This is a genomic window from Myxococcus xanthus (genome assembly GCF_006402735.1).
GTDB classification, from domain to species: Bacteria; Myxococcota; Myxococcia; order Myxococcales; family Myxococcaceae; genus Myxococcus; species Myxococcus xanthus_A.
The window spans coordinates 2,937,727-3,052,741 of record NZ_CP017174.1; the positions used below are offsets into that span (position 1 = coordinate 2,937,727).

90 protein-coding genes (2 of these 90 running past the window's edge) are annotated in these 115,015 nt (G+C 69.3%); 41 read left to right on the forward strand and 49 right to left on the reverse strand.

The window, feature by feature from the left end; translation table 11 throughout:
- The 3 genes from BHS09_RS12500 to BHS09_RS12510 form a co-directional block, all read right to left on the reverse strand.
- Positions 1-139, reverse strand: the start of a protein-coding gene (locus tag BHS09_RS12500) for a tetratricopeptide repeat protein (RefSeq protein ID WP_140797969.1). Its footprint begins 701 nt before the window's first position; only the first 139 of its 840 coding nucleotides appear in the window; its start codon is at positions 137-139; its stop codon lies off the left edge, out of view.
- 574 nt (positions 140-713) lie between these two features.
- Complete coding sequence (locus BHS09_RS12505; RefSeq protein ID WP_201799758.1) at positions 714-1,193, reverse strand: hypothetical protein; 480 nt, start codon at positions 1,191-1,193, stop codon at positions 714-716.
- 223 nt (positions 1,194-1,416) lie between these two features.
- A complete protein-coding gene (locus BHS09_RS12510) occupies positions 1,417-2,448 on the reverse strand; it encodes a helix-turn-helix transcriptional regulator (protein ID WP_140789953.1) in 1,032 nt (343 codons plus the stop codon).
- Between the two features lie 126 nt (positions 2,449-2,574).
- Between BHS09_RS12510 and BHS09_RS12515 the strand changes: the two genes are divergently transcribed.
- The 11 genes from BHS09_RS12515 (at position 2,575) to moaD (ending at position 13,653) form a co-directional block, all read left to right on the forward strand.
- A complete protein-coding gene (locus tag BHS09_RS12515) occupies positions 2,575-3,528 on the forward strand; it encodes an SDR family oxidoreductase (RefSeq protein WP_174260528.1) in 954 nt (317 codons plus the stop codon).
- Positions 3,529-3,692: 164 nt separating this feature from the next.
- Positions 3,693-4,484: an isoprenyl transferase gene (locus tag BHS09_RS12520; RefSeq protein ID WP_140789957.1), complete on the forward strand. Its 792-nt coding sequence runs from the start codon at positions 3,693-3,695 to the stop codon at positions 4,482-4,484.
- The gene (locus BHS09_RS12525; RefSeq protein ID WP_140789959.1) at positions 4,481-5,311 is read left to right on the forward strand and encodes a phosphatidate cytidylyltransferase; all 831 of its coding nucleotides are present in this window, start codon (positions 4,481-4,483) and stop codon (positions 5,309-5,311) included. The genes BHS09_RS12520 and BHS09_RS12525 overlap by 4 nt, the downstream gene beginning before the upstream one ends.
- Before the next feature lie 84 nt (positions 5,312-5,395).
- Positions 5,396-7,027, forward strand: coding sequence for an RIP metalloprotease RseP (gene rseP, locus BHS09_RS12530; RefSeq protein WP_174260529.1), 1,632 nt, complete (start codon positions 5,396-5,398; stop codon positions 7,025-7,027).
- Positions 7,028-7,034: 7 nt separating this feature from the next.
- The gene (locus tag BHS09_RS12535) at positions 7,035-7,538 is read left to right on the forward strand and encodes a septal ring lytic transglycosylase RlpA family protein (RefSeq protein ID WP_140797972.1); all 504 of its coding nucleotides are present in this window, start codon (positions 7,035-7,037) and stop codon (positions 7,536-7,538) included.
- A gap of 11 nt (positions 7,539-7,549) precedes the next feature.
- The gene (gene tsaB, locus BHS09_RS12540; protein ID WP_174258747.1) at positions 7,550-8,287 is read left to right on the forward strand and encodes a tRNA (adenosine(37)-N6)-threonylcarbamoyltransferase complex dimerization subunit type 1 TsaB; all 738 of its coding nucleotides are present in this window, start codon (positions 7,550-7,552) and stop codon (positions 8,285-8,287) included.
- 52 nt (positions 8,288-8,339) lie between these two features.
- Positions 8,340-9,374, forward strand: coding sequence for an aspartate-semialdehyde dehydrogenase (locus tag BHS09_RS12545; protein ID WP_140797974.1), 1,035 nt, complete (start codon positions 8,340-8,342; stop codon positions 9,372-9,374).
- A gap of 125 nt (positions 9,375-9,499) precedes the next feature.
- Positions 9,500-10,399 (forward strand): MXAN_2561 family MXYO-CTERM-anchored protein, encoded by a 900-nt coding sequence (locus BHS09_RS12550; RefSeq protein WP_140797975.1) that lies wholly within the window; start codon positions 9,500-9,502, stop codon positions 10,397-10,399.
- Complete coding sequence (locus BHS09_RS12555; RefSeq protein WP_140797976.1) at positions 10,396-11,124, forward strand: MXAN_2562 family outer membrane beta-barrel protein; 729 nt, start codon at positions 10,396-10,398, stop codon at positions 11,122-11,124. The genes BHS09_RS12550 and BHS09_RS12555 overlap by 4 nt, the downstream gene beginning before the upstream one ends.
- Positions 11,125-11,131: 7 nt before the next feature.
- On the forward strand, positions 11,132-12,964 hold the full coding sequence (locus BHS09_RS12560; RefSeq protein ID WP_140797977.1) for a PKD domain-containing protein: 1,833 nt from the start codon (positions 11,132-11,134) through the stop codon (positions 12,962-12,964).
- 26 nt (positions 12,965-12,990) lie between these two features.
- Positions 12,991-13,653 carry a molybdopterin converting factor subunit 1 gene (gene moaD / locus BHS09_RS12565; RefSeq protein WP_140800666.1) on the forward strand — a complete coding sequence of 221 codons (663 nt, stop codon included), beginning with the start codon at positions 12,991-12,993 and terminating at the stop codon, positions 13,651-13,653.
- 9 nt (positions 13,654-13,662) lie between these two features.
- On the opposite strand, the gene BHS09_RS12570 is transcribed toward moaD, so the two are convergent.
- From BHS09_RS12570 to BHS09_RS12585, 4 genes are all read right to left on the reverse strand, one after another.
- On the reverse strand, positions 13,663-14,466 hold the full coding sequence (locus tag BHS09_RS12570; protein WP_140797978.1) for a hypothetical protein: 804 nt from the start codon (positions 14,464-14,466) through the stop codon (positions 13,663-13,665).
- A gap of 48 nt (positions 14,467-14,514) precedes the next feature.
- The gene (gene cml, locus BHS09_RS12575) at positions 14,515-15,777 is read right to left on the reverse strand and encodes a CmlA/FloR family chloramphenicol efflux MFS transporter (RefSeq protein WP_140797979.1); all 1,263 of its coding nucleotides are present in this window, start codon (positions 15,775-15,777) and stop codon (positions 14,515-14,517) included.
- Positions 15,778-16,128: 351 nt separating this feature from the next.
- Positions 16,129-17,817: a site-2 protease family protein gene (locus BHS09_RS12580; RefSeq protein WP_140797980.1), complete on the reverse strand. Its 1,689-nt coding sequence runs from the start codon at positions 17,815-17,817 to the stop codon at positions 16,129-16,131.
- Positions 17,818-17,832: 15 nt separating this feature from the next.
- Positions 17,833-18,255, reverse strand: a complete 423-nt coding sequence (locus BHS09_RS12585) for an NUDIX domain-containing protein (protein WP_140789979.1) — start codon at positions 18,253-18,255, stop codon at positions 17,833-17,835.
- A gap of 61 nt (positions 18,256-18,316) precedes the next feature.
- Here BHS09_RS12585 and BHS09_RS12590 point away from each other — a divergent pair, with 61 nt between their 5' ends.
- The 3 genes from BHS09_RS12590 to BHS09_RS12600 all read left to right on the forward strand — a co-directional run bounded on the left by BHS09_RS12590 (position 18,317) and on the right by BHS09_RS12600 (position 22,473).
- Entirely contained in the window at positions 18,317-18,811 is a 495-nt protein-coding gene (locus BHS09_RS12590; protein ID WP_140796433.1) for a hypothetical protein, read from the forward strand.
- Positions 18,812-18,866: 55 nt separating this feature from the next.
- Complete coding sequence (acs, locus tag BHS09_RS12595) at positions 18,867-20,822, forward strand: acetate--CoA ligase (RefSeq protein WP_174260531.1); 1,956 nt, start codon at positions 18,867-18,869, stop codon at positions 20,820-20,822.
- Between the two features lie 295 nt (positions 20,823-21,117).
- Complete coding sequence (locus BHS09_RS12600; RefSeq protein WP_140797981.1) at positions 21,118-22,473, forward strand: aminotransferase class I/II-fold pyridoxal phosphate-dependent enzyme; 1,356 nt, start codon at positions 21,118-21,120, stop codon at positions 22,471-22,473.
- 25 nt (positions 22,474-22,498) lie between these two features.
- Here BHS09_RS12600 and BHS09_RS12605 read toward each other — a convergent pair whose 3' ends face one another.
- From BHS09_RS12605 to BHS09_RS12670, 14 genes are all read right to left on the reverse strand, one after another.
- A complete protein-coding gene (locus BHS09_RS12605) occupies positions 22,499-23,128 on the reverse strand; it encodes a histidine phosphatase family protein (RefSeq protein WP_140797982.1) in 630 nt (209 codons plus the stop codon).
- A 41-nt stretch (positions 23,129-23,169) separates the two neighbouring features.
- Entirely contained in the window at positions 23,170-23,805 is a 636-nt protein-coding gene (locus tag BHS09_RS12610) for a hypothetical protein (RefSeq protein ID WP_140789984.1), read from the reverse strand.
- Positions 23,802-24,683: a ribonuclease HII gene (locus BHS09_RS12615; protein ID WP_140797983.1), complete on the reverse strand. Its 882-nt coding sequence runs from the start codon at positions 24,681-24,683 to the stop codon at positions 23,802-23,804. The genes BHS09_RS12610 and BHS09_RS12615 overlap by 4 nt, the downstream gene beginning before the upstream one ends.
- A gap of 275 nt (positions 24,684-24,958) precedes the next feature.
- On the reverse strand, positions 24,959-25,342 hold the full coding sequence (locus tag BHS09_RS12620; RefSeq protein ID WP_237078265.1) for a carboxypeptidase regulatory-like domain-containing protein: 384 nt from the start codon (positions 25,340-25,342) through the stop codon (positions 24,959-24,961).
- Between the two features lie 44 nt (positions 25,343-25,386).
- Entirely contained in the window at positions 25,387-26,853 is a 1,467-nt protein-coding gene (locus tag BHS09_RS12625) for a tetratricopeptide repeat protein (RefSeq protein WP_140797984.1), read from the reverse strand.
- Positions 26,854-26,864: 11 nt separating this feature from the next.
- The gene (locus BHS09_RS12630) at positions 26,865-28,643 is read right to left on the reverse strand and encodes a M61 family metallopeptidase (protein WP_140797985.1); all 1,779 of its coding nucleotides are present in this window, start codon (positions 28,641-28,643) and stop codon (positions 26,865-26,867) included.
- A gap of 30 nt (positions 28,644-28,673) precedes the next feature.
- Complete coding sequence (locus BHS09_RS12635; RefSeq protein WP_140797986.1) at positions 28,674-30,092, reverse strand: RsmB/NOP family class I SAM-dependent RNA methyltransferase; 1,419 nt, start codon at positions 30,090-30,092, stop codon at positions 28,674-28,676.
- A 130-nt stretch (positions 30,093-30,222) separates the two neighbouring features.
- On the reverse strand, positions 30,223-31,857 hold the full coding sequence (locus BHS09_RS12640; protein WP_140797987.1) for a metallophosphoesterase: 1,635 nt from the start codon (positions 31,855-31,857) through the stop codon (positions 30,223-30,225).
- 129 nt (positions 31,858-31,986) lie between these two features.
- Complete coding sequence (locus BHS09_RS12645) at positions 31,987-32,772, reverse strand: hypothetical protein (protein WP_140797988.1); 786 nt, start codon at positions 32,770-32,772, stop codon at positions 31,987-31,989.
- The gene (locus BHS09_RS12650) at positions 32,769-33,476 is read right to left on the reverse strand and encodes a DUF4956 domain-containing protein (protein WP_140789996.1); all 708 of its coding nucleotides are present in this window, start codon (positions 33,474-33,476) and stop codon (positions 32,769-32,771) included. The genes BHS09_RS12645 and BHS09_RS12650 overlap by 4 nt, the downstream gene beginning before the upstream one ends.
- A gap of 9 nt (positions 33,477-33,485) precedes the next feature.
- Positions 33,486-35,186, reverse strand: a complete 1,701-nt coding sequence (gene tmk / locus BHS09_RS12655; protein ID WP_140789998.1) for a dTMP kinase — start codon at positions 35,184-35,186, stop codon at positions 33,486-33,488.
- A 6-nt stretch (positions 35,187-35,192) separates the two neighbouring features.
- Complete coding sequence (locus BHS09_RS12660; RefSeq protein WP_140797989.1) at positions 35,193-35,906, reverse strand: VTC domain-containing protein; 714 nt, start codon at positions 35,904-35,906, stop codon at positions 35,193-35,195.
- Between the two features lie 17 nt (positions 35,907-35,923).
- Positions 35,924-37,285, reverse strand: coding sequence for a hypothetical protein (locus BHS09_RS12665; RefSeq protein ID WP_140797990.1), 1,362 nt, complete (start codon positions 37,283-37,285; stop codon positions 35,924-35,926).
- Positions 37,286-37,461: 176 nt separating this feature from the next.
- A complete protein-coding gene (locus BHS09_RS12670) occupies positions 37,462-37,923 on the reverse strand; it encodes a hypothetical protein (RefSeq protein WP_140797991.1) in 462 nt (153 codons plus the stop codon).
- Positions 37,924-38,177: 254 nt separating this feature from the next.
- On the opposite strand from BHS09_RS12670, the gene BHS09_RS12675 reads away from it, so the two are divergent.
- On the forward strand, positions 38,178-40,481 hold the full coding sequence (locus BHS09_RS12675) for a serine/threonine protein kinase (RefSeq protein WP_140790003.1): 2,304 nt from the start codon (positions 38,178-38,180) through the stop codon (positions 40,479-40,481).
- A gap of 15 nt (positions 40,482-40,496) precedes the next feature.
- On the opposite strand, the gene BHS09_RS12680 is transcribed toward BHS09_RS12675, so the two are convergent.
- Both BHS09_RS12680 and moeB read right to left on the reverse strand, forming a co-directional pair.
- Positions 40,497-40,829 (reverse strand): rhodanese-like domain-containing protein, encoded by a 333-nt coding sequence (locus BHS09_RS12680; RefSeq protein ID WP_140797992.1) that lies wholly within the window; start codon positions 40,827-40,829, stop codon positions 40,497-40,499.
- A gap of 12 nt (positions 40,830-40,841) precedes the next feature.
- Positions 40,842-42,008 (reverse strand): molybdopterin-synthase adenylyltransferase MoeB, encoded by a 1,167-nt coding sequence (gene moeB, locus BHS09_RS12685; RefSeq protein WP_174258750.1) that lies wholly within the window; start codon positions 42,006-42,008, stop codon positions 40,842-40,844.
- 81 nt (positions 42,009-42,089) lie between these two features.
- Between moeB and BHS09_RS12690 the strand changes: the two genes are divergently transcribed.
- Complete coding sequence (locus BHS09_RS12690) at positions 42,090-42,479, forward strand: HesB/IscA family protein (protein ID WP_140790009.1); 390 nt, start codon at positions 42,090-42,092, stop codon at positions 42,477-42,479.
- A gap of 78 nt (positions 42,480-42,557) precedes the next feature.
- Here the strand turns inward: BHS09_RS12690 and BHS09_RS12695 are convergent, their stop codons facing one another.
- From BHS09_RS12695 to BHS09_RS12710, 4 genes are all read right to left on the reverse strand, one after another.
- A complete protein-coding gene (locus BHS09_RS12695; RefSeq protein ID WP_140790011.1) occupies positions 42,558-43,076 on the reverse strand; it encodes an acyl-CoA thioesterase in 519 nt (172 codons plus the stop codon).
- Between the two features lie 125 nt (positions 43,077-43,201).
- Complete coding sequence (locus tag BHS09_RS12700; protein WP_140797994.1) at positions 43,202-43,939, reverse strand: deoxynucleoside kinase; 738 nt, start codon at positions 43,937-43,939, stop codon at positions 43,202-43,204.
- An 11-nt stretch (positions 43,940-43,950) separates the two neighbouring features.
- Positions 43,951-44,772, reverse strand: a complete 822-nt coding sequence (locus tag BHS09_RS12705; RefSeq protein WP_140797995.1) for a glycerophosphodiester phosphodiesterase family protein — start codon at positions 44,770-44,772, stop codon at positions 43,951-43,953.
- Positions 44,773-44,806: 34 nt separating this feature from the next.
- Positions 44,807-46,678, reverse strand: coding sequence for an Ig-like domain-containing protein (locus tag BHS09_RS12710; RefSeq protein ID WP_237080338.1), 1,872 nt, complete (start codon positions 46,676-46,678; stop codon positions 44,807-44,809).
- 391 nt (positions 46,679-47,069) lie between these two features.
- Here BHS09_RS12710 and BHS09_RS12715 point away from each other — a divergent pair, with 391 nt between their 5' ends.
- The 3 genes from BHS09_RS12715 (at position 47,070) to BHS09_RS12725 (ending at position 51,801) form a co-directional block, all read left to right on the forward strand.
- A complete protein-coding gene (locus tag BHS09_RS12715) occupies positions 47,070-48,167 on the forward strand; it encodes a hypothetical protein (RefSeq protein WP_237078269.1) in 1,098 nt (365 codons plus the stop codon).
- Between the two features lie 205 nt (positions 48,168-48,372).
- A complete protein-coding gene (locus BHS09_RS12720; RefSeq protein WP_140797996.1) occupies positions 48,373-50,835 on the forward strand; it encodes a serine/threonine-protein kinase in 2,463 nt (820 codons plus the stop codon).
- Between the two features lie 219 nt (positions 50,836-51,054).
- The gene (locus BHS09_RS12725; protein WP_140790021.1) at positions 51,055-51,801 is read left to right on the forward strand and encodes a hypothetical protein; all 747 of its coding nucleotides are present in this window, start codon (positions 51,055-51,057) and stop codon (positions 51,799-51,801) included.
- A 25-nt stretch (positions 51,802-51,826) separates the two neighbouring features.
- On the opposite strand, the gene BHS09_RS12730 is transcribed toward BHS09_RS12725, so the two are convergent.
- Both BHS09_RS12730 and BHS09_RS12735 read right to left on the reverse strand, forming a co-directional pair.
- Positions 51,827-53,035 carry a hypothetical protein gene (locus BHS09_RS12730; protein ID WP_140797997.1) on the reverse strand — a complete coding sequence of 403 codons (1,209 nt, stop codon included), beginning with the start codon at positions 53,033-53,035 and terminating at the stop codon, positions 51,827-51,829.
- 92 nt (positions 53,036-53,127) lie between these two features.
- Positions 53,128-54,696 (reverse strand): hypothetical protein, encoded by a 1,569-nt coding sequence (locus tag BHS09_RS12735; RefSeq protein WP_174260532.1) that lies wholly within the window; start codon positions 54,694-54,696, stop codon positions 53,128-53,130.
- Between the two features lie 174 nt (positions 54,697-54,870).
- Here BHS09_RS12735 and BHS09_RS12740 point away from each other — a divergent pair, with 174 nt between their 5' ends.
- Positions 54,871-55,239 carry a metallothionein gene (locus tag BHS09_RS12740; protein ID WP_140790025.1) on the forward strand — a complete coding sequence of 123 codons (369 nt, stop codon included), beginning with the start codon at positions 54,871-54,873 and terminating at the stop codon, positions 55,237-55,239.
- Here the strand turns inward: BHS09_RS12740 and BHS09_RS12745 are convergent.
- The 3 genes from BHS09_RS12745 to nadA all read right to left on the reverse strand — a co-directional run bounded on the left by BHS09_RS12745 (position 55,232) and on the right by nadA (position 57,715).
- Entirely contained in the window at positions 55,232-55,966 is a 735-nt protein-coding gene (locus BHS09_RS12745; protein ID WP_140790027.1) for a class I SAM-dependent methyltransferase, read from the reverse strand. The genes BHS09_RS12740 and BHS09_RS12745 overlap by 8 nt on opposite strands.
- A gap of 138 nt (positions 55,967-56,104) precedes the next feature.
- Complete coding sequence (locus BHS09_RS12750) at positions 56,105-56,704, reverse strand: zinc ribbon domain-containing protein (RefSeq protein WP_140790029.1); 600 nt, start codon at positions 56,702-56,704, stop codon at positions 56,105-56,107.
- Between the two features lie 78 nt (positions 56,705-56,782).
- A complete protein-coding gene (gene nadA / locus BHS09_RS12755; protein WP_140790031.1) occupies positions 56,783-57,715 on the reverse strand; it encodes a quinolinate synthase NadA in 933 nt (310 codons plus the stop codon).
- A gap of 353 nt (positions 57,716-58,068) precedes the next feature.
- Here nadA and BHS09_RS12760 point away from each other — a divergent pair, with 353 nt between their 5' ends.
- The 4 genes from BHS09_RS12760 (at position 58,069) to BHS09_RS12775 (ending at position 65,724) form a co-directional block, all read left to right on the forward strand.
- A complete protein-coding gene (locus BHS09_RS12760; protein WP_140797999.1) occupies positions 58,069-60,483 on the forward strand; it encodes a hypothetical protein in 2,415 nt (804 codons plus the stop codon).
- Positions 60,480-61,268 carry a methyltransferase domain-containing protein gene (locus BHS09_RS12765; protein WP_140790035.1) on the forward strand — a complete coding sequence of 263 codons (789 nt, stop codon included), beginning with the start codon at positions 60,480-60,482 and terminating at the stop codon, positions 61,266-61,268. The genes BHS09_RS12760 and BHS09_RS12765 overlap by 4 nt, the downstream gene beginning before the upstream one ends.
- A complete protein-coding gene (locus BHS09_RS12770; protein WP_140798000.1) occupies positions 61,265-64,177 on the forward strand; it encodes an ATP-binding protein in 2,913 nt (970 codons plus the stop codon). Before BHS09_RS12765 ends, BHS09_RS12770 begins: the two co-directional genes overlap by 4 nt.
- A 158-nt stretch (positions 64,178-64,335) precedes the next feature.
- Positions 64,336-65,724, forward strand: a complete 1,389-nt coding sequence (locus tag BHS09_RS12775; protein ID WP_140790039.1) for a peptide MFS transporter — start codon at positions 64,336-64,338, stop codon at positions 65,722-65,724.
- A gap of 227 nt (positions 65,725-65,951) precedes the next feature.
- On the opposite strand, the gene BHS09_RS12780 is transcribed toward BHS09_RS12775, so the two are convergent.
- Both BHS09_RS12780 and uvrA read right to left on the reverse strand, forming a co-directional pair.
- Positions 65,952-67,406, reverse strand: a complete 1,455-nt coding sequence (locus tag BHS09_RS12780) for a POT family MFS transporter (protein ID WP_140790041.1) — start codon at positions 67,404-67,406, stop codon at positions 65,952-65,954.
- A 354-nt stretch (positions 67,407-67,760) separates the two neighbouring features.
- Positions 67,761-70,661, reverse strand: a complete 2,901-nt coding sequence (gene uvrA, locus BHS09_RS12785; RefSeq protein ID WP_140798001.1) for an excinuclease ABC subunit UvrA — start codon at positions 70,659-70,661, stop codon at positions 67,761-67,763.
- A gap of 453 nt (positions 70,662-71,114) precedes the next feature.
- On the opposite strand from uvrA, the gene BHS09_RS12790 reads away from it, so the two are divergent.
- Positions 71,115-74,060, forward strand: a complete 2,946-nt coding sequence (locus BHS09_RS12790; RefSeq protein WP_140798002.1) for a choice-of-anchor D domain-containing protein — start codon at positions 71,115-71,117, stop codon at positions 74,058-74,060.
- 38 nt (positions 74,061-74,098) lie between these two features.
- On the opposite strand, the gene BHS09_RS12795 is transcribed toward BHS09_RS12790, so the two are convergent.
- Genes BHS09_RS12795 through BHS09_RS12805 form a run of 3 tightly spaced genes read right to left on the reverse strand, consistent with a single transcriptional unit; the run spans position 74,099 to position 77,035 of the window.
- Positions 74,099-74,926 carry an isocitrate lyase/PEP mutase family protein gene (locus BHS09_RS12795; protein WP_140798003.1) on the reverse strand — a complete coding sequence of 276 codons (828 nt, stop codon included), beginning with the start codon at positions 74,924-74,926 and terminating at the stop codon, positions 74,099-74,101.
- Between the two features lie 50 nt (positions 74,927-74,976).
- On the reverse strand, positions 74,977-75,489 hold the full coding sequence (gene ogt / locus BHS09_RS12800; protein WP_140790049.1) for a methylated-DNA--[protein]-cysteine S-methyltransferase: 513 nt from the start codon (positions 75,487-75,489) through the stop codon (positions 74,977-74,979).
- Positions 75,443-77,035, reverse strand: coding sequence for an AlkA N-terminal domain-containing protein (locus BHS09_RS12805; protein WP_140798004.1), 1,593 nt, complete (start codon positions 77,033-77,035; stop codon positions 75,443-75,445). Before BHS09_RS12805 ends, ogt begins: the two co-directional genes overlap by 47 nt.
- A 196-nt stretch (positions 77,036-77,231) precedes the next feature.
- Between BHS09_RS12805 and BHS09_RS12810 the strand changes: the two genes are divergently transcribed.
- On the forward strand, positions 77,232-78,164 hold the full coding sequence (locus BHS09_RS12810) for a metallophosphoesterase (RefSeq protein WP_140790052.1): 933 nt from the start codon (positions 77,232-77,234) through the stop codon (positions 78,162-78,164).
- Here BHS09_RS12810 and BHS09_RS12815 read toward each other — a convergent pair.
- A complete protein-coding gene (locus tag BHS09_RS12815) occupies positions 78,161-79,069 on the reverse strand; it encodes a phosphatase PAP2 family protein (protein WP_140798005.1) in 909 nt (302 codons plus the stop codon). The genes BHS09_RS12810 and BHS09_RS12815 overlap by 4 nt on opposite strands.
- A gap of 86 nt (positions 79,070-79,155) precedes the next feature.
- On the opposite strand from BHS09_RS12815, the gene BHS09_RS12820 reads away from it, so the two are divergent.
- From BHS09_RS12820 to BHS09_RS12845, 6 genes are all read left to right on the forward strand, one after another.
- A complete protein-coding gene (locus tag BHS09_RS12820; protein ID WP_140798006.1) occupies positions 79,156-79,977 on the forward strand; it encodes a GNAT family N-acetyltransferase in 822 nt (273 codons plus the stop codon).
- A 162-nt stretch (positions 79,978-80,139) separates the two neighbouring features.
- Positions 80,140-83,379 (forward strand): PD-(D/E)XK nuclease family protein, encoded by a 3,240-nt coding sequence (locus BHS09_RS12825; protein ID WP_140798007.1) that lies wholly within the window; start codon positions 80,140-80,142, stop codon positions 83,377-83,379.
- The gene (locus tag BHS09_RS12830; protein WP_140798008.1) at positions 83,376-87,038 is read left to right on the forward strand and encodes a UvrD-helicase domain-containing protein; all 3,663 of its coding nucleotides are present in this window, start codon (positions 83,376-83,378) and stop codon (positions 87,036-87,038) included. Before BHS09_RS12825 ends, BHS09_RS12830 begins: the two co-directional genes overlap by 4 nt.
- 12 nt (positions 87,039-87,050) lie before the next feature.
- Positions 87,051-88,361 carry an adenylosuccinate synthase gene (locus BHS09_RS12835; protein ID WP_140790062.1) on the forward strand — a complete coding sequence of 437 codons (1,311 nt, stop codon included), beginning with the start codon at positions 87,051-87,053 and terminating at the stop codon, positions 88,359-88,361.
- Between the two features lie 92 nt (positions 88,362-88,453).
- Positions 88,454-89,770, forward strand: a complete 1,317-nt coding sequence (locus tag BHS09_RS12840; protein WP_174260029.1) for a tetratricopeptide repeat protein — start codon at positions 88,454-88,456, stop codon at positions 89,768-89,770.
- A 62-nt stretch (positions 89,771-89,832) separates the two neighbouring features.
- Entirely contained in the window at positions 89,833-90,267 is a 435-nt protein-coding gene (locus BHS09_RS12845) for a PH domain-containing protein (protein WP_140798009.1), read from the forward strand.
- A gap of 8 nt (positions 90,268-90,275) precedes the next feature.
- On the opposite strand, the gene BHS09_RS12850 is transcribed toward BHS09_RS12845, so the two are convergent.
- From BHS09_RS12850 to BHS09_RS12860, 3 genes are all read right to left on the reverse strand, one after another.
- Positions 90,276-91,133: an FHA domain-containing protein gene (locus tag BHS09_RS12850; protein WP_140798010.1), complete on the reverse strand. Its 858-nt coding sequence runs from the start codon at positions 91,131-91,133 to the stop codon at positions 90,276-90,278.
- 132 nt (positions 91,134-91,265) lie between these two features.
- Positions 91,266-92,036 carry a YqjF family protein gene (locus BHS09_RS12855; protein WP_140798011.1) on the reverse strand — a complete coding sequence of 257 codons (771 nt, stop codon included), beginning with the start codon at positions 92,034-92,036 and terminating at the stop codon, positions 91,266-91,268.
- A gap of 163 nt (positions 92,037-92,199) precedes the next feature.
- Positions 92,200-92,823, reverse strand: coding sequence for a hypothetical protein (locus tag BHS09_RS12860; protein WP_237080339.1), 624 nt, complete (start codon positions 92,821-92,823; stop codon positions 92,200-92,202).
- A 167-nt stretch (positions 92,824-92,990) separates the two neighbouring features.
- Here BHS09_RS12860 and BHS09_RS12865 point away from each other — a divergent pair, with 167 nt between their 5' ends.
- The gene (locus BHS09_RS12865; protein WP_140798013.1) at positions 92,991-94,193 is read left to right on the forward strand and encodes a carbohydrate-binding family 9-like protein; all 1,203 of its coding nucleotides are present in this window, start codon (positions 92,991-92,993) and stop codon (positions 94,191-94,193) included.
- 12 nt (positions 94,194-94,205) lie between these two features.
- On the opposite strand, the gene BHS09_RS12870 is transcribed toward BHS09_RS12865, so the two are convergent.
- Both BHS09_RS12870 and BHS09_RS12875 read right to left on the reverse strand, forming a co-directional pair.
- Complete coding sequence (locus BHS09_RS12870; RefSeq protein WP_174258753.1) at positions 94,206-94,460, reverse strand: hypothetical protein; 255 nt, start codon at positions 94,458-94,460, stop codon at positions 94,206-94,208.
- A gap of 5 nt (positions 94,461-94,465) precedes the next feature.
- On the reverse strand, positions 94,466-96,925 hold the full coding sequence (locus BHS09_RS12875) for a DNA internalization-related competence protein ComEC/Rec2 (protein ID WP_140798014.1): 2,460 nt from the start codon (positions 96,923-96,925) through the stop codon (positions 94,466-94,468).
- A gap of 183 nt (positions 96,926-97,108) precedes the next feature.
- On the opposite strand from BHS09_RS12875, the gene BHS09_RS12880 reads away from it, so the two are divergent.
- Together BHS09_RS12880 and BHS09_RS12885 are read left to right on the forward strand one after the other, a co-directional pair.
- The gene (locus BHS09_RS12880) at positions 97,109-97,603 is read left to right on the forward strand and encodes a CarD family transcriptional regulator (protein ID WP_013939202.1); all 495 of its coding nucleotides are present in this window, start codon (positions 97,109-97,111) and stop codon (positions 97,601-97,603) included.
- Between the two features lie 90 nt (positions 97,604-97,693).
- On the forward strand, positions 97,694-98,341 hold the full coding sequence (locus BHS09_RS12885; RefSeq protein WP_140798015.1) for a hypothetical protein: 648 nt from the start codon (positions 97,694-97,696) through the stop codon (positions 98,339-98,341).
- Here BHS09_RS12885 and BHS09_RS12890 read toward each other — a convergent pair.
- Positions 98,319-99,944 (reverse strand): FHA domain-containing protein, encoded by a 1,626-nt coding sequence (locus tag BHS09_RS12890; RefSeq protein ID WP_237080340.1) that lies wholly within the window; start codon positions 99,942-99,944, stop codon positions 98,319-98,321. The two genes, BHS09_RS12885 and BHS09_RS12890, sit on opposite strands and share 23 nt — an antisense overlap.
- 98 nt (positions 99,945-100,042) lie before the next feature.
- Here BHS09_RS12890 and cysS point away from each other — a divergent pair, with 98 nt between their 5' ends.
- From cysS to BHS09_RS12920, 6 genes are all read left to right on the forward strand, one after another.
- Entirely contained in the window at positions 100,043-101,536 is a 1,494-nt protein-coding gene (gene cysS, locus BHS09_RS12895) for a cysteine--tRNA ligase (RefSeq protein ID WP_174258754.1), read from the forward strand.
- Positions 101,537-101,583: 47 nt separating this feature from the next.
- Positions 101,584-103,263 (forward strand): M28 family metallopeptidase, encoded by a 1,680-nt coding sequence (locus tag BHS09_RS12900; RefSeq protein ID WP_418763991.1) that lies wholly within the window; start codon positions 101,584-101,586, stop codon positions 103,261-103,263.
- A 53-nt stretch (positions 103,264-103,316) separates the two neighbouring features.
- On the forward strand, positions 103,317-105,431 hold the full coding sequence (uvrB, locus tag BHS09_RS12905; protein ID WP_140790084.1) for an excinuclease ABC subunit UvrB: 2,115 nt from the start codon (positions 103,317-103,319) through the stop codon (positions 105,429-105,431).
- A 12-nt stretch (positions 105,432-105,443) separates the two neighbouring features.
- Entirely contained in the window at positions 105,444-107,384 is a 1,941-nt protein-coding gene (uvrC, locus tag BHS09_RS12910) for an excinuclease ABC subunit UvrC (RefSeq protein ID WP_140798019.1), read from the forward strand.
- 137 nt (positions 107,385-107,521) lie between these two features.
- A complete protein-coding gene (locus BHS09_RS12915) occupies positions 107,522-108,040 on the forward strand; it encodes a DUF507 family protein (RefSeq protein WP_140790088.1) in 519 nt (172 codons plus the stop codon).
- Between the two features lie 67 nt (positions 108,041-108,107).
- Complete coding sequence (locus BHS09_RS12920) at positions 108,108-109,532, forward strand: hypothetical protein (protein WP_140790090.1); 1,425 nt, start codon at positions 108,108-108,110, stop codon at positions 109,530-109,532.
- Between the two features lie 256 nt (positions 109,533-109,788).
- On the opposite strand, the gene BHS09_RS12925 is transcribed toward BHS09_RS12920, so the two are convergent.
- From BHS09_RS12925 to BHS09_RS12945, 5 genes are all read right to left on the reverse strand, one after another.
- On the reverse strand, positions 109,789-110,160 hold the full coding sequence (locus tag BHS09_RS12925) for a hypothetical protein (RefSeq protein WP_171410244.1): 372 nt from the start codon (positions 110,158-110,160) through the stop codon (positions 109,789-109,791).
- Positions 110,161-110,241: 81 nt separating this feature from the next.
- A complete protein-coding gene (locus BHS09_RS12930; protein ID WP_140790094.1) occupies positions 110,242-111,579 on the reverse strand; it encodes a di-heme oxidoreductase family protein in 1,338 nt (445 codons plus the stop codon).
- A 38-nt stretch (positions 111,580-111,617) separates the two neighbouring features.
- Complete coding sequence (locus BHS09_RS12935) at positions 111,618-112,715, reverse strand: imelysin family protein (protein ID WP_140790096.1); 1,098 nt, start codon at positions 112,713-112,715, stop codon at positions 111,618-111,620.
- Positions 112,716-112,743: 28 nt separating this feature from the next.
- Positions 112,744-114,072 (reverse strand): hypothetical protein, encoded by a 1,329-nt coding sequence (locus BHS09_RS12940; RefSeq protein WP_237078273.1) that lies wholly within the window; start codon positions 114,070-114,072, stop codon positions 112,744-112,746.
- 114 nt (positions 114,073-114,186) lie between these two features.
- A protein-coding gene (locus tag BHS09_RS12945; RefSeq protein ID WP_140790098.1) for a DUF3108 domain-containing protein crosses the window boundary here: on the reverse strand, positions 114,187-115,015 show its 3' portion. 68 nt of this gene lie beyond the right edge of the window; only the last 829 of its 897 coding nucleotides appear in the window; its start codon lies off the right edge, out of view; the stop codon is at positions 114,187-114,189.

Sequence of the window (115,015 nt, forward strand, 5' to 3'; positions counted from 1 at the left end):
CCCGGAATGTGGCGCTGGACGTCGAGGTCTCTTTGGGCGGCGCTGCTGATGGCTGACTAAGCGCCAAGTCAGGCGCGAGGAGCGTCAGTCCTAGAAACCAAGCCCACGGTTGGTGCTTCCTGACAGATCTGCTTTTCATGGGCTGGCGTTGTTAGCATACGTGGCGCGGGGAGGACGTGGGCGAAGTTGCCCTTCTCGAGCGTTGAAGTGATGTGGTTTGGGACCGTTCATTTCGAGGTTGCGGTCAGGAAGCGGTTTCAGGCTCAGTCAAAGGAACAAGAAGCGAAGCGCTGGGTTTGTGGCGAAGTCTGTTGTGACACCCCGTGCTGTCATGAATGACTGAATTGCCTGTAGCTGGACGCGGCGTGCCCATGCACGCACGCCTCGTCCAGCGTTTCAGTTTCCTTTCAGGTCCATTTCATGGTTGGTGCTCGCGGAGATGCCGCTGGGCCCCTATGCAACCGTGATGGGCGAGGGCTCAATCTCTCTCCCAGGGCCTCGAAAGCGGTGCCGGTCCAGTGGGCCGATGCGGCGCGCCGGGATCTCGCCCGCGCGGGTGAAGTCCGCCGCGACGACGCAGGCGAGGCGGCCTGGGTCGTCGTTCTCGGGACGCAGCGCCAATGCGAGCACGTGCCCGTCGATGCCGTCCGCGACCAACTCCGCACGAGGCCGGTGAAACGGCCAATGACTTGAATGCCGTTGGACGACGAAGTTCAGACCTCGCTGCTGCGCTCGCCGGACACGTCGTTGGTCGCTAGCGCCAGCATGGTGTCGTTCTTCACTGCGACGGCGGAGAAACCTGCTCCGCCAGGAGTCTCCTGTGCCCAGGTCCTGGGTTCAGGTTTCCACTGTCCGATCTGGCGACGGATGAGCGGCGTCGACGCCTGCGTGCCGAACCAGCGGATGTACCCCGTGGCCAGCAGGCCGCCCGACGGCGCCTTGTCGAGGTCGTAGATGTGCGGGACGTGGCCATCCATGCTGGATACGCCCGCGATGGAGAAGTGCGGGTCCCACTCGCCGTTGTCGAGAAGTTCTGTCGCCGACGGTTCACAGGAAGTGCCCGCGTCCGATTCCGGTTCCCCTGCGCCCGGCTCGCCGCCGTCTTCAGGGCCCGCGTCGGGCTCGTTGCCGCCTGCGGCGGGCACACCCGCGTCATCCGAGCCCGCATCCTTTTCAGTGCCCGTATCCGGCACGGGCCCTTGGCTCCGGCCCGTCATCACCACAAGCGGTGAAGACGAGTCCTACGACCAGGAACGCTGCGATGTGACAAGTCCAGGAGTCTCTGAGGGGTGTGTGCATAGGGGCGGCACACGACTGCAATCGATGAACCTGTTGAGAGACGAAGCGATGTCGAATGCTTGGAGTGTCATCGATGCGCAGGTGGGGCCTCGACGTCCTTTGAACCCGATGATGCTCTCAGGGGTCTGATGGGCGCTGTTCGCGTGCGCGGGTGTGCCGCCCGGACTCACTCCTCGGTGCGACGCCTTCATGTGAAGCGAGGATTCTCGTCGCCAGCTTCAAAAGCTTCGTTCGTAGTGCTTCCGGAGCGAGCACCTCGAAACCCGTGCCGACGTCGCAGAGCTGTCCGAACGCAATCGACTCCCGCTCGAAGTCCACGACCACAATCTTCCGTCCATCGGCTGCGAGCGGCGCGGCATCCAGCCGTGCACCCTCCGCTCGCGGCCGAATTTTCCGCAGCGCCTCCATCGCCTCCGCCGTCAATCGCAGCGTGACTTCGTACTGCGCGCGCTTCTCCGCGAAGCGTGAGCACCACGCCTTCCAGAACGCGGGCAGGTCGAAGCGTGCCGGCCGGATGAAGGTCTCCGGGCGTATCCGTGCACCTTCCACACGCGAGCCTCGATACACACGCGGTTCATCCTCGCCCGTGCTCGCGACGAGGTACCAACGGTCCGCCTTGATGACGAGCGCGTACGGTGCCACCACCTTGCGGCTCGGCGTGCCTTCGAAGTCCCGGTACGTCAGCGATACGCGCCGGTCCTGCCAGACAGCGTCGCGCAGCGTCGCCAGATGAGGCACGGCCTCTCGCTCTGGAAACCACGAGGACGCATCCACGTGAAGCCGCTGGCGTGCGTACTCCAGCGCGGGTTGCTGGAGTGCGGGCAGGGAGGCCGCCATCTTCACCAGGCCCGAACGCAGCGCCGACGTCAGGCCCAAGTCATCCAAGGCCCCCGGTGCCGCCACGGCCGCCAGTGCATGCAGCTCCGCCCGGGTGAAGCCCGTGAGTTGGGTGCGCCAGCCTTCCATCAACGCCACGCCGCCCGCGGCGCCTCGGGTGGCGTACACGGGCACGCCCGCGCCGGAGAGCGCGTCGAGGTCCCGGTGGATGGTCCGTTCGGAGACCTCGAGCTCCCTTGCCAGCTCGCCCGCCGTCATCTTCGGGCGCGTCTGGAGGAGCAGGGTCAAACTGACGAGTCGGTCGGCGCGCATGGGCAGGTTCCGAAGCGAAGTCTAGGCGGGGAATCATGACAGTGGATGTCAGGATTCTCTGCCTAGGGTGCGAACACGAACCCACTGCGGTCCACGGTCGCCCGTGGGCTTGGAGGAGTGCCCGCCATGAAGCCACTCGAAGGACGCGTCGCCCTGGTCGCTGGAGCCACCCGAGGCGCGGGGCGCGGCATCGCCACCATGCTGGGAGAGGCCGGCGCCACCGTGTACTGCACCGGGCGCAGCGTGCGAGGACAGCCCGCGACGGGCTCGCGTCCGGAGACCATCGAGGAGACCGCCGAAATCGTCGACGCCAAGGGTGGCCGGGGCATCGCCGTCCGCGTGGACCATTCCGTCGAATTGGAGGTCGAGGCCCTTTGCGCGCGCATCCAGCGGGAGCAGGGGCGGCTCGACATCCTGGTGAACGACATCTGGGGTGGCGACGGACTCACCGCGTTCGGCCCGGCGTTCTGGAAACAGTCCGCCGCGAAGGGGCAGCAGATGTTCGAGCGCGCCGTCTTCACGCACCTGCTCACCAGCCGCCACGCCGTGCCGCTCCTGCTGGGCGGTGAGCGGGGGCTCATCGTCGAAATCACGGATGGGGACACGTTCGGCTACCGCGGCAACCTCTGGTACGACCTGGTGAAGATGTCCGTCATCCGGCTCGCCTTCGGGATGTCCCGGGAGCTGCGCCGCACGAAGGTCACCGCGCTTGCGCTGACGCCCGGCTTCCTCCGCTCCGAGGAGATGCTGGAGAGCTTCGGCGTCACGGAAGCGAACTGGCGCGAGGGCGCGGCGAAGGATCCGCACTTCATCGCCTCGGAGAGCCCTGCCTACGTGGGCCGGGCAGTGGCGGCGCTCGCGGCGGATCCGAACGTGGGCACCAAGGCCGGCCGCGTCTTCAGCTCCTGGGCCCTGGCCCGCGAGTACGGCTTCACGGACGCCGACGGCTCCCAGCCGCATTGGGGCGACTACTTCGCGCGCGCCTTCGGCAGGCCGTACCGGGTCGCGGACGAGGACGCCTACATGTCCTGGCGTGACGGCCCCATGGAGTTGGCGAGCCCGGATTGGCCGCTGGGCTGAAAGGCCACCGAGCGAACGGTTGCCTACTTTTGTCTACATGATGCATGCCCTCTGTCGGGGCGCGCCACCCACCGCCACCGGGCGACCGTTCAAGGGCCGACCGTGACGGTTGGGGCACGCGCCCGTGGACGGCGCGCGGCGGCATCGCTAGGGTGCGCGGCTTCATGGACCGCCCCTTAGTGATTTCCACCCTGGAACAAGCCGTCAAGGCCCGGCCGATGCCGCGCCACGTGGGCATCATCATGGACGGCAACGGGCGATGGGCGGAGTCCCGAGGGCTGCCCCGGCTGGAAGGGCACCGGGAGGCGACGTCGAGTGTGCGTGAAGTGACGCGCACCGCGCGCCGTCTGGGCATCCAGGCGCTGACGCTCTACGCGTTCTCGTCGCAGAACTGGGCACGTCCGGCGGAAGAGGTCGCCGGATTGATGGACCTGCTCCGGGAGTATCTGGAGCGCGAGCGCTCCGAAATCATGGACAACGGCATTCGCCTCAACGCCATTGGAGACGTGGACCGGCTGCCGCGCTACGTGCGTGATCCGCTGGACCGGCTCCGGGCCGACTCCGCGCACAACACCGGCATGGTGCTGTCGCTGGCGTTGTCCTACGGCGGGCGGGAGGAAATTCTCCACGCGGCGCGGCGGCTGGCCGAGGCCGTGGAGCGTGGGGAGCTGGCGGCGGGACGGTTGGAGGAGAGCGACTTCGAGCAGTTCCTCTGGACGCAGGGACTGCCCCCGTTGGACCTGATGGTGAGGACCAGTGGGGAGCTGCGCGTGTCCAACTTCCTGCTCTGGCAGATGGCGTACGCGGAGATGTGCTTCACCGACGCCTTGTGGCCGGACTTCCGTACTGACGAGTTCCTCCGCTGCGTGTCGCAGTACCAGCAGCGTGAGCGCCGCTTCGGCCTCACGTCCGCACAGGTGCAGCGGGAGGACGCTCCTCAGCAGGCCAAGGCGTGAACGACAAGAACCGAAACCTCGTCATCCGCGTCGTTTCCGCGGTGACACTGCTGCCGCTGGTCCTCCTGCTGCTGATCCTCGGTGGTTACTGGAGCGCGGCCCTGCTGGGCGCCGCCGCCGCCGCGTGCGTGGGTGAGTACTACCTCATCGTCCAGAAGCGCCTGACGGTGGCCTCCTGGGTCGGAATGGCCTTCGCCGCGGTGCTGCCCTTCCTGCCGTTGCGGGACGCGGAGCGCACGGGCGAGACGGCCTTCTGGCTCACCATCGTCTTCGCGTTCTTCGCGTGGATCTACCACCTCTTCAAGGGGCCACTGGCGGAGGCGCCCACCCGCACGGCGCACCTGGTCAACGGCTTCCTCTACGGCGCGGTGGGCCTCACGGCCGTGTCCGCGCTGCGCCTGTTGCCCGACCACGGCATGGCCTGGGTCATCTGCGCGCTGGTCATCACCTGGGCCAATGACACCGCCGCCTACTTCTTCGGGCGGTTCCTGGGGAAGCACAAGCTCTACCCGGAGGTGAGCCCCAACAAGACGTGGGAGGGCTTCTTCGGGGGCATGCTGGGCTCGGTGGGCGGTATGTTCATTGCCCGGCAGTTCTTCTTCCCCGTGTTCACGGTGTGGGACTGCGTGCTGCTGGGCATCGCCGGCGGCATCCTGGGGCCGGTGGGCGACCTGTGTGAGTCCATGCTGAAGCGGGCTTACGGGGTGAAGGACTCGGGCTTCCTCATCCCCGGGCACGGTGGCGTGTTGGATCGCATCGACGCGCTCCTGTTCAACGCGCCCCTGGTGTTCGTCTACGTGCAGTTCGTCCGGGGCCTGCTGCCCTAGGGACCGCCCCTTCCGGCTGCCCGTCTGCTCGGCGGGCCCGGTTGCGCGTTGTCCGCCTGGGCGCCCACGATTACTGTTGCGCCCATGCTCCAAAACATCGGGTTCTTCGTCATTCTGCTCGGCGTGCTCGTCACGGTGCACGAGCTTGGCCACTTCCTGGCGGCGAAGGCCTGTGGTGTGAAGGTCCTGAAGTTCTCCATCGGCTTCGGACCCAAGTTGATCGGCTTCACCAAGGGCGAGACGGAGTACCAGATTGCCCTGCTGCCGCTGGGCGGCTACGTGAAGATGGCGGGGGACATGCCCCACGAGGAGCTCAGCCCGGAGGAGGCCAGCCGGGGCTTCCTGGCGCAGCCCCCATGGAAGCGCGGCCTCATCGTCCTGGCGGGGCCGGCCTTCAACCTCATCTTCCCCATCCTCGTCTATTTCTTCGTCTTCCTGGGCCCGCACCAGGCCACCTCCACCTACGTGGGAACGGTGAGCGATGGCATGCCCGCGCAGGCCGCCGGCATCCGCCCTGGAGACCGCATCCTGTCCGTGGATGGCGAGCCGGTGCGCACGTTCAACGACATGCGGGAGGCGTTCGTCGGCCGCTTCGAGCGGCCCGTCCCCATCGTCCTGGAGCGCAACGGTCAGAAGCTGACGCTGGACGTGACGCCCACGAAGAACGTGGAGACGTCCCCCATCGACACGGTGGAGCGCGGCTCCATTGGCGTGGAGGCCGTGTCGAAGCCGCCCATCGTCGGCGTGCCGCCGGGCTCGGTGGCGGAGCAGGCCGGGCTGCGGACCTTCGACCGCATCCTGGCCGTCAACGGCGTGAGCGTGGAGACGGAAGCGCGCTTCCAGCAGGAGATGGACAAGCACGCGGAGGGCACGCCCCTGGAGCTCACCCTCCGGCGCATGGACTCCGTGGCGGCGGGCGTCGTGACGGGGCGGGTGCCCTCCGTGCTGAAGCTCACCGTGCCGAAGCAGCCGGGCGTGGGGCTGGCGACAGTGGGCGCGGAGACGTCCGACCTGTACCTGGCCACCGTGGCGCCGGGGAGCGCGGCCGAGAAGGGCGGCCTGCGGCCCGGAGACCGCATCATCGCCCTGGATGGCGAGAAGCCGGAGTCCTTCGTCAAGTTCTCCTCGAAGCTGAACGCCCTGAAGGAACGTTCCTTCCAGCTGACGTGGCGGGGCGCGGACGGCGAGCGCACGGAGACGCTGGCGCAAGCGCCGCTGAAGACGGAGGACGAGATGGGCACGGCGAGCTCGCCCATCGTCCTGGGCGTGCGCAACTGGGTGCTCTCCGCGGCGGACATGCCGGTGCTGGACGAGGTGACGGTGCACCTGGGGCCGGGCGCCGCGCTGAAGCAGGCCGCGCTCATCGTCCCGAAGATTGTCGGGCAGATGGTGCGAGTCCTCGGCGGGCTGCTGGTGGGCTCGGTGCCGATGAACACCGTGGGCGGCCCCATCATGATGTACCAGCTGGCGTCGAAGAGTGCCGAGCAGGGCCTGGACAGCTTCCTCCACTTGATGGCGCTCATCTCCATCAACCTGGGGGTGATGAACCTGTTGCCCATCCCCGTGCTGGACGGCTTCCACCTGCTTTCCGCCGCCTGGGAGGGAATTCGCCGCCGCCCCATCCCTGTTCGCGTCCGCGAGGTGGCCAACATGGTGGGGCTCGCGCTGCTCGTCCTGCTGATGCTGTTGGCAGTGACCAACGACATCACCCGCTAGAGGACGCATGCGAGGAATCGCCGTTTCCGGACTGCTCTGCTTGGGTTTCACCTCCGCGTGCGCCTCGCGCGCGGCCAGGCCCGACCCGGTGGAGGAACCCGTCCGCCCGTCGAAGTCGCCGAAGTCCCGCGGTGGTACGCCCGGCGTGGCGCGGCGTGAACAGATGCCGCGCTCGTACCTGGGCGAAGGGTTGGCCTCGTTCTATGGCCCCGGCCTGCACGGGCGGCCCACCGCGAGCGGGGAGCGCTTCGACCAGGAGGCGATGACGGCCGCGCACCGCAAGCTGCGCTTCGGCTCGTGCCTGCGCGTGGTGAACATGGAGAACGGCCGCGCGGTGAAGGTGCGCGTGAATGACCGGGGGCCCTTCATCGACGGGCGCATCGTGGACCTGTCCAAGGGCGCCGCCCGGAAGCTGGACATGCTGGACAAGGGCGTGGTGCGCGTCCGGCTGTACCGCTGCGAGGACCGGGTGTCGGAGATTCCGCAGGCAATGTGGGCCGCGCCGGTGTAGTGAGCCGTCCCATGTTTCTCTCGCTGGACACCTCGACGTTGACGTTGTCGCTGGCCCTGGTGGAGCGAGCGCCGGATGGCGCGCTGCGCACGCTGGAGCACGTGGTGGTGGGTCCGCCGCGGAAGCAGAGCGAGCTGCTGCCCGGCATCGTCGGGGAGCTGCTTGAACGCCATGGCGTCACGCTGCCCGCCCTGGAGGGGCTGGTGGTGGGCCTGGGGCCGGGCTCCTTCACGGGGCTGCGCATCGGCCTGGCGACGGCGAAGTCGCTGGCCTACGCGACGAAGCTGAAGGTGGCCGGGGCCTCGTCGCTGGCGGCGGTGGCGCTGGAGGGTCCCGAGGGCGTGCCGCTGTACTGCCTGGCGGTGGCGCGCAAGGACGACCTGTACCTGGGGGCCTACGTGCGTCAGGGCGGGACGGTGGAGCCGCTGGAGCCGGAGACGGCCATGTCACCCGCGGAGGTGGCCGCGCGCATGGCCGCCGAGCCCCGGGCCGTGGCGCTGGGGCCCGCGCTGGTGGACTACCGCGCCGCCCTGGAGTCGCAGGGCGTGGCGCCACACCGGCTGCTGGCGGCGCCGGCCTTCCCGTCGGCGGTGGCGCTGGCTCAGCTGGCGCGCTTCCCCGAATCCCAGCCGCTGGAGGCGCTCTTCGCCATGGAGCCGCACTACGTGCGGGCCTCGGAGCCGGAGCGCAACCCGAAGTTCCCGCCGCTGCCCGGGCCGGCCCCCACCGCACGGTTGAAGGAAGACTGAGCCGCCTCGTGGTGCTCGCGCTCCCGGCCTCCAGTGGCGTAAAGGACGCGCCATGAGAGACGACTTGACGATTGGCGTGGTGGGCGCGACGGGCGTGGTGGGCCGCGAGGTGCTCGCCGCGCTGTACGCGCAGGACGTGCCCGCCGAACAGGTGCGCGTCTTCGGCTCCGAGCGCTCCAAGGGCATGGAGGTGGAGTACGGCGAGGACTCGCTCGAGGTGGAGCAGGCGACGCCGGACGCCTTCCGGGGCGTGAAGCTGGTGCTGCTGGCCACGCCCGCCGAGGCCTCTCGCAAGCTGGCTCCGGCGGCGCAGGCGGCGGGCGCGTGGGTGGTGGACGCCAGCAATGCCTTCCGGGGTGACGGCAATGTCCCCATGGTGCTGCCGGGCTTCAACACGGACGTGCTGGGCGCGGGCTTCACCATCAAGGGCCGCATCGTGTGTCTGCCGGGCGCCGTGACGACCGCCGCGGTGCACGTGGTGGAGCCACTGCGGAAGGCCTTCGGCGTAACGCGCGCGCAGGTGACGGCGCTGATGGCGGCGTCCAGCGCGGGTGTGCGCGGTGTGGCGGAGCTGGAGAAGCAGACCGCGGACCTGCTGTCGGGCCGCGAGCCGGAGCCGCACGCCTTTCCCCACCGCGTGGGGTTCAACCTGGTGCCCCAGGTGGGCGGCTTCATGGTGAATTCACCCTGGACGGAGGAGGAGGGCGGCTGGACGCTGGAGGCGGCCCGGCTCTTCTCGTCCAAGGGGGATGTGCCCGTCATCGCCGGGACGGCGGTGCAGGTGCCGACCTTCTACGGCCATGGCCTCACCCTCAACGTGCAGCTCAAGAAGGCGGGCCCGGTGGAGCAGGTGCGCGCGGCCCTCAAGACGTCCGGGGCCTTGAAGGTGCTGGATGTGCCCGGTGAGCGTGTGTACCCCATGCCCATGCTCGTCACGTCCGACCCGGCGGTCCATGTGGGCCGGGTGCGCGCATTCCCCCAGGCGCCGGAGTGGGTGACGCTCTTCGCCTCGGTGGACAACGCCAGCCGGGGCGCCGCCCTCAACCTGGTGGAGGCCGGACTCCGCCTGGCCGAGCGCCCCGCCTGACAATTTGGCAAAGCCTCCGTGGTCGTCCTGCCTGTTTGGCGCGGCGGGACGGCCCTCCCGGAGTGACGCCCAGCGGACGGGAATACGTTTCATGTGGCCTCCCGCTTGCTAGCCTGGGCGTACCCATGCGCCTCACTCTCGTTGGCCTCTTGCTCTTCGCGTCGACTGCCCTGGGGCAGACCGTGACGTTTTCAGCCACGGGCGACATCATCCAGAACGACCAGATTGTCGTCTCCCAGGCGAACTGCGGCTTGGACCGCACGGTCAACTGGACGCGTGTCGCCGGCAATTGCGACGTGCTCCACCTCTGGCTCTCGAACGAATCGAGTTGCACGGGGGCGCCAGGGGCGGGCGACCTGTCGCTCGAAGAGATCGCGGTAACGGATACTCGGCTGACGGGGACGGTGACCTTCAACGCATCCGAGGCATTGGCGGCGGACGGCGCTACTTGCGACTCGCAGACGGCAACCAAGACGTTCCGCCTCTGTGCCACCACCAAGCGACTGGGAAACCTCGGCGGTTGCGACGAATCGTTCGTTTCGATTGGGACGCCCTCCATCAGCTTCATCTATGACCCGGAGCCTCCCGCGGTGCCGGAGGCTCCGAGCGTCACGGGGCTGGATGCCGCGCTGAGTGTCTCCGTCAAGGTGCCGAGCGATGCGGTGTTCATGGAGGTGCAGGTTCTTCAGTTAGTCCCGGGCGGGGACGGTGGTGTGGGCGCGGGTGAAGTGATTACGACGAAGCGTCAGGTTTCGTCGAACACGGTCTTCCGCATGGCTGACGGGATCGAGAACGGCATCGAGTATGCCGTCCAGGCGATTGCCATCGACAGGGCGGGTAACCAAAGCGAACCTTCGCCCACGGCGACAGGGACGCCCGTTGCGAGCAGCGGATTCTATCAGGGGTACCTTGATGCTGGCGGCGCCGAGACGGGTGGCTGCGCTGCGGCGGGTGGTGGCATCACGGGATGCGCGGTGCTGGCGTCCCTCGGAATCTGGCTGTCGTCGAGGAGGAAGCGGTCATGAGTCGGGCATCGGCCCTGGGAGTCGTGGCGCTGCTCGCCACACTGCCCGCCTGGGGACAGGAAGCGGTAGTGATGGAGGAGGAAGTCTCGCTGCGTTCGCCGCGCACGGGCGGCATCCAGTTTCGCATGGGGGGCTACAAGCCCCTCATTGACGAAGAGCCTGGGCTCACTGGCACGCCATACGAGGACTACTTTGGTGGCGAGTCGCTGCTGACGTTCGAGGTGGAACTCCAGCGGTACTTCTACCAAGGCGTGGGTACGGCGGGAGTGGGCTTCTCCGCAGGCTACGGCGAGAAGTACGGCTCGGCAAAGCTGGCCTCGGGAGTGGCCGCGGCGGAGCGCACGGCGCTGCGCCTGATTCCCCTGAGCTTCAACGCCTTCTACAAGTTCGACTACGCCGCATTCGAATGGGGCATCCCGCTGGTGCCCTACGGCAAGCTGGGGCTTATCTATACGCCCTGGTGGATTACCAAGGGCACGGGGACCGAAACCGCGGGCGGGAATCGGGGCTCGGGCGGACGCTGGGGCTGGGGCGCGACGGGTGGCGTGGCCTTCATGCTGGACGTGCTGGAGCCGCGCTTCGCGCGCGACTTCGACTCCGACCTGGGCGTCAACCACAGCTACATCTTCGCCGAGTACACCTATGCGGATGTGGACAACTTCGGCGGTCCGGGGCTGAACCTGTCGAACCGGCGCTGGATGTTCGGACTGGCGCTGGACTACTAAGCGGCTCATGCCGCTCATTCCGCGCCGCCCTGGGTCCCTTGTCGCGCTCCTCCTGATGACGGTCGCCGTGGGCCCCTGGGCCTCCGGCTGCCGTCGCGCGGTGCGGCCGGACCTGGGGCAGGACCGGACGGTGGAAGCGGGCGTGCCGGTCGACCTCGGCTCGCAGCGCGAGGACGCCACCGCCGTCACCTGGGAGTTCGGTGATGGCAGCGACGCCCAGACGGCGCCGTGGGTGTCCCACGCCTTCTCCCGAGCAGGCGCATATACCGTGCGCGCCCTGCACGAGGGAGAAGAGGTCGGCCGCGTCCAGTTGACGGTGGTGCCTCGGCCCGTGCTTCGCGCGGTGCCCTCCAGCGCACGCACCGTCATGTGGCTGCCCGAGCTGCGGGGCCATGTGGACCCGTTGATGGACTTCTACGCGCGGCTCGTGGGGCCGGAGAACGCGCGGCGGGCCGTGGAGTCATCCCCGCTGCTGCCGCTGCTCTTCGCGGACCTGGAGAACGGCACCGGGTCGGTGGTGGACCCCGACGAGGGCTTCGGCTTCTTCCTTCTCCCGGAGTTCGACGGCGTCGTGACGCTGCTGGGCATCACGGAGCCGGAGGCGGCACTGAACGCCGTCGCCGGCGAACTGGAGCGGGCGGGGCACGGCGTGATGCCGCAGCCGGACGGCTCCGTCACCGTGGAGCCCGCGCCGGGTGGGCCTCCGATGTTGCTCTTCGAGGACCGGGGCTACCTCTATCTCGCCGTGCCGGAGGGGTTGGAAGAACCCGACGAAAGCGAGCCTCAGCAGGCGCAGGTGTTGGCCATCCCCGACGCGGAGGTGGCGCGCCAGGCGGTGCGAAGCCTCACGGGGCCAGGCATCTCCGAGGATGTGCTGCTGACCGAGTTGCGAGGGAAGGTGGCGAACGGCAGCGTGTACCTCTTCTCCGGGCAGCATCCCGGCGTGGCGCCTGATGAAGACGACGCTCACCCGATTCGGGGCTTCGCCGCGTCGCTCGCGGTGAAGCCGGAGCAGTTGGACCTGGATGGCTTCCTGTCCTCCTCGACACCGCTGTTCCAGGGAGCCCTCGCGCCCGCGTCGGCGTTGCTGAAGGACGCGGAGCTGGGGCCCATCGCCGCGGCGCAGATCTCCGTGCCGCCCGAGGAGCTGGCTCGGCTGGCGTTCGGTGCGCCGGGCTCCGAACGTCGTGAGCGCATGGTGGCGTCCTGGCGTCGTGAAGGACTGGACGTGGAGGCGTTGCTCAAGGCGCTGCGCGGCGACGTGGTGCTGCGCGCGTACTTCGACATCCCGGCCTTCTTCCGCAACTTCATCCGGAACAAGCGGCCCGACATCAAGGGCTCCATCGTGGTCGAAGCGGGGCTGACGGCGTCGGAGCCAGTGCGGGCGCTCGTGCAGAAGCAGCTGGAGGACTCCGTGCTGCGCTACACGACGCAGCAGGAGGCGAATGGCACGCTCTTCCGGACGCGGATTCGGGAGCAGCCGGTAGAGCTGCGAATCATGCCCGAGCGCGCCAGCCTGCAGGCGGGGGAGCTGCTGCAGGGCCGCCCTCGCGGGGACGTGGGCGCCGAGCTGCGGGAGCGCTTTGGTGGCGAGGCCTTCAGCTCGGGCCACGTGTCGGTGATGGTGGACCTGGGCCGGCTGCGCGCGGACCTGCGCGCTGCGGAGAAGGTGCCCGGCGTGCCCAGCATGTTGCTCGGGGCGACGAAGGCGCTCTCGGGAGCGCTGCTGGACCGGATTACGCCGTTGGATTCGGGCTTCCTCGACTTCAGCCCGGTGGAGGGCGGTGGTCGGCTCAAGGGGCGCCTGTCCTTGCGCGCGGCGCAGGAGGCCTCGCGTTGAGCGGCGGCACGGCGGACACCGGGTGCCTGCGCATCACCGTCCTCTACTTCGCAGCGGCGCGCGAGCGCACCGGGCAGGTGCGTGAGTCCCTGGACGTGCCCGAGGGCTCGCACGTGCGGGACGTGTTGCGACTGTTGACCGCGAGGTACGCGGCGCTGGCGCCACTCCTGCCGCACCTTCGCGTGGCCGTGGACCAGGAGTTCGTCGGTCCGGATGCCCCGGTGCGTGATGGGGCGGAGGTGGCGCTGATTCCACCCGTGGCGGGAGGCGCACCGGAGAAGTTCCTGGTGGTGGACCGTCCCCTGCGGCTGGAAGAGGTGGTGGAGGCCGTCACCGGGGAGTCGTACGGCGGGCTGGTGACGTTCAGCGGCTCCGTGCGCAACCAGACGAAGGGCCGCCGCGTGTTGCGCTTGGAGTACGAGGCCTACGCGCCCATGGCGGAGAAGAAGCTGGCGGAGATTGGCGCGGAGGCCGCGGAGCGGTTTCCCGGCGTGCGCCTGTCCATCATCCACCGCGTGGGAACGCTGGTGCCCGGTGAGCTGGCCGTCGTCATCGCCGCGGCGTCGCCGCACCGGAAGGAGGCGTTCGGTGGCTGCGAGTACGCCATCGAGCGGCTCAAGCAGGACGTCCCCATCTGGAAGAAGGAGTTCTTCGAGGATGGGGAGGTCTGGGTCGGCCTGGGGCCCTGAAGCGCCGCCTCAGCGGACGCGCAGGAAGGCAGGGACCGTGACGTCGTCACCGCCGTCGGGCTGCGTGCCGAGCTCTTCATCCGTGAGCGGACGCAGTGGCGTGTCCAGGCCCATGGCCTTGCGGCGCTCGGCTTCCTTGTCGGCGGCCATCTTCATGGCGCGGACCTTGGATTCCTCCATGCGCTGGGGCGTGGGGCCCGCGATGAGGAAGCCCACCGGCAGGCTGAGGAAGAGCATGCTCACGATGATGAGCCAGCCGAAGTCCTTCCACTGGAGCCGGTTGACCTGCTCCTTCACGACGGAGCCCTGGATGCGCAGCGAGAGCTGGCCTTCCGAGATGCGAAGCGTCATGCCCTCCGCGAGCTCCACCGTGGTGCGTCCGTCGTGCTGGCGCAGGTCCGTCGGTGGCACGGCGGCGTAAGAGTCGCCTTTGATGGCGCGCTCGGCACGCGCCGCGGGCGGCAGGTGGATGCGCCAGCCCTGAGCGGTGCGCTCGGCGAGCAGGAACGGCTCTTCGGGCAGGGTGAAGCCGTAGAGCGGCAGCGGCGCCGTCTCGTCTGGGGCGGCGTGGACGTTCGAATGCTCCGGCCCATAGCTCCACGCCTCGGACAGATTGTTGCCCCAGTACAGCTCACAGAAGAGTCCACCGCCCGCCTTGGTGTTCATCGCGGGGGGAAGCATAGGGCCTTGCATGGCTCGCGGCTCCTTCATCGAGCAGGAGACGTCTTCCGAAAGACGGCCGACGCCCGGTTGGTCCCTGGACAGCCGGGAGGCGGGCGGGGTTCCTTCCCAGGCGCGAAAGACGGAAACCACCGCCGCGCCGCGGGAGCAGGCCCCCGCGGTGCGGTCTTGGGATGCTTGTTAGGGGGCGTCGGAGCTTTCCGCCAGCGCGGGTTCCGTCAGGACGCTTTGACGGCTCCGGAGGCGCCGAAGCGCCGTCAACGTCACCCCTGCCATCAGGGACGCGTATCCCACCAGGGGCCACGCCGTGTCGCCGTCCAGCAGGACGACCATCAGGGTTCCGAGGATGCCGACGATGAGGCTCTGGATGCAGAAGTAGATCGCGACCGCCGTTCCCGCCACATCGCCAAAGGCCTGGAGTGCGCCATTCGCGGTGACGGAGACGGAGAACACGATGCCGGCCGCGATGAGCCACATCGGCGCGACGAACGTCCAGAACGACGGCGTTGCCAGGAGCTGTCCGGCCGTCAGGAGCCCCGCACCGAGCAGCAACATGCCCATGCCCCGCGTGAGGCTACCCGCCAGCCCCCAACTCCCCACGAAGCGCTTCGCGAAGCGGGTCGTCAGAATCATCGCGAGCGCGGCGGTGGCGAAAGCCAGGCTGAACCCGAGCTCGGAGAAGCCGGCCCGACCGATGAGCACCCGGGGCGCCGTGGAGAAGAACACGAAGAAGGAGCCCATGGCCGCGCTGAAGCCCAGGGTGTACGTCCAGAACGTGGCGCTGCTCAGGATGTGCCGGAACGCAGGACGCGGCTGGGGGCCCTGTGCCGGGCGCGTCTCGTGCCACCGTGGCAAGGCTTGCAGCAGCGCCGCCGTGGCCAGGACTCCGAGCGTGATGAAGATGGCTCGCCATCCCCAGTGCCGCATGAGCAGCGCCCCCACGATGGGCCCGAGCGCGGGGACGAAGGCCAGCATGGCGCTGAACAGGCTGTAGAGGGTCGCGCTCTCGGGGCGCTCCGCATAGACATCGCGGACCGTCGCGAACGTGGCGACGAGGGCCGCGGATGCCCCCATGGCTTGGAGGAGCCGGAGGCCGACGAACATCGCGGCATCCGAGGTTCCCGCGAGCAGGAAGGACGTGAGCGCGAACAGGAGGGCGCCCGTCAGCAGGACTTGGCGCCGGCCGATGCGGTCGGAGACCGGGCCGAACACCATTTGCCCGAGCCCGAGCACCGCCATGTACAGGCTCAAGGTGAGCTGGACGATGGCGGGGGAGGTGTTGAGGATTCCGGGCATCGCCGGAACGACAGGCAGGTAGATGTCCATGGCCAGTGAGGCCAGGAGGTCGAAGGGAGCCATCAGCAACAGCGCTGCTGGCACGGAGTGATTCCACGACGGGGATTTGAAGTCAGGCACGATTGCATCCGCACAAATGAGGAACATCTGGCGGCGCTCTGCCTCTCCACGGGTACCGGGATGAGCTTGGGCAGATGGCCGCGGCAACGGTTGACGTGTCGCCGCGGCTCACTCATCTGCGGATACGGTGCTTCCCATCTCGCTGGCTCCCATGCGGCGCGTCTGCGCTCGAAGGTCGGGGCTGGGTGTCGCAATCACGACGGAGCTGAACAACCGTCCGCCGTGACGGGACGGGACGTCAACGCAGAGCCTTCCTGACACGAGGTGCAGCGCGCGGTGGCGGATGGCGTGGCCGCCGGGGACTGGCGCCATGGATGGGGCAGGGGCTCGGCTTGTGGTGACTTCTTCCTCGAGACGGGAGGCGTGCCAGATGCTTCGTCAGGGCGGAGGTGTCACGGCAGGGGACGCCGTCGCGGCGCTGGATGGAGCTGTGGGCGAATCCACAGTCGTGGGTGCTCCGCTCGAGGTCTGGCCTGTCGAAGGCGCCGCGCCTGGAGTCGCTCCAGGGAGAGCCGAGCTCCCTCCCGCTTCGGCCTCAGGGGGTGTTGCGCTCACAGCGCCCGGCGTCGCTTCCCGCCCAGCGCTGGCGCCGGGTGCGGCTGCGCCCGATGCATTGGTTCCAGCAGCTGCCGCGCCAGGGGCAGCACCAGTTGCTGCCTGAGTCCCCGCGTCGACGCCGCCAGCGGTTGAGCTTGTTCCTGCGGGGATGGTGCCAGAGGGAGTGTTCGTGCCCGTCGTTGCGCTGGCTCCAGTGCCGGGGACGGTTTTCCCAGCCGGGCCGGCATCCGGGCCGCCGCTCGTAGCGGCCGTTCCACCAGGGCCGGTACCCGTCGCGGACATTCCAGCAGGACCGGACCCAGTCGAAGTACCGGCAGCGGCTGTCCCGGCAGGATTGGCCCCTGTCGTGCCGCCCCCTTTCGCCGGCGCGATAGAGGCAGGCGAGGGGACCGCACCCTTCGCGGAATCCGACGCCGCAGGCGGAGGCTGTGCTGCTTCTGCCGTCCCCGCATCCTGAGCCGGCGATTCCTCCATGCCGAACCGCGCCGGCAACGCGCGCCGAATCTCCGCGGTCGCCATCAAGACCACGGCCACGGCGATTCCCAGGAACCCCACCGTCTGCGCCACCGTCTCCACGCGAGGGGGGATCCGCCGGCCGCTCGCCGCCTCGACCAGGAGCAGCACCACGCGGCCACCATCCAGCCCAGGCACGGGCAGCAACGTCAACAACGCCAGCACCACCGACGCGGCCACCAAGGTCCGCAGCAGGGCATCCGTCCCGGACGACATCGCATCCGCGGACTCCTGCCGCACCAGCGCTCCGGGGCTCGCCGCGTCCGCGCTCTCCAAGCCGTGTTGCATCATCCGCTTCAACATCGCCACGCCTTCCGCGGCCACCTTGACGGTGTGCGTGAACGAATGACTCAGCGCCTCACCCGCGCCGTGCGCCTTGTAGACGTACTGCTGGCTCACCCCGATGCGGCCCGTGCCTCGCTCATCCGGCCGGGGCCGCACCATCACCGAGCGCGCATCACCGCCGCGCTCCACGCCCAGCTCCAGCGGGACACCCGGCGCCGCGCCCACCTTCTCCACGAACTCCGACCAGCTCCGCAGCGGCTGTCCCGCGACCATGACGATGCGGTCCCCCGGCAGCAGCTGTGCGCGCGCCGCCTCCGAGCCTGGCTGCACCGTCCCCACTGTCAGCGGCACCACCACGTGCGTGCCCGACGTGTACAGCGCGAACAGGACACCCAGCGCGAGCGCGTAGTTGGCCAGGGGCCCCGCCAGGATGATGAGGATGCGCAGCAGCGGCCCGCGCGCGGCGAAGCCCGCGGCCTCGTCCGCGTCCGCACGGTGCGGGTTCATCCCCTGCAGGTGCGCCGTGGCGCCCAGGGGCACCGCCGCCACCACGTACTGCGTCCCCCATAGACGGAAGGACACCAGCGGTGGACCAAAACCGAACACGAAGCGGGGCACCCGCACACCGAGCAACCGCGCGGCGACGAGGTGCCCCAACTCGTGGAGGGTCAGCAGGCCTCCCAGGGCGAGCAGGACGAGCGCGTAATGCATCCTCCCGCGCCGCTCCTAGAGCTTCCGCCGCTGTCCGGTCCGCTTGTACGTGACGTAGTCGGACAGGATGGTGTCGTGGTCGAAGCACAGGTCCTTCGGCAGTTCATCTACGCGGAAGGCGCGGGCCTCGGCCGCGTCGTCGGCGCCCTGCGGTTCACCCTCGGCCGAGCCGATGTAGACGGTGGAGATGTTGTGCTGGCGAGGATCCCGCCGGGGGTCCGAGTACGTGAAGAACTGCTCCGACAGCTTCACGTGAAGTCCCGTCTCTTCCAGGACCTCGCGCACGGCGGCGACGTCGAGCGGCTCGCCCTCATCCACGAAGCCACCGGGCAGCGCCCAGCCAACAGGCGGATTCGCACGCCGGATGAGGACGATGCGTTCACCAGGCAGCTCGATGATGCAGTCCACGGTGGGCTTGGGGTTGCGGTATTCGGGCATGACCCCCAGTCTACCCGCTGCCGTCACGCCCGCACTTCCTAGATGCGTGCCGTGGGGTATGGTGCGCGCCGTGTCTACTCCGAGACGCCATCGCCTTGTCCTCTCCGGCCTGCTCCTGGCGTGCCTGGCGGGCTGCCTGCCCCGCGTCCAGGAGCCGGGTGATTACGTCTTCGAGCCCGTCGAGGTGCTTCGCGACGACTGCGGCCTGCTGGAGACCAACCGCAACCAGCTCTACGGCACCCTGCAAATCAGCGGGCGCGTCGTCCGCCTGGACTTCGGTTTCCTGGACAGCCACCTCGTGGGCTATTTCCTGGAGGACGGAGACCACTTCTCCATCGACGGGAGCGTGGTCAAGGCCGCCGCCGAGGTGAACGGCCAGGAGTGCCTGTTGGACCAGGTCAACATCCACATTGACGGTACGACGCAGTGCGAAACGCAGTTCAACGGCGTGCTGCGGGTCCGTTACGACACGCGCCGCCCCGACGAATGCGTCTGCGAGATGTGGCTGCGCTACGAGGCCGTCAAGGAATCGAAGCGCTGCGACACGGAGGGTTGAGACGCGCGCCCCGGGTTCCTAGAACAGGGTGGCATTGTCCACGCTGGAGGAACGCATGGCGGCTTCGAAGCATGAGATTCACTCGGTCCTGACGGAAGCACGCGTCTTTCCGCCGCCAGAGGCGTTCGCCCGGCGCGCGCACATCCGGAGCATGGAGCAGTACCAGCAGCTCTGGGACGAAGCCGCGAAGGACCCTGACAAGTACTGGGGCGACCGCGCCCGCGAGGAGCTGTACTGGAAGGAGCCCTTCCAGACGGTGCTCGACTGGAAGCCGCCGCACGCGCGGTGGTTCGTCGAGGGCAAGACGAACCTGGCCTACAACTGTCTGGACCGGCACCTGGCCACCCGCAAGGACAAGCCCGCCATCCTCTTCGAGGGGGAGCCGGGCGACCGCCGCAGCCTCACGTACGGCGAGCTGTCCACCGAGGTGAACAAGCTGGCCAACGCGCTCAAGTCGCTGGGCGTTCGGAAGGGTGACCGGGTGGGCATCTATCTGCCCATGGTGCCCGAGGCCGCGGTGGCCATGCTGGCGTGCGCTCGCATTGGCGCGGTGCACTCGGTGGTGTTCGGCGGCTTCTCCGCGGAGGCGCTCCACGAGCGCATGAACGACGCGGGCGCGAAGGTGCTGCTCACCGCGGACGGCGGCTGGCGCAAGGGCGCGGTGGTGCCGCTCCTGAAGAACGTGGAGGCGGCGCTGCCGAACATGCCCACCATGGAGAAGGTGGTGGTGCTCCGCCGCACGGGCAGCACGCTGGCGCTGTCCGGGCCCAATCTGGTGGCGTGGGACACGCTGGTGAGCGGGCAGTCCGCGGAATGTGAACCGGAGTGGGTGGAGAGCGAGCACCCGCTGTTCATCCTCTACACGTCGGGCTCCACCGGAAAGCCCAAGGGCGTGCTGCACACCACGGGCGGCTACGCGGTGAATACGTCGCTCACGACGCGCTGGGTGTTCGACCTGCGCGAAGACGATGTCTACTGGTGCACCGCCGACGTGGGCTGGGTGACGGGCCACTCCTACGTCGTCTACGGCCCGCTGATGAACGGCGTCACCACCGTTCTCTACGAAGGCGCGCCCACCCAGCCGGGGCCGGACCGCTTCTGGGACATCATCGAGCGGTACAAGGCCACCATCCTCTACACCGCGCCCACCGCCATCCGCGCCTTCATGCGCCTGGGCGAGGAGCCCGTGCGCAAGCACGACTTGTCCTCGCTGCGTCTGCTGGGCAGCGTGGGCGAGCCCATCAATCCCGAGGCGTGGATGTGGTACCGCGATGTCATCGGCGGGGGCCGCTGCCCCGTGGTGGACACGTGGTGGCAGACGGAGACGGGCTGCATCATGGTGTCGCCGCTCCCGGGCGCCACGCCGACGAAGCCCGGCTCGGCCACGCTGCCGCTGCCCGGCATCCACGCGGAGATTCTGGACCGCGAGGGCAACAAGGTGCCGCGAGGGCAGGGCGGACTGCTCTTCGTCACGCGCCCCTGGCCCTCCATGTTGCGCACTGTGTACGGCGACCCGGACCGCTACGTGCGCACGTACTTCAACGAGCTGCCCGGCATGTACTTCACCGGCGACGGCGCTCGCACGGATGCGGATGGGGACATCTGGCTGATGGGCCGCGTGGATGACGTGGTCAATGTCGCCGGCCACCGTCTGGGCACCGCGGAGGTGGAGAGCGCGCTGGTGGCGCATGCAACCGTCGCGGAGGCCGCCGTGGTGGGCCGTCCGGACGACTTGAAGGGCACCGTGCTGGTGGCCTTCGTCACCCTGAAGCAGGGCAATACGCCGTCCGACGCGCTGAAGAAGACGCTGGCCGCCCACGTGGGCCGCGAGATTGGCGCCATCGCCCGCCCGGATGAAATCCGCTTCGCGGAGGCGCTGCCGAAGACGCGCTCGGGGAAGATCATGCGCCGGCTGCTGCGCGACGTGGCCGCGGGCAACCAGGCCTCCGGGGACACCACCACCCTGGAGGACCTCAACGTCCTGGCCGCGCTGAGGCAGAACGACGACTGACGGACACTTGCTCGCACTTCAGGGCAGGGGGCGTCAAAATCAACCTCTGCCCTGGGGTGAAAAAGCAGGATTCGTCGTTTCTGGCCCTGGAAATGCGTGTCTGTCTGGGTGTCTTGCGCCTGTTTCAGCCTACGCAGCACATCCGGTCGAATCGGAACAAACGAATACAGCGGAGCCGTCAGGGTAGGCAGGTTGACACTGGAAAGATGCAGAGGCATTAAATGTGCCGCTCGCCCCCCTCCCCGAGCGCCGCGCCCCTCGTTGACAGCGCGACCTTTCCCCCTGGACGTGCTTCATGGATTTCCGAGCTCAACTCGACTCGCCGCTCTTCACCCACTTCATCTCCCATTACTCGCAGCCGACGGGGCCTGACCTGCTGGGTCGGACGGAACCCTTCTTCGAGTGGCAGGAGTCGCGGCGGCAGGCGGGCCTGTGGCCGTACTCGCGAAGCCTGGAGGCGGCACCGAAGGCGGAGTGTGGTGTCCGCAGCGAGACGGGGGCGGCGCGCCAGGGGCTGAACTTCGGTTCGCAGGATTACCTGTCGCTGTCCACGCACCCGGCGGTGGTGGAGGCGGCCCAGCGGGCCATCCAGGATTACGGGTTGCACAGCGCGGGCTCGGCGATGCTGGGGGGCAATACGACGCCGTCGCTGATGCTGGAGAAGGCGCTCGCGGAGCACCTGCAGACGCCACACGTGGCGCTGTTCTCCACCGGCTGGGGGGCGGGCTTCGGCGTCATCGCCGGGCTGGTGCGTCCAGATGACCACGTGGTGCTCGACGCGCTGTCGCACGCGTGCCTCCAGCAGGGCGCCGCCGCCGCGACGACGAACGTGAGCCGCGTGCCGCACCTCAACAACCGCGCCATGCGGCGCAAGCTTCAGGAGATTCGCGCCCGCGACACGCAGAACGCGGTGCTCGTCGTCACCGAGGGCCTGTTCTCCATGGACTCGGACGTGCCGCGGATTGAAGAACTCCAGTCCATCTGCCGTGAGTACGGCGCGGCGCTGCTGGTGGACGTGGCCCATGACTTGGGCGCGATGGGGCCCCGGGGTACGGGCAGCCTGGGCGTGCAGGGCCTGCTGGGGAAGGTGGACCTGGTGGTGGGCGCCTTCTCCAAGACGTTCGCGAGCAATGGCGGCTTCGTGGCCACGCGCTCGCCGGCGGTGCGCCAGTTCATCCGCATCATGGGCGGACCCCACATCTTCTCCAACGCGCTGCTGCCCATGCAGGCGGCGGTGGTGCTGGAGTCGCTGCGCATCGTCCGCTCGGAAGAGGGCGACGCGCTGCGCGCGAAGGCGCGGGAGAACATCCTGGCGCTGCGCGGAGCCTTCGAGGCGCGGGGCGTGACGTGCCTGGGCGAGCCGTCCAACGTCGTCCCCGTGCAGGTGGGCGACGCGAAGGTGGCGCGGCTGGCCTCGAAGAAGGTGTTCGACCGCGACATCTTCGCCAACCTGGTGGAGTACCCGGCCGTTCGCTTGCGCGAGACGCGCTTCCGCATGCAGGTGATGGCGTCCCACACGCTGGAGCAGGTCCAGCGGGCCGCCGACGGGGTGTGCGACTCCATCGACGAGGCCCGCGCCGAACTGGAGGTTCGTCCGGCCGCGACGCGCGCGTCCCGCCGCGACGAGCAGCGCCCGCAGGTGGAGCTGTAGCCACCACGAGCGTCCGCGTGGGCGCTCAGGTGTCGTCGAGGCTGGTGGCACGCAGGTGGGTGACGTCACCCCACGTCACCAGCCGCCACGCACCTTCGTGGTAGTCGAATTGGTTCCACCCGGCGTTGAGCACGGAGAAGGTGCGTGGCGCCGCGTGCGGAATCCCCAGGCTGTGACGGAACAGGAGGCTGAGCACGCCTCCGTGGGTCACCACCACCAGCCGTTCGCCCCGGTGGCGCGCGCCCAGCTCCTCCAGGCACTCCACCGCGTGGCGCAGCCGTTGGGACGTGCTCTCCCCGCCGGGGACGATGTAGTCCGGCGCGCCACCGGAGTACGCGGCGAAGACGTCCGGGTGCTTCTGGCGTGCCTCGTCCCGGGTGAGGCCTTCCAGGATGCCCAGGCCCCGTTCGCGCAGGCGGGTGTCGGACTGGATGGTGTGGCCTGTGCGGGTGGCGATGCGCCGCGCCGTCTCTTGCGCCCGCCCCAGGTCGCTGCAATAGAGCGCCGAGAATCGGACGGGCTCCAGGCGCGCGGCCAGGGCGTCTGCCTGGCGCAGGCCCACGTGGCTCAAGGTGCTGTCCTGATGTCCCTGGAGGCGCCCCAGGGAGTTCCACTCCGTCTCTCCGTGGCGGAGCAGGATGAACTCGGTCGTCATGGACTCAAGCGTCGCTTTGGCGCGTCGCCTGAGTCCAGCACTCAGCGCGTCCGCTCCAGGTGGGTGATGCCTTCTTCCAACAGCGCGGCCACGCCCCGCTTCACGACGTGCACCACCTTGTGGCTGTAGGCCGGCCCACCGTGCGTGTAGTGGCCGCTGACCTTGTGGTGCAGCTCCGTGGCGCCCCACACCAGCACCAGGTCCGCCCAGTCCAGGTCGCTGCGGGCGCGGTCCGCCGTGCGGCGTTCCGTGCCGTCCACCATCCGCAAGTCAATCTGGTGGCCCAGCTTCGCCTCCAGTTCCTCGCGCACCGCTGGCGAGCCGCCCACCACCACCACGCGGCGCACGCCGTAGCGCTGGCAGGTCTCCACGAAGGCGACCTCCGCGCGGCGGTTGGCCGAGCCGCCACAGCGCTCACAGTGCATCCGTGGCTCGACACGAATCGGCTCACGCCCGCTGGCCTGCGCGACCTTGAGGCACGCGCCGTCCGCGCACACGGAGAAGAAGCGCCCCGTCAGCAGCTCCGCCGCCTTGAGCAGCTTGGGCTCGCTCATGCGCTGGCGGCCGGGGCGGGTGAGGCCCACTTCCTCCAGCACGGCGCGGGTGCGCGCGCGGGCCTCGGGCAGGGTGATGCCTCGCGCGGCCATCCACTCGTCGATGTCCCGGTCGGCGCTCATGACTTCACCCCTGTTCGGGAAGGGGCCTCGGGGAACAGCTCCGCCTGGAGGGCGGAAGGCGGTGCGCTGGTCGGCAGGCCCAGGGCCTCGCGCACCGGCGCGAAGCTGCGTCGGTGGATGGGCAGCACGCCCTTTTCACGCAGCACCTGCAGGTGCTGCGGCGTGGGGTAGCCCTTGTGCGCGGCGAGCCCATAACCCGGGTACTGGGCATCCAGCTCCGTCATCCAGCGGTCGCGCGTCGTCTTCGCCAGGATGGAGGCCGCTGCGATGCTGAGAGACAGTGCGTCCCCCTTGATGATGCCCTTCTGCGGCACCGAGCACTCCGGCACCGTGCGAGCATCCACCAGCAGGTGGTCCGGCTTCACCGACAGCCCCTCCACCGCGCGGCGCATGGCCAGCAGGCCCGCGTGGTAGATGTTGATGCGGTCGATCTCCTCCACCTCCGCGCGGCCCACGGCCCAGGCCACCGCGTCGCGCTTGATGGCCTCGGCCAGCGACTCGCGCTTCTCGGCGTCGAGAATCTTCTTCGAGTCATCCAGCCCCTTGAGCCGGAAGCCCTTGGGCAGCACGGCCGCGGCGGCCACGACGGGCCCCGCCAGCGGTGCCATGCCCGCCTCGTCCACACCCGCGATGTGCGTGTGGCCCTGCTCCCACAGCTCCGTCTCGAAACGGAGCAGCTTGCGCAGACGCTGGCCCTCCGCGCGGTGCTTCTCCTGGCGCGAACGGATGCGCCGGGCGAGCGCATGCGCTCCCGCGCGCGGGTCAGCGTCCAACGCCTCCAGCAAGCCGGCGGGGACGGAGTTGGCCTGGGTGACGAAGCGCGCGGTCAACTCAGACAGCGCACACTGAAGCAGCTGTTCCACGGTGTCTGCGGACATGATGAGGGCCCGGACCTACCTGGAACGTGTGCTGACAGGACCCCATGCGCAGGGACCGCGCGCACAGCGGCAACACATCCCCGCGGCCCCGTGCTCGGAGGAAGCCGACTGGAGGGCCCCCCTGGAAGCAGGGTGGGCCAGACGCGGGGAAGGCTGACGGGCGTCACGCATGTCACCAGCCGTACTCCATGGGGCGGGTGGAGCACAACCTCCCTCGCGTTCATTCAGATGAATCCATGAAACCGAGGTTGTCTCAGTGTCGCGCGGCGCGGGTCCTACGGATTGAGCTGGAGTTGGAGGGTGGCCGGCTCTGGCTGGCAGTTGCAGGCGTCACACACCCATTCCACCTGCTGGGCCGCGGACACCTTGGCGCCCGCGGTGGCCATCACTCGCACCACGCTGGGCGCGAGCGATTCGTTGATGGCGGTGCTGACGCCCTGGTCGTCTGTCACGCCGGTGATGCTCACGTTGGAGGTCACGTTGGTGCCGGTGACTGTCGCCCCGCGCACGCGCGCGCCCTCCGCCGACAGCACCTCCACCTTCAGCGACACCAACTCCGCCTGGCAGTCGTCCACCGCGCGCTCCATGCGAGGCGCCTGGTCACATGCCGCGAAGAGACCGAAACCGATGAGCCACGAAAACCAGCGTGCGCGAACCATGCCGTGAAGGGTGATGCTGGCGTGCGGGCGCGGCAACGTCTGTATCAGTCGGAAGTCGGAGCCACGCGTTCACTCGCGAAGCGTGCCGCTGCCGTGTCTGGGTAACGGTGTAGCACGTAGCGGTAGACTTCTTCCGCGCGCGGCGCGTCGTGCATCCGTTCGCCCAACACACGCGCCAGAAGTACCAACGCACGGGGCGCGGTGGGCTCATCGGGCGCCGTGTCTGCCGCGGATTCCAACGCCGCTACCGCCAGTGGGAAATTTCCTTCCACGGCCGCGGCCTGTCCGACGAACAGGTGATGCTCGGGGGGCACACGCAGCCGCGATTGCTGCCGCACGGTGGCATACAGCGACATCGCGAGTGGAACATCGCGGGCGTTCACCGCGGCCGCCAGCGCCTCCAGGGGGTCGTCGTTGGAGGTTCCCGTCTCGGCGGCGGTGGCCGCTGCTCCGGTGAAGGGAATGGGACCGGCTTCGCGCAGGGGCGGCACCATGCGGCTCGGTTGTGCGTCGCCCAGCACGGGGCCCAGGTAGTCTTGCTCGAGGCCATACCCCAGCGCATCGCCCCGCGTGTACAGCAGCAGCCCCACCACGTGCGCGGCGGTGAAGGGGATGATCAACGTGACGGCTTCGGCCAGCACGCGTGAGATGACGAAGAGGTTCAGCACGCGCAGCAGCAACGCCACCCCGTGCGTCATGAGGTGGAGGACGCCCAGGCCCATCAGCGTTCCCGCGACCAGCGTGTAGTCCCGGCCCAGGCGGCGGACGATGCGAAGGGTTCCGGGCACGTCGAACAGGGTCAGCAGGGGCTGGCGCGCGGCGGTGATGAGGAGCGCCGCGGGCAGCCAGAGGACGCCGAGCAGCAGCAGGCCGATCAGCACTGGGTCCACTGTCAGCAGCCCGGGGGTGTCCAGGCCTCGAATCCACGCGCCGAGCGCCGAGCGCCCCTCTTGGAGGAGCGGGCGCAGCACGGTGACGTAGAGGAACGCGGGCATCCAGACGATGGCGAAGGTCACCACGCCGCGGAGGCCGGGGAGAACCGCGTCATGGAAGTAGTCGCGGTAGTCGGGCGAGCGCAGCGCCATCTCGCCGCGGGCCGAGTCCCGCGCGAGCGTGAAGAAGGTGCCCCAGAAGACGCCTCCGTAAATCGTCAGCGGGATGAGGGCCGAGAAGGAGATGGCCAGCTCCACCAGCCACCGGAGCGCCGCCAGGAAGACGCTGACCGCCACCATGACCTGCAGGCCGGACGGGGTGAAGACGTAGCGCCACGCGCCCTTGAGCCGCTGCGCCACGGACACCCGGCTGCGCGAGGTGAGCAGGGTCTGCGCCACGTCGCCGCAGCGCTCGCACGCCACCAGCTCCACCGTCTGGGCCCGCCGACCCACCACGCAGTCGGGGCAGAGCGTTTCGTTGCACCTCTCGCAACGCCACCCGGCCACGGCGGTCCGATGCCGCTGGCAGCGGGGAAGGGGCGCATCCGGTGGAATGATGTTGGGCGATGAGGGGCTCATGGCCCCCAAGCCTACGACTGCCCCGGGGACTCTTCCCAGGGGGCTCCGAGCCACGCCTGATAGGCGGCCTTCTGGGCGTCGGTGGGTCGCTCCACGCGGGACAGCCACGCCGCCTCCGCGGGCTTCGTCCCCAGCACCACCGGGATTTCCAGCAGCCGGTCACGGCGGAACACCGTGAGCCGCACCGTCTCGCCGGGCCTCCGCTCCTCGCAGCGGGACAGCAGGCTGGCGCCGTCCACCTTCCAGCCATCCAGCGCGACCAGGTCGTCCTCCACGTAGAGCCCCGCGTCCTGTGCGGGCGAGCCATCCATCACCACCGCCACGGTGCCACTGCCCCGCGTGGTGACGCCCAGCCAGCCCTTGGGCTTGCCTTCCCCCGCCCGGCCTCGCGGCGGCGGCGTGCCTCCCTTGTCGCTGGCGGCCTCGCGCGGACGGAAGTTCAGCTCCAGACCGACGTGGGCGAAGACGGAGTAGTCCAGCGGCTGCGTGGTGCGCAGCGCCCGGTCGAAGAAGGGCGTCAGGTCCACGCCGGCCACCTCGCTGGCCACGGCTTCGACGCCGTCCTCGGGAACGCCGGCGCCGTCGCCGTAGCGCTGCCACAAGACGCGCGCGACGTCATCCAGGCAACGGGCGTCACCGGTGGCGCGGCGGATCTCCAGGTCGAGCAGCGCGGAGACGACCTCGCCCTTGAGGTAGTAGGAGATGGCGCTGTTGGGCGAGTTCTCGTCCGGGCGGTAGTGCTTCACCCAGCTCACCAGCGACGCCTCCGTCAGCGTCTGCACGTGGCGCCCCGGCGTGGCGTGCAGCGCGGTGAGCGTTTCGCCCAGGCGCGTGAGGTAGCGCTGCGCGGACATCAGCCCGGCGCGCCGCACGAAGAGGTTGTCGTAGTACGCCGTGGAGCCCTCGAAGGCCCACAGCAGCGAGGTGTAGTTCTCCTTCGCGTAGTCGAAGGGCACCAGCGCACGCGGCTTCACCCGCTTGATGAACCACAGGTGGAAGTACTCATGCGCCACCAGGGTGAGCAGGTCCTCCCAGCCGCGGTTGGTGGAAAGTCCGACGCGGGGGAACAGCAGCGCGGTGCTGGCCTTGTGCTCCAGGCCGCCTCGGCCCCGGTCCGTCAGGTACAGCAGGATGAGGTAGCGCGGCATGGGCAGGCCGCCGAACACGCGGGCCTGGCATTCGCAGATGCGCTTCAGGTCCGCGCACAGCCGCTCCGGGTCCTGCACCGTGTCGCCCCACACCACGACTTCGTGCGGCACGCCCTCCACGCTGAAGGTGAGCGGCGTGTGGGGACCGACCTCGAAGGGGCTGTCCACCAGCTCGTCGTAGTCCTGGGCGACGAAGGTGTTAGCGCGCTGGCCCAGCGCGCAGAAGGTCCGCCAGCCGGGGGGCGCGTCCACCGTGACGTGGTGCTCCAGCCCGCGCGTGTCCTCCGTGTAGAGGAACGTGGCGGCGCCGTTGAAGTAGGCGTGTGAGCCGTCCAGGTGGTTGGTTCGCACCGTCAGCTCGTTGGCGTAGACGCGGTAGCGCAGCGTGACGGCCACGCCCTTCGCGTCCACCCGCCAGGTGCGCTTGTCCGCGCGCCGCACCGGAAGGAGCGTTCCGTCCGGCGCATGGGCCGTCATGTCCTGCACCTGCCGCGCGAACTCCCGCACCATGTAGCTGCCGGGCGTCCACACCGGCAGCACTGCGTCCAGCACGCTGGCGCCTCCTGGGAAGGAGGCTTCCACCTCCAGCAGGTGCGTATGCGGCCGGGGCATGGAGACGCGGTAGCGGACGGCACGGTGCATGAGCAGTGTCTCTCTCCCCCCGGCCGCAGGTTACTTCGCGCGGACGAGGACGGCGCCGAAGAATCCGTCAGTCCCGTGGGTGTGAGGCGCCAGCCGGAGGAAGGGGCCGGGGCCGATCTTCTCGGCCAGCTCCACCCCCAGCAGCTCCGCCACCGGCTTCACCGTGAAATCGGGGTGCTTCGCGAGGAAGTCCTCCACCACGTTCTCGTTCTCCTCGCGCAGCACGCTGCACGTGCCGTAGATGAGCCGGCCGCCGGGCTTCACCAGCGTGGCGAAGCGCGCCAGCAGGGCCTTTTGCCGGCCTACGTGCATCTCCAAATCCTCCGGCGTGAGGCGGTAGCGCGCGTCAGGCTTGCGGCGGAAGGTGCCGGTGCCGCTGCACGGCGCGTCCACCAGCACCCGGTCCGCCTTGCCCTTGAGGGGCGTCAGCGCGGCGTCGGCCTCCGGGCCCTCGTGGGGGATGAGCTGGGCGCGCACGTTGTGCACACCCGCGCGGCGCGCGCGCTTCTTCAGGTCCTCCATGCGGCGCTCATCGATGTCCAGGGCGTGCAAGTCACCCCGGTTCTTCATCTGCGCGGCGAGCTGCAGCGTCTTGCCGCCGGCACCCGCGCACGCATCCACCACGCGCGTGGGCGGCGCGTCCACCAGCATGCCGAGCAACTGGCTGCCCTCGTCCTGGAGCTCCAGCATGCCTTCGCGGAAGCTCTCCAGGGAGAAGGCGTTGATTCGCGTCTCCAGCACCAGGCCCATGGGCGACAGCGGCGTGGGCTTGACGTCCACCGTCTCCGCCTTCAGCCGCTGCGCCAGCGCGTCGCGGTCCCCCTTGAGGAGGTTGGCTCGGGCGACCAGCGGGGCGCGCTCGTTCATCGCCTCCGCGGCGCGAGCGGCATCCCGGCCGAACGTCTGGAGGAAGCGGTCGGCGAGGAAGTCCGGCAGCGACGCGGCGATGGGGAAGCGCTCGCGGGCGGGCAGGGCCTCCAGGGCGGCGGCGGCTTCGGGAAGGGCACCCAGGGCTTGCGCATCCGGGGGCGCCAGCGCGGACTGGCGGGCCACCAGGCCCTGGGGCTCGCCGTAGAGGACGCGCGAGGCGGCCAGGCGGAGCACGTCCTGGCGCGAGGTCTCCAGGCTGTCGAAGCGTGGGTGGGCGCGGGACAGCAGGAAGTCCACCGTCCGCTGGCGGCGCAGCAGGCCGTAGACGCGCTCGGCCACGGCGCGGCGCTCGTTGGAGTAGAGGTTGGCCTTGCGGCGCAGGGTGAAGTCCAGCGCGCGGTCGGCCATGCGGCCCTCGTGCCGGACCGAGCCGTACGCCTCCAGGCAGGCCTGGAGGACCAGGTCTTCTCGCAGGGGCCGTTCGGGCCGCTCGGAGGGGGAGAGCTTCTTCCCGGACGGAGCGCCGGACTTCTTCGGGGCCGACCGCGAGTGCGGGCGGGACTTGCGTTGGGTGGCCATGACGGAATGCGGCTTTGCATTCCTCGGGCCGGGTTGACAAGCGCGGAAAGCAAATCCGCCCCGGCGGACGCCCGCCCCTCCGCCGTGTGACGTCAGGCGGAGGGCGCGGGAGACCTTGGGCGGGGAGGCCCTACTTGCGGCGCCGGTGGAGCAGACCCGCGGCCAGCAGGGCCAGGGCCGCCGGGAGGAGGGTGGCGGTGGGGCCCGCGGCGCAGCCACCGCTCGAACTGCTCATGCCGTCATCCGGGGGGCCGGGAGTATCCGGAAGCCCCGGGCGGGGAGCCGGTGAGCCCGGGTCCGTCGTGCCGGAATCCGGCGTCTGGGGCTCCTCACCGGGAGTCTCCGCCACCTGGACCAGGGCGGTGGCCGTCTGCTTCACCGTGCCCTGGGTGGCGGTGGCCGTCACCGTGTACTGCCCGGGGATGGCGAAGACGTACTCGGCGACCTCTCCCTCGGCCGTGCCGCCGTCGCCGAAATCCCAGGTCACCGTGGCGGCCTCGAAGGACGGCGTGGCCCGGAAGAAGGCGCGGTGGGGGGCCACGCCCCGCTCGCCCTCCACGACGAGCGTCAGCGCACCCTCGGGAAGCTGCTCCTGCGGAGGCAGCTCCTTCTGCAGCGTGAAGCGGTCCACGGTGTCTCCGTTCACCCCGAGCAACTGCGCGGTGAGCGTGCCGTCGACCACCGTCACGTCGAGGAAGCCATAGGCCTGGTTGTCGCGGATGACGCTCCAGTCCGGCTTGCTGCCGGGGAGCTTCCTCAGCGTCGCGCCGCCGCCGCCCACCACGAGGTAGGGGATGCCCTTCTCGCCGGACCCGGCGACGGCGTCACCCTTCATGGGCTTGCTGCGCTCGTAGTTGTGGTCGTGCCCGGTGAGCACCAGGTCCACGCCGTACTTCTCCATGATGGGGCCGAAGTGGCGGCGCATGGAGAGCTGCGAGCCGTGCTCGCCACTGGACCAGGGCGGGTGGTGGAAGAAGACAATCTTCCACGGCTGCGTCGACCCCGCGAGGTCCCGCTCCAGCCACGCCTTCTGCGCATCCCGCGTGCAACGGTCCGCCGACGCCAGTCCCACGGCGCAGTTGGAGTCGAGCGCCACGAAGTGCACGTGGCCCCAGTCGAACGAGTAGTAGCGCTCCGTGCCCTCGGGGTTGTTGGTGGGCAGGTAGAGGTTGTCCAGGTAGGGCTGCCCCTGGTTCGTCACGTACTCATGGTTGCCGAGCGCCGCGAAGAACGGCACCTGGGCCAGCAGGGCCTCCATGGGCACGAAGAGGTTGTTCTGGATCTCCGCCTCGGTGCCAGCGGCGTAGGCGTTGTCCCCCAGTGCGACGAACAGCTCCGCCTGCCGCTTGACCATGGCCGCAGCGACCTTCTTCTGGTTCGAGCCGCCCGTGCCAAAGTCGCCCACCGCCACGAAGTGCACGCTGCGGGTCCCCGGCACCGGCGCGGTGCGGAATCGATTGAGCTGCGTGCGCAGGCCGCAGGCCGACACTTCGTACGCGTACTCGGTGCCCGGCTTCAGCCCGGTCAGCACCACCGAGTGCAGCTTCCCGCCGTCCTGGGAGACAGCGGACTGGTTGGCTGCGCCCTCGCCGTAGCGCACCTCCGCCTGGCAGTTGGCCGCGAGCCGGAAGGCGATCGTCGCCGTGTCTGGCCCCACCTTCTGCAGATAAGGGTCTCGATACAGCGTCCCTGCACTCGCGGTGCTGGCCAGCAGCATCAGCGCGGCCGTCCAGGGGGCAAGGTGAAAGGGGGTCTTCCGGTGCATGAGGCCTCCTCCCGAACAAGCTCGGGATGGAGGCGCAACCGTTCAACCGCTGACCTTCATCCTGCCCCCACTCGGAGTAGGAGACGGTGGGGCAGGGCCTCGTGTGTCCGCCTACTCCCCGGCCAGGCGTCAAGGCTTGATGTCGTAGGCCGCCAGGTCCTCGGTGCGTTCGCCTTCCTCACGCACCTTTCCGATGCCGGGGACGAGCCAGTAGAAGCGCGTCTTGTCCGGCTTCACCTCGCCGTTGTTGTTGACCTTGTCGCGCTGAATCTTGACCGCGTTGGTGAAGGTTCCAGCCCGCGTCGTCACCGTCACGCCGGATTCGAGCACCTTCCAGATGTACGTCGGGTCCTTCTGGTCCTTCGAGCCGTCGCCCAGGGTGATGTGCTCGAGCACGTCGCTCTTGTACGTCCAGGGCAGGGCGTCCGGGACGCTCGCCACGGACTTCACCGTGGCCGGAGACCAGGTGGTGGAGCGGACCTGCTGGCCATTGCGGTAGTCGTCCTCGCGCAGGCGCACGACGAGCCCGTTGGTGAGCTCCACCTGCCACGAATACTCCTCATAGAGGGTGCCGTTGCGCACGCGGTCCTGGCGGCTGTGCACCTGGACGGCGTTGATGCCCGGCTGGCCAGGGACTTCACCGGGGCCCACCACCGTCACCTGCTTCTGGAAGTTGCCTTCGACGGGGTCCTGGATGTCGTAGGTCCAGGTGCTGCCCGCGGTCAGCGGCCACAGCGACTGCGCCCCGGTGGGCTCCTCTCCGTTGCCCTGTCCATCCGGTCCACCCGGCACCACCGGCTCTCCCGGCAGTCCGCCGCCGGGTGTCGGGTCCTGCGAATCTCCCGCGGGCAGGCTGTTGCCGCCACACGCCACCAACCACCCCGCCGCGAACACGGCCACCCAGCTGCGCCTCATACCCGCTCCTCCCGTGTGCTCCTCGGATTCACCGCCGTCCACCGCAAGCCTCGCAGGGCCGCCCCCTCCGTGCGGCCCAGCGCCGCAGCGAGGGAGCCCGGCTCCGGCTCCTCTACTTCCAGCTCCAGTCGCCGCCCGTCGAAGTCGAGCGCGCAGCTCTTCACCATGACGTTCCGCTCACCCAGGACCCGGCGCAGCGTGGCCTCCGCGCCCACCAGGTCATCCGACTGCGCCGACAGCACCAGTCGCTGCTTCGCCGTGGCGGGCGCCTCCTCGCGGTTGAAGCAATCCAGCACGAAGAGCAGGGCCATCACGAACACCGTCCCGACGGAGGCAAGCCCCAGGCTGCCGTGGCCGCACGCCATGCCCAGGCCAATCATCAGGAAGAGGATGGCCGCGTCACGCGGGTCCTTGAGTCCTGAGCGGAACCGAACGAAGCCGCCCAGGCCCACCAGCCCGAAGGCCTTCGCCAGGCTGTCGCCGATGACGGCGGTGATGACCGCCGCCGCCGCACACAGCAGCACCTGCGCCTGAATCATGTCCGCCTTGGGCAGCGCCCGCTTCATGAGCAGGCGCCAGGGCCGCAGTGACAGCAGGGTGCCAATGAGCGCCGCGGCCAGCATCCGCGGCAAAATCGCGGTGACGGACAGCGCGCTGAGCTCCGCTTTCGCGCCCTCGAACAGGGCTGAGAATGATGCATCCATGGCGGTGACCTAGGCTTCCATTCGGGTAGAGGTGTCCACGCGGACCGTGCGCGCGGGCTGCTGCGCGAGCGCCCGTGCGGTTGCGGCCACTGCGTAGGCGTTGCGCAGCACCGGCAGCCGGTCTGGCTGTTCCGCCAGCACTCGCTCGCTAAGCGCCTGCGCATGCGGCCCCATGGGCAGTCCCTTCAAGGAGGACAGCGCGGTGGTGGGCCACCGGCTCAGATGGTCCACACGCAGCTTCCAGGCCCGCGAGGCATCCATGCCGTCCACCGAATCCAGCGCCTCCTTCGTCTGCGGCGCGCCGCGCTCGCGCAGCGCCCAGGCTTCCTCGGTGTCCAGGCCCGTCAGCGAGCGGAGCACCAGCTTCAGCGCCTTGCCCGCCAGGGCCTCTCGCAGGCCTCGGGCCACCGGTGTGTCCAGGCCCTGGGTGCTGCGCAGCACCGCCAGCCGGTCATGCGGCAGCAGGACTTCGCGCAGCGCATCCGCCCGCGCCCCCGGGACACCGGTGAGGCTGCTCGCGACCTCCGTGAACAGCTTGCGCTGCATGCCCGCCTCGCGCACCAACCAGGATTCCTCGCAGTCCTGGCCGGCGAGCCCCGCGAGCACGTCCGCCAGCCGCCCGTCCCGCATGGCGCGCTCGCGCATGGCCCACGCCGGGGCCGAGCCATCGTTCTTGAGGCTCGCCAGCACCTCCGTGGGGGCCCGCGCGTAGAGCCGCTGCCGCAACATGGCCGCGCGCGAGTCCATGCGGCCCGTGAGGCTGAAGGCCACCTCCGCGGGCGCCAGGTCCGCCAGCACCTCGCGCAGCTCCATGGCCGGTACGTCATCCAGGCCCGCCATGCCGCGCGCGGTGAGGCCCGGGAAGCGCTCCGCGAAGGCCAGGCGCTGTTGGTGCGCGGCCAGGCCTGGGATTCCGCTCAACATCCACACCGCGAGCGCCGGCTCGCGCTGCTCCACGGTGTCCAACGTCTGGAAGAAGCGCTCTTCCAGGTTCTCGAGCGTGGTGGGGCTGGCATGCCGCGGCCGGGCCGGCGCCGGGACGATGCGCTGCACCTGCTGCTCGCGCCCCTCCAGCCGGGCGACGACGGCGTCCACCAACCGCTGCTCCAGCACGCGCAGGGGGACGTCGTTGTTCTCCAGGATGATCCACCGCTGCGGATCCTTCCGCGCCATCCCCAGGAAGGACTCGCGCACGCGTACCGCCAGGCCCGCGCCCACCATTCCCTTCCGGCTGTCCCCATCATTGACGCGCTTGCTCTGGAGCTTGCCCAGGCGCTTGCGCAGCCGGGCGAGGTCCGGATCCACGTCCACCAGGATGACCAGGTCCGGCCACAGGCCCTGCGAGGCCAGCTCGCACGCGGGTCGCAGCTCGTCCATGGGCAGCCCGCGGCCTCCACCGCTGAGCGCCAGCTGTGAGTACAGGTAGCGGTCGGTGATGCACACCTCGCCCCGGGACAGCGCGGGCGCCACCACTTCATCCAGTTGTTGGGCGTCCCGCGCCAGGTTGAGGAAGAACTCCGTGCGTGGAGACATCTCCAGCAGCCGGGAGTCTCGCGTCAGCTCCCGGATGCGCCGCGCCGCGGGCGCCTGCAGCTCGCCGCCCTCCCGCGCATGCGCCACCCGGTAGCCCAGCCGCTTCAGCTTCGCGGCCAGCAGGTTGGAGAGCGTTGTCTTGCCGCTTCCGTCAATTCCCTCGAAGTCGATGAACACTGTGCCCTATCCCCCTGCGACGCCATCCGCGGCGAAAGCGTGGACCTTCGCCATTCCCTCTGCGAACTTGCTGTAGGCCGGCGCTCCGCCCGGATTGAGCGACGCCAGCCACTCGGGCAGCTCGTGCCCGAGATGCTTCACCTCCACCACCACGCGCGGCTCCACCCACTGCGCGGGCTCCAGCCGCTCCACCGACAACGCAAGCTGGGACAGCGCCTGCTCCGGTGCAATCCGGTGGTAGCGAATGTTCCGATCCACCGTCACCCGCCACGCCTGCGACGACTGGTACACATGGCGCGTGTACGTCACCGCCAGCACCGGGCTGAGGCTGCCTCCGGCGATGAGCGGCAGCAGGCTGGCCCCGCCGCGCAGCACGCGGCCCAGCTCCGAGCGCGGCACCCAGACGCGGCGCTTCTGCGTGAGGCCGCGACGCTCGCGCTTCACCTCCAGCACCACCCGCGCCTCGCCGTCCGCGCCCAGGTCCGGTGAGTACTCCTTCGTCCGAACCTTGAGACAGTCATCTGGCGTGAGCAGGGCCCGCGCCGCCAGCGGGCCACCGGGCCGGTCGAAGTACACGGACACGATGCGCGTGGGCGGCGGCAGGTGCCCCTCCAGCTCCAGCGACAGGCGCGTGCCCAGGGCCGCGGCCGTCTTCTCCTCCAGCACCAGCTTGAATTCCCGCCGGAGCTTGGTGACTTCACCTTCCGCGAACGACAGCATCGTTTGGGTCTCCGTGCTCAGAAGCGTGCGCCGACTTCGATGGAATGCTGCAGCCCAGGGAATTCATCGCCGGGGCGCAGCGCGCGCTCCGTCTGGAATTGGGCCCGGAAGCGTGTGCCGAGCAGCACGTTGAAGCCGCCCACCAGTGAATGTCCGTCCCCCCGCACCGTGTCGCCGCGAAGTTGCAAGGCCTCCACGCCCGCGACGGGCTGGATGGCCCATTCGTTGCCCACGTGGATGAGGTACTGGGCCAGCAGCATCTGCGCCGTGAAGGGCCCCATGGGCAGCCGTCCGGAAATGGCCTCGCCGCTGAAGACGAAGCCCGCCCACTTCAACTCCGCGTCCGCGGCCACCGCGTGCTTGCGCGCCAGGTCCATTGCTTCGGAGACGTAGGTGCTGACGCCCACGGTGAGCGGCTTGAAGTTGAAGGGCCGCAGGCTCACGCGCGCGGCGGCATCCTCCTTCAACCGCACGCCCGCCTCGTCGACGGCCCCCTGGAAGAAGCCCGCGGAGATTTTGAGCCCCCAGACCTGCTTCAGCCGGACTTCGCCCATCAGCCCCATGCGGCGGCCACCCATCTGATGGGTCTCCGTGATGTACTCCTCCACCAGTCCGCGGGTCTGGATGGGCAGGTCCCACGATGACTCCAGCGAGCGCTGAAGGAAGGGCGTCTTGAACTGGCCGCCATAGAGGCGGAAGCGCTTGCGGTCATCCGCCAGACGCACGAAGGCGTCCTTGAGCATCTGCGAGTCCGCCAGGTCCGCCGTCACTTCGGCTTCCAGGTTGGGCAGCGACGTGCTCACACCCACGCGTGCGTCCGCGATGGAGAGGCGGCGCTGGTACTGATTGCGCTCGTCGGCGCGGGCCCGTGCGGACACGCGTCCGATGACGCGGATGGTCTGCACCTCGCCCTTGGGCTTGTCGTCAATCGCGTCCGGATTCTCGCCCAGCGAGTCGTCCTGTGCCTGACCGGGCCGCTGCTTCTGCTTGCGCTTGTTCGCGTCCTGCTCGGCCGTCGCCCCGTCATCCACTCCGGGGAGGGGATTCACGGACGGCGGCTGCGCGCCGGACGCAGGCCGTGACGGAGACGGCAGGGCCTGGGCCATGGCGCCCTCGAGTTGCGTCGGCGTGGCGTCGTCCTCCTCCGGCAACAAGGGCTCAGGAGGCTCAACGCCGTCCACCACGCCACCTGACAGAGGGTCATCCTCCACGGGCGTGGCAACTGTCTCCGTCCGTGGGCCGGGTGTCTTGGCGACAGCCCATGCCGGCATGCCCATCAGGATTGCGACGAGCAGGTTCCGCCTCGCCCGCTCATTCACCCGCCACCCGCCCATGTCCACGCCTCCCCGACCGCCACCGGAGCGCGTCCACTGCAACACGGGTGCCCGTTCGATGAGCGGACGCGGAGGGCTGGGGGAGGTTCGGTTCCGGACGAAAAGCAGGCCCGACGGCGCAGAAAACCCGTGACCAGGTCGTCACGTTGCCGCGACAGGGAACGGAAGTTCCCAATGCCGCGGCAGGCGACCCTGTACGAATGCCCGTCGGTTGGAAGGAGTTACTGCCCGGACGGAGGATCGGCCGGCGGGGTGGGGACGCTGCCCGCTTCCGGCGTGGAGGGCGCCGCCGGTGCGGGCGGAGTCTCCGTTGTCCCAGGGGTGGCTCCGGACGACTTCACGCGCCGCAGGACGTTGCGCAGGCCCAGGGCCAGCGCCGTGCCGGCACCCACGAGAATCAACCCCCAGCCCATGCCGCGGGGCAGGGGCGATCTGGCCACGGAGAATCGCGCGGTGATCACCTTCAGGTGGTTACCGCGGTATCTCACCTCCAGGTCCCATGGTCCGGGCTCGTCCGGAGTGAACTGGGTGTGCCAGTTGACCCCGTCCCGCGTCAGCGTCTTCGTCTGCTGGGAAGGCGACCCGGTGGGGTGGAAGGTGACGGTGAGGGGGCCGTCGAATTCGGGGCCCTCGAAGTTGCCTACATGCAACGACACGGAGATGGGCGCTCCCTCCGTTGGCATGGCGGGGTGGATGGTCCCCTGGAGGCGCTCCTCCGCGTCGGACCAGCGGAGCTCCAGGACGTCTCCACGGCGTTCGACACGAATCTGATCGTTCGCGGGAGCCGCAACCGTGGTAGTTGCAATGAGGAGGCTGGCGATCAGTGCCCATCCGGATTTGAATCCGGGGTGCCTTTGCCTCCGAAGTGGCTGTCCTCTAAGATGTTCTGCCCTGCTGCATTCCACCTGAGCCTGCTCCCCGCCGGCAATGTCCCGGGATGAACCCTCAATCATTCGGGAAATATCAGCTTCTTAAGAAGCTCGCCACGGGCGGCATGGCCGAGGTCTGGCTGGCGCGCCAGACGGGCATCGAGGGGTTCCACAAGAACCTCGTGGTGAAGCGCATCCTCCCGCACCTCGCGGAGGACCGTGAGTTCGTGGAGATGTTCCGGAACGAGGCGCTGATTGCCGCGCGCTTCAATCATCCGAACATCGCCCAGGTCTACGAGTTCGGCGAGGCCAACGGCACCTATTACATCGCCATGGAGTTCATCCACGGCGAGGACCTGGGCCGGGTGATGCGCAAGGCCGCCAGCACGGGGCAGTGGGTGGCGCGGCCGCTCGCCATTCGCATCGTCGCCGCCGCTTGCGAGGGCCTGCACTACGCCCACAGCCGCACGGATGACGCCGGCCGGCCCCTGCGCGTGGTGCACCGCGACATCTCGCCGCAGAACATCCTGATCAGCTTCGACGGCTCGGTGAAGCTGGTGGACTTCGGCATCGCCAAGGCCGCGGATCAGGCGTCGCTCACGAAGTCGGGCGCCATCAAGGGCAAGTTCGCGTACATGGCGCCGGAGCAGGCCGCCGGCAAGCCGCTGGACGGGCGCGCGGACATCTTCGCCATCGGCCTGGTGCTCTACGAGCTGCTCACGGGCGTGCGTCCGTTGAAGCGCGACTCGGAGCTGGCCACGCTGCAGGCCGCCATGGAGTGCGCCATCGCCGCGCCTTCACAGGTGGCGGACGTTCCGGAGGAGATGGACCCTGTGGTGATGCGGGCCATCGCGAAGAACGCGGACGACCGCTACCGAGAGGCGCGCCAGTTCCAGATGGCGCTGGAAGAGATTCTGGTCGGGCAGCGCTGGGTGGCCGGCTCGGTGCAGATCTCCGAGCTGATGGAGACGCTCTTCGCCGACCGTCTGGCCGAGGAGAAGGCCCAGGGGCAGGTCGTCCCCGTGGGCGAGGACTCCGCGAACTCCGGCACGCCCATGCCGCCCACGCCGCCGCCGCAGGAGCGTGGCCGCAGCCGCACCTCTGCCGCCGCGGAGATGAACTGGGAAGCACCTCCGGGCGAGGCCTCCGTCCGTGAGCGGCAGCGCGGCTCGTCCTCCCGGACGTCCATGGGGCCCCGGCGCACCTCGGCCGCGGTGCCCGTGGTGGACCCCGACGATGAGCAGGGTGAGTGGGAGGCGCCGTCCGGAGTCGAGGAGGAGCTGCCGCCGCCGCCGCGCCGCAGCAGGACCTCCGCGGAGCTGCGCCGTCCGTCCAACCCCAACTCCACGCAGATTGCGCGGACGAGCTCCCGTTCGGACCTGAGCCGCACGGGCGTGGGCGAGCCGCCCCCGCCTCGCCGCTCCGCCACGCGCGCCGCCCCCATCGTGGAGGACCCGGGGCCGCCTCCGTCCCGCTCGCGCGCGAGCATGGCGGCGGTCGATGAGCGCACCCGGATGGAGGACGAGGAGCTGGACGACGAGCGGACCATGCTTCCGCCGCCGGAGCCCGCGCCGCCTCCTCGCCGCCGGACCGGGATGCAGTCCGGCATCCACCCCTCCGAGGCCCCGCCGCGCCGCCGCACGTCGAGCCGCGCGGAGATGTCGTCTGCCCCACCGCGTTCGAGGACGTCGAGCGTCGCCCTGTCGCGTTCGCGCGCCGAGGAAGCCGAGGTGGACCGGGCGCTGGAGAAGTCCGCACGGAGTGCTCGCGCGGGTGTGGCCAAGCGCAACATCGCCACGGCCGGGTTCATCGTGGGGCTGGTGGCCGTGGGGGTGGTGTTCCACAAGCCCATCCTCTCGGTGCTCAACAGCCGCGCCTCCGACGGGCAGTCGGTGACGCTGTCGGTCAACACCAACGAGAAGGTGAAGGTTTCGGTACGCCACACCGAACGCTGCGGCAGTCCGCAGCCGGTGACGGAGCTGGGGGAGACCCCCCTCGTCAATGCGACGGGCGTCCATCTCCAGGACACGCTCATCTTGGTGAATGAGCAGCAGGGTATCTACAAGGAGGAGGTCGACACGCTCGCCTTCGGTGAGCCGGGGCAGGCGAAGTCCTTCACCTACGAGTTCCGCCGGGGCCAGCTCCAGCTGACGCTGAAGCCGGATGGTCTGCGCGGCATCTCCGTGAAGCGCAATGGCCAGGACCAGGGCACCTACCTGGGCAACAAGGGCATGAAGCTCGACCTCATGGAGGGCCGCCACAAGCTGGAGCTGCAGGGCGGGCCGCTGAAGGAGCCCTTCATGTTCGAGGTCGAGATCAAGCCCGGCCTCATCAACAAGCAGACCGAGGACTTGTCCGCCTTCGTGGGCTAGCGGCGTGCCTCCCCGTCAGTAGCGGGGCAGGCTGGGGTCCACCTGCCGGGAGTACAGGTCGATGCCTCCTCGCAGCGACACCGCGTCGATGCCCAGCGACATCAGGTAGGCCGCGCCGTCCAGGCTGCGCACGCCATGGTGGCAGTAGACCACCACGGGCCGGCCGCGCAGGGCTTCCAGTTCATCCGCGCGCTCTTCCAATTCAGGCAGGGGAATCAGCAGCGAGTCCGGCAGGGCCACCCACGCATTCTCCGTGGGAAAACGCACATCGAGCAGGGCAGGGCGGGACTCCGCGGGGCCGGCGAGCAGCTCTGCGAGGCGGGCGGGGGCAATCTCGGGAATGGGCATGGCGTGACGTCCTCAGGCGGGCGTGGGGGCGGCGCAGAAGCGCTCGTAGTCGATGAGCTCCACCGTCGCGCCCGGCGCGCACACGGGGCACTGCGTGTCCCGACGCAGCTTGAGCTCCTGGAAGCGGGTGCCCAGCGCGTCGAAGGTGAGCAGCCGCCCCACCAGGGGTTCACCCTGGCCGAGGATGAGCTTGAGCGCCTCGGTGGCCTGGAGCAGACCGATGAGTCCGGGCAGCACGCCCAGGACGCCTGCCTCCGCACACGAGGGCGCCAGCTCGGGCGGGGGCGGGGCGGGGTAGAGGCAGCGGTAGCAGGGGCCCTGGCCGGGGACGAAGGACGTCACCTGTCCCTCGAAGCGGAAGATGGAGCCGTGGACATTGGGCTTGCCGAGCATGACGCACGCGTCATTGAGCAGGTACCGCGTGGGGAAATTGTCCCCGCCGTCGAGCACCATGTCGAAGCCCTCTAGTATCTTCAGCACGTTGTGTGAGGTGAGGCGCTCCTCGAAGCCCACCACCTCCACGTCCGGATTGAGGGCCTCGATGGCGGCCCGGGCACTGGCCACCTTGGGCTGGCCCTGGCGCTCGCGGGTGTGGATGACCTGCCGCTGGAGGTTGCTCAGGTCGACCACATCCGAGTCGACGATGCCCAGCGTGCCGACGCCCGCGGCCGCGAGGTACAGCGCCGCTGGCGAGCCCAGTCCGCCGGCCCCCAGCAGCAGGACGCGGGCTTGAAGCAGCTTCGCCTGGCCCGCCTCACCTACCTCGGGGAGGCTCAGGTGGCGGCGGTACCGCTCCTTCTGCTCGGCGGTGAGGACGAAGGGTTTCTCCACCGGCAGGGCGGCGTCACTCCACCGGTTGTAGCCGCCGGCCAGGGAGGCCACCCGCTCGTACCCCAGCTCCTTCAGCGTCTTGGCGGCCAGGGCGGAGCGGGTGCCCCCGGCGCAGTAGACGACCAGCTCCTCGTCACGCTGGACCTGGCTTTCGATGCGTAACTCCAGGTAACCCCTGGGAATGTGGAGAGCGCCGGGCAGCCGGCCGCCGGCGTATTCGTCCGCCTCCCGGACGTCCAGCAGCCGCACGGAGGCCCGGGCGTCCAGCAGCCGCTTCACGTCGTCCACGGAGACCTCTCGAATCTCCTGTTTCACTCCGGCCAGCAGCGTCTGGAAGGTCCGAGCCATGTCGGATGCATATAACCCAGGGGCTGGGCCCATGGATTTTCCGGGCCCGGGCGTTATAAGTCCTCCAGAGGAGACATGGATATGGACAGCACCCCCACGACTTCCGCCGCCCCCGCCGCCTCGCCGGCTTCCCAGGCCACTCCGGTGGCCGTGCGCCTGACGGACGCCGCCATCCAGCAGGTGAAGAGCGTCATCAAGGCCCAAGGCTTCGAGGGCTACTTCTTCTCCATCCGCGTGGTGCCCGCTGGCTGCAGCGGCCTGGGCTATGACTTGAACCTGGTCAAGGAGTCCAAGGCCGGTGACACCGTCTGGGAGCAGGACGGCGTGAAGATCGCCTCCGACGCGATGAGCAGCCAGTACCTCGGGGGCACGGAGATTGACTACGTCTCCGCCATCACCGGTTCGGGCTTCAAGTTCAACAACCCGAACGCGAAGTCCTCCTGCGGCTGCGGCACGTCGTTCACGACCTGAGCCGCACCGCCGCGGTATCGCCCGTGACGCGGGCGGGAAGGCCGGGCCGGGGCGGATGCCTCGCCCGGCCTTCGTGCGTCAGGCACCCGCGATGGGCGTCATCACCTTCAACCAGGACTGGTTCTCCTTCTGCCGGGCCAGACGCAGCGTCCGGCGTGCCTGGGCCTCCTGGAAGGCCATGCGGTCCGCGTCCGTCTCCATCAGCAGGGGCGGCACCGGCACTCGCTGGCCGTCCTTGTCGATGGCCACGAAGGTCAGCAGCGCGCTGGTGGTGAGGTGACGCTCGCCGGTGAGCGGGTTCTCCGCGTGCACCGTGACGCCCACCTCCATGGAGGTTCGGAAGGCGGCCAGCACCCGGCCGTGCAGCAGCGCGACCCAGCCCACCTTGATGGGGGCGTGGAAGTGCAAATCATCCATGGAGGCCGTCACCACGACCTGCCGGCAGTGGCGCTGCGCGGCCACGGCCCCGCAGATGTCAATCCACTGCATCACCTTGCCACCGAAGGCAGCATCCAGGTTGTTGGCGTCCGGAGGCAGGATGAGCTGGGTCATCACCACCTCCGTGTCCTTCGGATTCTTCGCGCTCAGGTCGGTCATCTCGCACCTTGGGTTGTCGGACGGAGCCTGCGGCCGGGCCGCGCCGGTTCATCCGGTGGATATCCCAAGCTCTAACGCGATGGGCCAGACAATGTCCGCGCAGGTGACAGGCCCGGGCGCGGCGCTCAGGCCAGGAAGGTGGAGACGCGGTCGAGGAACTCCTCGCGTCCCCGGCCTCGCCGGATGTCCTGCTTCGACACGTCCATGGTGAGGCAGTCCACGCCGTACTTCTCCTGCAGCACCAGGGGGAAGCTGGCGTAGTAGCCGTTGAGGCCCCGAAGGAACTGGTGGCGGATGCCCTTCTCCTCCTCGCGTCCCCGGGTGCGGATGCGCTGGAGGAGCACCTCCACGCTGCCGACCTCGAAGCAGATGACCTTGTCGGGGCGGATGATGTGGCGCGACAGCCGCTGGAAGTACTCGTAGTACAGGTCCAGCTCCGCGTTCGTCAGGTGCCCCAGGCCGTGGAGGTACTTGGCGAAGATTTCAGGGTCCTCGTACAGGGTGCGGTCCTGCACGCAGCTGCGGCGGTACGAATGGATGAGCTCGTGGTGTTCGACGCGCCGGATGAGGAACTCGAGCTGGAGCGTGAAGGACCACCGCGTCATGTCCGCGTAGTAGTCACGCAGGAATCGGTTGTCGATGACGGGCTCGTCGAACAGCTCGTAGCCGAAGGCCTGGCTGATCATCTTCGCCGCCGTCGTCTTGCCCGCGCCGATGTTGCCCGCCAGCGCCACGAAGCGCCGAGCCTTGGGCACCTTGACGCGCATCGTGTTGCGGGAACGCGGGGTGGCCGCGGGGGCCTCTTCCTGGGCGGGGGCGGCCTGGGCGGGCTTCGAGCGCGTGCGAGCGGTGGTGCGAGGCATGAATCCGGGGCTTATCCCGGCTTCGAGGGGGCGTCCATGATCTGCCTCAGGACGTCCGGCCGGTCGGTCATGATGCCGCCGACGCCTTCCGCCAGGAGCTGTTTCATCTCCTCCGGGTCATCCACCGTCCAGACGTTGACCCACTTACCCCGGGCCGCGCACTGCTGGAGGAAGTCCGTGTCCACCAGCCGGACCTCACCGAAGTAGAGCGGCATGTCGAGCACGGTGTAGCGAGGGTCCTCCGGCGGCGTGTCCCCGCCACGCAGGGCGATGACGAAGGCCGCGAGTGCATCGCGGGGATAGAAGTGGCAGGCGGAAGGGAGACGCTCCGCCAGCCGCTCGGCCACGGTGTCCAGCTCGCTGCCCATGCACACCCGCTCCAGGGCGCCTTCCTCCTGAAGCACCTGGGCGAAGGTGTCCTCGATGCCGGGGACATCCGGCTTGAGCTCCACGTTGAGGCGCAGGTTGGGGAAGGCGCGCAGCAGTTCGCGGAAGCTGGGGATGCGCACGCCCTGGCCCCGGAACGGGAAGGTGCGGCCTTCATCGGGCGTGAAGTGGAAGCCCGCGTCCAGCCGCTGGAGTTCGGCCAGCGTGAGCGCGGCCAGAGGGCCCGTGCCGTCCGTGCAGCGCTCCAGCGTGGCGTCATGGGCAACGACGAGCTCCCCGTCCCGGGTGAGGTGGAGGTCGAGCTCCACCATGTCCGTGCGATAGCGCTCCACGGCCTGCCGGAAGGCCGCCAGCGTGTTCTCCGGCGCCACGGCCGCGCCTCCACGGTGGGCGATGTGCAGCGTGGGCCGCAGGCCGCGGAGGAAGGGGAGGGGAGAGGATGCCATGCCGCCAGTGTAGCGACTGGCGGCGTGGGGCTGGCTAGCGGTTGAATCGGTAGACGAAGATTCGTACAGGGCCGCCACCAGGGCTGGCGTCCCATGCCACCCAGGGGGTGCCGTCTGTATCCAACTGGAGCGACACCGTGGCGGCGCCGTTGGATTTCGGAATCGCACTGGGTGCAGTGTTGAGCGGCAGCCAGTCATCGCCGGTCCACGTCCTGACGTGCACGTGTCTGGCGGTGCCCTCTTCTTCAATCCAGGCGATGACCGGGGTGCCCTCGCTGTCCAATGCGAGCGCGGGGCTGTCCGCGGGGGTGTTGCCGGGAGCTGCGCTGAGAGGGCCGCCCAGTGCCTTCCACTGGCGGTCTTCCCACTGACGCACGTAAATGTCCGTCGCCGTTGTGCCAGAGCCGCTGGGATTGGATTCCTTCCAGGCGAGGACTGGCACGTCCGCGGCCGATACCTTCAAGACGGGCTGAGACGCGAAGGTGCCACCGGAGTGGTGCCTGATGGCTCCGCCCAACGCGTTCCAGCCTACGGCCGTGCGTTGCTTGACGAAGATGCGCGCGTCCTGGGTCGGCGTACCTCCCTCTTGCATGACTTCAGCCCAGGCGACGACCGGGAGCCGCGAGCTGTTCAACGACAGGGTGGGGGTGGAGACGATTCCGCACTGTTCTGGAGCGCCGCGAGACGGGCTGTCGACTTGAAGCCAGTTTCCGTCGCTCTGTGTCTGGACGGCGAGATGGACATCACCCTGGCAGCCGAATCCCGAGTAGGCGCCAGTTCCGTGCGCGAGAAAGGGTGTCCCCGCGGTGTCGAACGCGAAGGAGGGGGCTTCGCGCTGCTCGGGCCAGTTCGTAGGCCACGCCGTGTCCCAGTCACTGGCGGTCAGTGCAAAACGTTCCCATTCGGCGCCCGCCCAGCGATGGATGGCCGTTTCGGCCACGTCGACAAGTCCGAGTTCCTCGTCCTCTCGCTTGAAAAAGTGGGAGAAGGCAACGACCGGTTCGCCGTCGTTGCTGAAGTGGAAGTCGGCGGTGGTGCTGGCGGGCTTCAGGACGGAGCCCAGTCGCTCCCAGGTCTGCCCCGTCCAGCGACGTACCCCCACGCCGTTGTCGACCCGGAATGCAACGATCGCGGCTTGCGGAGCGTGCTCCCTCAGCGCCAGCCGTGACAGGGTCGCAGCACCTTCTTCGATGACGAGCCCATCGCGGGGACCGACAGGGAGCCACGCAGGGACACTCCAGGACCAACTCGCCGAAGGCGCTGCTACTGGGTTCCCCGCGAGGTCCCGGACACCGGTGAGCTTCACCTCCACATCTCGGGGCAGCGGAAGCTCGACGCCGGCTTGAATCTCCAGGGCCCGCTGGGATTCGGAGAGGCTCAGTGTCCTGGCGACGCTTTCGCCGTTGACGAGGAGTTCGACGCTCGAGGCGGCGAGACTGTCTGGATGGAGCGCTTCGGAGAACTCGACCCGGATGGGGTGGGATGCGCTGACGTCCTCTTCCCCGTCGGCCGGCGCTCTCAGGGCGATGGTAGGCGGTGTCGGGTCGATGGTGACGACGAGTGGCTCGCTCTGCCACGTCGCGTTCTGGAGCCTGACACGGGCGGTCAGTGAGTGTTGACCTTCCGAATGCGCCGAGGTGTCCCATGCGAATTCGGTCGGAGCCGTGACGTGCCCAAGGGGCGCGCCATCGAGCAGGAGTTCGACGTCGTCGGGCGACTCGCCGTTGGTTTCGATGTGGACGGTGACCGTGTCGCGAACGTGGGTCGCGCCCCCGGCGAGTTGGAGCCTGACATAGGGCGTCCCGCTGTCCGGGAGTTCAGGAGGCTCGACGACGTCGGGGACATTGATGCAGGCCGTCAGGACGCCGAAGCCAAGCAGGGCGGTGAGGCACGTTTTGGAGGTCATGAAGTGAACGAGTGCAGGACGCATTCCATGGTGGCATGCCGCGTGCGGCGCAAGCCAGGCCACGGGACGAGGGGGGCGGTGTTCCCATCGCCGGACGGGAATCCGGCTGAATGGACCCTCAGCTCGCGATGATCGCTGACGTGAGCGCCACGCGCTGGCCCGCGAACACGCACGGTGCGTCACGGCAGTCTGGATTTCACGACAGACAAGCGGTCGCAGGAATCGTTCACTCAACGCAACAGGGAGGGTCGCGATTTCACCAGACCGACACCTTCTACAAGGAGGCTTCCTTGCCGCCCCCCTCGAGGCACCGGTATAAGGCGCCAACCCCCTGGCTGACAGGCGTCGGTTTTCACGAACCGCGGCGCCGGAACGAATGGAGATTCTCGAAATGCAACTGCGCAAGACGCTAGGCGCGGCGGCGCTGGTGACCGCGGCGACGATGGCATCCATGGCTGGCTGTTCTGGCCGTGACGACGATACGGATCCGCTGCCGGACGCTGGCTGCCTCGGCACCTGTAGCCCGGACTCCGGGACCGGCGACGCGGGCACGGGGGACGCGGGTACGGGTGACGCGGGCACGGGTGACGCGGGCATTCAGACGGTGACCATCCGCGAGGCGCGCCTTCTGGGCGACCGTCCTCAGATCATCCTGGAGGGCGTCGTCGTCACGACGGTGGTCTACGTCTCTTCGAAGGACACGGGCGTTTCGGCGGACTTCTGGGTGGCTGATCCGAACAACGCTCAGGACGGCATCTTCGTCCAGAAGTACCGGACGGATCCGCCGACCACGTACGTGCCTGCGAAGGGCGACATCGTGACCATCCAGGGCTACGTCCAGAACAACAGCCGCTTCCGGGACCGCGAGGGCTACCGCAAGGTCCTGAAGAATAACTTCGACTTCCGCGGCGCAAGCGAAGCCACCCCGATGGTCATCACCAAGACGGGCACGATGACACCGCCCAACGACATCGCGGTCAGCATCGACAACGGCTTCGGTAACGCGGATGGTGGCGTCGGCCGGCCCAACCTGGAGCACCTGGGCGCTCGTGTCCACATCCAGGGGCCGCTGACTCTGACTGACGCCAATCCCATGGCCATGAAGCGGCTCGCCACTCCCGATGGTGGCGAAGACACCATGCACTTCGGCTTCGAGGTCTCCGGCGGCGTGCTCGTGAACAACCTCACCACCTTCGGTACGACGACCGATGATGGCACGCCGCGCTGCGACTACCGCGTCATGGTGAACGACGGTGGCTCCGTGACCTTCCCGGATGGCATCCGCGGCGTGTGGGACACCTTCACCCACGCGCCCTGCATGGACGGTGGCACCAGCACGTTCAGCTGCTTCAATGACGCGGGCGTGATCCCCGGCACGACGAACACGTGGACGACGGTGCTCTACCCCGAGGGGTGTGACGACCTGCAGGGTGTGGTCACGCAGCCCGAGACGCTTCGTCCGGCCGCCCCCGGCGCCCAGACGGAGTAAGGGCCCGCGACGAGGGTGTGTCCCTCGTCGGTTGATTCGGCCGCCCCTCGCCCATCCGGGGAGGGGCGGCTTCTTTTTGGGCCCGGAAGGCGGGGTGGGTGTCCGGAACCCACCGAAGCGGGTCCCTGGCTCCCAGGAGCCGGTGATTGTGGGTAAGCTCCGGAAAAGTCCAGTCCATTCACCTTCTGACAGACGGCCTTTCTTCGTGAGCTCGCCCCAGACGGCCATTCCGTTCGGTAACTACCTGCTGATCAAGCGGCTCGCCGTGGGAGGCATGGCGGAGCTGTTCCTGTCCCAGCGGCCGCCGGACCCCGAGCTGGTCGTGCTCAAGCGCATCCTCCCGTACCTCTCGGAGGAGCCCGAGTTCGTCCAGATGTTCCTGGACGAGGCGCGCATCGCCGCGCAGCTCCACCACCCCAACATCGTGCAGGTGCACGAGTTGGGGAAGGAGGGCGACAACATCTTCATCGCCATGGAGTACGTGGAGGGCGTGGACCTGCGGCGCGTCATGGCCGAGGAGTCCAAGTTCGGCGCCACGGTGCCCTATGGCGTGGCCGCGCGCATCTGCGCGCAGGTGGCCGCCGGCCTGGATTACGCGCACCACAGCCGCGGCGTGGACGGGCGCCCGCTGGAGTTGATCCACCGCGACGTCAGCCCGCAGAACGTGATGATCGGCTACGACGGACGCGTCAAGCTGGTCGACTTCGGCATCGCCAAGGCGGGCGCGTTCATGGAACGCAGCAAGCCGGGCGTCATCAAGGGCAAGTTCCTCTACCTGGCGCCGGAGCAGGTGTCGCAGGAGCGGCTGGACCACCGCGCGGACATCTTCGCGCTGGGCACCATGCTGTACGAAATCACCACCGGCCGGCAGCCCTTCGCCAAGCCGACGACGGAAGGCATCCTCTACGCCATCCGCTACGAGGACCCGTCGCCGCCGCACCTGCTTCGCGACGATTACCCGCAGGGGCTCTCGCGCATCGTCATGCGCTGCCTCACCAAGGACCGCGCCCAGCGCTACCAGCGCGCTTCGGAGGTGCGCGACGCGCTGGAGTCCTTCCTCGCCTCCGGCACCCTCCGGCAGAGCCTGGATGTGTCGGAGTACATCTGCCGGCTGCTGGGCGAGGAGGAGGAGCGCACCATCCTCCACATCCCCGAGGCCAAGGGCCCCGGCCGGCGTGAAGCCACCGTGCCGCTGCAGGGGGCCCGGCTCTCCCAGGACGCAGCACCGCCGCGGCGCCCGTCCGTACTGGAGTCCACCGCACCCACGCTGTCCTCCGCCACCACGCCCGAGTCCGACCTGGCCTCGGTGCCCAGCGCGCAGCTTACGCCCGGCCTCACCGCCCGGCCCACGCCTCGCCGCGCCTCCGGGGACTCGGTGCCGGTGGCCTTCTCCGGCGACGAGCCCGAGCCCGCCACGCTGATGGCGCGCCCGCGCGACCTGCCTGCCCTCCAGGCGGGTGACGACGACGATGATTCGGAGATGTCCACCGCCGTCGCCACCACGCCCGTGGGTTACCGGGCCGCCGCGCTGGTGGTGGAGGACCTGGACATCGGCGACGGTGAGTCCACCGTGCCGCAGCGGAGTCGACCCAAGGACATTCCATCCCGTCCTGCCGCGACACCTCCGGCTCCGGCTCCGGTTCGCCGCTCCGCGCCGCACATGGCGTCTCCTCCGGCGCGTGTGGCGGAGCCGTCCCGTACGCGTCGCCCCGGCCCGTCGTCTCCCTCGCACGTGGCGGCCTCGCGCCGGCCCCCTCCGCCGGAGGAGGACGCAGCTCCGTCCGTGTCCATCACGCCGGTGCCTCCGCGTCGCGCATCCTCGCTGGACCTGGAGCTCTCCCAGTCCGTCTCCCTGACTCCCGCCACGGTGAATCAGCGGCCGCCACCACCGCGGAGCCCGCCGCCGTCCCGAGGCGCCCGGCACAAGGACGAGGACGATGAAGACTTCCTCCATACCGACCTGAGCCAGTCCTCGCTGGAGTACACGGACCCTCGGCCCACGCTCCGGGATGATCCGGACGATGACGAGTCCACCATGGGCTATGGCGGGGACTCGGGCGAGTTCACCGCCGACACGCGGGCCATGCCGCCCAAGCGCAAGCGTCCGGTGGCGCTGGTGGTGGCGTGCGTCGTGGGGCTGCTCGCCCTGGGCATCGGCCTGACGTGGTGGTTCTTGGTCGGCGCGCGCGGAGCATCGGCGTGGCCGCCTCAGGACTTGTCGGTCGGCGCGTTGGAGCAGCAGGGAACGGCGTCACCTGTCGTCCGGCCCGCCATGGGACAGGCGCTGCCTGCCGCCAGACTCACGAACGCGCCCCCCGTGGCGCAAGACGACGGGCGTCCGGAAGCGACGGCGCCGACTGAACCGGCGAAGCCTCCGGAGCCGGGAGCACCAGCGTCCCCTGATGCCAACGCGGACGCACCGCCCGCGGCCACCGCCGAAGTCTCTCGGGTGAGCGTCCGCTTCGATGCTCCCGTCCGTACGGTGCTGCGGCGTGAGGGCGGCGAGCGCCTCCCCATCAACACCCTCGTCTCGCTGCCCGCGGGCCCCATCCGGGTGAGCTACCAGTGCCCGGGACGTCGGAAGCCGAAGGGTACAAAACCCTACCTCATAGAGCCAGCGAGCGAGGGGCCGCTCGTCCTGCAGATTCCGTGCAAGAAGCGACGCTAGTGACATCGGGCGTTTGAGGGGTATGCGGCATCCTGCCCCAGCGGCGGACAAGTGGGCCCTGGTGGGCTTGAGTGGCCTTAAGTCGTTGGAATTCCAGGGCTTTCACCTTCCCGAGCGCGTTTACACATGTCAGACGGGTCCGTAGAATCCGGAACCCTTATGGCGCGCCCGAAGAGTCAGAAAAACGTAATCAGGAAGCGGAGTTACACGGCCGGCCGGGTGGCCCGGCAGGTTCCCCTCGTCCCCGAGCCCAACAGGCTCCTGAAGGTCTGGCGTCGCGTGCTCGAACGCCGGCTGCGCACACGCCTGCGCGCGAAGGTGGCGTTGGAGATTCACGACAACACGCACACCATGCTGACGTTCCAACGCCAGCGGGCCATGTGGCGGCTTCGGCTGCACCACATGTTCCTGGTCGCTCCGGACGACGTGGTGCAGGCGCTCGCAAGCTTCGTGCGCAAGGGTGACCCGGACGCCAGCGTGCTGCTGGACAAGTTCATCGAGCGCAACCGCGTCTACATCCGGCGCCTGTCTCCGGCGCAGATGCGCAAGCGCATCCGGCTGGAGCCCGTGGGGCAGCACCACGATTTGGAGCGCATCTACGTCCGGCTGAACGAGCGCTACTTCGACGGCCGCATCGACGCGGCCATCACCTACGGCCCGGCGCCGCGGGTGAAGGGGCCTCGCAAGAGCATCAAGATGGGCTCCTACTCCGCGGACTCGAAGGTCATCCGCATCCACCCGGCGTTGGACCAGCCGGTGGTGCCCCGCTACTTCGTGGAGTGGATTGTCTTCCACGAGATGCTCCACCACGTGTACCGGACGCGGAAGGGCGACGACGGCAGGCGCTGCATCCACCCGCCCGAGCTGATGGAGCACGAGAAGCAGTTCCACGACTACGCCCGCGCCCTCGCGTGGGAGCGGGAGAACCTGGACCTGCTCCTGCGTGCCCGCGTGACGCCGGCCTGAGTGGCCGTGCGTGGGTCCCCTGTGCTCAGGGGATGATGAGCCCGCCGGGGCTGCGCCGCTCCAGCGTAGGGGCAGGCGCGGCCTCCGCGGGGCCGGTGTCCGCGCCGGGCTGTGCACCGGCCCGCGCCGCGGCGGCGGCCACCAGGGCCAGCACCTTCTCGAAGAGCCGCTCGGCGAAGCGGGAGAAGGGCTCCTGGGCCCCATGGAAGAGCCGGCGGGCCTCGGCCCGGGCGATGTCCGCCTCGCGTGGGCGGCTGCTCCGCTCGAAGTAGTCCGCCATCCGCCACAACCGCAGCGCGTAGCGCTGGCGCACCTCGGGGGTGAAGAAATCCCGGGCCACGCCAAGCACCGCCGCCTGGAGCTGCTCCTGGCGCTGCACGTCGCTCAGCGACAGGGGGCTGTGCACCACTTCGTCCATCTTCTGCACCAGGACCCGCATGTCGGACTCCGGAGGCAGCCACGAAGCCAGCTCCACGGTGTCGTGGAGGACGTCGGCTTCCTGTGCGCGGCGGATGTCCTCGGGCTCGGGCGGAGGCAGCTCGGTGGGCGACTGCTGCGGCTGGACATCAAAGTGGCGCAGCACCACGTCCAGTCCTTCGGGGAAGGGCGTGTGGGTGCGCAGGTTGGTGCCGGCGGCCTCGGCCAGCAGGGCCGCGGCTTCCTCGGGCGGCAGTTCCACGATGCCGCCGTGGGCCAGCCCGTCCTTCACCAGCTTCCGCCAGGTGGCGCGGTTCCTGTCGCCCAACTGGAGCGCCACCACGCCGCGCTCGTCGGACAGCTGCATCTGCACCACCTCCACGCCCGCGCCGCGCAGCACCCGTGCCAGCACGAGCGCTCGCTCGCCGCCACCAGTGACGGCGCTGGCGAGCGCGTTGAGGGGCTCGGGGGCGGCGGCGCGGGGGGGCTCGGCCGGGGCGGCACGCGCGGGCCCGGCCACGGCGACGCCACGCGAGCGAAGCTGGTACAGCGCCTTCTTCGCGGCCTTGGCCAGGGGCTTCACGGCTGAGGACGACAGGGCCTCCGGCAGGGCGGTGTGCCCGTCTGACACGGCGGCCTCGAGCACGGCCAGGGCCAGGGGCTCCGGAAGGGCCTCCACGCGGGCGAGGGTGGCCTGGGGCACGTCGTGCGCCAGGGCGCGGGCGGACTCCACCGCTTCGGCGGGAAAGGCAGGCAGCGGCGCGCTGGAGCGCAGGGCGTCCAGTAGGGAGCGAGGGTCCGAAGAGGAGGAACTCATACGGGACGTTCTACTGCACGGTGCCCGTCCCGGGGCATGCCCCGCGCGGGCATTGCGCCCACCAGGTCACAGTGCCGCGAGCGGCGGAGGACTCAGCGCCGGCGCACCAGCGCGCTCTTGCCTGGCTCCGCCACCACGGCCAGCTCGGACTGGAGCCGCGGACTGAACACGCGCGACGGCGGCGCGCCGCGTACGAGGAAGTGGTCGTACCAGACGCCCTGCCGCTCGTAGTCCATCTGCTGCGGCCGCCACTCGGAGGGGAAGGTGGGGGGCTCCTCGCCGGTGTAGCGCAGCGGGGAGTGCGGCGTGGACGCGAAGGTGAAGTTGGGCACGCCGCCGCGCGCCCGGGCCAGCACCGCCGCGCTGTGGATGAAGACGGGCTGTCGCACCACCCGGGAGCCGGGGTCGAACATCAACCCCATGACACGTGGGCGGGGGGCGGTGGCGGCCACCAGCGGCCCCCATTCGGCCTGCGCCTCCCGAGAGAAGGCGCGGTAGCCGCGCGCCATGACGAAGGCCAGCACCACCGCGCAGGCCAGGGCGGCGCCGCGTAGGGGCCTCCGCCACGCGGGAATGGCCGCCGGGACGGTGGCCACCAGGAGCGCGGCGGCCAGGTGCGCGTAGCGCGTGTTGAGGTAGTAGATGTAGCCGCGGATGTCGAAGGGCAGCAGAAAGTAGAGCGCCAGGGCCAGCAGCCCCAGCCCCATCAGCCGCGAGCGCGCCACCAGGCCCTGTGTGGCGGAGCGCTCTGGCCGCAGCAGCCCCGCGACCCAGCCCGCCACCGCCACCGCGCCCACGGCATACAGGGCCCACCGGTCCGAGCCATCCCGGAAGGTGTTGGCGAGCACCTGGAAGAACTCGGCGCGGTTCTGCTCGAAGCCCTTCCACGCCAGGTTCTGCGGAGAGAAGGTGGGACCCCACGCCTTCCAGGGCACTCCGGGCTGGATGTCCGCGGGCTCGCCGAAGCGAAGCACCACCCAGCCGAGGAACAGCGCGACGCCGGGCACCACCCCCAGCAGCGCGGGCACGCGAGGCCGCAGCCGCGCGGCGAGCCCACGGGCTTGTGCGTCCTCGGGCACGCGCGTGGTGAGCAGCAGCAAGGGCAGCCCGAAGGCGAGGAACCCGAAGGCCTGCACGTGGAAGAGGAGCACCGCCACCAGGCACACCGCCAACCCGATGCCCCACGTCCGGCGGCGAGGCGCGTCCTCCAGCGTCCGCACGAAGAGGCCGCAGCACAGCAGCGTCAGCGGCAGCGCGGCGCAGTAGTTGATGAAGCCCCAGTTGAAGCTGTCGCCGTAGGCGAAGGGCAGCGCCAGCAGGGCGGGCCAGGTAGGCCGGCCCAGGCTGCGCAGCAGGAAGCCGAGGCTGAGCGGCAGTCCCACCACGTAGGCGGAGAGGAAGACGCGGTTGGCCATCTCCAGCGGCAGCAGCCAGTTGAGGCCGCTGACCAGGTAGTAGTAGCCCAGGTACGGCGTCAGCGCGTGACGCGCGGCGAACAGCTGCGGGTACAGCGTGGTGGGGTCATCCAGCCGGTGCAGGACGGAGATGAGGTACAGGTGCTGGGGCAGGTCCACCAGGGGCAGGTGGCGCGACACCCACAGGGGGAGCACCCCCAGGACGAGCGCGGCGGCATGGACGAGGCGGGAGTGTCGGGGCGTCACGGAAGGCGCGGACTGTACGCGGCGCCTCCCTGCACGGCGAGCCGTCCTTGCAACCCGGCCAGCGCCTGTTTTCCAGGTAGACAAAGGTATGGCTGTCGGCCTTGGCAGTCGGGAAGGGCTGCGGTATAGGCGCCGTTTGAGCAGGGGCGCCTGGAGTGCCCCGAGGAGAGCAACATGACGCGCATCGGAATGTGGGTGGCCGGAGGGCTGATGGCGAGCGGCCTGCTCCTGGCACCGGGCGCGGCGGAGGCCTGCGAGGCCCACCGGCGCCCGGCCCCGGAAGCGAAGGCCGAGGAGGCCACGCCGAAGGCTGTCGAGCCCTCCACCAGCGGCGTGGAGCGCCCGTTGGATGTGCTGGACTCGCTCATGTCCGCCAAGTGCCAGTGCGGCAGCAAGGCGGACTGCACGTGCAAGAAGGGCTCGTGTGACTGCAGCAAGTGCAAGAAGCCCAAGCGCCAGGTGATGGACGCGCTGCGCGGCCAGCCCGCGAACCTGCAACTCGACGAGGCGCGCTACGACGCGTCCGCGGGCATCTTCATCTAGGCGTCTGGGCGGAGCCCTTCTCCGCCTTCACCACCAGCAGCGACGGCAGGGACACGCGCTCGAAGCGCACGAAGCCCGCCGCCGCGGCCTCCCGGCGCAATTCGGCCTCCCCTCGTGGATGCAGGCCCACGCCGCGGTGGAGCAGTGCCCGAGGCGCTCCCGGCGGTGCGTAGGTGCTGGCCACCCAGCGGCCTCCGGGCCGCAGCACGCGGTGGACCTCCATCATCATCCTGGGCAGGTCCGCGACGAAGGGCAGCGCGTCACTCATCAACACCGCGCCCAGCACACCGTCCTGGAAGGGGAGGTAGGGGGCTTCGGCGCGCAGGAAGTCCACGGCGACGCCGGCCTCGCGCACCTGGGCCACGCCTTCTTCCAGCATGGCGCGGGACACGTCGAGCGCGGCCACGGGCGGCGCGTCGGGCTCATGCGCCAGCCGCCGCGCGAGCAGCCCCGTGCCGCAGCCCACGTCCAACACGGTGCCTTCGGGTTTGCCCAGGAGGCTGCGGTAGAGGACGAACTCGCTGTCGCCATCCAGCGGCTGGCGGGTGAGGGCGCGCTGGAGCACGGGGCGCATGTAGCGCTCATAGGAGCGCGCCACCCAGCGCTGCTCCATGCCGCGCTGCAGCGGGCCGGACGCGGCGGGGTCCACCACCAGGTCGGCGACGCCCTCGGCCACCGGGTGGCTGGCGCCGCACGCCTGGCAGCGCAGCGGGCCGAAGAAGAGCACCGGGGCGTCTACCTCCGGCTGGAGGGCGCCACGCCGGCACCGGGGACATCGCAGGAGGGGAACGAGCACGCGCCGCATGGGGCCGGCAAGGCTACCGTCCCCCGTGCGGCGCGAGAACCCGTTTTCCGCCGGACGCCGTCAGGCCGAGGGCTGCGTGCGTGGCACGCGCTTGTCCTCGGCCACCAGCACCGGCCAGCCGCGGGCCATGGCCTCGCGGAAGAAGGCGGCCAGCTCCCGGCGGCTGTGATTCACCGCGCCCAGGAACGGGTCGATGAGGGACTCCTCACCCAGGCTGCGCGTGGCCGCCAGCTCCACCGGCGTGCCGCAGCGCTCGCAGCGGATGGACACCTGGCGCACCAGGGCCACCGGCACCGCGTAGCGGGCGCCGCAATCTCCGCACTTCCACACCAGGGCGCGCTCACCAGCCTCGCGGCGCGCCAGGTTCTCCAATTCGTCCGCCAGCCGCAGCAGCGCCGGGAGGTCCTGGGGTGGTTGCGCGAAGACGGCGGACGGGCCGAAGCCCGTCTCGGGCGCGCCCAGCGACGGGGGACGGTCCCCCTGTAGCAGGGTGCGCAGCCTGTCCTTGGCTCGCATGTCTCGGAATTCAGCGCCGGTGAGCGCGCGCTCCACCGCCTCATGGACCGGAGGCAGCTCCGGCTCGAGGCGCTCATCGTCCGGCAACGTCTGGGGGAAGTTCACCAGTCGGTGCGCGGGGACTGCGAGGAATCGGAAGGCCACGGTGGCTCCATCGCATTGTGCTTCGCGGGGTGCAAGACGCGAGTTGGCAAATGTCCGCTGCTACCGGTTATCCGCAGACTACACAGACCAGTCCAGCATGCGTTGCAGCGGCGCGCGAGCACCCTCGCGCAGGTCCTCGGGCATGGTCAGCTCGGGCGTGCGCTCCTTCATGCACCGCCAGAGTTTCTCCAGCGTGTTCAGCCGCATGTACGGGCACTCGTTGCATGCGCAGCCGTTGTCCGGCGGAGCGGGGATGAACGTCTTGTCCGGCGCGGCCCGCTTCATCTGGTGGATGATGCCCGCCTCCGTCACCACGATGAACTGCTGTTTCGGGCTACGCACCGCGTAATCCAGAATCGCCTTGGTGGAGCCGATGAAGTCCGCGTGGCGCAGCACTGCCTGCTCACACTCGGGGTGGGCCACCACTTCCGCCTCCGGGTACTCCACCTTCAGCTGCACCAGTTTCTTCTCGCTGAAGATTTCGTGGACGATGCAGCTGCCCGGCCACAGCACCATGTCGCGGCCCGTCTGTTTCATCACGTAGCGGCCCAGGTGCTGGTCCGGCGCGAAGAGAATCTGCCGGTCCTTTGGCACCTGGTTCACGATTTTCACCGCGTTGGACGACGTGCAGATGACGTCGCTCATGGCCTTCACCGCGGCGGAGCTGTTGACGTAGCTCACCACGAAGGCGTTCGGGTGTTTGTCCTTGAACGCCTTGAAGGCCCCTGGCGGGCACCGGTCCGACAGCGAACAGCCGGCCTTGAGGTCCGGCAACAGCACCTGCCGGGACGGATTGAGAATCTTCGCCGTCTCCGCCATGAAATGAACGCCACAGAAGACGATGACGTCTGCCTTCGTGCGCGCCGCGGCTTGCGCCAGCGCCAGGCTGTCGCCCACGAAGTCCGCGAGGTCCTGAACTTCGCTCTCCTGGTAATAGTGCGCCAGGATGACTGCGTTCATGGAACGCTTGAACTCCTGGATTTCCTTCGCGTAGTCGACTTCGGCGCTCATGGCACCTCCCGAGTCCCACATTTAACCGGGACTGGAAGTGCCGGCCAGGGTGCGGTTTGCCCCACTTTGCTGATGCCCGGGCGGCCACGAATCAAGCGGGCGGCCCTTTTCCAACATCCGCCCTGTCCTCATGCTGGGGCACTCCCTTCCCCATGAGGTCCGGTAAGATGGCGAGCCGGGCCGGACGCCGCGCATGCGGTTCGGCCATTGCATCTGGGAACTTCGAACCACGGGGGAATGTGAGGGGTCGCCGTCGGAAGGTCCGGCGGGGCGGTGGAGGCTGGCGGTCACATTCCGACCCGTGAAGTGGTTCATCCGGGGGCAGGCGGCTCTGACCCGGTGGAGGAGGACATATGACCGTGACGACGCGCGCAGTGCTGGTCGTGCATCCGGAGGCGGAGCGTCGCGGACGGCTCCGCGCCTTGCTGGATGGCTACGAAGTGCTCGAGGCCTCCAACCGGCAGGAGGCGGTCGAATTCCTCTCGAAATCCACTCCCGCGCTGGTGTTGACGCATCCGGACATATTTCCCCGGTTGTTGAAGGACTTGGAGCGCTACACCCCGCGCTCCATCCGCGCGGTGCTCTGCCCCAGGGACAATGCGCAGGCCCACCACAGCCTGGTGGACGTGGCCGCCGCGGGGCACATGTTCTTCACGCTGGAGGATGACCCCAGCCCGGCGCTGCGCCGCGCCGTCCAGGAATTGCTGGAGCTGCGCGAGTCCGAGCGCCGCGAGCCGCACGGCGTCCTGGAGGCCTGCTTCACGGCGGATGGCACGGCGTTCCGCGCGCGGCTTCTCGATGTGGCCACGGGAGGACTGGGCCTGCGCCTGGAGTCCAGCGTGCGCATCGAGCGGCTCACGCCGGGCACGGAGCTGGAAGGGCTCCAGGTGCTGCGCGGCGACACGCTGGTGCTGCGCGCCGGCCACGCCACGGTGCGCATGGTGCGCCCGCTGCGCGCGCACGAAGGCCAGGGCTTCCACCTGGGCGTGTCGCTGGAGCGTCCCGTGGAGCACGCGCGCTCTTCCGCCGCGCCGCTGCTCAACGACTCGGTGCGCATCCGCGGCCTGCTGCGCCGCGCCGTGCGCGCGGGGGTGGGCTTCGGGCTGCGCACGCACGAAGGCAACCGGTTGGTGGACTTCTCCCGCGCGGAGGTGCTGCCGGAGGAGTCCCGCCTGGTGCTGCGCGAGCAGTCGCAGCCGGGCACGCTCTTCCATCCAGGAGACGTGGTGCGGCTGTGCCTGGACTTCGGCGGCGTGTGCCATGTGGGCACCACGGCGGTGCTGGCCTCGGAGCCCAACCAGGTGGAGGTGGCCCTGCCGCGCACGCTGAGCCTGCACCACCGCCGCAACAGCCTGCGCTTCCGCTCCTCCGTAGAGCGGCCCTTCGCGGTGTCCTTCAATTCGCCCCTGACGGGGGAGGCCATCGTCCGCCCGCTGTTGGACCTGCACACCGGCGGCTTCGCCTTTCCCTTCGACGCGGGCCGGGAGGCCTTCCCGCCGGGGTTGGTGCTGGACGACGTGATGTTGCAGCTGCCGGACGGCACGCGCTCGCGCTGCCGCGCCCAGGTGCAGGACACCGGGCAGCTCACGGTGACGGAGGAGGGCGCCAGCATGAGCCGCCCGCGCCGCTGCGGCCTGCGCATCCTGGAGCTGGCGCCGGAGGCCCGCGCCGCCATCCTGGATGCCTTCATCAAGGCGCGGTGTCCCGATGCGCGTGATGCGTCCGAGCTGCCCTTCTCCGACGTGTGGGACTTGTTCCGCTCCGCGGACGTCCGCTTTCCCGACTACCCCTTCCACGAGACGGCGACGCCCGAGCCGCTGGTGGACGCGCACCAGCGGCTGGGCAACGGCATCCACGGCCTGTCCAAGGCCATCGTCTATCAGCGCGAGGGCCGGCTCTACGGCCACATCTCCGGGCTGCGCATCTACTCGCGCACCTGGCTGTCGCAGCACCTGGTGGTGCGGCCGGGCTACCACCGGCACGAATCCATCTCCCAGGAGCTGGTGGCGCTCGCGGCCGACTACGCGGAGAGCCTGGACGACGTGGAATACCTGCGCGCGCTGTGGCGATGCCGCAACCGGTGGACGTCGCGAATCTACGGCGCCATCGCCAGCCGGTTGGAGCGCCCGGGACTGAGCTGTCTGCATGCCTTCACGCCGTGCCGGCTCCCCGTGGACGCCGCGTTGCCGCCGCCTCGGAGCGATTTGCGCGTGCGCCCCGCGGAGACGGCCGATTTGCGCTGGCTGGAGCAGCACCTGCGGGAGACGCAGGACGTAGTGCGGCTGCGCAGCTCGGACCTGGTGGAGGGCGAGATGACCATGGGGACGCTGGGCGGGCGCTACTCGGACGCGCGGCTGCGGCGCTCGCGCAGCATCGCCCTGGTGGAGGGCAAGGACGGGCCCCAGGGGTTCGTCCTCATGGAGGACTCGTCGCCCGGTCTCTTCTGGGCGGAGTGGTACAACGCCTTCTCGCTCGTCATGGTGGAGCCGGATACGCGGGAAGCGGATGCCGTGCGTCAGGCGCTGGTGACACACGCGGTGGCGGACTCGGCCCGGCGCGGCCGCTCCACCGCGGAGTGCCTGGCCTCGGACGCGGACCTGCCCGCCCTGGAGACACTGGGTTTCCACAACCTGGGCAAGGTGATGGAGTTCACGGCCCACCGCCGGCTCGTGCGTGACTGGAATGCCTACCTGCTCGCCGTCTTCGAGCGGCTGGCGGCCCATGGCCGGGGTGGTAGCCGGGTGGATGACAAGGACATCGCGGCATGACCTACCTGATGGAGTCGGCCCAGGAGGTGCACCGCCTGCAAGCGCAGGCGAGCGCCACCTCCTACGCGGACCGGCTGAGGCTCACCGGGCTGAGGCCCGGGGACGCCGCACTGGATGTGGGTTGTGGTCCCGGCGTCATCACCTCGGAGATGCTGGACGTGGTGGGGCCGCACGGCTGCGTGGTGGGCATCGAGCCGCAGGCCGAACACCTGGCGGCGGCCCGGGGGCTGCTGGCGGGCAGGCCCAATGTGGAGCTGCGTCAGGGCGCGCTGCCGGAGACACATCTGCCCGCCGACCACTTCGACTACGTCTGGTGCCAGTACGTCTTCGAGTACCTGGGAGAGCCGGGCCCCGCGCTGGCGGAGCTGGTGCGCGTGGTCCGCCCCGGTGGGCGCGTGGTGGTGGCGGACATCGACGGGGTGGGGCTGTGGAACTGGCCCTTTCCGGAGGACCTCCAGGAGGAGAGCCAGAAGCTGCTCGCCGCCCTGCGCGCGGCGCGCTTCGACCTGCACGCGGGCCGCAAGCTGTTCCACCTGTTCCGCAAGGCGGGGTTGGTGGACGTGCGCGTGCACATCTCCCCGTTCTACGTGGCGGCGGGCGCGGTGGACGCGCGGCTCCGCGAGGACTGGGTCATCCGCTTCCGGACGCTGCGCCCGCTCGCCGAGCCCTTCTTCGGGGGCTCCGGCCCCTATGACGCTTTCTGTGAACGCTTCCTCGCACTCCTGGACGACGCCGACACCCTCAAATATGCGATGGTGTTGACGACCGAAGGAGTGAAGCGTTGACCGTCCCCGCGGAACTGGCCTCCGCACCGTCAGCCCCCGACACACCCGAGCTGAGTGTCCGGATGCTGCGCAGCGTGATGTTGTACTACGAGCGGACCTACGGCCGGGACCGGCTGGTGCGGGTGTGGCAGCGCGAGGCGCTGCCGCTGACGTTGGCGTACGTGGAGACGCTCACCAACTTCGTCTCCGTGGGGTTCACCGAGCGGCTCTTCGACGTGCTCGACAAGGACTCCGGTGATCCGGACTTCATGACGAAGGCGGGGCGCAGCATCGCCAGTCCGGAGGCGGTGGGCTTCCTCTATTACATGATGAAGGCGCTGGCCACGCCGCGCAGCGTCTACGAGCGAGCGCTGGAGCTGGACCACACGTACAACCGCGTGGGCGGCTTCCACATCGACACGCTCACCGACTCGCGGGTGCAGGTGCGCTACGTCAGCCGCATCCGCGAAAGAGATCGCAACTTCTGCCGCGCGCGCCAGGGCAACCTGTCCGCGTTCCCCGCCATCTGGAACCTGCCCCTGGCGGAGGTGAAGGAGCTGCGCTGCCAGGTGGATGGGGCGGACTGCTGCGAGTACGACATCCGCTGGCAGAGCCTGCCGCCCCTGGCGTGGCGCTACATCGTGGGCGGCATGGCGGGCATGGTGGCCGGCCTGCTGTCGGGCACGTTGAACCTGGCGCCCCCCATCTTCGCGGTCAGCTCCCTGGGCATGGTGGGCGTGGCGGCGGGGGCGTGGCTGGACACGCGCGCGGCCCTGCTGCGCAAGGACGAGAAGCTGTCGGAGCAGCACCAGGGCCTGCAGACGTCCCTGGAGGACCTGCAGCGGCGCAACGAGGAGATCTTCGCCGCCAACAAGGCGCTCGAGGACCGCGTGGCCGAGCGGACACAGGAGCTGTCCGAGGCCAATACGAAGTTGGAGGCGTCGCTCACGCGGCAGCAGGAGCTGGACCGGCTCAAGAGCGAGTTCTTCGACAACGTCAGCCACGAGCTGCGCACGCCGCTCACGCTCATCCTGCTGACGCTGGAGGCGCTGGCGAAGCAGGCGGAGTCGCTGCCAGCGGAAGTACCTCCGCTGGTGACGAACATGGAGCGCAGCGCGCAGCGCCTGCTGCGGCTCATCAACAACCTGCTGGACCTGGCGCAACTGGAGTCGGGCAAGGCGCGCCTGCGCTACCAGCCGCTGGAGCTGTTCGGCTTCCTGAGCACGGTGGTGCCGCCGTTCCACACCATGGCGGAGCGGCAGGGCGTGACGCTGCGGCTGGAGGGCGGCACGGTGACGCCCGTCCACGTGGACCACGAGCGCATCGACATCGTCTTCCAGAACCTGCTCGGCAACGCGCTGAAGTTCACCCAGAAGGGTGGGGTGACGGTGCGCGTGCGCGAGGACGACTTGGAGGTGCACGTCGAGGTGGAGGACTCCGGCCAGGGCATCGCCCCGCAGGACATCCCCGTCATCTTCGACCGCTTCTCCCAGGCGGATAACAGCGGCACCCGGCGCTTTGGTGGCTCGGGCATCGGTCTGGCGCTGGTGAAGGAGACGCTGGAACTGCACGCCGGCGGCATCTCCGTGACGAGCGAGCTGGGGCAGGGCTCCGTCTTCCACGTGCGGCTGCCCAAGGGCTCCGCGCACATCCGCGAGGACTTGCGCGAGCGGCGTCAGGCCGTCATGCCCGTGCGCCGCGAGCGCCGAATCTCCGGGGCCTTCCCCTCGCTGGAGCCGACGGGGGCGGATGTCCTGGGCGCGGCGCCTCCTCCGGCCAGGGACCACGCGGGGCCGGGGCCCGAGGCGCCCCGCATCATGGTGGTGGAGGACGACCCGGAGATTCGGAGCTTCCTCGCCCGGCTGCTGGCCCAGCACTACCGGGTGCTGGAGGCCATCAACGGCGACGACGGGCGGCAGCGCGCGCTGCGCGAGCGGCCGGACCTCATCCTGTCGGACGTGATGATGCCCGTCATGTCCGGCCTGCAGATGCTGACCGCCCTGCGCAATGACCCGCAGACGGTGGACATCCCCGTCATCCTCCTCACCGCGCGCCAGGAGGTGGCGGCCAAGGTGGAGGGCCTGGGCACAGGGGCCAATGACTACCTGGGCAAGCCCTTCAGCCCGAACGAGCTGCTGGCGCGCATCGAAACCCAGCTGCGCCTGCGCGAGGCGGCCGTGCGCGCCGCGGAGAACGAGCGGCTGGCGGCCATCGGCCTGCTCACGTCCGGCTTCGCGCATGAGGTGCGCAACCCGCTCAACGGGCTGATGAACGCGCTGCTGCCGCTCAAGGACATGCTGACGGTTGGCACCGCCGACGTGGAGCTGAGCAAGGCCATGCTGGAGGTGGTGGAGGAGTGTGGCCAGCGCATCCGCCACCTGGCCGAATCCCTGCTCTCCTTCACGCGCACCAGCGAGTCCCCGGTGGTGCTGTCCCTGGACTCGTCGCTGGACTCCACCCTGAGCGTGCTGGCGTGGAAGGTGCCGCCGGGCGTCAAGGTGGAGCGCGCGTACCACTGCGGCGAGCCCATCCGGGGCAACCCAGGCGCCCTGAACCAGGTGTGGCTCAACCTCCTGGACAACGCCCTGCGCGCGGTGGGCGACAAGGGGCGCGTGCGCATCTCCACGGCCAACACGGCGGAGGAGGCCATCGTCACCATCGGTGATGACGGGGTGGGCATCCGCCCGGAGGACATGGAGCGGCTCTTCCAGCCCTTCTTCTCCACCCGCGCGGCGGGCGAGGGGACGGGGTTGGGGTTGGCGCTCAGCCGCCGCATCATCATCCAGCACGGAGGGAGCATCGCCCTGAGCAGTGTTCCGGGAGAGGGCACGCAGGTGGAGGTCCGCCTGCCGCTGCGCCCCGTGGCGCCTCGTGTCACGGGAGGCATGCCCGACCTCGCGTCCGAGCCGCGCGTCGGCCGCCTGGGCTGACGCAGGACGCAAAGGCCCCGCCCGAGCCCACGGCGCCCGGGCGGCGGAGAAGGGGAATTCCCTATCCGCGCAGGTGTCCTCCTGGGCACGGCCCGCGTGTCTGCTACAGTCACGCCACTTTTTCGTCGCACCTCTCCTTTTTCAAGGAAACGACCTGCATGCAAGGCACCGTAGCCGCGGGTGATGCCCGCAAGGGGCACCCGCGAGGGCTGTATCTCCTGTTCTTCACTGAGATGTGGGAGCGCATGTCGTATTACGGCATGCGTGGCCTGCTCGTGCTCTTCCTCACGAGCAAGGTCAACGGAGGATTTGGCTGGTCCACCGCGGACGCACTCAGCCTCTACGGCACCTATACGGGCCTGGTGTACCTGACGCCCATCGCCGGCGGCTTCATCGCGGACCGCTACATGGGGCAGCGCCGGGCGGTGGTGCTCGGCGGCGTGTTGATGATGATAGGCCACCTCATCCTGGCCTTGCCCAGCGTGACGATGTTCTACGCGGGCCTGGGATTCCTCATCATCGGCAACGGCTTCTTCAAGCCGAACATCTCCACCATGGTGGGCGGGCTGTACGCGCCCGGTGACGGCCGCCGTGACAGCGCCTTCACCATCTTCTACATGGGCATCAACCTGGGCGCGGTGCTCGGCAACTTCATCTGCGGCACGCTGGGTGAGCGCGTGGGCTGGCACTGGGGCTTCGGCGCCGCCGGCGTGGGCATGCTCCTGGGCCTGATCGCCTTCGTGTCGCTGCAGAGCAAGCTGCTGGGGAAGGTGGGCCTGGTGCCGGAGCGGATGGTGGCCGCCGCCGAGGCGAAGCCGGGCACCCCGGAGAAGTCGGGCTTCAGCCGCGATGAGTTCGACCGCATCCTCGTCATCTTCATCATGGCGCTGTTCGTCGTCGCCTTCTGGACGGGGTTCGAGCAGGCCGGCGGTTTGATGAACCTCTACACGAACGCGAAGGTGGACCGCGGCATCCTGGGTTGGGAAGTGCCGACGACCTGGTTCCAGAACTTCAACTCCATCTTCATCGTCACGCTGGCGCCGATTTTCGCCGGCCTGTGGAGCTGGCTGGCCGCGCGCGGCAAGGACCCGAGCATCCCGGTGAAGATGAGCATGGGCCTGCTGTTCCTCTCCGCCGGCTTCCTCTTCATGCTGGGCGCCTCCAGCGAGAGCGCCTCGACGGGCAAGGCGGCGGCGTGGTGGGTGGTGATGGCCTACCTGCTGCACACCATGGGTGAGCTGTGCCTGTCGCCCGTGGGCCTGTCCATGGTGACCAAGGTGGCGCCGGCGCGCATCGTCTCCGCGATGATGGGCGTGTGGTTCCTCGCGAACGCGGCGGCCAACAAGCTGGCCGGTGTCTTCGGTGGCTACTCGGAGAAGCTGGGCGAGTTCAGCGTGTTCCTCTACATCTCCGTGGGAACGGGCATCGCTGGCGTGCTGCTGCTCGTCGTGTCGCCCATCCTCAAGCGGATGATGCACGGCACGGACGAGGTGAAGCCCTCCGCGCCCACCTCCGAGCAGCAGGGCGGCTCGGTGGCGGCGGCCTGAGCGGTCGCGGACTCCTCCTGATTGAAGTCCAGACGCCGGCGTCCCGATGGGGCGCCGGCGTTTCTGTTCGCGGAGCTGGCGGCCTCGCGGCGGTCCGATGCCGAAACGCGCCCGGGGGGCTGCTCCGGCGTTTCCGTTCGCGCCCCTGTCCGCGCCACGCCTGAAACACAAACGCCGGCGCACCTCAGGGGTGCACCGGCGTCCACTGCTGCGGGCTGACCGCCTGGCTACGCGGACTTCGCCGAGCCGGGCGTCACACCGGCGGCGGTGCGCTCCTCGGTGGGGACGGGCGCGGACGTCTGGTAGTAGTCGCGCACCACGTAGCGGCGGGCCACCAGGGCCATACCCACTGCGGCCACCAGGGCGAAGCCGGCGTAGAAGAAGAACTGCCCGGAGCCCGTGAAGACGTTGAGCTTCGCGGTGATGGCCACCGCCACGTTGGCCAGCGTGTTCGTCACCAGCCACACGCTCTGGATGGTGCCCTTCATCTCACGCGGGGCCTGCGTGTACGCGAACTCCAGGCCCGTGGTGGACATCAGGATTTCGCCCAGCGTCAGCACGATGTACGGGAGAATCTGCCACGCGATGTTCAGCGTCGTGCCGCCCTCCATCGTCACCTGGAAGATGCCGGCGATGATGAACGACAGCGCGCCAATCACCAGGCCCAGCGGCATGCGCCGCAGCGGCGTCAGCTCCCAGCCGAAGCGTTGGAAGGCCGGGTAGACGACGGCCGTCAGGAAGGGGATGAGCAGCATCACCAGCAGCGGATTGACGAACTGCATCTGGCTGGCTTGGAAGGTGAACGGCCCCACCTGCGGGTCCATGGACCGGGCCTGCACCACCCACGTCGAAGCCTTCTGGTCGAAGAGCATCCAGAAGAAGGGCACGAAGGGGAGCAGCAGCGCGCTCACCTTGAACACCGCCTTCACGCCGTCCACGGCCTCCTCGGGGTGCTCCCGCTTCGCGCCGTCCAGCCAGCCGCCGCCCTGGCCGCGGTTGCGCAGCGCGCTGGCCACCACCTTGAAGAAGCTGTGCGGATTGGCGCCCGTCGCCGGCACCCGGACGTACTTGTGACGGCCCGCCCAGAAGATGAACGTCGCGATGAACATCAGCACCCCGGGGATGCCGAAGGCCACCGACGGCCCGAAGTGCTTGAGCAGCAGGGGGATGAACAGCGACGCGAAGAACGAGCCGAAGTTGATGGTCCAGTAGAAGATGGCGAAGACCTTCTTCACCAGGTGGCTGTTGGACTCGTTGAACTGGTCCCCCACCATTGCCGCCACGCAGGGCTTGATGCCGCCACTGCCAATGGCGATGAGCGCCAGGCCCGTGAAGAACCCCGTGACGCTGTTCTCGAAGACGGCGAGGCACGCGTGGCCCAGGCAGTACACCAGGCTCAGCCCCAGGATGATGCGGTACTTCCCGAAGAACCGGTCCGCCAGGTAGCCGCCGATGAGCGGGAAGAAGTACACGCCCGCCATGAACGTGTGCATCAGGCTCTTGGCTTCGGCCTCGCGCAGCGCGTTGTCCGGTATCTGCGTGCGCAGCAGGTAGTCGATGAGGAACACCGTGAGGATGTTCCGCATCCCGTAGAAGCTGAAGCGCTCACACGCCTCGTTGCCGATGATGAAGGGGATTTGCGGCGGGAACTTGCTGCTCTGCGCGGCGGTTGCCTGGGCCATACGACGGGGTGCTCCCTCGTGACGAAAGGTGGGGGCTCCTAGATTCTGAGAAGCCGCACCCTACCCAACGCGCCGCCGGGACTCCACCGAACGGAAGGGCCCCGCCGCGCCACCCGGCGCTTCCCTGGCCGCACCCATGCCGGAAATCTCCGGTAAGACTACCTGCGTCATTCCGGTGGGCGTGCGTGTTTGTTAATACAACTCAAGTTGCCTGGCTGGGTTTGACAGGCATTGGAATATCCCTATCATTTCCCATGATGTCTTTCCTCCAAGGTGGTGCGAGGGGGTGGGGGTGAATGAAGGCACCCCCGTCCCCCCGCTCCATTTTCCCAGGAGGCATTGCGCGGTGCGCCGTCAGCCCCGCGCGCCCTTCTTCACGGGCACCGGGTCGTCCACACGCACGCCCACGCGGGCCCGGCGGGCCTTGGTGAGCACGTGGCCCAGGTAGCGGCCGGTGTGGCTGCCTTCGACCTCGGCGACCTGCTCGGGCGTGCCAGCGGCCAGAATCCTGCCGCCGCCCGCGCCGCCCTCGGGGCCCAGGTCGATGAGCCAATCCGCGCTCTTGATGACGTCCAGGTTGTGCTCGATGACGAGCACGCTGTTGCCCGCCTCCACCAGCCGGTTGAGCACGGACAGCAGCTTGCGGATGTCCTCGAAGTGCAGGCCGGTGGTGGGCTCGTCGAGGATGTAGAGGGTGCGCCCGGTGGCCACGCGCGCCAGCTCGCGGGCCAGCTTGATGCGCTGGGCCTCGCCGCCGGACAGGGTGGGGGAGGGCTGCCCCAGGCGGATGTAGCCCAGACCGACGTCATGGAGCGTCTGCAGCACACGCATGATGTCGCGGTGAGCGCCGAAGTGCTCCATCGCCTCGCGCACGCTCATATCGAGCACCTCGGCGATGTTCTTCCCCTTGTAGCGCACGCGCAGGGTGGCCTCGTTGAAGCGCTTGCCGGCGCACACCTCGCAGGGCACGTAGACGTCCGCCAGGAAATGCATCTCCACCAGCTTCACTCCGTCGCCTTCGCATGCCTCGCAGCGGCCGCCCTTGATGTTGAAGCTGAAGCGGCCCGGCCCGTAGCCGAACGCGCGCGCCTCGGGCGTCATCGCGAACACCTCGCGGATGTTGTCGAAGAGCTTGGTGTACGTGGCCGGGTTGCTGCGCGGCGTGCGGCCGATGGGGCGCTGGTCGATGTCGATGACCTTGTCCAGGTGCTCCATGCCCAGCACGGCCTTGTGCTTGCCCGGGGATTCACGGCTCTCGTAGAGGTGCCGCGCCAGGGCCGGGAAGAGAATCTCGTTGATGAGCGTGGACTTGCCCGCGCCGGACACGCCGGTAATCGCGCTGAAGACGCCCAGCGGAATCTCCGCGTCCACGTTCTTCAGGTTGTTCTCCTGCGCCCCCTGGATGACCAGCTTGCGCTTCGGGTCCGGCTTGCGGCGCTCCTGCGGAATCTCGATTTCCTGCCGCCCGGAGAGGTACGCGCCGGTGGAGCTGGCCTCGTTCGCCATGACCTGCTCCGGCGTGCCCTGGGCCACCACCTGGCCGCCCAGCTCGCCCGCGCCCGGACCGAAGTCCACCAGCCAGTCCGCCTCCTCCATCGTCTCCTCGTCGTGCTCCACGACGATGACGGAGTTGCCCAAGTCCCGCAGGCGCTTGAGCGTCAGCAGCAGCTTGCCGTTGTCGCGCTGGTGCAGGCCGATGGAGGGCTCATCCAGGATGTAGATGACGCCCGTCAGCTCACTGCCCATCTGCGACGCCAGCCGGATGCGCTGGCTCTCACCGCCTGACAGCGTGGACGCGGTGCGGTCCAGCATCAGGTAGCCCAGGCCCACGTCCACCAGGAAGGACAGGCGGCTGCGAATCTCCTTCAGCAGCTCGGTGGCGATCTTCCGCTCGTGCGCGGACAGGGCCATGTCGCCCAGGAAGCCCAGCGAGTCGGAGATGGTCAGCCGGCTCAGCTCGACGATGCTTCGCCCGTGCACCTTCACCGCGCGGCTCTCCGGCTTCAGGCGCTCGCCCTTGCAGGACGGGCAGGGCTTGTCGCTGAAGTACTTCTGGAGCTCGGTGCGGCGCGCCTCGGAGGTGGTCGTCTTGAAGTTGCGCATCATGCGCTCGACCAGGCCCTCCCATTCCATCTTGTACTTGCCGCCCTCGCCCCACGCGACGGTGAAGGACTTGCCATTGGCGCCGTACATCAGCGTGTCCTTCTCACGCTTGGTCAGCTTCGCGTAGGGCACGTCCAGATCAATCTTGAAGGCCTTGGCCAGGCTCTCCACGAAGTCGGCTGTCCAGCCCTCGCCGCGGTTCATGCTGCCGGCCCACGGTTCGATGGCGCCATCGCGGATGCTGCGTGACGTGTCCGGGACGATGAGGTCCGGGTCCATCTCCGGCTTGGTGCCCAGACCGTTGCAGTCCGTGCACATCCCCAGGGGGTTGTTGAAGGAGAAGGACGCGGGCGTCAAATCACCGAAGGACAGGCCACACTTGGAGCAGGCATTGAGCTCGGACATCACCCGGTCGGAGGCGAGCGTGCCCTTCTCGTCGGTGATGATGAGCGTGCCCTTGCCTTCTCGCAGCGCCGTCTCCACGGAGTCGGTGAGGCGCGTCTTCACGTCCGGCTTGAGCACCACGCGGTCGATGACGAGCGCGATGTCGTGCTTGGACTTCTTGTCCAACTCGATGCGCTCCTCCAGGCTCTTGAGCGCGCCGTCGATGCGGGCACGGGAGAAGCCGCGCTTCTGGGCCTCGGCGAGCAGGTCCTTGTGCTCGCCCTTGCGGTTCGTCACCAGCGGCGCCAGCACCTGGAGCTTGGTGCCCGCGGGGGCCTTGAGGATTTCATCGACAATCTGCTGCGCGCTCTGCTTGCCCACCTTCACGCCACAGTTGGGGCAGTGCTGCACCCCGATGGAGGCATAAAGTACGCGCAGATAGTCGTGTACTTCCGTGACGGTGCCCACCGTGGAGCGGGGGTTGTTGCTGGCCGCCTTCTGCTCGATGGAGATGGTGGGCGACAGGCCGCGAATGGTGTCGTACTTCGGCTTCTCCATCTGCCCCAGGAACTGCCGTGCATAGGCGGAGAGGCTCTCCACGTAGCGGCGCTGGCCTTCCGCGTAGAGGGTGTCGAAGGCGAGCGAGCTCTTGCCCGAACCAGACACGCCGGTGAAGACGACGAGCTTTTTCTTGGGAATGTCCAAGGAGACGTTCTTGAGGTTGTGCTCCTTGGCGCCTCTGAGGGAAATGACGTCGGGCTCGGACATGGGCGGGCGATCTACCACTGAATATGTGTTCCGGTAGGGGGAAACACGTTGGAACCGCTCTGGATACAGGAGAACGTCCTGGGTTGCGCCCCGCATCCCACATCTGGCGACCCTTCAGGCGGGGAGGCGTCCCTGAAATCTCCGAGCCCCTCCTGGGCCACTCAGAGGGGGCGAAGTCGCGACGCCTGGCCGCCTGCCCCACCCGGACGGAGGATTCGTCTGTGTGACACCTGGGGTTCCTGAAGGAATTTCAGAAGTGTCCTGCGAAAGGACACCCGCATTTCCCGGGCGGGCTCTGGCGTTTCCCTGCGAGGCCAGGGGGTTGCCGCGTGGGAGCGCCCCTCGCCTCTCTGTGGGCGGACCGGGCACCGGGGTTGCAAAGGGCCCCCCGCTGAGCCGTGAGGTGAACCAGGGTGTGTTCCTGGCGTCTCCCGGTGGGGCGGGGAGGACGTTATGCGCAGGGCGTTTGGGCTGGTGGCGTTGGTGGTGGTGATGGTGGCGGGAGGGGCGTGTGAACGGCCCGCCTCTCAAAAGGCAAAGAGCGCCTTCGTCGTCAGGCCAGAGACTGTGGACTTCGGTCCCGCGGCGCTGGGGCATACCAAGACGTTCAAGCTGCGAATCGCCAACGCGGGCCGGGCTTCCTATCGTGTGGAAGGCGCCGTCTCCAGCGTGCCCAACGTCGACATTCCCCCCTTCGAGCCCTTCATCCTGTCCGCGGGTGGCGAGCAGGACATCGAAATCCACTTCCTGCCGCGGGTAGAGGGCGAGATTCAGGGCGTGGTGGAAATCATCACCGACGCGGAGGTCGGTGGACGCGTGCCGGTGTCCGGCCGCGGCGTGAAGGCCTTCCTCGAGGTGTCCTCGGAGGCGCTCGACTTCGGCAACGTGGCCATGGGCCTGGTGGAGATGCGCGAGGTGACGGTGCGCAACCCATCGGACGTGGACAGTCCGCTGACGCTGTCCGTGCAGGGCGCGGACGCCGACCAGTTCACCGCCGGGCAGGGCCTGCCCTCCTCGCTGGCTCCGGGCGAGCAGTTGGTGGTGCCGGTGGCCTACGCTCCGCGCCGGCTGGGCGCGGCCGAGGCGGCGCTGCACGTAGCGGTGTGCGACGGGTGTGAGCCGGCGGTGGTGCCGCTGATGGGAACGGGCGTGGCGTCCAAGCTGGAGGTGACGCCGCTGCGCGTGGACTTCGGGCGCGTGGCGCTGGGGGCCACGGCGGAGCAGGTCATCACCGTGCGCAACCAGGGCACGCAGCCGTTGAGCTTCTCGGGCTCGCAGCTCGTGGACAGCTCGGAGGGCGTCTTCCGCATCACCAGTGAGCCGGTGGTGGCCAACGGGCAGTTGGCACCGGGCGCGGCGGTGGAGCTGCGCGTGGCCTTCACGCCTGCGGCGGTGGGCAAGGTGCGTGACGGGCGGGTGGAGATTGGCGTGCGCGAGCAGGGCTCCAGCGCGCCGGGCCCCAAGGTGTCGCTGGTGGGCGAGGGCGGCGGCTCGTGCGTGACGGTGCTGCCCCGGCGGCTGGCTTTCGGCACGGTGGCGGAGGGCATGACGGCGACGCGCGACGTCACCGTCTACAACCGTTGCCGTGCGGACGTGAGCGTCACCGACCTCCAACTCGACACGCAGCAGGGCGGCTACTTCACCCTGGCCCAGGCGCCCGCCAGCGTGATGGTGCCCGCGGGGCAGAATGCCCGGGTGAGCGTCACCTTCCGGCCTAAGGCGGGGAACACGGACGCCAGCCAGGGACAGCTCTCCGTCACGGTGCGTGACAGCGGCTCCGCGACCACGGAGGCGGTGGCGCTGGAGGGGCGGAGCCGGGTGTTCGCGCCGTGCCAGTACGTGCTGCCCCAGCAGCTGGACTTCGGCAAGGTGCCGGTGGGCGCGGAGGTGGCGCTGGGGGTGACGCTGCGGAACACGGGCACCGAGGCCTGCTACCTGGCGTCGATGCAGCTCGCCCAGGGTTCGGACGGGGTGTTCTCCGCGTCTCCCATGCGCAACGGCGTGCTGGAGCCGGGCGCGAAGGCGACGCTGGTGGTCCGCTTCAAACCGTCCGAGGAAGGTGGCTTCTCGGGGCTGGCCGAGGCCTGGGTGAACAGCCCCACGCAGGGACACCCGCTGGTGGAGCTGCAGGGCGAGGGCGTCGTGGGATGCTTCGCGGTGCAGCCCACCACGGTGGACTTCGGCGTCACCAAGCTGACGTGCGGCCCGCGCACGCGGGAGCTGGTGGCCGTGAACTCGTGCGTCGGGCCCATCCAGGTGAGCCAGGTGGCGTTCGACGCGGACGCGGGCGAGTTCACCGTGGATGGTGGCGGCAACGCCCCGTGGACGCTGGCGAGCCAGAGCACGCGCGCGCTGACGGCGACGTATGCCCCGGTGGATGACGGCGCTGACACCGCGGCGTTGCGTTTCACCCTGGCGGATGGCTCCGTCTACACGGTGGGCATGGTGGGACAGGGCGTGACGAAGGCGGAGCAGACGGACCGCTTCTTCCAGGAGTCACAGGCGAAGGTGGACGTGCTCTTCGTGGTCGACAACTCGGGGTCGATGATGGAGGAGCAGCAGAGCCTGGGGCAGAACTTCGCGGCCTTCCTGAGCGCGGCGGACGGCGCCTCGGTGGACTACCGCATCGGCGTCACCACCACGGGCTTGGACCCGTCTCCAGGTGGCTGGTCTGAGTGCCCGGGCGGCTCGCAGGGCGGAGAGAATGGCCGCCTGTTCCCCGTGGACGGCACCCGGCCGCGAATCATCACTCCGGCGACGCCGGACGCCGCGGGCGTCTTCGCCAACAACACCCGCGTGGGTGTCTGCCATTGGAACGAGCAGGGACTGGAGGCCGCCTACCGCGCGCTGGCGGACCCGCTGCTCTACAACGAGGATGACCCGCGCACCGCGCAGCCCAACGACGGCAACGGAGGCTTCCTGCGCGAGGACGCCCGTCTGGCCATCATCTTCGTGTCGGACGAGGAGGACTTCAGCGTGCAGCCGGTGTCCTTCTACGAGACGTACCTGCTGGCGCTGAAGGGCAATGACCGCTCGAAGCTGAGCGTCAATGCCATCGTCGGGCCGGCGGACCTGGCCAGGTGCCCCACGTCCAGCAGCTCGGGCAGCCGCTACATCCAACTGGCGGAGGCCACGGGCGGCGTGGTGGACAGCATCTGCACGCCGAACTGGGCCAGCTCGTTGGAGAAGCTGTCCGACAGCACGTTTGGCGCGAACCGCAAGTTCCCCCTGTCCGAGACGCCGGAAGATCCGGGCAGCATCGTCGTCGATGTGGACGGCGTCCGCGTGACGTCCGGCTGGGTGTACGACGCCCGCGAGAATGCCATCCTCTTCGACCGCCCCACGGCGCCCGAGGCGGGTTCACTGGTAGAGGTGACGTACCCGCTGGGCTGCGGCTGAACGGGTGTGCGGAGCGTGATGCCGCCGGGCGTCTGTCCTCAGGACGAGGCGTCCGACGGCATCAGCGCGTTGATGGCCGCGTAGTCCATCCGTTTCTGACACAGGGGCTCGGAGCTCCCGTCCGCGAGGAAGGCCGTGGCCAGGGCCGCGGCTTCGCCCAGCAACGTCTGGGGAATGGAGGCGCCGCTGGAGAGTCTGCGGATCCCCACGCGCCGCAGTTCCTGGGCGTTGGGGAGGCCGGGGCGGACCATGGCGTTGACGGGAAGGAGCGTGCCCGCGGTGATGGCTTGGAGGCCAGCCGCATCCACCAGTCCGGGCACGAAGAGTCCGTCCGCGCCGGCAGCGCGGTACTGCTCCGCTCGGGCAAGCGTCTCCCGCTGCCGCAGCGGCTCGGGGACCAGCCCTCGCAGATACACATCTGTCCGCACGTTGATGAAGAGCCGGACACCCAGGCGGGTGCTGACCTGCCTCACGCGGGCAATCTTCTCGCACAGCGCCGCGGGCGGGCTGCTTGCGTCCTCGATGTTGATGCCCACGGCACCCGCATCGATGAGGCGGCCAGCGGCGTCCCCCACCTGAGCCGCGTCGTTGGAGTAGCCGCCCTCGAAGTCGACCGTGAGGGGGACGCGGATGACACGGGTGATGGCGCTGACCGTGGCAAGCAGTCGGTCGAGCGGGAGTGCGTCCCCGTCCGGATACCCATGCGCCCAGGCGACGCCCGCGCTCGTGGTGGCAATGGCCTTCGCGCCCAGGCTTTCGATGAGCCGTGCGCTGCCCGCGTCCCAGGCATTGGCCAGGATGAGGAGGTCGGGGCCCTGGTGCAGGGCGTGGAACGTCTCTGCGCGGCGGGTGCTGTCGGTGGTCATGAATGGACTCCTGTGAAGGTGTGCCGGTCGGGAATCACATGAAGTGAAGGTCAGGCCACGGAGCACGATGCATGGCGGCGCTCGTGGTCGAGCAGCCACTGCTTGCGCTCCAGTCCACCGCCGTAGCCCGTCAGTGACGCGTTGGACCCCACCACCCGGTGGCAGGGGACCACCACGCCAATCGGGTTGGCGCCGTTGGCCATGCCCACGGCGCGCACGGCCTTGGGGCGGCCGATTCGCTGGGCCAGTTGGCCGTAGCTCGTGGTGGCGCCCGCGGGGATGTCACGCAGCGCGCGCCAGACTTCTCGCTGGAAGGGCGTACCCGCGGTGGCCACGGGCAGCGAGTCGATGACGCTGACGTCTCCGCGCAGATAGGTCTGCATCGCGGTCGTCCTGCCGAAGGGGTCGCTCGCGGGCTCGAGCACGTAGCCGTTCACGCCATAATGGAGCCGCAGCAGCCGGAGCATCCGGGGCTCGTACTCCTCCCAGTCGACCGCGCGAAGGCTGCCCGCTTCGTCACAGACGACCAGCATCAAGCCGATGGGCGTGGGGGCGCGGTCCATGAGCAAACGCAGCGGCGGGGGCATCGTCATCTCTCTGTCGCGAGGGGGAGCGGGGAAGGTGGGGTGTGGGCCCGGGCCGGGCGGCATCCGCGGCCCAGAGGTGCTGCGCGGCATAGGCGCGCCAGGGGCTCCAGGCTTCGGAACGGCGAAGCGCTTCATCTGGAGAAGGCCGCACGCCATCCTCGCCCGTGAGTGCACGCAGCAGTGCGACATCCGCCGAAGGGAAGGCATCCGGTTCGCGCACGGCGCGCAGCGCGATGTACTGCGCAGTCCAATCTCCGATGCCGGGGATGCGCTTGAAGCGTTCGACGGTCTCCTCCAGCGTGGCGCGTGGCTGGAACAGCCTCGGGTCCGCTGCGGCCGCCGCGGCCAGGCTCGACAGGGTCCGGGCCCTGGCGGCCGGCATGCCGAGCGAGCTCAAGTCCTCCTGCGCCAGTCTTTCCGGCCGGGGAAAGGTGCGCATCAACCGGGCGTCTCCCGTCGATTCGACACGGGTGGGCTCGCCATACGCCGCGACCAGCCGCGCCCCGAGTCCGCGCGCCGCGGAGACCGTGACTTGCTGTCCCAACACGGCGCGGACCGCGAGCTCGAAGCCGTCCCAGCCTCCCGGTGCTCGCAGTCCTGGTCGCAGGGACACCAGCGGAGCGAGGTGCGGGTCGCGGCACAAGTGTTCCCGGATGACGTCCATGTCCGCGCCCACGTCGAAGACGCGCCGGACCTGTGCCACCACCGAGGGCAGGGCCTGAACCTGGGGGAGGCGGAGCGTCGCGAGCAACCCGTCGCGTCCAGGGGCTCGGAAGACTTCGACGGCGCCCTGACCGCCTGCGGTCGCCACGGTCCGCCGGTAGCGCCCGGCCTCGATGTGCTCCAATCCCGGTAGGGCCCGTGCCTCCAGATGCGCCAGCATCGCTTCCCAGTCATAGGGGGGCTGGTAGGGGATGAAGAGCGTGACACCCGCGGCGGCATCGCCCACCGGGGCTCGGCTCCGGCGGAGCGCGCTGGGAGGCCGTCCATACAGGGCGCGGAACACGTCGTTGAAGCGGCGGACGCTGCGGAACCCCGAGGCCAGTGCCACCTCGGCCATGGGCAGGGTCGTCTCATGCAGGAGCTGCCGGGCGAACAGCACGCGCCGCGTCTGGGCGACGGCCACGGGCGAGGCTCCCAGGTGCTGCTGGAACAACCGCCGCAGCTGCCGGTCGCCCACGCCCAGCCGGCCCGCGAGCTCCTCCACCCCGGCGCCGTCGTCATCCAGGCCGCCCTCGGCGATGAGCGCCAGGGCCCGAGCGACGGTGTTGGAGGTGCCCCGCCAGAAGGCGAGGTCCGGTGATGTCTCCGGGCGGCAGCGCAGGCAGGGCCGGTAGCCCGCATCCTGGGCCCCGGCGGCGCTCGGATAGAAGGTGCAGTTCTCGAACCGGGGCGTCCGGGCCGGGCAGATGGGCCGGCAATAGATGCGCGTCGTCCGGACGGCGGTGAAGAACCGGCCGTCGAAGCGGGCATCTCGGGTCTGCATCGCGCGGTAGCACGCGCTGGCGTCCAGGCCGTTCATGAGGGGGCAAACTCCCATACCCGATTGCCGCTGTCTGGCCGCTTTCGGACCTCAATGGGCACGGATTGGACGGGGTGCGTCATCCGTCCCGCCCGGGGTTTGGCCGCCCGGAGAGGTTGCGTTCTGTCAGCCATTGGCGACATGAGATGATCTCGACTCGACAGGGCGGTACGGCGCGTGCAGCCTTTCAAGCAAGATGCCGGAACCCCTACTCGTCGCGGCCGTGGGCGACATCCATGGCCGCTTCCACCGTGTGGAGACGTGGCTGGACGCGCTGGAGCAGGCTCGAGGCCGCCGGGTGGACCTGGTGCTGGCGGTGGGCGACGTCGAAGCCTTCCGCCGCGCGGATGACCACCGGCGCAAGGCCGCCAAGCGAGCCATGCCCGCCGAGTTCGCGGAATACGCGGATGGGCTCCGGCAAGTGAAGCGGCCCCTGTACTTCATCGGGGGCAACAACGAGGACTTCGAGGCGCTGCACGACCTCCAGCAGGGCGGCAAGCTGGCGCCGAACGTGACGTACCTGGGCCGAGCCGGGGTTCGCGAACTGTGTGGACTGCGGGTGGCGTACCTGTCGGGCATCCACGCGCCGCGCTTCGTCGACCAGCCGCTGAAGCCACCCTCCACGCCGGACATGGTGAAGCAGGCCGGCTACTTCCGCACGCCAGAGGTCGAACAGGTGGCGGAGCTGCGCGACGTGGACCTGATGCTGGTCCACGAATGGCCGCGAGGCATCGTCCAGCGCGCGCGGGAGGAGAACCCGTCACCGCCAAGGCCGTTGCCCTCCTATTGGATTGGCAATCCCGTGACGCGGCGGCTCGTGGACACGGTGTTGCCGAAGTGGATGCTGTGCGGCCACTCGCACAAGGGCTTCGCGGTGACGCTGGAGGCCCCGGGACGCCCGGCCACCCGCATCGCCTGCCTGGACCAGGCGGCCAGGGCCCAGGAGTCCATCTTCTGGTTGGAGTACGAGGACCGTCAGGCCCTGCGCGCGGGCTGGGGCCTGTCGGGCGCCGTGTCGTGGACCGCCGGCCAGCGCTGGGACATGAACTCGCTGCCTCCGCTGGCCGCGGAGGGAGAGGGCGCCCCCGCGGAGTTCGGCCTGGGAGAAGCGATGCCGGCGCGGAACTAGAAGGTGCCGGAGATGCCCACCATCCGCGCGCTGGCCACGGGCGCCATCTGGACCTGCCCTGACTGGATGTTCGGCGTGGCCTCGCCCTTCCGGCCATGGAGCAGCAGGGGCACGGCGACGCCGACCGCCGAGCCGAGCAATGCGCCGGTGGCCACGTCCGTGAGGTAGTGCTTGTCGGCGCCCATGCGCAGCAGGCCCACGGAGGTGGCCACGGGCAGGCCCACCGCCCAGAGCCACGCCTGGTGCTTGTAGCCGCGCAGCGCGGCGACGGTGCCCGCGGACACCACCAGCGAGAAGGCGAGGTTGGTGTGCCCGCTGTAGAAGGACAGGTTGTTGTCGCTGGGGTGGTCGGTGAGGCCCTTCTGGTCCTCGGGCAGCACGTGGACGAAGGGGCGCTCGCGGCCGGCGATGAACTTCACCGTCTGGTTCGCCAGGGAGGCGAACACCGCGCTCTGGACGATGATGGTGGCGTCCTGGGCGAAGTAGCGAGTCGGAGCGCCCGAGCCATGGCCCATGGCGTACTGGATGCCGAGCACTCCCGCCGGTAGCGCGCCGAAGCCGATGATGTTGCTCCAGTCGTGGGCCCGTTTGCGGGCGGACGGCGTCGACCCGACGATGCCCCGTCCCCAGCGGTCCAGCCGGTTGAGGCGGTCCGTCCCATCTGGCGCGCGGTCGCACCAGCGGCACTGCGCCGGGGCCAGGTTGTCCTTGAAGAGCGTCTCACTGGAAATCCACAGCACGCCCGCCGCGCCGGTGATGACCCCATCCCGGGTCCAGTCGAAGCGGAGCTCATGGAGCCGCGGCTCGTCCGAGCCGCCTTGCGCGGCGGCGGGGGAGAAGGGGACGACGGTCAGCAGGACGGCAATGGCAAACGCTCGATAAGGGAGGCGCACGGCTGGCAGCATAGGGGCGCAATCCCTTCGGGTTCCAGCGAAGTCCCATGACTTCGTGCGTAGACTCGGCCCGCATGTCTTTGGAGGCGTGCCCCCTCATGCAATTGACTCCCGCGTCGGACCTGCCGCTGCGCGCCCTCTCCACGCTGTTTGCCCGCGCCTTCGAGGGGTATTTCGTCACCGTGCCGGATGCCCCCGGCCTGTTCGACGCACGCGTGCGCAGTGAGCACATCTCGCTGGAGGAAAGCCGCGTCGCGCGCGTGGACGGGGAGCCCGTGGGGCTCGTGTTGATGGCCCGCCGGGGACGGGAGAGCCGCGTGGCGGGAATGGGGGTGGTGCCCGCCTGGCGGAATCGCAAACTGGGCGGTGCCATGCTGCGTCCACTGTTGGAGGACGCGCGAGCGCGGGGCGACACCCGGATGCTGCTGGAGGTCATCGAGCAGAACGCGCCCGCGGTGACGCTCTACGAGCGGCTGGGCTTCCAGCGCGTTCGCCGGCTGGTGGGCTTCATGGGGACGCCCGAGCCCTTGGCGGGTGCCTCCGCGCTGGAGGAAGTGGACCCGTGGGAGTGCGCGCGGCTGCTGCCCGAGGGATTGCCCTGGCAACTGGCTCCCGCGACGGTCATGGGGTTGGCGCTGCCCGCGCGTGCGTTCCGGCTGGGCCCCGCGGTGGCGGTGGTGGCGGATGTGGCGGCGCCCACGCTGGTCGTCCGCTCCGTGGGGGTGGAGCCCTCGGCCCGGGGGCAGGGCGCTGGCCGCGGGCTCCTGGGTGCCCTGGCCGCGCGGTGGCCCGGGAAGGCGCTGGCCGTGAGCGCCGTCGTGCCGGAAGGCCCCCTGGCGCGCTTCTTCCTGGGCGCGGGATTGGGGCCGACTCCGCTCACACAGCTCGAGTTGGAGCTGCCACTGGAGGCGCGCTCATGAGCCCCCGAGACTCGTTGTAAAACCGGGAGGCCCGGCGCGGATATCGATGGACTGGCCGGGAATACGCGGACAGCGGCCGGGCAGGCGCGGAAATGACCTGGGCGGCGGGCCTTGAATGGAGCATGAAAGTCACCCGCCCGGTCGTTCTAGAATCCGCCCCGCATGCCCTTCCGCTCTGGCCGCACCCTCCACGTGTTCCCCGACGCCGGCCGGCGTCAGGCCGCGTTGCGGGCCATGGGCGACGCCAGTGGGCTGAGCGTGGGCGCGCACCTGCTGACCTGGGACGAAATGCTGCAAGCGATGGGCGGCGCGCGGGAGCTCAACCGGCGTCCATGCCCGGCGGTGGCGGCGCGAGCGGTGGTGGCCTCCCTGGGATTGGAGCTGGGGCCTACGCCTTTCGGCGACTATGTGCGAGAGCCCGCCTTCGCGCGCGCCGCGCTGGACGTGGTGCTGGACCTGAAGGCCGGGCGCCTGTCCGCTCGTGAACTTCAGGACGCGGTGGAAATCCTGCCGCAGGAGCGCAGGACCCGGATCCGCGTGATTGCGCGCCTGTACCACCTGTACGAACAGCGGATGGCGGAGCTCTGTCTCGCCGACCGCGAGGATGTGCTGCGCGGTGCACGCGAGGCACTGGGCCGAGGCGCGTGGCCCGTGGGGTTTGAGGGGCTGAGCACGCTTGTGCTTCACGGCGTGTACGACGTGCGGCCCTCGGGGTTGGAGCTGTTGCTCGCGTTGGCGGCGGCGTGTGAGTCCCGTCGGGTGACGTTGCGCGTGGAGACGCCGGTGGGTGGCTCGCCCGCGGCGGACGCGGCGCTGACGGCGCTGTTCCGCGCCTTCGAGAACCGCGGCGATTCCATGACGCACGTGGACCTCTTCAAGGCGGACGTCTCCTTCGAGGGCCGGCCTTTCATCGACCTGGGACGCCACCTCTTCTCGCCTCGGGCGCCGCGCGACGTGTTGAAGGACGCGGTGCCGTCCCTGCGCGTGTGGAACGCGGCCACGGCCCGTGACGAGGCGCGTCTGTTGGCTCGGGACGTGCGGCGCCTGCTGGCCGAAGGCGTGGCGCCCGGCGACATCGCGGTGGCGTACCGCGAGCTGGGGCCCGAGGCCGGCTGGCTCGCGGAGTCGCTGGGGGAACTGGGCGTGCCGGTGCGCCTGCCCTGGGGCGAGCCGCTGGGACTCGCCGGGCCCGTGCGTCTGGCGCTGGACCTGCCGCTGCTGGTGGAGGATGGCTTCCCGGTCGAGCGCATGGCGGACCTGATGGGCAGCCGCTATGCGCCAAAGCTGTCACGCGGTGGACCGGATGCGCCCGCGACGCTCTTTGCCCAGGCCGCCGTGCGCGATGACCGGCTGGGCGCGGTGCGAGGCCGGGGCGCCTACGACGTGCGATTGGACGGGCTGGCCCGGCGGCTGCTCGCGCTCAGCGGTACGCGCAAGGCGCAGGACAGCACCCGAGTCGACGCCGTGAAGTTGCTGCGTGAGCGCTGTCTGCTGTTGGTGGACGCCTGCCGCCGCATTCCCGAAGAAGGCACCGCCGCGGAGTTGCTCGCGGCGTGGTGGCAGGTGGTGGAGCGGCTGGGCCTCGTGGATTCGGAGGGCGCGTTGGCGCCACGCGAGGAGGGTGGGTTGGGCGCGCGCGCGGCGGATGCGCGGGCTCGGGATGATGCCGCGCGCGAAGCGCTCCGCCTGCGGGTGCAGGGTCTGACGCGGATGATGAAGGCGGTGGGCGGCGGACCGAAGATGCGCCGCCGGACTTTTGGCCGTTGGCTGCGTGACGCGATGGCGGATGCGCACCTTCCTCCGCGCGGGCCCCGTGGTGCCGCCGTCGAGGTGCTCGACGTGGCCGAGCTGCCGGGCCGTTCCTTCCAGCACCTCTTCCTCGCGGGGCTGACGGAAGGCCGCTTCCCCGGGCGTGACGCACCGTCTCCGCTATTGGCGGACGCGGAGCGCGCCGCGCTCAACAAACATCTGGGCCGCGACGTCTTCCGGCTCACGGGCGGCGAGTTCGACGAGCGCGCGGCGTGGCGCCTCACCGAGGACCGCCTGCTGTTCGCCAGCGCACTTGCTGCCGCCGAGGCGAGCGTCAGCCTGTCCTTCGCGGTGGAGTCCGCGGGCGGTCAGGAGCAGGTACCATCGGCGTTCCTGGAAGAGGTGCGCCGGCTCACCGCGCTGAAGTGGGAGCCGCGCTCGCTGTCACCCATTCCGCCGCTGGACGAAGTGCTCACCGAGTCCGAGCTGCGCCGCTGCGTGGCGCTGGAAGCCCTGTCCCAGCCCAAGCTGCGCGTCACCGAACCCGATGCGGCGGCCGCGGTGCTCCGGCGCCGCTTCGCACCCGAAGCCTGGTACGCGGGCGCGCGCGAGCTGTCGGAAGTGGAGATGGAGCGCCTGTTTTTCTTCGGCGATCCGCAAGTGCAGCCCGGCCCGTACTCCGGCTCGGTGGACCTCGACACGCAGCGCGAGTCCCTGCGCGAGACGTTCCGTTTCGACATCACCCGGCCGCTCTCCGCGTCGGCGCTGGCGCGCTTCGGCAACTGCGGCTTCCAGGGCTTCCTTTCATATGGCCTGAAGGTGGCCGAGCCGGACGTGCCGGGCGAGGAGTTCGACGCCCGGGGCCGTGGCACCTTCTGGCACAAGGTCGTGGAGGAGGTCTTCGCGGCGCTGAAGGAGAAGCAGCTGTTGGGCAAGGCGCCGGAGGAGGTTCCGGACGAGGTGCTGGACGCCGCGCTCAAGGCCGCCATCAAGGACTTCGAGCGCGTGCACCACGTGGGGCATCCGGAGCTGTGGAAGCTGGCGCATGAGCGGGCCCGAGCGATGGCTCGCCGCATCCTCGTGGACGAGCGGCGCGGTCTGCCCTTCGACGCGATGACGCCGGAGAACTTCGAGTTCCGCTTCGGACCCGCCGCCCGTGACGACAAGTGGAGCAACGTCGTGCTGCACGCAGGCGAGGAGCCCGTGTACTTCGAGGGAACCATCGACCGGCTCGACAAGTCGGGCGGCGAGGTGGGTGTCATCGACTACAAGTCGGGCCGGCTGGACAAGCGCTCGCTGAAGGAGCGGCTGCTGACGTCGGACTTCCAGCTCCCGCTGTACCTCTACGCGGCGCGCGAGAGCGGCCACACGGAAGCGCGGCAGGCCGCGTGGTTCTCTCTGCGCACGGGCATGGCCATCCGCCTGTCCGAGGTCATCTCCGACGTGGAGCTGGACGAGCTGCTGTCGAAGGACCCCGAGGTCCGCGCGAAGGTGGCGGAGAAGGAAGGCCTCAACCTGCCCAACGCCGTGGAGGCACTGGTGGGCACACTGCGGCAGGGCCAGTTCGCCGCGCGGCCCCAGGACTGCGGGACGTGTGGCTATCGCGCGGTGTGCCGGATTACGGACAGGCGCATCACGGAGGACGGGGGATGAGCGGCGAGCCGTCCCTCTTCGCGTTGGAGCGCAACCTCGCCCTGATGGCGGGCGCCGGCGCGGGCAAGACATACAGCCTGGTCACCATGACGTTGCACCTGCTGGCCGGCGCGCGCGAGGCCGGCGGTGCGGTGCGCCCGTCGCGGCTGTGCATGCTCACGTTCACGGACAAGGCCGCCGCGGAGATGCGCGCCCGCGTTCGCCATCGTCTGGACGGGCTGGCCCAGGGCGACACGCGCCTGGACCAGGAAGTGGAGCTGCGAGCGTCGCTGGCGCGGTTGGACAAGCCGTTCCCGCTGCCGGACGCCTGGCGGCAACTGCGTGAGGAACTGGGCGCGGCCACGGTGGGTACCTTCCACTCGCTGTGCGGCCAGTTGCTGCGGCGCGCGCCGCCCGCGGTGGGAATCGACCCGAACTTCGAGGTGCTGGACTCGCTCGAGGCGACGGGGCTGGTGCAGGACGTCTGCGAGCGCGTGGTGCTGGACGCACTGGAAGCCGGTGACGCGCAGGTCCGGGAGCTGTGTCAGGAGCTGGGCTTCTCCGGCTCGGGTTTCTCTGATGGGCTGGTGGCCGCGTTGGTGGCCGTCTACGGCAAGCTGCGCGAGGAAGGGCTGCGCGCGGAGAAGGCCGCCGTGAGTGACGCCGCCGAAGCGCGCGCGGAGCTGGAGTCGTCGGTCACCCGGTGCCTGGAGCTGTGCGCCGAGGCGCGGGGCCTGGACGCGAAGGGCGAGTGGAGCCGGTTGCTGGGCGGGCTGGAGCGCGCGCTCAACGGCATGACGCCCGAGAACTTCGGGCAGGGCGAGCGCTTCCCGTGGCTGCGCGCGTGCTTCAAGGCGGATGGTCGCAACTTCGCGCGGCTCAGCAAGGGGGCCGCGGGGCCCGTGCGAGAGTTCTACTGGCGCGTCTTCGGCAAGAGCGATGGCTCCGTGCCCCGGTTGGATGATGCCTGGGCCGCGTGGCGCACCGCGCCCTTCGAGGTGACGTTCCGCGAACTGCTGACGCGTGTGGAGACGCGGCACGACACGGAGTTGTCCCGCCGCAACGTGCTGGACTTCACGTCCCTGCTGGTGAAGTCGCGCGACCTGCTCCGCGCGCATCCCGAGTTCCGCCGCCAGGTGCAGGAGCGCATCGGCGCGCTGCTGGTGGACGAGTTCCAGGACACCAACCGCCTCCAGTTGGAGCTGGTGCTGCTGCTGGCGGAGAAGCGCGAGGACGGCCCGCGCGAGCTGCCGCCGGACGCGGACCTGGCGACGGCGCTGCCGCTGGAGCCCGCCTTCCTCTGTGCGGTGGGTGACCGCAAGCAGTCCATCTATGAGTTCCGCGGCGCGGACGTGTCCGTCTTCTCCGTGCTGGCGAAGAAGCTGGTGGACGAGGGCGGCACGCGCGGCTTCCTCCAGCACAACCGCCGCTCCGTGCCCGGGCTGCTGTCGTTCTTCAATCGCACCTTCGCGGGGGTGCTCGTCGCCGCCGATGCCCGGGCGCCTCGGCCCTTCGAGGTCATCTACGTTCCGGAGCAGGACGACCTCGCCGCGGTGAGGCCGTCGCTGTCGGACGCGCCGGTGGTGGAGCGGCTGCAACTGGAGGAAGCGGACACGGCGGCGGACCTGCGCTGGCTGGACGCGGATGCGATTGCCCGGCGGCTGCGGTGCCTGCTGGCGCCGGGGGCACCTGCGTCCGTGGCGCGCGAGGATGGCGAAGGTTTGCGTCCCGCACGGGGCGGAGACGTGGCCATGCTCTTCCGGACCTTCACGCACCTGGAGGTGTACCGGCAGGCGCTCATCCGCCACGGTGTCCCGCACCGCGTGCTGCGCGGTCGTGGCTTCTACGGCGCGCAGGAGGTGCTGGACCTGGCCTCGCTGCTCGCGCTGCTGGCGGATGCCGAGGATGCCTTGGCCTTCGCGGCGGTGCTGCGCTCACCCTTGGTGGGGTTGAAGGACGCGTCACTGTTCCTCCTGGCGGGAGACGCGCCCCTGTCCTTGTCGTCGCCCCGGCTGACGAACCCGGAGGTGTTGGCTTCGTTGTCCGAGCGTGAGCGGCAGCGCCTGGAGCGTTTCCTCGCCGCGCTTCCCGGCCTGAGGCGCGAGCGCGACCGGATGGGCGTGCGGGAGCTGTTGGTATCCGCGCTGGACGTGACCGGCTACCGCGAAGCGCTGGCGGGCTCGCCGTATGCGGAGCAAGCCAGCGCCAACGTCGAGAAGCTGCTGGCGCTGGCGTCGCGGCGGGACGAGCGCGGCACGGGCGGCTGCGTGGCCTTCGCGCGCGAGCTGCGGATGCTGGCGGAGAACAACCCCACGGAGGCCCAGGCGGACCTGCTGGACGCGAGCGACCCTCGCGCGGTGCAACTCCTCACCATCCACAGCGCCAAGGGACTGGAGTGGCCGGTGGTGGTGGTGCCCTCGACGGGCGGCCGGAGGCGCAGCACCTCGGGCCGTGCCCACTTCGAGCGCACGCATGGCATCTCCCTGCGGCCGTGGGTTCCGGATTCGCTGGACGACTACACCTCCAGCCGCTTCGACGCGGTGCGCGCGGAGCTGAAGGCGCGCGAGGACGCCGAGTACCGCCGCCTGCTCTACGTCGCGCTCACGCGTGCCAAGGACATGTTGGTGCTGGCGGGCGGCGCGGAGCCACGCGGTGGCAAGGACTCCTGGTGGCATCTCATTGACGGGCGCCTGGAGGTGGATGCGGAGCTGCGTGGCCTGGTCGATGATCTGGACGTCGACACGCTCCCACCACCGGCGGACCCGGAGCCGCCCGGTCCGGATGCCCTGTTGCTCGCCGAGGCGCGCGTCGAAGCCGCGCTGCTGCGGGTGCGAGGCCAGCGTGTCGCGCATGCGGAGTCACTGGGCGCCGCGGTGGCTTCCGCGGAGGCGTTGCAGGACTTCATCGCCTGCCCGCGCCGCTTCCACTACGTGCACCGGTTGGGGCTGCGCGGTGCGCCGTGGCCGTGGGAAATGCTGCCTCGTGGCGCGCCGCCCCTGGTGGAGCCTGACGGCTGGCTTCCCGCTGAGCGTCCCGAGGACCTGGTGCAGCGGCTGCTTCGCGGCGTCGACCTCCGATTGGCGGCGCCGGATGTGGACGCTTCCGAGCGGCGGGCCCACCTGGAGACGCTGCTGCGTGACGCGGGCGCGCTTCCGGACGAAGAGGGCATGCATGCAGTGCTGAACACCGTGGAGCGCTTCCTGACGTCGGCGTTCGCACGTGAACTGGCGCGGGTGCCGTCACAGACAATTCACCGGGGCCTGCCCTTCATGCTTGCCCTGGAGGGTGAGGTGGGGGTCGAGGGGGCGGTGGACCTGTTGTGGGAGTCGCCCCACGGGGAGGCCGTGGTGGTGGCCTTCAAACACGGTGGGCGTCATCCACTGGGAGCGGCCGCGTACACCTACGAGCTGGCCGCACTGGGACTGGTGGCCCGGCGGATGGTGCGAGAAGGGGTGCCGGTGCGGGTGGGAGTCGTCTTCCTGCGAGAGCCCCAGCCGGAGCCCGAGTGGCTGTCCGGGACGAGGGGCCTGGAGGAGGCCGCCGGGCGGCTCGCGGGGGCTGCACGGGCAGTGGCACGCGGTGAAGCCAGGGGTGAATGGGATGGGAGGGAGAAGGCAGCCTGCCAAGCCCTGCATTGTGGCTTCGCGGAACACTGTCACCCGGCCCCCCGCGCGTGCTAAGCGGCGAGCACCATGCCGAACGTCGTCGTCATCGGAGCGCAGTGGGGAGATGAGGGGAAGGGCAAGGTCGTTGACCTTCTCACCGAGCACGCCCAGGTCGTCGTCCGCTTCCAGGGCGGCAACAACGCGGGCCACACGCTGGTGGTGGGCGGGCAGAAGACCATTCTCCACCTGATTCCCTCGGGTATCCTCCACCCTGGGAAGACGTGTGTGATTGGCAACGGAGTGGTGGTGGATCCTGCCGTCCTCGTCGGGGAGATTGACGCGCTGAAGGTGCGCGGCTTCCTCAAGGACGACGCGCAGCTCCTCATCTCCGACAATGCCCACGTCATCTTCCCGTGGCACAAGCTGTTGGACAGCTTCCGCGAGAAGGCTCGCGGCGGCAGCGCCATTGGCACCACGGGCCGGGGCATTGGCCCCGCGTACGAGGACAAGGTGGCCCGTCGCGGCATCCGCGTGCGGGACCTGCTCAACGCGGACCGGCTGCGCACGCGCATCGAGGCCCGGCTGCCGGCGGCGCTGGACGAACTGAAGGACCTGTGCGCGCAGGCGGGCGACCCGGTGCCGCAGCTCGAGGTGCCGCAGGTGTTGGCGGAGTTCACCGCCCTGGGCGAGCGGCTCAAGCCCTTCGTCCACGACGCCTCGCTCTACCTGTCCGGTCAGGTGCGCCGCGGCGCCCGCATCCTCTTCGAGGGCGCGCAGGGCACGCTGCTGGACGTGGACCACGGCACCTATCCCTTCGTGACGTCCTCCAACTGCGTGGCGGGCAACGCGGCGGTGGGTTCGGGCCTGGGCCCCACGGCCATCGACAAGGTGATGGGCATCAGCAAGGCCTACACCACGCGCGTGGGCGGCGGTCCGTTCCCCACGGAGCTGAACGACGCCATCGGCGACCAGCTGCGCAAGGTGGGTGACGAGTTCGGCGCCACCACTGGCCGGCCCCGTCGGTGCGGCTGGCTGGATGGCGTGGTGCTGCGCTACGCCTCGCGCGTCAATGGCCTGTGGGGCATGGCGCTCACCAAGCTGGACGTGCTCAGCGGCCTCAAGACGCTGCAGATCTGCACCGCGTACGAACTGGACGGCCAGAAGGTGACGGAGCTGCCCGGCGACTACGAGGACCTGGCGCGCGTCAAGCCCATCTACGAGACGCTCCAGGGCTGGGACGAGCAGATCGCTGGTGTGCGGACCTTCGACGAGCTGCCGGAGAACGCCAAGCGCTACGTGCGCCGCGTGGAAGAGGTCAGCGGCGTCCCCGTGGTGTGCGTCTCCGTGGGCGCCGACCGCGGTGAGACGGTGCTGCTCCAGAACCCGTTCCGGAGCTGAGCGGAGGCGAAGGGCTGGCGTCGCTCGCGGGCGTGCTGACGCGGCCCTGGTTTTTCTGCTACGGCTTCCGGATCGATACCCCGGGAGCCGTCATGGTCGTCTTGCGCAGGTTCGTCATCGCGCTGTCCGCGGCAATGCTGCTGGGAGCCGCGGAGCCATCCGCCGCGGCCCGGGCCGCCTTCCTGCGCGGGGAGTCGGCGCTGGCGCGTGGCCGCTGGGATGACGCGGCCACCGCCTACCGCGAGGCCCTGGCCGACACGCCCGGCTATCCCTCCGCCCTCAATGGCCTGGGCAGCGTGCTCTTCCGCAAGGGGCAGGTGCAGGAGGCGCTCACGCTCTTTCGCGACGCCGCGAAGGCCGACCCCGGCTTCAAGATGGCCTGGTTCAACCTGGGCTATGCCGCGCGGAAGACGGGGGATGCGGCCACCGCGGCACAGGCCTACGAGCGCTACACCGAGCTCGAGCCCGGCGACGCGGACGGCTACTACGGGCTGGGGGAGAGCTACCGGCAGCTCGGCCAGAAGGACAAGGCGATTCCCGCGTACCAGGCGTACATCGCCCGTGAGCAGCGCAAGGGGGAGCAGGTCTGGGTCCGCAAGGCGACCGAGCACCTGAAGGCCATGGGCGCCGAGCCGCTCGCGGTTGCCACCGCGCCGGCCGCTGCGACGCCCTCGGCGGCGCCTGCCGTGGAGTCCGTGACGTCCAACCCGGCGCTGGCTGCGTCGCGCATCCGCGACGGCGACGCCTTGATGAAGGAGCGCCGCTACCGCGAGGCGGCCTTCGCCTTCCTGGATGCGTCCCACGCGGATGCGGGCCATGTGGAGGCCTTGTTCAAGCTGGGCAACGCCCTGGCGGTGCTGGGCTACTACGGACAGGCGGTGGCGCAGTGGGAGCGGGCCACCGCGCTCACGAAGGACGCGGCCATCCAGCAGAGCGCGAAGGAGAACATCGACCGCGCGCGGACGAAGATGGCGCAGGCGGGCGCTTCTCCCCAGGCCGCGGGGCAGGCACCGGGCTCCGGCCCCGTGGCTGACACGACGCGCGTGCTGGCGCGCCGGGCGTATGAGCAGGGCGTACAGCGCATCGCCAGCAAGGACTTCAGTGGCGCGCTGACCAGCCTCACCCAGGCCATCCAACATGAGCCCATGCTGGCCGTGGCCTTCGTCGCGCGAGGCAGCGCCAACATCGGCCTGCGTCGCTACGCGGAAGCAGCGGCGGACTATCAGTACGCCTTGGAGCTGGAGCCCGGCTCGGCGTCTCCGCTTTACGGACTGGCCGAATCTTTCCGCGCCATGGGCCGCACGCTGGAGGCACGCGACCTCTACGAGCGCTATGCCGCCTCCTCCTCCGCGGACGTCCGCCCCCAGCTCCAGGAGGAATCCCGACAGAAGGCGGCGCGCCTGCGTTGACCGGCAGGCAGGAAGCCTGAGGGTAGGTGGACCGTGTCAGCCCCAAGCATTAGCTTCCATGAATGACCGGGCGCGACGCGGAACCGAACGGACGGCAGGTCTTCAGGCCCCGACGGGTCTTCGCAGCGGCCATGGCCGCCGCGGGTCTCCTCTGGGTTGCCGTGCTGGTGTACCTCCTCCGATTCTTCGATGAGGTCCCGCTCAAGACCTTCCTCTCAGCGGGCTTTTTCGTCCTCTTCTTCGCCGTGTCGCTCATGTACTACGGGCGCACGCACATCGTCGTGGATGCCCGGGGCTTGACCTGCCAAGGCATGGTGCGGACGCGGCGCTTCACCTTCGCGGACATCCGCAAGCTCGATGTCCTGCCCGGGCCCGTGACGGTCTACGCCATCCGGGGCAAGGCGGGCCTCGTCCACTTCACCAGCTTCTTTCGGCACCATCAGCAGCTCGCGCGGCTCCTCGTGGAGCGCGCGGGGCTGGGGCCCATTCCAGGCTGAGCCTCGCGTCAGCTTCCCGTCGCGAGCAGCCACGTGACGGCCACGCCCGCTAATGCCGCCACCGCGCCCAGGCCAATCAGCCACCATTCGCCGTGAGGCTTGGGCCCGCTGGGAGGTGCCTCGGGCGTGGGCTCCACCGTGACTTCGGTGGAAGCAGGGCTGACCGCGCCGGAGGGCGATTCCTGTTCGCCAGCTGGCACGGGGGGCGGGGGCTCTTCCACGGTGGCCTGGAAGCGGAGCAGTGAGCGGCCCATTTCAATGACGTCGCCATCCGCCAGAGGAACCCGGGATTCGACGCGCTGTCCGTTGAGGAAGACGCCGTTGGGGCTGCCCAGGTCCTCCAGGGAAAATCCTCCCTCGCCGTGGTGGACGCGCGCATGCGTCCTGGACACGGCCCGGTCTCTCAGCCGCATCGCCACGTCGCTGCCCCGTCCGATGTCCGTCTGCGCCTCGGCGAGCGCATGGACGCGCCCGACATCCAGTCCCGTGAGGCAGGTGAGGGTGGCCGCGCGCGATGGGGCCGGTTCATCCGTTCCCGTCAGCAGTCCCTTGAGGAGCGCCACGGTGCCCAGCCCGCGCTCACTGACGGCCTCTTGAAGCACGCGCAGTCCCATGTCGTCGGGCAGGCCGAGCGCCTCTCCGGGAATCACCAGCCTCGGGACACCCGGGGGGACCAGCACGCCGTTGACGGAGAAGGTGCGCGCGGCCTCGACCATGAGCCGCTGCGCCTCGATGCGCAGGCTGAGAAGGCTTGGGGGCAGGCCCTCCAGTCGGATGTGGTCATCCGGGCCGCCTCCCAGGAGGTGGATGCCATCGGCGAGCTCGAAGGGGGTGGTGGAGCCCAGGTGTTCAAATTCGAAGCGCATGAGACAGCCCGGGAGCAACGGGCCGGCCGTCCCAGGAGGCCAGGGTTCCGCGGACTTGCCGTCCACGTGCGTCCCGGTGGCGATGGGCCCGTCCGAAGCGCGAGACACCCGCGGAGGAAACGCGGACCTTGCTCAGGCGGCGCGCGGCGTCTCGGAGGCCCGCGACTGGCCGGCACCGGGGCCCGTCCGCGTGCCGGGGTACACAGCCACGGCCGAACCATCCGCGACGAAGGCGGAGTTGGGCTTGCCGCGCAGGAAGGGGACGAACCTCGCGCCGTACATGCCTTCCACGTCGATATCGAGCGCCGTGTTCTCCACCCGCCACACGGACCAGCGGGGATGCTCCACGCGGTACTCCGCGCAGCCGCCGTCCCGTTGCGCGGTATAGCCCCAGTAGTGCTCGGTGATGAACTCCGCCTCCGAGCCAGGTTCGCTGGCCTGCGGCGGCCCGAGCGTCGTCGCCGCCAGGTGCTGCCACTTTCCCCCCGCCTTCCACGCATATTCGACGCGGCCAGGGGCGCCGGTGTGCGCGCCTTCCATCTCCACGACGTGCCGCATGGGCAGCGCGACATACGGCTCGTTGTAGAGCACGCGCGCCACGGTGGCGATGGCCAGTCGCGGGACGATTTCCTTCACGAACACCACGCCTCGCCGCCAGCCTTCAGGGCCGAGATGCCGCACGTAGAAGCGCAGGTTCACCTCATCGAAGTTCCGGTGGAAGGGCACGGGCAGTCCCCGCACGCGCGTGTCGAGGAACCGGAAGCCCACCATGCTGGCGAAGGTCCGGCCCTGCCAGGTGTCCAACTCCGTGTCACGGGGGACGAGGGGCCGGAGCACCTCGGGGTCCACCTCGTAGTTGAGCATGACGAGATACCGCCACTCCGCCGTGAGGAAAGGGCTCATGCCTCCGTCCTAATGCGGGGCCTTCTCCCGACGCCACCCCGTCTGACGGCGGGCGTGCCTCGCGCTCACCCCTCGCAGAAGCCGGCATTCTGCGACGAGGGAGCGCTCGGCGGAGGCCAGGTGTCCGGGCTCGCTCCATGCCCAGGCATCGGTGGCCGCGTCGCTACCAGGTCGCGCCGATGTTGACGGTGCCCGCGTAGCTGCCGCCGCTGCTGAAGTTCCGGTCGCCAATCGTGACGTCGCCGGGCGGGACGTTCGCCGCGAACTGCTGGTCCAGGAGGAAGCTGTACTGGAGCCGGGCATCGGCGGTGAAGTTGCCCATGTGGACGCGCAGGCCGCCGCCCAACGGGATGTTGCCCACCGTGTCATCCGCGAAGGCGACCGTGGGTGCCCGCACGTTGTACCGGCTGAGGCCCACGCCGCCCAGGACGTAGGGCTGCACGGGCGCGGCACCCAGGCCCAGCGTGGCCACCACGTGCGCGCCGTTTCGCACCAGGTCCGGGCCGCTCCGGGCGCCCGTCACCACGCGCTGGTCGAACTCGTTGAGGGCGCCCGAGTAGCCCAGCTCGATGCCCAGCACCTTCGTGGGCTTGATGGCCACCGTCACGCCGTAGCCAAGGCCCGGGTTGATGTCGGAGCCCAGTGCGCTCGTGTAGCCCTCGACACCGCCGCCCACCAGGAGCGTCAGTCCGCGCATGTCCGCGGAGGACTCCAGCCGATCCTGTGCCATGGCGCTCCCTGCTCCCAGCACACCCACCACCGCACCCACCTTGAGTAGAGTTTTCATTCGCGCCTCCCTTGGGCCTGAACCGCCGGTTGAGGCGAGAAGATGGGAGCCACCGCTCGGCATGACAATTGCCGGGACTTCAAGGCGAGAGGGGCTCGATGGTTGCCTGCTCGCTCACCTCGTGGTGAACCCATTGGACGCGAAGCCCGCTAGGATGCGCGGCCCCGATGCGTCTCCCGTCCTCCGTCCTTGCTCCGCTGCTGGCCGTCACCTGTCTTGCCACCGCCTGTCGTGATGAGCAGGCCGGGCCGCGTCAGCAGACGCCCCGCATTCCCGCGCCCACGCAGCTCCGCACCCTGGACGCGGCGCCCGCGGACCTCACGTTCCGCAGCGGCGCGACGTTCGCCGGTGGCGCGGTGGTGTACCTGGGCTCCAAGGTGTCACCGGAGAAGGCCGCGCCCGGCACGCAGGTGAGGCTGGCCCATTACTTCCAAGCGGTTCGCCCGCCGCCGCAGGGTTTCGCCTTCTTCGCCCACGTCGTGGACCCGGCCAGTGGCGGCATGCTCACGAACGCGGACCATGAGGTACAGGGGGGCGCCGCGCCGCTGGCGTCATGGCCGGTGGGCAAGGTCATCGAGGACGTCCACTCGGTGCCCATGCCGGGCACGCCCGCGCGCGTGATGCTCGGCTTCTGGCGGGGAGACTCCCGGCTGCCCGTGGACGACGCCAATGCGCATGACGGCTCGCAGCGGATGCTGGGGCCTCAGCTGGGCGGGGCCGCGCAGGAACTGCCCGAGTACTCCGTCCCGCGCGTGAGCCAGCCGCCCACCATCGACGGCGTGCTCGACGACGCGGCGTGGAAGCAGTCCAGACCGGTGGTGCTGCGCCGGAGCTTCGATGGGAGCGCCGCGCGCCAGCGCACCGAGGCGCGGCTCGTCCATGACGGCAAGTTCCTCTACGTGGCCTTCGACCTGGATGACCCGGACGTGTGGGGCACACTGCGCAAGCGCGATGACCCCATCTACGAGGAGGAGGTGGTGGAAATCTTCCTCGACGCCAACGCGGATGGCCGCACGTACAACGAACTCCAGGTGTCACCGCACAACGTCATCTTCGACGCGTACTTCCCCGCCCGTCGGCAGGGCATGGACCGCTCCTGGGATTCAGGGATGACGTCCGCCGTGAAGGTGCGGGGCACGTTGGATGATGCCTCGGACCGCGACGAGGGCTGGTCGGTGGAGATGCAGATTCCCTTCGACCGGCTGGCCGAAGTCCCGCACATCCCGCCCCAGCCGGGTGACCGCTGGCGCTTCAACCTCTACCGGCTGGAGCACCATGACCGCCGCACGGTGGAGGGGCAGTCCTTCTCGCCCCTCTTCGTCGGCGACTTCCATGCGCTGCCGCGCTTCGGTTGGCTCGTGTTCGAATAGGGGCGCCCGCGCTCACGCGTGGGGGCTGATGTCCCAGTGCGCGTCCGCGACGGACCGCTCGGTGGGGTCCCCCAGGAAGCGGAGGAAGCCGCGAAGCTCCATCGTGTCGATGAGCTCCTCCGCCTCCAACTCCGAGAAGCCGCGCATGTCCACGAGCAGGTTGCGCATCACGGACTTGCCACGGAGGTACCCGATGGGTTCTCCCGGGCCGAGCGCGTTCTTCAGGTCGGCGGTGAGCTGCTGGAGGTCGATATCCTCTGGAATCATCGGCCTCAATCTGGTGATGGGCCCCCAGCCCGTGCAACCGGCATGACCCAGGGAGAGGGCTCGTGGGGCAGGAAGGTGAGCAGGCGGACGTCCTGGCCGTCGCTTTCCACGGTGATGGCGCCATGCTGGTCTGTTCGCCAGCACTCGCTTCCCAGCGCCCGGTATCGCGCCTCCACGTCGTCGTGGGGGAAGCCGTAGCGGTTGCGCCGGCCCACGCAGAAGACGACGTGCCGTGGGCGTGTGCGTGCCAGCAGGGCTTCCGTGGAGGACGTCCGTGAGCCGTGGTGAGGGGCCTTCATCACCGTCACCGGACCCAGTTGTTCCGCCAGGGCCTCCTCGCCATCCGCCTCCACGTCGCCCGTGAGCAGCACGGTGACGTCGCCGTGGCGCACCAGGAGCACCACGCTTCGGTCGTTCGCGCCTTCCAGCAGGTCGCGTGCCTCCAACGCTGGTGGCCCGAGCACTTCGATGGTCGCCTCGCCCAGGCGCAGGGGGGGATGGCCCACCTCGACTTCCTCCACGAGCGCCGTCCCCGCCGCGGCCACCACCTGCCGCGAGAGCGGACCGTCTCCGTCGCCCGCGGGCATCCACAGTCGCTGGGTGGGAATCTGCTTCAGCGCGGATGCCAGCCCGAGCGCATGGTCCGGATGCGGATGTGACAGCACGGCGAGGTCCAGCCGGGAGATGCCGGCGTGCTTCAGGTACGGGAGGATGAAGCGCTCCGCGGTGTCCATGCCGCCTGGAACGCCGCCGCCATCCACGAGCATGTGCTCACCACCGGAGCTGACGACCACGCCGTCTCCCTGACCCACGTAGAGAAAGGTGACGCGCAGCCCGGGCTGCGGCGTGAGCACCGGTGCCAGGATGGCGGCGATGACGGCCGCGGGAGCCAACAAGCCGCCCAGCCGCCAGCGTCCCGTGCCGAGCGCCCACGTCAGCAGCCCCGCCGCGTAGAGCGCCGACAGGAAGCCCAGTGACGGCACCTCGACCGAGGCCAGCGGCGCCGCCGCGAAGAGCCGGGTGATGACCAGCAGCAGCTCGGACGCCCAGGCGCCGGCCCACAGCACCGGCGTCGCCAGCACGGGGGCAACGACGAAGAGCGCGGCGCCACCCGCGGCCAGGCCCGTGAGCAGCCCGCATAAGGGCAGGGCGACCACGTTCGAGATGAGCCCCGCGATACTCACCCGTCCGAAGGTCGCCGCGACGATGGGGAGTCCCGACAGCGTCGCGGCCGCGCTCGCGCACAGTGTCTGCGCCACCGTCTCCTGGGCCTGTCCCCACCAGCGCCGGACGCGGTGGGGCTCGGACGGGTCAGGCTCGGCCAGGGGCAGCGCCTGCCGCAGCGGCGGTGACAGCAGCACCAGTCCCAGCACGGCGAGGAACGACAGCCGCAGCGACAGGTCGGCCACGCTGGAGGGCGCCCAGGCCACCAGCACCACGGCCGCAGCGGCCAGTCCGTTGAGCCCGTCCGCGCGCCGCCAGAGCGCCAGCCCCAGCAGCACCACCGTGGCCATCACCGCGGAGCGCACCGCGGGCGGCTGATTGTCGGTGAACACGACGTAGGCCCAGACGAAGGGCACCGCCGCGGGGGCCGCCACCTGCCGAGCATCCAGCATCCGCCACCGCTCACCGGTGCGCACCACCAGCCGCCGCAGCACCGCGAGGGTCATCAGCGCCAACGCCGCCACGTGCAGCCCGCTGACACTCAACACGTGGGCCAGTCCTGCGCGAGAGAAGGCCTCTTCCCACGAATCATCCAGCGCCGCGCGTTGCCCCGCCGCCAGGGTGAGGAAGAGCGCCGCTGCATCCGTCGATGGCGACACGGCATGGACCGCCGCCGCCAGCCGCGTGCGCGTGTCCTCCAATGACACCCGCCACGCCGGGGCAGGGGAGAGCACCACCAGGCGCCGCGCGTCCATGCCACCGGTGAAGGCCACGCCCTGTCGCCGTCGCGCCGCCCCGAAATCCTTCTCACCGGGGTTCGACGGGGGCGCGTCTGGCTGCAGCTTCGTCTCTGCCCGGATACGTTGGCCGGGGAGGAGCGGCGGTGGCTCGCCGCGCAGCGACAGGTTCATCCGAAACCGTACGGGGGCCAACGGTCCAGGAGGGACGCCAGCCCGTGCGACGGCCAACCGGACACGCGTCGTCCCGTCAAAGCGGTCCACCCGCTCCGTTTCTCCCTCGATGACGATGGCGTTGCCTTGGGTCAGCTCCGCCGGCACATCCACCTGGGATTCCCAGCGCGCCAGCCCCGCGCCCGCCGCCCAGAGTGACGCCAGCACGGCGAGATGCGCACCAGGCAGCCGGGCGAGCGCCAGTCCGAGCGCTCCCAGTAAAAGCCCACAAACGAGAAATGGTTCTGCGTACGCGCTTGTTACCGGGGCGCAGAGGGCTCCGAGTGACAGGCTCAGGGCGGGAAAGAAGAGAGGACGCGCGCCCAGGTCGCGCCAAGCATGACGTTCCACCTTCCGACCCCCACCCGCCGCCCGTCACACTGGTGCACACATCTGCCGACACCGCGTGTAGAAACCGACAACGTAGTCGGGCGCGTCCTGGGTGGTCAAGGCGTTATCGTTGCCCGTGGATGTGGTTTGTGGTAGTAGTGCCCGGCTGAAAGGCCGGGAACGAGTCTTTCAAGGAGGCAGTGAGTGCAGACCAGCTTCAAGACTGGTGACAAGGCGGTCTACCCGGGCCAGGGCGTCGGTGAAGTGATGGGTATCGAACACACCGAGGTGGCCGGGCAGCGCCAGTCCTTCTACGTGCTGCGCATCCTGGAGAACGGAATGCGGATCATGATCCCGATCAACAAGGTCGGGTCGGTCGGTCTCCGGGAGATCATCAGCGAGGAGGACGTCAAGCAGGTCTACTCCATCCTCAAGGAGAAGGACATCTCCGTTGACTCCACGACGTGGAACCGTCGTTACCGGGAGTACATGGAGAAGATCAAGACGGGCTCGGTGTTCGAAATCGCCGAAGTGCTCCGCGACCTCTACCTCCTGAAGGGCGATAAGGACCTCTCCTTCGGCGAGCGGAAGATGCTGGATACCGCGCGCTCGCTGCTCATCAAGGAGCTGTCGCTGGCCAAGGACTGCTCCGAGGAAGAAATCGAGTCGGACCTGAAGAAGATCTTCAACCTGGCCTGAGCCACAGGACTGCCGTCCAAGACTCGTCGCCCCGGGTTCCCAAGCAGGGAGCTCGGGGTTTCGTCTTTCCACGCCACATCATGTCCGCCCATGAGTGAGCTGCTGCCGCAGTCCCCCACGGAAGAGGCGCGAGCGCGCCGCATCGCGGAGCTCGAGGCCCGGTTGTCACGCCGCCGCGTGGGCGTGCGTCCCGTGGCCGCGGTCATGGCCATCGCCGTGGGACTGGTGCTGCTCGGCATGCAGTGGAAGGACTTGTCGTATTTCCTGTCTCCAAGCGTTCCGCTGACGTTGGGCGCGGAAGGGGCGTATCGCTTCGAGGCGCTCACTTCCAACCGTTACGCCCAGGTGCATGGCGTGCCCACGGTCCGGGGCGCCTATGAGCGCGCGGACGGCGCGCTGTATGTCCTCGTGGGGCTGCGCGACTCGCCCTTCGTGGTGCGCCGGCCAGCGCTCCCGGGGGAGCAGTGGACCGAAGGCCGTCCGCCGCCGCAGCCCGACCAACGTCCCTTCGCCGTGCGAGGACGGCTGCTGGCGCAAGAGGATGCCTCTCGCTACCGCGATGCCCTGGCCCTGATGGTGCGCATGGGTGAGCTCCAACCGCGGGACGGCCGGTTGTGGCTGCTCATCGAAGGCGAGCGTCCCGGCGCGGACAGGGGATTGCTGCTCGTGTGCCTGTCGCTGGTCACCTTCGTGGTGCTCAACGCGATGCTGCTGGTCAGGGGGCTGAAGCGCGGGTGAGCCGGCCGAGCTGCTCGCGGGCCTCGCGGTTGCCGGTGTCGTGCTTCAGGGCCTGCTCGAAGGCGGCGCGCGCCTCGTCCACCCGGCCCGCGGCGGCATGCTCCGTGCCGACCTGGACATGGAGCCGCGACAATTGCTTGCGCAGGGGCGGTCCGTGTTTGCTCCAGCCATGCGCCAGGGCATCGTCCACCGAAATGGCGAGCGTCAGCTGCGCAATGGCCTCTGGGAAGTCCCGCTTCGCCAGGGCCTTCTTCGCCTGCGCCTCGGCGGTCTCGAACCTCATGAGCTGCCCGTGCAGCGCGGTGAGCTTCTCCGCCTGGGCCAGGTCCCGGGCCGCCGCCACATCTCCCGCTTCGTAGCGGCGCAGGACCTCGGCCTCCTTCGTGGAGGTGGCGTCGGATGGCGCCGCCGCCGAATCGAGCGCCCCAGCCGTCCGCTTGTTCGAGGACGCTGAATCCGCGCTGCGCACCCGGCGCTGGGCGTTCGCCGCGGAGTCCGCGCCCCTCATCGCGAGCGCGCTGGAGGAAGCCGCGTCAGCGCCTTGCGTCTGCCGCTGGGCGGTCGCCGCCGAATCGGTGCTTCCCGCCGTGCGCTCGTTCGAGGGGGCAACGGCCATGGGACGCACCTGCTTCGTGGTGCCCCGAGCCACGTTCAGGGCGCTGATGCCCGTGGCCTTGGGCGTCAGGGGCGCGTCCTCCTCTTCGGGAGGCGGATTCTCCGGGGTGCCCGTCGCGGCTCCAACCACCGTGTCGCCTGTTTTCTCGGCGCTGCTGGCTGCGGGCACTTCCATATCGACCCGCGTGGGCGCACCTGACACGACCACGGTCGGCGAAGCGGCGGCCGCATTCCGGGGGGCCGCCGGTGGCGGGGCGGGAGAGATGTGCTCCGTGCCGCCGGCCATCCGCATGGAAAGCAGCGCGATGAGCGCGGCCACACCCGAACCCAGCGCCGCGGCGCCCAGGGCCACACCCACCGTGCTCAAGGCCCTGCGCGAAGGCGGCTTGTCGTCGTGGGAGACGGCGGGCACACCCAGGGCGGGGGTTCCACCGGGGCCGCGCAGGCGCAACAGGGCATTGCCGAGGGACACCTCGTCCCCCGGCATCAGCTCGACCTCCGAGGTGATGCGATGGCGGTTGAGGAAGGTGCCGTTCTGGCTGCTGAGGTCCTTCAGGAAGAAGCGCTCGCCGCGGCGGGTCAGGTGCGCATGCCGGCGGCTGATGGACGGGTGCTGCAGGCGGAGGTCGGACGAGGAGGACCGCCCGATGACCAGCGCCCCCTGTTTGACGGGCACCAGCTGTCCGGCGCCGGGGCCTCGCTCGACGTACAGGAAGGCAGCCGCGTACCCGGGGTCCGAGTACTCATTCGAGGTGTCGAAGCGGGAGGCGAGCTCGCGGTCGCTGTTGGCGCGCCCTTCCGGGCCCTGGCGCCGGCTGCGGCGGGAGCCCGCGGGAAACTGGGGAACCCGCTGGGGACGCGGGTCGTCAGCCTGGAGCGGATCCACCTCGTCGTCGTCGAAGGGCAGCTCCACGTCTGAATCCTGGGGCGCCTGCGTACCGGGCGGGCGGGGCGGCCGAGGGGGCCGCTTTGGGTTCGGTGGAGCCATGATGCCCATTCTCCCAGATTGGGGGCGGCGACGAACCCCTCGCGAATACTGGCCTGTCCACGACCCGAGACTCTAGAGTGAGGGACACACCCACGCCTATGGACCCGAGAGGATTGCCGCACGTGACCCCGCCCGCCATCCGGCTCTTCAACACGATGACCATGCAGAAGGAGCTGCTGCAGCCCGCCATTCCTGGCGAGGTGGGGGTCTACGTCTGTGGTCCTACCGTCTACAGCTACATTCATATCGGGAATGCCCGCACCTTCACCTCCTTCGACGTGGTGGTCCGCTACCTCCGTCACCGGGGCCTGAAGGTCCGGTACGTCCGCAACTACACGGACGTGGACGACAAAATCATCAAGGCGGCCGCGGAGACGGGGGAGACCCCGGTGGCGCTGGCGGCGCGCTACGTGGAGATCTTCCGCGAGGACACCCGGGCGCTCCACCTGCTGGAGCCGGACTTCTCGCCGCGGGTGAGCGACCACCTCCCCGAAATCATCGCCATCATCCAGAAGCTCGTGGACAAGGGCCACGCGTACGCCTCCCAGGGCGACGTGTACTTCTCCGTGAGCAGCGACGCGGACTACGCGAAGCTGTCCAAGCGCAACCTGGACGAGCTGTGCGTGGGCGAGCGCGTGCAGCCGGGTGATCAGAAGCGCGAGCCGCTCGACTTCGCCCTGTGGAAGGCGGCCAAGCCGGGAGAGCCCGCGTGGGAGAGCCCCTGGGGCCCCGGCCGTCCGGGCTGGCACATCGAGTGCTCCGCCATGAGCGCGAAGTACCTGGGTGAGACGTTCGACATCCACGGCGGCGCGCTGGACCTCATCTTCCCCCACCACGAGAACGAAATCGCCCAGAGCGAGTCCGCCAACGGCGTGACCTTCGCCCGGTATTGGATGCACTGCGGCTTCCTGGACCTGGAAGGCGCGAAGATGTCCAAGTCGCTGGGCAACGTGGTGCGCCTGCGCGACGCGCTGACCAAGGTGGACCCGGAGGCGCTGCGCTTCTTCTTCCTCGCCACGCACTACCGCCACCCGCTGTCGTTCTCCGACAAGGCGCTGGCGGATGCGGAGACGCGCATGGAGTACTTCTACGAGACGCTCCGCAAGGTGGACGAGCGAATCTCTGGGAAGGACTTCGGCAAGGGGGCCCTGCACGGCGACCCGCAGCGTTTCTTCAGTGAGTTCGAGTCCGCCATGGACGACGACTTCAACACCGCGGGCGGCCTGGGCGCGCTGTCGGGGCTCTTCGGGATGATGAACGAGCTGACCGACAAGCCGCCCGTGAAGGACAAGGCCCTGGTGGGCCGCACACTGCAGGCGCTGCGTGAGGACGTGCGCAGGGTGTCCGGCGTCCTGGGCCTCTTCGAGGACGCGCCCGATGCGTGGCTGCTGCGCCGCCGGGAGCGCGCCGTGCGCGAGCGCGGCATCGACGTGGCGGAGGTGGAGCGCCTGCTGGGCGAGCGCACCGCTGCCCGCGCGGCGAAGGACTTCGCCGCCGCGGACCGGGTGCGAAGCGAGCTGAAGCAGAAGGGCGTGGAAATCATGGACACGCCCGCTGGCACGACGTGGAAGGTGGCGCCGCTCCAGGGCTGATGCAGTGCTTCGGGTGTCCCGGGCTTCGTGTTAGGGCTCGGGACACCATGATGCGCTCGCTGCCCCTGCTTCTCGCTCTCTGCTCCGCTCCGGCGCTCGCGCAGCGCGTGCAGTTGACGACGCCCGCGGAGAGGTCCGCGTCCGGTGTCATCGCTCCGGAGGTGCTGCGTGCGCACGTGCGCTTCCTCGCGAATGACCTGCTGGAGGGCCGTGGTCCTGGTACGCGGGGGGATGCGCTCGCGCAGGCGTACATCGCATCGCAGTTCGAGGCGCTCGGGTTGCAGCCGCTGGGCACGGACGGCTCGTACCTGCAGCCCTTCGACCTGGTGGGCGTCACCAGCAGCCCCAAGGGCTTGTCGTTCCAGGCGCCCCAGGGCGCGGTGCACCTGAACTTCCACCACGACTTCATCGCCGTGTCCGGCGTGCAGGCCCCCGAGTCGAAGTTGGATGCGTCCGAGCTCGTCTTCGTGGGCTACGGCATCCAGGCGCCCGAGTACCAGTGGGACGATTTCAAGGGGATGGACCTGCGCGGCAAGACGCTGCTCATCCTCAACAGCGACCCGGAGGATGACCCGCAGCTCTTCGCGGGCAAGACCCGGCTCTGGTACGGCCGCTGGGATTATAAGTACGAGCAGGCCGCGAAGATGGGCGCGGCGGGCGCCATCATCATCCACACCACGCCGAGCGCGGGCTACCCGTGGCAGGTGGTGCAGACGTCGTGGACGGGAGAGCAGTTCGAACTGCCCGCCGCGGAGGGACCGCGCCTCCAGGTGAAGGCCTGGACGACCGAACAGGCCACGCGCCGGGTGTTGCAACTGGCGGGCAAGGACCTGGGCGCGCTGTGGGCCGCCGCGCAGAAGCGCGACTTCCAGCCGGTGCCGCTCGGGATGACGGTGTCGTCGCGCCTCACCAACACGGTGCGCCGCAGCCCCACCGCCAACGTGCTGGCGCTGCTGCCTGGGAGCGACCCGAAGCTGTCCCAGGAGGTGGTGCTCTACACCGCGCACCATGACCACCTGGGCCGCAAGGAAGGCGGCAAGCCGGGCGAGGACACCATCTACAACGGCGCGCTCGACAACGCGTCCGGTGTGTCGGCGATGCTCAACATCGCCAAGGCGTTCAAGGCCCTGCCCAAGGCTCCGCGCCGCTCCATCCTCTTCGCCGCCGTGGCCGCAGAGGAGCAGGGGCTGCTGGGCTCGCAGTATCTGGCCGAGCACCCGCCCGTGCCCCACGGCCGGGTCGCCGCCAACATCAACATCGACGGCGCCAACATCCATGGCCGCACCCGCGACCTCACCGTCATCGGCCTGGGCAAGTCCAACCTGGACGCCACGCTGGTCGCCCTGGCGAAGACGCAGGGCCGGGTGGTGAAGGCGGACCAGCTGTCGGACCGGGGCTTCTTCTACCGGTCGGACCAGTTCAACTTCGCCAAGCGAGGCATTCCCGCCGCGTACTTCGGCAGTGGGATGGACTTCATCGGCAAGCCGGAGGGCTGGGGCAAGCAGCAGCGGGAGGTCTGGGAGTCGAAGCACTATCACCAGCCGTCGGACGAGCTGCGTCCGGATTGGGACTTTTCCGGCGCGGTGGAAGACGTCCGCCTGTTCTTCCTGTTGGGCGCCCATGTCGCCCGGCAACCGGAGCTGCCGCGCTGGAACAAGGGGGATGAGTTCGAGGCTGCCCGGCTGCAATCCCTGGAAGCGCTGAAGCGACAGGACACTTCGAAGTAGCGCGGTCACGAACATCCGGCCTTCCCACCCGCGCGGTGTTAAGTCTCGCGGGTATGTCGGACTTTCAGCTCGTCAGCGAACACAAGCCCGAAGGCGACCAGCCAAGGGCCATTGGCGAACTCACGCAGGGCATCCTGCGGGGTGACCGCTACCAAACCCTGCTGGGCGTCACCGGGTCAGGCAAGACGTTCACGATGGCGAACGTCATCGCCAACGTGCAGCGGCCCACGCTGGTGATGGCCCATAACAAGACGCTGGCCGCGCAGCTCTACGGCGAATTCAAGGCGCTCTTCCCGAACAACGCCGTCGAGTACTTCGTCTCGTACTACGACTACTACCAGCCCGAGGCCTACGTTCCGTCGACGGACACCTTCATCGAGAAGGACTCGTCCATCAACGACAACATCGAACGGATGCGCCACTCGGCCACCCATTCGCTGCGCACGCGGGACGACGTCATCATCGTCGCCAGCGTGTCCTGCATCTACGGCCTGGGCGCGGCCCGCAGCTACGTGGACCTGGCGGTGCGCGCGGCGGTGGGCGAGGAGATGGGCCGCGACACCTTCATGCGCAAGCTGGTGGAGGCCCAGTACAAGCGCAACGACCTGGACTTCCATCGCGGCACCTTCCGCGCGCGCGGCGACACCGTCGAGGTGTTCCCCGCCTACGAGGAGGAGCGGGCCGTGCGCGTCAGCTTCTTCGGCGACGAGGTGGAGCGCGTCACCGAGTTCGACCCGCTGCGCGGCGTGACGCTGGGCGCGCTGGAGAAGATCGTCATCTTCCCCGCCAGCCACTACGTGGCCGAGGAGGACGTGCGCCGGCGCGCGATTCAGACCATTCGCGACGAGCTGTCCGAACAACTGCAGACGTTCAAGCGCGAGGGCAAGCTGTTGGAGGCGCAGCGGCTGGAGCAGCGCGCCATGTTCGACCTGGAGATGATTGAGCAGGTCGGCTACTGCAGCGGCATCGAGAACTACTCCCGGCACTTCTCCGGCCGCGCGGCGGGAGAGCCGCCTCCGTGCCTCATCGACTACTTCCCGCGCAACCTGCTGGTGATGCTCGATGAGAGCCACCAGACGGTGCCGCAGATTGGCGCCATGTATCGCGGCGACCGGGCGCGGAAGGAGACGCTGGTGGGCTTCGGCTTCCGCCTGCCCAGCGCGCTGGACAACCGCCCGCTCAAGTTCGGTGAGTTCGAGGAGTTGGTGCCCCAGGCCATCTTCGTCTCCGCGACGCCGGCCGAGTACGAACTGCAGAAGTCGCAGGGCGTGGTGGTGGAGCAGATCATCCGCCCCACCGGCCTGACGGACCCGGAGGTGGAGATTCGCCCAGTGGGCAATCAGGTGGACGACCTGCTGGAGGAGGTGCGTCAGCGCGTATCCCGCAGCGAGCGCGTCCTGGTGACGACGCTCACCAAGCGCATGGCGGAAGACCTCACGGAGTACTTCTCCGACGTGGGTGTGCGCGTGCGCTACCTGCACTCGGACATCGACGCGATTGAGCGCATGGCCATCATCCGTGACTTGCGCAAGGGCGAGTTCGACGTCCTGGTGGGCATCAACCTGCTGCGCGAGGGCCTGGACATCCCCGAGGTATCCCTGGTGGCCATCCTGGACGCGGACAAGGAAGGCTTCCTGCGCAGCCACGTCTCCCTCATCCAGACGATTGGCCGCGCGGCCCGTAACGTGAGTGGCCGCGTCATCATGTACGCGGACAACGTCACCGACTCCATGAAGAAGGCCCTGGAGGAGACGACGCGCCGCCGCGACATCCAGCGCGCGCACAACCAGGCGCACGGCATCACCCCGCGTTCGGTGAAGAGCAACATCACCGACCTGTCCGAGCACGCGGCCTACGAGGCGGGTGACGTGGGCGCCCTTCCGATGGCGGCCGAAGGCGAGGACGACGTCCTCCAGCCGAAGGAAATCAAGCGGCTCATCGAGGAATTCACCAAGGAGATGCTCGCCGCCGCGGACGAGATGCAGTTCGAGAAGGCGGCCGAGTATCGCGACCGCGTGCAGCTCTTGAAGGACATGGACCTGGGGCTGAAGCCGGCGTCGCGCTCGCTGCTGCGGGCCCCGGCGAAGGCGGCGGAAGCGGAAGCCCCGAAGAAGGGCCGGGGGCGCGGGGGCGGCGGACGCTCCGCGCGGGCCCGGAGCCGCAAGTAGGCGGGGGCTGGCATGGACGCGAAGCTCCTGGAGAAGCTGGACGCACTGCCCACCGAGCCCGGCGTGTACCTGATGAAGGACCGCCGGGGTCAGGTCATCTACGTCGGCAAGGCCATCAACCTGCGCAGCCGGGTGCGCTCGTACTTCAACCGCACCGGCGACACGCGCGTCTTCGTGTCCTTGTTGGACCAGTTGCTGGGTGACCTGGAGACGGTGCTCGTCAGCAACGAGAAGGAAGCGCTGCTTCTCGAAAACGAGCTCATCAAGAAGCACCGGCCGCGCTTCAACGTCCTGCTCAAGGACGACAAGCAATTCATCTCCCTGCGCCTGGACCGCACCCAGCCCTATCCGCGCCTGGAAGTGGTGCGCAAATACGAGCGCGACGGCGCGCGCTACTTCGGGCCCTATTCCAGCGCGGGAGCCATTCGCGAGACACTGCGGGTGGTCAACCGCTTCTTCCGCCTGCGTACGTGCACCGACCATGTGCTGGCCAACCGCAAGCGGCCCTGTCTGCTGCACCAGATTGGCCGCTGTCCCGCCCCGTGCGTGTACCCGGTTCCCCAGGAGGACTACCACCGCAGTGTGGACGAGGTGGTGATGTTCCTGGAGGGCAAGGCCGGGGAGCTGGTGGAGGGCCTGCGCCTGCGCATGAAGCGCGCCGCGCAGGAGCTGAAGTTCGAGGAGGCCGCGCGGATACGGGACCAGCTCAGCGCCATCGAGCGGAGCCTGGAGCGCCAGAAGGTCGCCACCACCGACTTCAAGGACCAGGACGTCTTCGCCTTCCACCGGGAAGGGGACCGCATCCTGTTCTACGTCCTGTGGGTCCGGCAGGGCCGGCTCAACGGCGGGCAGGCCTTCCCTTTCGGCAGCCAGGAGTTCCCCGACGAGGAGCTGATCGCCTCGTTCGTCAACCTCTACTACGACCAGGGCAGCTTCGTGCCGGAGGAGGTGCTGCTGCCGCTGGAGCTGGAGGACGGCACCGGAGGGCTCGAGGCACTCCTCACGGAGCGCAAGGGCGAGCGCGTGCGCGTCCTGGTGCCCAAGCGCGGGGAGAAGCTGGACCTGGTGAAGATGGCCGCGAAGAACGCCGAACAGGCCTTCGTGGAGCGCCGCCGCACGAAGGACGAAACGGACAACGTGCTGTCCCGGCTCCAGCAGCGGCTGGGGCTGCGCAACTTCCCGCGCCGCATGGAGTGCTTCGACATCTCGCACTTCCAGGGTTCAGCCATCGTCGCGTCGCAGGTGGCGGTGACGGACGGGGACGCGGACAAGTCGCGCTACCGGAAGTACAAGATCAAGACGCTGGAGAAGCAGGACGACTTCGCCAGCATGTACGAGGTCATCTCCCGCCGGCTGAAGCGGGGCCTGGAGGATAACGACCTGCCGGACCTGCTCGTCATCGACGGTGGCAAGGGGCAGTTGGCCAGCGCGCACGCGGCGATGAAGGACGTGGGCGTGGATTCGGTGGACGTGGTGGGTCTGGCCAAGAGCCGCGACCTGGAGGTGTTCGACCGCGACGCGGAGAGCGCCCGGAGCCCCGAGCGCGTCTTCGTGGTGGGGCGCAAGGACCCCATCGTCCTGTCCCAGAACTCGGCGGAGATGTTCATGCTCACGCGAATGCGGGATGAAGCCCACCGCTTCGCCATCACCTTCCAGAAGCAGGTGCTGCGCAAAAGCCGGGTGCGTTCGGCGCTGGAGGACATCCCCGGCGTGGGCGAGACGCGGCGCAAGCAACTGCTGCGGCACTTCGGTTCGCTCAAGCGGGTGGGGGACGCCTCCATCGAGGAGCTCGCGGAAGTCGTCGGACCGGCCATGGCGGAACGCGTCCATGCGGGCCTCCACGGGCATCCAGAAGAGGATGCGGAAGATCCCGTACGGGAGGCTTCCCTTGACGACGCGCACGAACCCGTCGACGAAAAAACGCAGGGAGGGTCGCCACCCGGGGCAGCGTGATTAATTTCCGCTGCAGACCTGATGGGAAGTGCGCTGGAAGCGCGACGTTCCTGGGGTTTTTCATTGCGACTGGGCTCGGCGCTGAACTATAGCGGTTGACGATTCCGAGCACGTTTCACAGAGGGCGAGGGACCGACATGAGGCTGTATCCGAAGGTGATCCCGATCATCTCGCGCGAGGCCATTCAGCAGCTCATGCAGGACGCGGACATCGAGGTGGAGCCGATGCGCGTGGCCGACGCCGAGATGGACCTGTCAGCCATCATGCGTGAGTACCTTGCGAACGAGGAGCGTGTGAACCAGGCGACGCGTGAAGCGCTGGAGCGTCGCGGCTACGACTATTCCAAGTTCAACCAGGTGAAGCGCGAGATGGCGGACGTCCGCGGCTTCAAGATGGGCGACGAGGGCATCGAGTACGTCATCAACCAGATGATTGAATTCCTGCTCATCAGCCGGAACGTCGAAGAGGTGTTCTCGGCGGATAACGGGCTGCGTCAGAAGATCTTCGCCGTCATGAAGCGTCACCTCGACGTGGACGACGAAATCGACAAGGAAGCCCGCTCCCGCCTGAAGCACCTGCAGGAGGGCACCAGCGCCTTCGACATCGAGTACAACAAGACGGTCGAGCAGATCCGCAGGGCGCGCGGCCTCATCTAGTTCGCAGGAGTGGGGCATGCCGTTCCCCGCTCCGCTGCCTACCTTGTAAACCAAGGAGGTAGCGTCGATGGCGGGACCCTTCACCACGTTCGTTCTGTCCGGTTTGCTGGCCACGGCGCCAGGCGGGTTCACGTTCGAGGGCCGCGAGGCCAGCGCGAGGACCGAGCAGCCAGACGGCTTCTTCATCCAGGGCTCACTTCCCTTCACGGACCTTGCTGAAAGCGGCACGGGGAGCGCGTCGCTGACGGTGGAGGACCGCGTGTCCCTTCCGGGCGCCACCTTTGGGGATAAAGGGACGCTGGAAGCGTCCTTTCGCCTGGGGGCCACGGAGTACCGGGTAGAGCTGACGCGGCCCGGTTTCCCGCCGGAGCAGGGGCACGGGGGCTCGGGCCCGCTTCCTCGCCCGCCTCGACATGCCATTGGCGGCGGCGTGTTGCTGGACGTCCCGCTCTATGGGGACAGTGGCCTGGGCTGGACGGCGATGACGCGCACCCACGCCGCGGTGGCGGTCTGGGGTGTGGGCAGCGTCTGGCGCAACGGGCAGCTTCTGACGGACACAGCCTTCGTGCACGCGGCGGCGCTGGCCGCTGGCGCGTACGCGGATGACGACACCCACCGGCTGCTGCGGCAGGCTCGCTACGACGACACGGAGCTCGTGGTGCTGGTGTGGAACCTCCCGCCGCAGCTCGAGCCGCGCGGCTTCATCCAGTTCGTGTTCGAGGACGTGGCCATCGACGTGGGCGGCACCGCGGTGAGTTCGCGGCCCTTCGTGGAGAACACGGGCAATCCGCCGCTGAGCTGGCACTCGCTGACGCCAGTACCGCTCTCCGCCACGGTAGGGGCGCCTGTCACCGCGTCGCCTCCGCCCGCGCCGTCGGCCATCGGGGGCGGTGGGACGGCCGGGTTGGCCGGCACGGCGACGCTTCAGGGGACGGGGCCCGTCACGCGGGTGGCGGTGCCGGCGACGGCTCCAGGGCGCCTGGCGACTACGCCCGTGCCGACCACGACGGTGCCAGGGGCGCCGGTGACGCCTGAGGTCATCAGTGGGGGCCTGCCCGTACCGACGGTGACGAACACGCCCGCGACTTACTCGGGACAGCTTCCGGTGACGCCGTTGGAGGGGACCACCGTGGTGGTGGGGACGCCTGGGAGTGGCACGACGACGGGGGCGTTCGCGACGCCGCCCACCACGTCCACCTTTGGTTCGTTCACGGTGCAGCCGCTGGCGCCGGGCTCGTTCGATGCGTTTGTCGGTACGGGGCAGTCCAGCGCGGGAATCATCGCCACCGAGCCTCCGCTCAACTCGAATCCGGCCGTGCCGCCGCCGGGGCTGCTGAGCACGCCGGCGCCGCTGAATGCCGGGACTCCGGCGCCGTTGCTGGGGACGCCCGCGCCGCTCAACGCCGCGCCAGCGCTCCCGCTGCCCGCTACGCCTTCTCCCGTGCTGGGGCCCGCGACGACCGCTCCCGCGCCTGCTGCGGCGGGTCCTTGAGTGGATGTTCCTAACGACAAGGCTGCCTGGGCGATTGGCAGAGGTCGCGTACTGGCGCTTGTGTGAGTCGGCTCATGCTCGCGACGTGGAGCCGGTCCTACGACGAGGCTTCGCTAGTGGGCATGAGCGACGACGCGCTGGCGCGGGCCGTATCCTGCTCTCGGCCTGTAGCGGGCACTGCATCGACGTTCGCGGCCGTGCGCTGGCACTGCCTGCGGCTGGGACAGGCGAAACAACGTGGCTTCTCAGCTGAGTGTCAGCGGCTGCGCACCGGCGCATGTGCCAGCCGGCTCATGCTCGCGGCCTGGGACAGGCGCTTGCGCAGCCGCACGACGGCGTCATGGAGTGAATCCAGTTGCTGAAGGACGCGCAGGTCATCACCCGAGTCCACCAGCGCGGCCGGTGTCACCGCTTCCGTGCGAAGCGTGTCGAGCAGGTCCGTGAAATGGGCCTCCACCTCGCCAAGTGCGTCCAGTCCCTCACGGAGGTCATCCTCCAGCAGGTCCACGAGCACAGCCGCGTCAGTGCGCGCGGGCAGTGAGCGGGCGAGCTGTTCCACCGCCACCCGGACCGGGTCTGCACGGCGCGACGGCGTAGGGGCGACGAGGGTCAGGGCCGGAGGGGGCATGGCCTCGACGCTACAGGCAGGTAGCACTCCGTCAATTTTCCAGTCAGGGCCGAAGCCCGGCGCGCCGACGCGCACCGGCCCTCAGAGCGAACCCAGGAACTTCACCAGCGCGGCACGGTCCGAGGCCCCCAGCCCGCGGAAGCCCTCGCGCGCGGGCTCGGCTTCGCCGCCGTGCCAGAGGATGGCTTCCTCCAATGTCCGGGCGCGCCCGTCATGCAGATAGCTCGCATACGGCAACACCGTCTGCGTCAGCCCCAGGCCCCACAGCGGTGGGGTGCGCCACTCGGTGCCCGTCGCTGCTCCGTCCGGACGCCCATCCGCCAGCCCCACGCCCATGTCGTGCAGCAGCAGGTCCGAATACGGATGGATGCGCTGATGCGCCACCTCGGCCACCGGGTGCGCGCCCGTCTCCAGCGTCTCGCGGTGGCACCGCTCACAGCCGAGCGAACGGAACCGCGCCTCGCCTCGCAGGACCTCCGTGTCCTCCAGCGACGCCCGCGCCGGCACGCCCAGCGACTGTGAATAGAAGATGGCCGCGTCGAGCTCGTCCCGGGGCAGCTCGTACGAGCCATCCGGCTCCGGGAAGAGGTGCGTCGTAATCCCCATGTCGTTGAAGTACGCCTCGGCGGACTGCTGGAAGAGGTCCGGACTGTTCGCCTTCCATCCGAAGCGACCCGGCACCAGCGCACGGCTCGCCACGTCCCAGACCTCGTTCACCCGTCCGGAGACGCCATCCCCGTCACGGTCATCAGGGTCCGCCAGTGCGCGCAGCGTGGCCAGCGGCACGGCTTCCAGCAATCCCAGCCCGAACACGGGAGGCGGCAGCCTCAGGGACACCTGCATGTCCGGTGGAAGCGCGGAGCCATCCGTCGGCTGGATGTCCACGCGCGGCGCGCGCAGCGAGTACGGCGTGCCATCCGCGTACTGCCCTGGCGTCTCCACCCACGACAGCGTGACGGACGCGGCCGGACGGACGCCGTAGTTCGACTGGTCCCGAATCTGGAGGCCCAGGCCCGGAACGGGCACCGCGCCGTGCGGATGCGCTGGTGTGCCCTCGGGGAGGCTGACGCGCACGAGCAACTGCGTGCGCTGCGGCCCAGGCCCCATGACGGGCATGCCTCGCCCGTTGCGCATGTGGCACCCGTTGCACGAGGTGTTGTTGAACACCGGCCCCAGCCCCGGGTTGACGCGCGCGGGGGCGGGGATGAACACGGCCGCGAAGGCCGCGTCACCCGCCCGGTGCAAGGCGTCGTTCTCCGAGGACAGGTTCGGCGCGGGTTGGGCGAAGGCGAGCGACGTCCGGTTGTCGATGGTCGTCTCACCCCCGGCCCTCGGCGGGGCCGGGGGCCGTCCGGGTGCGTTCTCGCCACAGCCAGTGGCCAGCAGCGCCAGCCCGGCCATCATCCACCTTCGTCTCATCGCGCTTCGCCTCACTCGCGCTTGTCGCCGTGCCCGTGTCAGCGGTTGACCAGGGGCAGCACCTGCGACTCGAACGTGCGCTTGAGCGTGTTGATGGCAGCCTGGGCCGCCTCGATGCGCTGGGCGGCGGCCGGGGCGCGGATGGACTCACGGAAGGGCTCCGGAATCGCCGCGAGCGCCTGGATGGAGGCGGCCAGCTCGGCGCGAACCTTCACGTCGAGCTCCGAGTCCACGCCCACCACGTCCCGCAACGTCTGCCCCTGGGCCTGCGTGTCGGACAGGTGGCCCAGGTAGACGTTCTCCACGCTGCGCATGTTGTTGGTGAAGTCGCTCAGCGAGTTGTAGGCGAACTGGCTCTCCACCAGGTCCGGGTCCTTCGCGTCGTACGGGGCGGCAATCTTCCCGTTCGCCACCTCGTCGAGGATGTTGATGATGCCGCCCACCATCTCCTGCGCCGCCGACTGCAGCGACGGATAGGCGGCGTTGCCGGCCTGGCCCGCGGTAGTCAGCGTCTCGCGGTACGGAGGCTTGCCGTCCTTGGTCTGCGTCCAGGCGCCGGCGAGTGCGTCACCCACCGCCTTCAGCTCGGCGGTGATGGCGGTGAGGTACTCGAACTGCCGCGGCGCGAAGTCCGCGGGCACCTTCGTGCCGCCGTCGCCGAACAGCAGGTACTCCGCCGTGTGGAATCCCTTCTGCGTCTCCTGGAGGTTTCGCACGTACGAGGGCGTGAGGACATCGCCGCTGGCGAGCACGGCGTCCAGGTCGGTGCGGTTCACCGGCCAGCTGTCCAGCGCCGGGTCATACCTTTCGCTGTCCACGGGACCGAAGAGGAAGCCTTCGCTCTGCTCCCACGGAACGCGCGCGGCGAACCACGCGGCGCGCGCCGCGTCCAGCTTCGCCTGGGTGGGCTCGTTGCGCAGCGCCTGGACCGACGCGTCCAACTCCGTCAGCCGCGTGGCGAGCCGCTGATAGGTGGGCAGCACCACGGTGTCCGTGAAGTTGGTGACCAGGGACTGCTCGAGCCGCGAGTCGGGGCCCAGGTCGCCATCGGAGCTGCCACAGGCGCTGCCCAGCAGGGCGCCAGCCAGGACGACGGGCGTGAGGAGACGGCGGAAGGGGACGGGGATGCGGGACATGATGAAACAGCCTTTCTGGCAGGGGACGTCAGTAGGAGAAGCCAGTGGAGAGGCGCACCGTGTTCTCGGGACGGAAGGCGTCGGAACCGAGGCGGCGGTGGCTGAAGTCGAGCTTGGCGACCGCGATGTTGCGCAGCGTGTACGCGGCGCCCACCGTGTAGACGGTGCGGCGGAAGCGCGGGTTGTTGAACAGCGTCTCACGCGGCTTGAACTGCGTGTCCGCGTAGTCCAGGCGCACGTAGGGGACGACCTGATGGGCGTCGCTCAGGCCCACGGACGGAGCCACGTTGAAGCCCAGCTCACCCCACATGGCCAGCGCGTTGTCGGAGACGGGCGAGCGCAGCACGTCCAGCAGGTTGGAAAGGCGCGTGTTGCGCTGGGACACCAGCTCCGCGTTCTCCAGGTGGCCGAACAGCATCAGCGCCTTCGCGCGCCAAGGGCCCCGGTTCACCGACAGGTGCGCGTCGAGGATCAGCAGCGGCGCGGACACGTAGCCACAGGGCGCCACCACGTTGGGGTTGGTGTCTTCGCACTGCCGCACCAGGTCCGGCTTGGGCCGGTTGCGCGTGGTGTCGCCGTAATACGCCGAGGCGCCGAAGCTGATGCCGTTGAAGCGGGTGACGTCCGCGCGCACCACGAGCGCCAGGTCCGTGGCGCGCGTCAGTTCGAACCGGCGCTGGTGGCCCGCGCCCACCCAGCGTTGCGAGCTGAAACCCGTGGAGTCCAGGCCGTTGACGACCTGCCCCGTGAGGCGCAGTCCCCAGGGGATGCGCCACTTCACCTGCAGGCCCATCTCGTCCCACGTGTTGGGGATGACGAGCGTCTCCGCCTCGTCCCGGATGGTCCCCAGGTAGTCGGTGGGGCGATAGAACTCGCTCAGCGTGCCCACCGCGACGTAGAAGCGGCCCACCGAGAGGGTGACGTTCGGGCCCAGCGTCTTGGCCAGGTAGAGCTCCTCGACGAGCACCTCGCCGCCCCGGTCCACCTCCATCTCGTATTCGCCGAACTCCTCGTACTCGAGCTCCAGCGAGGCGCCGGTGCCGCCGTGCTCGAACTCCACCTCCATCTCCGCCTTCAACCCGTACTCGGGGAGGCCGGCCTCCAACTCCATCACCAGGCGCGTGGTGTCGAACGCCATGCGCGAGTCGCGCTGCGAGCCTCCCGCGCGGTTCTGGTTCTCACCGTGATTGAAGTAGGCGAACTGCAGGTCCGCGTAGCCGCCGATGTCCAGCGTCAAGGGCGGCCGGGGCGGCGGCGCGTCTTGCGCATCGCCGGGGACAGAGGTGAGCAGCGAGACAGCACACAACGACATCAGGAACGAGCGGGACGCGAAGAAGGTCATCGGAGCGGCGCGCACCGTACGTCTTTGAATTTGATTCTGCAAACCAATTTCAATTTGTGGGCAAATGAGAAGGCCCGCGGCGCAGGGCCACGGGCCTTCGGTGTGGCAACGAAGGGGTGCGTCAGCCGCTCACCACTTCATCGTTTCCTGACCTTCGCTCTTTTGCGGTTTCTCACCCGGACGCGACACGGAGGTGAGGGTGGCGCGCACGGCGCCCAGGTCGATGGTGCCCACGGCGGCCAGCGGCAGGCGGCGCGCGTCGTCCGAAATCCAGACGTGGACTTCACGCTTCTGCTTGGGCCGGTCCAGGCGCACGGCGGTGCCCGTCATGTGCCAGGCATTGAATTGGCCCAGCGGCGTCGTCACCTGTTCGCGCTTCACCACCGAGCCTTGCATGCGCCACATGCGACGCACGCCGTAGACGTCGAAGCACACCTGGAGGTCGTCCTTGAGCGGCAGCTGGCGCAGCAGGTAGATGGCCCCGGCCACATCCAGGCCGTCCTTGTCGAAGGTGTAGTTGAACTGCCCCTTGGGACGCTGGCCGAACTGGTAGTCCACCTTGACGGTGCGCTCCTTCTGGCCGAACGCGACGTCCACCTTGCGGCGCTGTTCGTTCTCCAGGGTGTCCTCGACGTAGCGCTTGGGGCGCAGCGTGCGAGGGTGGAGGTACGCGGTGGCGCTGCCGTGCACGCGCCGCACCTTGGAGAAGAAGGTGTTGGTCTGCGCCTCCACCTGGATGGGGAGGTGCCCATCCTTCTGCTTGTGGACGCGCATCGTCATGGTGCCCGCCTGCGCGCCCATGGCGTCGAGGTCGAACTCGAGCACCTCACCCGGCATGAAGGCCATGGGCGTGCGCAGCGTCGGCAGCGCGGAGTCGCACGGCGCCACGGTGAGGGGCCCTTCGGGTTCCTCGGCCTTGGCGCTTTCGGCCTCCGGTGCGTCCGCCTCCGCGTCCGGC

What these genes read in the sequence shown, in the direction of transcription:
- BHS09_RS12760 (WP_140797999.1), top strand. Translation starts at nt 58,069, where the DNA reads ATGACCGTGACGACGCGCGCAGTGCTGGTCGTGCATCCGGAGGCGGAG.
- BHS09_RS12705 (WP_140797995.1), bottom strand. Translation starts at nt 44,772, where the DNA reads ATGGCATCCTCTCCCCTCCCCTTCCTCCGCGGCCTGCGGCCCACGCTG.
- BHS09_RS12820 (WP_140798006.1), top strand. Translation starts at nt 79,156, where the DNA reads ATGCAATTGACTCCCGCGTCGGACCTGCCGCTGCGCGCCCTCTCCACG.
- BHS09_RS12840 (WP_174260029.1), top strand. Translation starts at nt 88,454, where the DNA reads ATGGTCGTCTTGCGCAGGTTCGTCATCGCGCTGTCCGCGGCAATGCTG.
- cysS (WP_174258754.1), top strand. Translation starts at nt 100,043, where the DNA reads ATGGACCCGAGAGGATTGCCGCACGTGACCCCGCCCGCCATCCGGCTC.
- BHS09_RS12865 (WP_140798013.1), top strand. Translation starts at nt 92,991, where the DNA reads ATGCGTCTCCCGTCCTCCGTCCTTGCTCCGCTGCTGGCCGTCACCTGT.
- BHS09_RS12790 (WP_140798002.1), top strand. Translation starts at nt 71,115, where the DNA reads ATGCGCAGGGCGTTTGGGCTGGTGGCGTTGGTGGTGGTGATGGTGGCG.
- BHS09_RS12535 (WP_140797972.1), top strand. Translation starts at nt 7,035, where the DNA reads ATGCGAGGAATCGCCGTTTCCGGACTGCTCTGCTTGGGTTTCACCTCC.
- BHS09_RS12700 (WP_140797994.1), bottom strand. Translation starts at nt 43,939, where the DNA reads ATGCCTCGCACCACCGCTCGCACGCGCTCGAAGCCCGCCCAGGCCGCC.
- BHS09_RS12560 (WP_140797977.1), top strand. Translation starts at nt 11,132, where the DNA reads ATGCCGCTCATTCCGCGCCGCCCTGGGTCCCTTGTCGCGCTCCTCCTG.
- BHS09_RS12630 (WP_140797985.1), bottom strand. Translation starts at nt 28,643, where the DNA reads ATGCACCGTGCCGTCCGCTACCGCGTCTCCATGCCCCGGCCGCATACG.
- BHS09_RS12550 (WP_140797975.1), top strand. Translation starts at nt 9,500, where the DNA reads ATGCGCCTCACTCTCGTTGGCCTCTTGCTCTTCGCGTCGACTGCCCTG.
- BHS09_RS12695 (WP_140790011.1), bottom strand. Translation starts at nt 43,076, where the DNA reads ATGACCGACCTGAGCGCGAAGAATCCGAAGGACACGGAGGTGGTGATG.
- BHS09_RS12715 (WP_237078269.1), top strand. Translation starts at nt 47,070, where the DNA reads ATGCAACTGCGCAAGACGCTAGGCGCGGCGGCGCTGGTGACCGCGGCG.
- BHS09_RS12830 (WP_140798008.1), top strand. Translation starts at nt 83,376, where the DNA reads ATGAGCGGCGAGCCGTCCCTCTTCGCGTTGGAGCGCAACCTCGCCCTG.
- BHS09_RS12680 (WP_140797992.1), bottom strand. Translation starts at nt 40,829, where the DNA reads ATGCCCATTCCCGAGATTGCCCCCGCCCGCCTCGCAGAGCTGCTCGCC.
- BHS09_RS12585 (WP_140789979.1), bottom strand. Translation starts at nt 18,255, where the DNA reads ATGCCCGAATACCGCAACCCCAAGCCCACCGTGGACTGCATCATCGAG.
- BHS09_RS12890 (WP_237080340.1), bottom strand. Translation starts at nt 99,944, where the DNA reads ATGGCTCCACCGAACCCAAAGCGGCCCCCTCGGCCGCCCCGCCCGCCC.
- ogt (WP_140790049.1), bottom strand. Translation starts at nt 75,489, where the DNA reads ATGGACCGCGCCCCCACGCCCATCGGCTTGATGCTGGTCGTCTGTGAC.
- BHS09_RS12580 (WP_140797980.1), bottom strand. Translation starts at nt 17,817, where the DNA reads ATGCATTACGCGCTCGTCCTGCTCGCCCTGGGAGGCCTGCTGACCCTC.
- BHS09_RS12775 (WP_140790039.1), top strand. Translation starts at nt 64,336, where the DNA reads ATGCAAGGCACCGTAGCCGCGGGTGATGCCCGCAAGGGGCACCCGCGA.
- BHS09_RS12555 (WP_140797976.1), top strand. Translation starts at nt 10,396, where the DNA reads ATGAGTCGGGCATCGGCCCTGGGAGTCGTGGCGCTGCTCGCCACACTG.
- BHS09_RS12855 (WP_140798011.1), bottom strand. Translation starts at nt 92,036, where the DNA reads ATGAGCCCTTTCCTCACGGCGGAGTGGCGGTATCTCGTCATGCTCAAC.
- BHS09_RS12635 (WP_140797986.1), bottom strand. Translation starts at nt 30,092, where the DNA reads ATGGCCACCCAACGCAAGTCCCGCCCGCACTCGCGGTCGGCCCCGAAG.
- BHS09_RS12620 (WP_237078265.1), bottom strand. Translation starts at nt 25,342, where the DNA reads ATGGTTCGCGCACGCTGGTTTTCGTGGCTCATCGGTTTCGGTCTCTTC.
- BHS09_RS12730 (WP_140797997.1), bottom strand. Translation starts at nt 53,035, where the DNA reads ATGAGTTCCTCCTCTTCGGACCCTCGCTCCCTACTGGACGCCCTGCGC.
- BHS09_RS12915 (WP_140790088.1), top strand. Translation starts at nt 107,522, where the DNA reads ATGAGGCTGTATCCGAAGGTGATCCCGATCATCTCGCGCGAGGCCATT.
- nadA (WP_140790031.1), bottom strand. Translation starts at nt 57,715, where the DNA reads ATGAGCGCCGAAGTCGACTACGCGAAGGAAATCCAGGAGTTCAAGCGT.
- BHS09_RS12650 (WP_140789996.1), bottom strand. Translation starts at nt 33,476, where the DNA reads ATGGATGCATCATTCTCAGCCCTGTTCGAGGGCGCGAAAGCGGAGCTC.
- BHS09_RS12845 (WP_140798009.1), top strand. Translation starts at nt 89,833, where the DNA reads ATGACCGGGCGCGACGCGGAACCGAACGGACGGCAGGTCTTCAGGCCC.
- BHS09_RS12810 (WP_140790052.1), top strand. Translation starts at nt 77,232, where the DNA reads ATGCCGGAACCCCTACTCGTCGCGGCCGTGGGCGACATCCATGGCCGC.
- BHS09_RS12780 (WP_140790041.1), bottom strand. Translation starts at nt 67,406, where the DNA reads ATGGCCCAGGCAACCGCCGCGCAGAGCAGCAAGTTCCCGCCGCAAATC.
- BHS09_RS12935 (WP_140790096.1), bottom strand. Translation starts at nt 112,715, where the DNA reads ATGTCCCGCATCCCCGTCCCCTTCCGCCGTCTCCTCACGCCCGTCGTC.
- BHS09_RS12850 (WP_140798010.1), bottom strand. Translation starts at nt 91,133, where the DNA reads ATGCGCTTCGAATTTGAACACCTGGGCTCCACCACCCCCTTCGAGCTC.
- BHS09_RS12825 (WP_140798007.1), top strand. Translation starts at nt 80,140, where the DNA reads ATGCCCTTCCGCTCTGGCCGCACCCTCCACGTGTTCCCCGACGCCGGC.
- BHS09_RS12925 (WP_171410244.1), bottom strand. Translation starts at nt 110,160, where the DNA reads ATGCCCCCTCCGGCCCTGACCCTCGTCGCCCCTACGCCGTCGCGCCGT.
- cml (WP_140797979.1), bottom strand. Translation starts at nt 15,777, where the DNA reads ATGTTCCTCATTTGTGCGGATGCAATCGTGCCTGACTTCAAATCCCCG.
- BHS09_RS12600 (WP_140797981.1), top strand. Translation starts at nt 21,118, where the DNA reads ATGGATTTCCGAGCTCAACTCGACTCGCCGCTCTTCACCCACTTCATC.
- BHS09_RS12675 (WP_140790003.1), top strand. Translation starts at nt 38,178, where the DNA reads ATGAACCCTCAATCATTCGGGAAATATCAGCTTCTTAAGAAGCTCGCC.
- BHS09_RS12835 (WP_140790062.1), top strand. Translation starts at nt 87,051, where the DNA reads ATGCCGAACGTCGTCGTCATCGGAGCGCAGTGGGGAGATGAGGGGAAG.
- moeB (WP_174258750.1), bottom strand. Translation starts at nt 42,008, where the DNA reads ATGGCTCGGACCTTCCAGACGCTGCTGGCCGGAGTGAAACAGGAGATT.
- BHS09_RS12625 (WP_140797984.1), bottom strand. Translation starts at nt 26,853, where the DNA reads ATGAGCCCCTCATCGCCCAACATCATTCCACCGGATGCGCCCCTTCCC.
- BHS09_RS12615 (WP_140797983.1), bottom strand. Translation starts at nt 24,683, where the DNA reads ATGTCCGCAGACACCGTGGAACAGCTGCTTCAGTGTGCGCTGTCTGAG.
- BHS09_RS12610 (WP_140789984.1), bottom strand. Translation starts at nt 23,805, where the DNA reads ATGAGCGCCGACCGGGACATCGACGAGTGGATGGCCGCGCGAGGCATC.
- BHS09_RS12605 (WP_140797982.1), bottom strand. Translation starts at nt 23,128, where the DNA reads ATGACGACCGAGTTCATCCTGCTCCGCCACGGAGAGACGGAGTGGAAC.
- BHS09_RS12765 (WP_140790035.1), top strand. Translation starts at nt 60,480, where the DNA reads ATGACCTACCTGATGGAGTCGGCCCAGGAGGTGCACCGCCTGCAAGCG.
- BHS09_RS12870 (WP_174258753.1), bottom strand. Translation starts at nt 94,460, where the DNA reads ATGATTCCAGAGGATATCGACCTCCAGCAGCTCACCGCCGACCTGAAG.
- BHS09_RS12930 (WP_140790094.1), bottom strand. Translation starts at nt 111,579, where the DNA reads ATGAGACGAAGGTGGATGATGGCCGGGCTGGCGCTGCTGGCCACTGGC.
- rseP (WP_174260529.1), top strand. Translation starts at nt 5,396, where the DNA reads ATGCTCCAAAACATCGGGTTCTTCGTCATTCTGCTCGGCGTGCTCGTC.
- BHS09_RS12510 (WP_140789953.1), bottom strand. Translation starts at nt 2,448, where the DNA reads ATGCGCGCCGACCGACTCGTCAGTTTGACCCTGCTCCTCCAGACGCGC.
- BHS09_RS12710 (WP_237080338.1), bottom strand. Translation starts at nt 46,678, where the DNA reads ATGACCTCCAAAACGTGCCTCACCGCCCTGCTTGGCTTCGGCGTCCTG.
- BHS09_RS12740 (WP_140790025.1), top strand. Translation starts at nt 54,871, where the DNA reads ATGACGCGCATCGGAATGTGGGTGGCCGGAGGGCTGATGGCGAGCGGC.
- BHS09_RS12920 (WP_140790090.1), top strand. Translation starts at nt 108,108, where the DNA reads ATGGCGGGACCCTTCACCACGTTCGTTCTGTCCGGTTTGCTGGCCACG.
- uvrC (WP_140798019.1), top strand. Translation starts at nt 105,444, where the DNA reads ATGGACGCGAAGCTCCTGGAGAAGCTGGACGCACTGCCCACCGAGCCC.
- BHS09_RS12690 (WP_140790009.1), top strand. Translation starts at nt 42,090, where the DNA reads ATGGACAGCACCCCCACGACTTCCGCCGCCCCCGCCGCCTCGCCGGCT.
- tsaB (WP_174258747.1), top strand. Translation starts at nt 7,550, where the DNA reads ATGTTTCTCTCGCTGGACACCTCGACGTTGACGTTGTCGCTGGCCCTG.
- BHS09_RS12805 (WP_140798004.1), bottom strand. Translation starts at nt 77,035, where the DNA reads ATGAACGGCCTGGACGCCAGCGCGTGCTACCGCGCGATGCAGACCCGA.
- uvrB (WP_140790084.1), top strand. Translation starts at nt 103,317, where the DNA reads ATGTCGGACTTTCAGCTCGTCAGCGAACACAAGCCCGAAGGCGACCAG.
- BHS09_RS12545 (WP_140797974.1), top strand. Translation starts at nt 8,340, where the DNA reads ATGAGAGACGACTTGACGATTGGCGTGGTGGGCGCGACGGGCGTGGTG.
- BHS09_RS12795 (WP_140798003.1), bottom strand. Translation starts at nt 74,926, where the DNA reads ATGACCACCGACAGCACCCGCCGCGCAGAGACGTTCCACGCCCTGCAC.
- BHS09_RS12520 (WP_140789957.1), top strand. Translation starts at nt 3,693, where the DNA reads ATGGACCGCCCCTTAGTGATTTCCACCCTGGAACAAGCCGTCAAGGCC.
- BHS09_RS12815 (WP_140798005.1), bottom strand. Translation starts at nt 79,069, where the DNA reads ATGCTGCCAGCCGTGCGCCTCCCTTATCGAGCGTTTGCCATTGCCGTC.
- BHS09_RS12860 (WP_237080339.1), bottom strand. Translation starts at nt 92,823, where the DNA reads ATGAAAACTCTACTCAAGGTGGGTGCGGTGGTGGGTGTGCTGGGAGCA.
- BHS09_RS12900 (WP_418763991.1), top strand. Translation starts at nt 101,584, where the DNA reads ATGATGCGCTCGCTGCCCCTGCTTCTCGCTCTCTGCTCCGCTCCGGCG.
- BHS09_RS12640 (WP_140797987.1), bottom strand. Translation starts at nt 31,857, where the DNA reads ATGCACCGGAAGACCCCCTTTCACCTTGCCCCCTGGACGGCCGCGCTG.
- BHS09_RS12660 (WP_140797989.1), bottom strand. Translation starts at nt 35,906, where the DNA reads ATGCTGTCGTTCGCGGAAGGTGAAGTCACCAAGCTCCGGCGGGAATTC.
- uvrA (WP_140798001.1), bottom strand. Translation starts at nt 70,661, where the DNA reads ATGTCCGAGCCCGACGTCATTTCCCTCAGAGGCGCCAAGGAGCACAAC.
- BHS09_RS12670 (WP_140797991.1), bottom strand. Translation starts at nt 37,923, where the DNA reads ATGCCAACGGAGGGAGCGCCCATCTCCGTGTCGTTGCATGTAGGCAAC.
- acs (WP_174260531.1), top strand. Translation starts at nt 18,867, where the DNA reads ATGGCGGCTTCGAAGCATGAGATTCACTCGGTCCTGACGGAAGCACGC.
- BHS09_RS12515 (WP_174260528.1), top strand. Translation starts at nt 2,575, where the DNA reads ATGAAGCCACTCGAAGGACGCGTCGCCCTGGTCGCTGGAGCCACCCGA.
- BHS09_RS12645 (WP_140797988.1), bottom strand. Translation starts at nt 32,772, where the DNA reads ATGAGGCGCAGCTGGGTGGCCGTGTTCGCGGCGGGGTGGTTGGTGGCG.
- BHS09_RS12885 (WP_140798015.1), top strand. Translation starts at nt 97,694, where the DNA reads ATGAGTGAGCTGCTGCCGCAGTCCCCCACGGAAGAGGCGCGAGCGCGC.